We start from the raw sequence: 95,838 nt of genomic DNA, 5'->3' as shown, positions 1-95,838 counted from the left end.
CCACTCGCGGCATCGCCCTCATGCGGAACCTGACCATGACCGTATGAGGGCGCGCGGCGGGCCGCCCAATTCCCGATCGCCATTCACCCCGTGCCATCAGGATCGTTACGGGACGACCTTTAGCGGTGATGAGGCGGTTCAACCTGACTGGCGCGCAATGGCGATCCTGGGGCCGCTGCTGCCCGTTGCCCGGCGGCCGGGTCGACCGTCGAAATGGACCAAACGCCAGCTCATCGACGGGATCCACTGGCGGGTACGGACCGGGGCCCCGTGGCGGGACGTCCCCGAATGCTACGGGTCCTGGCCGGCGGTCTACGGGTTGTTTCGCCGATGGCAGCGCGAGGGCATCTGGGCGCGCATCCCTCCCGCCCCGTCTGCAGGCGCGGGCAGACGCGGCCGGACCGATCGGCTGGAAGGTAAACGTCGACTCCACCATCATGCGGCCCATTAACACGCCGCCGGGGCTCCGCGCCGAGGCGATCTGCAGCGCGAGCCGTCCGATGAATGGCCACTGAGTCGGACGACCACGCACTGGGCCGCTCCCGGGGCGGGCTGTGGACCAAGGTGCACCTGGCTTGTGAGCAGAGCCAAAAACCGTTGTCGCTAGTGGTGACGGCCGGGCAGCGCGGTGACGCTTCGCAGTTCGAGGCGGTGATGGCCAGGATCAGTGTCGCCCGGCTGGGCCGGGGTCGTCCTCGGACACGGCCAGACCAGGTCCGGGCCGATAAGGCCTACGCGTCCGGACGATCCGTGCCCACCTGCGTGGCCGCGGTATCGCTTGCACGATCCCGGTAACCGATGACCAGGCCGGACACCGGCGGCGGGCAGCCATGGCGGCCGTCCACCAGCCTTCGACCTGATCGGTCACCGCGGCCGCCATGCCGTCGAGTGCGGCATCAACCGCCTCAAACGCCACCGGACCGTAGCCATCCGATACCACAAGCTCTCCGTCCGCTACAGGCCACTCTGGAGGGGATAGTAGTCGAGGTGTAGAACGCGGAAGAACGGCTCTATCTAGGGTTCAGGTATCTGCTGGTTAGGTTTCGGAAGATTCGTGCCATGTCCACTTAGGTGTAGTTATGTGAAGAACTCACATGTAGCAGTAATTCGGATTGGTGTGCCAGTGTCGAGGCTCCCATTTAGTTGCACAGAGATTTACCGTCTTTGGTGCCCTGGCATGGAGACGAAGAGCCTTGCCTTGGTCTAGGATCGCTCGACGTCGCTATCGCGGTACGCGCTTAACCTTCTGCGGGCGGCAGGGATAACTGGTCTGTTGGGTGAGGGCGGGAACTTGTCGGACATTGGTCGACCCGTGGCCACTAGGCTCCGGTGGGCAAGCTGGGTCGCTATCGCCCTGATGATGCCAGGTTGTGGCGATGGTTCGAAGGCCGTTGCACTGCCGTCGTTGGCTGAATCCCATCCACCGGTGGCCTCGTCGTCGACCGCCAGGGAAGAGAAGGCTGCAGTCGCGGCTTACATAAATTTCGTGGCGATGCTAGATCGCGCAGATTCTCTACCCGCGGGATCTCGTAAGCGAGAATTTGCTACCGTTATGGATGACCCACAACTTTCGCGGGTTTTGAAACATATCGACGATCTGAAGAGTCGACACTTTGTGACTTATGGTCACATTGTCGTGCATGTGCAGAGTGTTCAGTTGTATGCGAACGGTGCCACCGTGTACGACTGCCAAGACTCGCGTGGCTCGGGCCTTATGAACGGAGTTACGCGCAAGAAGATTAACCGCGGCGTCCAGCAGGGGAATACCAAGGCTTTGCTGGTGAAGGGTCGTGATGGGCAGTGGCGTGTCAGCAGATCTATCACGATCGGTGAAGGGTGCTGACGGGTGGAAGTCGTCACACCAATGCTTGGAGTTGCTTTTCTGTTTTCCTCTTCCGTTGCCGCGCCGCCGCCGTTGGATCCGCTGCCGCCAAACGCTAATTCCTACGGCTACAACTACGGTGCTCAAGACACCGGAGAGGCAGGGAGTAGTGGGCGCGCTCCTGTTGCTCCGTCGAAAGAGAACCATGCGAATATGCCGCAGGAGCCGGGGCCACCGGACTGTCAGAAGCTAAAGAAGGCCGTGCAGGTGGTCTGCTCGTCACCGAGCAAGAGCGGCGAGGTGGCCAAGTTGTCTCCGGCGGAGTTGGCGTTGAGTAGATGGGCTCGTATGCCGATCCCGAAGCCCGTGGTGCGGACGGCGCCGCCGCGTCGGAGGGGCGGGTTGGTGGGTCTGCCGGAATGGTTCTGGGTGACCAACTGGCGTCCACTGGGCGGGCGCGTTGCAGCTCGTGGTGTGTGGGTTGAGCTGACCGCTCGGCCGCAGAGTATGGCTATCGACCCGGGGTCTGGCGAAGCGGGCGTGAGATGTTCGGGGCCTGGCACGGCCTACGACAAATCGAGGTCGGCGACTTCGCAGCACACCGACTGTTCCCACACCTTCGCGCGGTCTTCGCTGAATGAGCCCGGTCGAGCGTATCGGGTGAGAGTGACCGTCGTGTGGGGCGGTAGCTGGCACGGTTCTGACGGCTCAGGTGGTGGGCTTCCGCCGCTGAGCCGGTCGACGACTGTCCGGTTGCGGGTGGCCGAGGGCCAAGCGCTTTATGGATGAGGACCAGTATGAGATCGAGTGGCCGGGTGTCGCCGGGATCTGTTGATCCCAAGGTTGTAGGTAGGGCCAGTTCCGTTTCGTCCAGGCGATTGGCGCGACAGCGTCGGCCGGGGACGATCGCAGCGGCGGTGATGTTGTTGCTGCTGGCTGTGGCAACCAACGTGTATTTGTTCCGCTCTGCGGGTGGCCGTGTGTCGGTCGTGAGGGTGGCGCGTGACGTCGCGGTGGGGCATGAGGTCAAGTCGGCGGATCTCGACATGGTCGAGGTCGCGGTGAAGTCCGGGGTGATGGTGATCCCAAGCCGTCAATTGGGCCAGGTCGTCGGGCGGCGGGCTGCTGTGGGTCTGCGGAAGGGCACGCTTCTGGCGGCATCGCAACTCACAGGGCAGCAGGGACCTCCGGCGGGGCAGGCGCTGGTGGCCGTACCGATGAAGTCTGGTGCGATGCCGCCTGGGCTGGCTACGGGTTGGAGTGTCCGTGTGGTGTTCACCGCGGGGGATCAGGGTCAGGAGCCCGTGACCGGTGCTCCGCAGAGTCGTATCGGGGTCGCTGCCCGACGGGATGTCGCCGCAGTGGTCGATGAGGTGATCGGGCCGGATGCGGAGGGCGCGACAACGGTTTCCCTGATGGTGCCCAATGCCGACAGCAGCACGGTGGCGCGGCAAGCGGCTGCGGGATTGATTGTTCTCGTGGTGACGGGAAGGCAGGGCTGATTATGTCGTTGACCTGCCTGATTTCCTCCGGCGGATCGCCGGGTGTCACTACGACTGCGTTGGGTCTGGCACTGACCTGGCCGGGCGAGGTGCTGCTGGCCGAGTGCGATCCCATGGGGCGACGTGTGCTGCCGGGGTTCATGGCGGACCGCCTGCGCGGCTCGGCTGGTTCGGGACTGCTCGGGTTGGCGATGGCGGCCGAGGCCCAGCCGCAGGCTCGGCTTCCGCTCGAGGACTATGTGGTCCCTGTTCCCGGCGAGGAGTCGGTGGGGGTGCTGCACGGTGTTCGCGACCCTCGGCATGGTGTGCGGCTGGGGCCGCTGTGGGGGCGGCTGTCCGAGGTGTTGGTGTCGCGGCGGGGTGATGTGATTGGCGATCTTGGCCGCATCGGTGGTCGGGACACGCCGGATGACCTTCTACGGGCGGCTCAGGCCGTGGTGATGGTGTTGAAGCCGACGTTGGTGCAGGTCGATGTCGCCGGGCCGCGTCTTGATGCTCTTAGGGACCTGCTGGGCGATCGCACGGTTGTTGGATTGTGCCTGATCTCGGACGGGCCCTATAGCGCGGCGGAGGTTGAGCGCGTTCTTGGAATGCCGGTGATGGCTGAGCTGCCGTGCTCGCCCGCCGAAGCCCGGGTCTTTTCGGATGGTGCACGGCCTCGAAGGACCTTTAAGACTTCGCTGTTGCTGCGGTCGTACAACGTTCTTGGTCGGCGTATCCGTGCTGCCATCGGCTCGTCGTCGATGGGGGACGACGGTGAGGTCGGGCCGGTTCTGTCGGGTTCAGGTGCCGCCGTTCGGGGTGACCAGTGAGCACGTCAGGGTGGACGTTCATCCGGACGGAGGGGCCCCACGTTGCCGCAGCCTCCGTTGGGACGGCGCCGTCGGACGATGTGGACGTGTGGGCGGCGGTTCGTGAGGTGTCCGCGCAGCTTGTGGACGTTCTCGGTGACGATGTGGATCGGGTGCGGGCGCGGCAGTTGGTCGATGCGCAGGTGCAGGCGTGGTCGCATGCGCTGCTGGCGTCCGGTCGGGTGGTGTCGGCTGAGGCGCTGCGCAAGGTCGCCCGCCTGGTGTTCGATCGGCGGTTCGGGCTGGGGCCGTTGCAGCCCTACCTGGAGCGCTCCGATGTGGAGAACATCGTCGTCAACGGCTGCGAGCAGACCTGGGTCAGCTACACCGACGGCACCAAGCAACCCGGGCCTCCGGTCGCCGAAACCGATGAGGACCTCATCGAGTGGGTGCAGTTGCTGGCGCGCCGGGGGAACACCGGCCGGGAGTTCTCCCACGCCTCACCCCTGCTGGACGTCGCACTCTCCGACGGCGTCCGGCTGGCGGTGGTGGGTTGGGTGTCGCGGCGTCCGCATCTGGCGATCCGGGTGCACCGGTTGGTCGATGTCACGCTGCGGCAGCTCACCGACCTGGGCACCCTGACCCGACCGCTGGAGGCGTTCTTGGCGGCGGCGATTAGGGCTCGCCGCAACGTCATCGTGTGCGGGGAGGTCAACACCGGCAAGACCACGCTGGTGCGCGCGTTGGCCAACGAGATCCCGGCGCAGGAGCGGGTCATCACCTTGGAGAGCGACTTTGAGTTGTTCCTGGACGACCCGCGGCTGGTGCACCGGCACCACGACGTGGTCGCCCTGGAGGCCCGCCACGCCAACGCCGAAGGCGCGGGCGAGGTCCGCCTGCAGGACCTGGTACCGGCCTGCCTGCGGCTGAATCCCGATCGGGTGATCGTGGGCGAGGCGCGGCACGGGGAGCTGGCGCCGATGTTGGAGGTCATGTACTCCGGCGCCCGCGGCTCGATGTGCACCCTGCACGTCCACCGACCCGAGCACGTGTTCAGCCGCGTCGTCCAACTCGGCCGACGCGCCGACCTCGGCCTGGACGCCGACGACGTCCACCTGATGTTCGGCCTCGCCGAACCCCTGATCGTCTACCTGGAACGCGACCAGACCAGCAACCAACGGTACGTGTCACAGGTGATGGAAATCGGACCACCAGCAGACTCGGCCGAACCGACCCGCAACCTGATCTTCAGCCCCGGACCTGACGGACGAGCCACCCCGGCGGGCGGGCACATCAGCGCCGCCCTTCTCGCCAACCTCGTGGCGCAGGGGCTCGATCCCGAACTGTTGCAGCCCAGTTCGGACGCTGGGGGCTGGTTGCAGTGACCGTGCTCGCCGCCTTGGGCGGCCTCTGCACCGCCGGGGCCGTTTTCGTGATCGTGGTTGGCTTGCGAGGCACCGACCAGGCCGAACGGCAGGTACGTCCCCCGTCGCGTTTGCAGACGCTCCTACGCTCGCGAGCCTGGCCCGGACGCCGCAACCGGTTGCTCGCCACCGCCGTGGTGGCCCTTGTGGTGTTCCTGCTGTCTGGATGGCCGGTCGCCGCCCTCGCGATGGCGGCCGGGGCGTACATGGTTCCGCCGATGCTGTCGGGACGAGCACCGCAACGCCGCATCACGCGGCTGGAAGCGCTGGCGCAATGGTCCCGGCGGCTGGCTGAGATGATGGGCGCCAGCCGCGGCCTAGAACAAGCTCTCGCCGACAGCGCCCGCATCGCGCCCGAGGTGATCCGCGTACCGGTGACCGTCCTGGCGGAGCGGCTGAACAATCACGCCAACACCGAGCAGGCTCTGCGGGCATTCGCCGATGAGCTGGACGACCCCATCGCTGATCTGATCGCCTGCGCGCTGGTTCTAGCCTCCCGCCGGCGCGGTCCTGGGACGCGGGAGGCGTTGAGGCTGCTTGCCGACGCCGTGGAACACGAGGTCCTCGTCCGTCGGGATGTCGAGGCCGAGCGTGCCGGACTACGGACGACGCTGATCGTCATCGTGGCGTCCGTTGCCGTCCTGAGCGTGCTGTTCGCCTCGTCTCAGACGTTCGCCGCTCCCTACGGCACCGCGCTCGGTCAGACGGTGCTGGCCGTGGTAGCGGCGATTTACGGGGGCGGGCTGGGGTGGATGCGGGGGCTGGCCGTGCTGTCGACCGGGGCGCGTTTCCTGCACTCCAGCCGTCGCTCGTCTGCGGAGCAGGGGGTCGAGCCGTGACCGTAGTCGCCGCTCTTGCTGGGAGCCTGGGGGCCGTCGGACTCATCCTGCTTGTCAGCGAGCTGCGGCCTGCGCCTCCTCGCCTGGACGCCGCGCTGACTCGCATCCAGCTCGTGCCGAACCCTGTATCGCCCGTCGACGAGCTCAGCGCTCGCGAAGCTGTGGGACGGTGGCTGGCGGAGCGCGTCGCGCGTCCGGCCGGGCTGCTTGCCATACCGCGGACTGACCTGGCGCTGCTTGGACGTCCGGTCGAACGGTTCATGCTCGACAAGCTGGCCCTGTTCATCACCGGGCTCGTCGTACCGTCCGTCTTCAGCGGCCTGGTGGCATTGGCTGGCGGCTCGCCGACCTGGTCGTTTCCGATCGTCGCCGGGTTCGCTTTGGCCGCAGTTCTGTGGCTGGTGCCGGACTGGAACGTGCGATCGCAGGCTCGTCAACGCCGCCGCGACTTCCGGTACGCCTTCACGTCCTATCTCCAGCTCGTCGTCCTGGAACGCGAAGCCGGTGCCGCACTGAACTCCGCGCTGGAGAACCCCGCGAAGATCACCGAGGGATGGCCGTTCCGCCGCGTTCACGAGGCGCTGACGCGAGCCCGGCATGCCCAGCAGCAGCCTTGGCGTGCCCTAGCCCGACTCGGTGAGGAGATCGGCGTTCGAGATCTGATCGATCTCGCGCATACGGCAGAGATCGCCGGGAGCGAGGGCGCGAAGATGCATGACGTCCTGGTCGCCAAGATCACCTCTATGCGGCACGAGGCGTCCGCCGCCGCACGGGCCGAGGCCAACTCCCGGACGACCGCCATGTGGGTGCCGACCAGCCTGCTCATGCTCGGTTTCGTGATCCTGGTCGGCTTCCCGTTCTTCTCCAAACTTCTGGCGTCCGGCTGAACGCCCGGACGTCCACACCAATACATCGGGGGACCATGAACTCGCTCAACACCGCGGCGCTCCGCGTCGCACTCGCCGTACACAACCGAGGCCGACGGCTCGCCGCCGAGTTGCGGGGCTGCCGCGACCGGGGCTCGGGGGTGGTCGAGACGATCATCATCGTGGCCGGTTTCGCCGGGCTGGCGTTCGTCGTCTACCTGGCCGTGTCCAGCAAGGTGCACGGCTGGATCAACAAGATCCCCGGCGCCACCGGCCCATGAACACGCTCCGACGGGTACGGGGGCGGCGCGATGATGGGTCCGCGACCGTCGCCATGGCCATCACCTTCCCCGTGGTGGGCCTGCTGTTCCTGGCGCTGGTGCAGGCGGTGATGGTGTCGGTGGCCCGGGACGTGGCACAGTCGGCCGCCGAAGAAGGACTCCGCATCGCACGCGCCCGCCAGGGCACCTTTGCAAGAGGGCAAGCCGCCGCGGCGTCCTTCGCCCGCGATGAGCCTGTCCTGCAAGCGCCCTCGGTCACCGTGTCCGGTACCAACACCATCGCCGTCCGGGTCACCGGAAAGGCGCCGTCATTGTTGCCAGGCGTCGAAATCACCGTTTCCAAGACCGTGCGCGGTGCCCGTGAACGCTTCACCACCCCGGACTCGGCGTGAACTGGAGGAAGGGGGTCTCGGTTCGCGCGGGCGTGGAGCGGGATGCGGGCAACGCGGTCGTGGAGACCGCGATCCTGGCGCCGGTGTTCATCGCCTTCCTCGCTGGCCTGCTAGTGGCGATGCGGGTCTCACACGGCAGCGCCGTAGTCGCCCAAGCCGCCGCCGACGCCGCACGCCAAGCCTCCATCGCCCGCACCGCACACCAAGCCAACGACGCAGCCAGCACCAGCGCCATGCACACCCTGCGCGACCGGGGCCTGCACTGCACACCCTCCGTCCGACTCGATCTGTCCGGCTTCAACCGCCCCGTCGGGCAACCGGCCACGGTCTCCGCGCGAGTGACCTGCGCCATCCAACTCAGCGACGTCGGGCTACCGGGGATGCCCGGTGCTCGAACGGTCACCAAGACCCACCGATCACCCATCGACCCCTACCGGGCAACACGATGACCACCGCTCCACAGTCACCACGCAAACGGGTGACGCGGCAGCAACGCGAACGCGGAAGTGTCAGCGTCTTCGCCGTCATCATCACCATGGTCGTCGTGGTCTTCTTCGGCGCCGTCATCGACTTCGAGCAGGCCCTCGAAGCCCGACAGGACGCCAACACCGTCGCCCAAGAAGCCGCCCGCGCCGGCGCCGGACAAGTCGATCGGAACCGTGCCTACACTCGCGGGCAGTTCGTCGTGGATCGCGAGTCCGCGATTCGGGCAGCGCGGGCCTACCTGTGGGCCAGTGGCCACGCTGGCACCGTGACGGTGCTCGGAAGGCGCACCATCCGCGTCCACGTCTCCATCAGTCGGCCCGCGCGCTTTCTGTCAGTCATCGGGGTTTCGTCCCTGCACGCCCAAGGCACCGCGACCGCGAACCTGACCACCGGAGTGGAAGGACCCCAGTAGCCGTGACCTATGCCGGACGCAGCCGCCTCGCCGACTTCACACGAGGACTGGGCGCTCTCGTAGTTCTTGTGTTGCTCCTGGTGGGATGCCCGGTCGCGATGTACGCCATGGGCGGCTCTCCCATCCCGGACCGTCTTCCGTCATGGGAGGAGATCAACGCGACGCTGATGCGGCAGGACACCGACCAGAGCGTGTTCCTAGCAACGATCTGGCTCGTCGCTTGGGGCGCCTGGTGTCTGTTCACCATCACCGTCTTCGCCGAGATGATGAACTACCTGATCGGACGATCGCGGCCCGCCCTGCCGCGTCCGATCCGACCACTGCAAGAGCTGGTCCGGGATCTGGTCGCTACGGCCACCCTCACGTTCAGCGCCGCCGCCTCGCTCAGCACCTCGGCCTCCGCCGCGACACATCCGCCCGCCGTGACCGGCGTCCATGTCGCCGCTGGTCCCCGATCGGCCGCGCAAGAACAGCTTGCGCCTGAGCAGGCCGCACCGCCGGAGGACCCGGGTGCATCTGACTGGACTCCGCTGCTGGCCGACGAGCCTCCACCTCACCCGAAGCCCGATCACCGCCTTTGGCGCACCCATATCGTCAAGCGGGGCGAGACCCTGTGGAGCCTCGCTCGTCGCACCTACGGATCTGGCGCCCAATATCCCAAGCTCTTCAAGAGCAGCCGGGGTATCGACCAGCCCGACGGAATCCCTGCCCTGACCGATCCCGCCACGCTCCACCCGGGCCAGCGCATACGACTTCCGCGGCCCAGCTCGCCAGATGACGCGCCATCACCGCGAGGGGGCTCGTCGCGCCCAGCCGCGACATTGTCCGGACGAGAGAAGCCCAGAGAGGCCCCGCCCCCAGTTCGCCCTGGTCCAGGGGCCAATGAGTCGACGGCATCTTCGGTGCCGACCCCAGTCGTGGCCCCACCTGCCGACCATTCCGCCAACCCCAAATCATCGGCACCGTACGACCAAGACGGCCCAGACTCACCGCTTGCGATCTCCTTGCCGTCCGGGTCGCGGATTGGCTTCGGTCTCGCCGCCGCGCTCAGCGTGGCTGTAGCCGCGACCCGCCTGCACCGACGTCGCCGACGCTTGCCGGAAAACGATCCGGGCGCCTCCAAGCCCACTCCCGAACGCCCGATTGCGGCCCCGGCGCTCAAAGCCCGCAAGGCCCACTTGGACACCTACGCCGACCACGAAGCTCCCGTCCCGTCCGACGAGGAACTCGTCCACCAAGATCTGTCGGCTAACGAACCAGACCACCTCGTCATGGGCACCCGTGACAGCGGTGCCGTCACCGTTCCCCTGGCCGGGCTCAGCCTCGGCCTGTCTGGGGACGGAGCGCACGCCGCGGCCCGGGCCGTCACCACCGAACTTCTTGCCAAGTCCCACCGCTACCGCGCCGAGATCCTCATCCCGCAGGCCGACGCACAGGCGCTCTTTCCGGGCGACGACATCACCAACCTCTCTGCGGCACTCGAGGGCTTGGTCATCACGCCTTCGCTCGGCGAGGCCACCGATCACCTGGAGGCCGAGCTCCTTCGCCGCAGCCGAATCCTGGACTCGGCCAATCAACCCGACGTGCCCGCCCTACGCGCCGACGACCCCGCCGAGCCGCTCCCGACCGTGCTGCTGGTCGCATCAATCCCTGCACACAACGGCACCCCGTATGCCCTCGTAACGCTTGGCCGCCGGTACGCCATCGGCGTCCTGGCCCTCGGTGACTGGCCGTCCGGCACCCGCGTGGAGCTCTCCAGCGACGGGACCGTGACGGACGCTCACGGCCCCGACGCCGAACGGTTCGCTGGAGCCCGCCTGTTCCACCTGACCACCAACGACGCCACGGGCATGCTGCAAACCATCCAGACTGCCACCGGCACCGAAGCAGACGCCGCCTCCCCGGCGCCGGGCGATGACACCGAACCCGAACACGACCCACCCACCACCTCGACCATCGTCCCGCCACCTCGGTCCGAAGGAGCACCGCGCCCGCCCGTCCGCCTTAGCGTGCTCGGGCATGTCCGCCTGCACACCGCAGCAGGCCCGATCAATACTGGGCTACGCCAGCGCGCCCGTGACCTGCTCGCCTACCTAGCGCTGCATCCGGACGGCGTCACACGGGACCGTGCCAGTGCCGACCTCTGGCCAGATGAAAGTCCCGAGAGTGTCGTCCCGAAGTTCAACACAGCCGTCAGCAACATCCGTAGCGTCCTTCGGGCCGCTACCGGCCTCAGCGGGCCCATGTACGTCGTCCACAGCGCTGGCCGCTACCGCATCGACCCCAGTGTCGTTGACGTCGACCTATGGCACCTGACGGCCGCCCTCGCCGATGCTCAGCGAGCCACCGACGACACCGCTCGAATCAAGGCGCTCACCCTAGTAGCGGACTGTCGGGTCGGTGAGTTCGGCAGCGGCCTCGCCCAGGAGTGGGCCGAGATCCAGCGCGAACACCTCCGCCGAACCATCAGCGATGCACTGGCAAGCCTCGCCCAGCGCATCCAGGAGGACGAGCCGGAACGAGCGCTGACGGTGCTGGAACAGGCCATCAACCACGACCCCTACTCCGAGCCGCTCTACCGGCACATCATGCGGCTGCAAGCCCGTCTCGGACGTCCGGACGCCGTCCGCCGTACCTACGGGCTCCTCACGGCCCGCCTGGATGAACTCGATGCCGAACCTGAGGAAGAGACGCGGAAGCTCGTGAATTCCTCAACGTCAGCGTCGTTCCGAAATTGAGGACGAAAGCCAGCCGTCGTCAAGCGCGCAACACCGGTCACCGCTCAAGCTTTCGGCAGCGGCCCCCGCATGGGGGGCGCGTTGTCAGGATCAGCGGGGATGTGATCGGGTATCGGGCGTGGACGTCGACCAGTTCTTCAGCTATGGCCCGCGTGCTCCGTTCGAAGTGCAACATATCTTCACAAACCGGGAAGCCCAGGTCAGGGCCATCCAGGACCAGTTCGCTCAACAGGCCGAACGGTCTTGGTCCGTCGAGGAACTGCTCGACTTCCAGCGACCGGCGTCCAACCTCATCGCCGTATGCGGTGAAGGCGGGATCGGTAAGTCCACGCTGGCTCGGCACGTCGCGCAACTGGCCGTGACCGGCGAGATGGACGGCCTGCCGCGACGCGGAGCGCACGCGGTACTGGACTTCGCAGACCCGGCCAGCTCCAGTTTTGAGTCCGTCTTGCTGCGGGTGCGCGCCGCGCTCGCGCCGCTGGCGAAGTCCTGGCCGGCGTTCGATGTGGCGCTGGCCGTCTACTGGGAGCGCAAGCACCCCGGCGAGTCGCTGACATCGTTCCTGCGGAAGGGGAACGCGGCGGAGTCGCTCGGGGTCTCCGAGCAGGTCGGCAACACCGTCGATCAGCTTCTCGGCGGTTTCGGCGCGCTATCGGTTGCATACCGGGCGCTGCACCTGCTCGGCCGTACCGCGACGGAGAAAACACGGTTGAAACGGCTGCGGTCCGACTTGCCAGCGCTCGATCCGATCCTGTCCGAGCAGGACCCGGAGCGGATGCTCGGATACATGCCGGTGCTGCTGGCCGCCGACTTGGAACGAGCACGCAGCAAGCATCCCGCGCTGGCGCTGTGCGTGCTGGACACCCTGGAGAACGTCCAACGCCTCCCCGCTGAGCGCGGCGGCTTGGAAGACCTGGTGTCGCGGCTCGTCTACCTGATGCCGAACGTGGTGTTCGTCGCGGCCGGGCGGCTCGCGTTGCGCTGGCATGACCCTGCCAGGGCTGTCACACTCACCTACGGCGGCGAGCGTCGCTGGCCCGGCCTGGCCGACGGCCAACAGCTCGGCCTTGGCGGGTTCGACCCTGCATCGGCCGAGATTTACCTGAAGAAACGGCTCACTGTGGACGGGAGCCCCGCGATCGGGCCCGAGATCCGGACACGGATCATCGCAGGCTCGGCCGGGTCGCCGCTCTACCTCGATCTGTCGGCCGGATTGTTCGGGCAGTACCTGGCGCGAGGCGAAGCTCCACCGGCCGATGCGTTCGGGCTCGGGTTCCCCGAGCTGGTGCTGCGGACGATGCGGGACCTGTCCGCTCCCGACCGTGACCTGCTCCGGGCTGCGGCACTGCTGGAGGCGTTCGACGAGGACGTCCTGCATGCGGTGCTGCCGCATCTACGACTCCGGCAGATCGAGCGGTTCCTGCAACGCCCGTTCGTCCGGCGGGACGAGACGGTGTGGCCGCCGTACCGGCTGCACGAAAACCTGCGCCGCAGCGTCATCGAGTGCGACGGCGGCACCGACGACGGCTGGACGCAGACCGAACGGACCCGCAACGTCGAGCGGGCGATCGAGTATCTGACACGCACCGCGCTGGCGGTCTGGGACGACGACGCCGACCATCCGCTTCCCTTGGGCGTGCGCAGCAGGCGGTGCGTGGCGGCGTTCCTGCTCGTCCTGAGCGCGGCAGACGAACATCGGCTGGCGCCGGAGTCGGTTGGCGACATCGCCTACAGCCTCACTGTGCTCGGACACTGGCAAGTGCTGGTCTCCCTGCCCGAGCTGCAAGGCTCGCCGGAACTGGCTCGGCTGACCGAGGTCGCACGCCTGACGGCACGCGGAGACGGCAATGCCGAGGACCGTTACCGCGCGCTGCGCGAGCTGATAGGTGATCCCGACGGTCCGTACGCCGACTACTACAGGCACGAGCTGGCGAGCCGCGCGCACATCATCGGACGGGTCGAAGAGGCCGCCGACCACCTGTCCGGCATCGAGCCCGCATCGCTGATCGGTGCGAGCGCGCGGTTCGGCCTGGCCGACAACGCGCTGCGCCGCAGCGCCTACCGGTCGGTCGCCCGGCTGATGGAAGGCGCATCGCAGGCAGGGCCGGACCAGGTGCGGGCCGCCGACGTGCTCGGCCACACCTACTTGCAGAACGCGCGGTTCGCCGAGGCGGCCGGGTACTTCGAGTCGACTCTGGAGGCGGCGCGCGAAGCCAATGCACCGCTGTGGGAGGCGCGCGCTCTGCGGCACCTGCTCCTGGCGTTGATGTGGTACGACCCGGACCGCACGCTGGCGCTGCTCGGCCGAGCACGCGACCTGAACGGCTCCGCCGGCGAGGCGATCGGGCTCGCCCAGTGCGACATGGCCGAGGCGATGGCGCGGGCACTCCGCGGCGAACGTCACGCTGCGAGCGAGCTGCTGGACGCGGCGGCACGCCGGTTCGGCGAACTCGGAGCTTCCCGTGAACTGCTGCCCGTCGAGGCGTTGCAAGTCCTGATGGACGCCTCCGGCGGCCGGATGGCGCAGGCCGCACGCACGGCAGAGAGCCTGAGCGAAGACTGCTTGCCCGTGTGGGCGCCGGTGACCCGGACGTGGGCCGGGCTGGACGCCGACTTCGGCGCCATCGAGTGGCTGGACGATCCCGACTCCGCGCGGCGCCGCTGGTCTGATGCCCTGACCCGTCTGCGGACGCGAGTCTGCGGGCCGCTGGACGCCGGTGACCAGCGGGCACTGATCCCGACTGGCCGGCTGCCCGATCCCCTTGTGGAGGCGGCCGTCGAGGCCGCACTGACCAGCCCCGCGTTCGACGGTCCGCGCGATCTGCCCGCCGCGCTGGCGACGCTCGGTGCCGATGGTGTCGTGCCGGGCGCGCAGACTGTAGTGAAGGTGCGTCGGCGCCTTCACGAACGGCTGGAGACCGTCCGCAATTTCGAGGAGCTGCGCGCCGCAACAGGCATTCGAGCCCCTCGGCTGTTGGACGCGGGAACGGCTGGACAGACGTGGTGGGCCGTCCTGGAACGCCTACCTGGAGCGCAGGCGGATCACCCGACACCCGCGCGCCAGCGCGAGCTCGGCCATCAGCTTCGGCTCTGGCACTCCCGTCCACCCGGCGAGGGCCTCAGGTTGGACGCTCCCGGCGCCCTCGGCGTCTTCCTGGGATGGGCGCGATCCACCGCCCCGGACGCCTACCCGACAATCGCCGAGCACATCGGAGCCGCCTGCGAAGGGCTCCCCATGACCGCGATTCACGGCGACGTTGCGGTCTGCCACAACGCCCTGTTCGACGGCGAGGTCCTTACCGGGGTACTCGACCCGGGGGCGATCGAGTCAGGCCCGCCCATGCTCGACCTCACCTGGGCTCTGGCCGTCGACATGCCCCGCGGCGCGGACCCCGCCCCGCTCATCGACGGTTACGGCCAGGACGCCGTCGACCAGGACGCCTTGACGGCGTTGCTGCCGCTGATGATGCTGCGCCGCCTCATCGACACCCCGGTCCTCGGCCTCGCAGACAGCGATGGCGTCTGGATCACCCAATGGCTGCGCGACCACCGTCCCGACCTACTCACTCTGGTGCAATGAGCCCGGCTCGGCAGGCGCAGGCGTACGGGATGTAGTTGTCCAGCACATTGGCGGGCACGGCAAGCCGCTCACGGAGGTCGGGTTCGTCATCACGCGCGTAGAAGCGGTTAAGGCCGTCGAAGAGCGCCAAGCTGTACCCGGCCTTGAGGACTTGCGGCTCCCATTCCTGGTGACTCGGCCTGGTCGTCAACGGGACGGTCGCCTCGACCACGATCACCCGCGGCCGCCACCTCCACAAGTCGGCCGACTCCAGGACGGCGGCCTCGGCCCCTTCCACGTCGACCTTCAGCAAATCGAACCCGGGCTTTGCATGCAGGCCGAGGATCGTCTTCAGAGTGACGACCTCAACGCTTAGCTCCTCATAGCGCCAACCCTCCGCGAGATGCCTCTCTAGGACGTCCCTGCGCAGGGTGCTGAGACCGCCACCACCGGACTTCCCCTGTCCTGGGACGATCCGGAAGAAGGTCGCGGCACCCGGCTCATCTCCTACGGCCACACGCAGGTTGACGTCACCTGGCCGGGCCTGCCGAAGGCGTTCGTGGCGTTCTGGCAGCGGCTCGATGTTGACCCCCCGCCAACCCAGGCCGTCCACCAGATTCTTGGTCAGCGAGCCGCTGACAGGCTCGCCGGCGCCGACATCCACGAAGAACCCGTTCCTCTGACCGGCGAAGGCGCGCATCAGCACGACGTCCTCCGCGTTGCCCGCGTACGCAATCAAGTCATAGTCGCTCACACGCGCAAACCTACGCGCCACTCTCGGCTCCCCAAAGTGTTCGTGAATGACGCGCATGGAAGCAGAGATTCAGCGCCCACGAGGTGGCATAGAGTCATCACACCTCGGGAGCTGTGCCCGCCGCGTATCGGGCGTCCTGTTGATGCGCACGATTATTCGTGGACTTGACACGTCGTTACGAGTCGTTCCTTGATGATGGTCGATTCGCCGCGCCAATTCGTCGCTAATAGGAACGCGACGGCGGGGCGGTCGGTCGGGAGGATCCAAGAAATGTCAAGAACCAGCCTTGAACCCAAAGCTTCGGTTATGGGTGCGTCGATGTCCTGGCGACGCACCTTTCCCGGACGACCGGATCAGATTCCGCTGGCACGCCAGTTCGCGATGTTCCTGTTCGCCGACACTTCGATCGCCTCGGACGTGGGTTTCGTCGTGACCGAGCTGGCCTCGAACGCCGTACGCCACACCCGATCGGGCCAGCAGGGAGGTCAGTTCACCGTCGAGGTGGTGCTCGGCGGTCTGGCCTACGTGGGCGTCAGCGACCTCGGTGGCGGTGGTTACCCGACGGTGAGGTACGACCCGCTCAACGGGCCGGTCGAGAGCGAGGGCAAGAGGGGGCTGCGGGCGGTCTCGCAGTTGGCCGCAATGCTGGGCGTCCACGGAGACCCGATGGAGGGCCACACTGTCTGGGCGGACCTGGTCTGCGTCGGCAAGTCGTACGAAGGCCCGACGCAGTCCACGCCGGTCAAGCCTGCCACGTAGGACGGGACCAGCCTGTCCGTAGCAGGCTGGCCCCGCGCCCAGGCTAGGCCCAAGCACAAGCCCCGTCCGTACCTTCACCAGGTGCGGACGGGGCTTCGCTCGTTTACAAGGAGGCCGGTGGGGCGACCGGTGCCGTGATCGGGGATGTAACCGGGGGGTTGTCTATGGTCACCCCCTCCCCTCACAGGCATCGACGCAGGTCAGGGGCCTCACCGGTGGGGCGTCGATGCGGCCGGATATCCCCCCAGGGGGACATGCAAAGGGGCGCGATCGCTTGTAAGAAAAATCGTCTTGCCCTCTTCTCGTTAGCGAACCTCTCTCTCCTCGCTAACTGCTGGTTCCTTTCTGATTCCCGACCCCTTGTCGTCGCACAAAAGCGGCGGCGAGACCACTGGGCCGAACGGCCGAGCAGGTACTCCCGGTCACGCCGAGGCCGAAACACGCAGGTCCGCCGCGATAGCACTTGCCGAGAGGTGCTGAATATCGCCTGAGCGGCGCCAACACGGGCCGGTCATTAAATTCTTGTTTACTGAGGTAAGCCTCTCCAGCCGTCACGGCTACAAAATTCGTCGGCGCTCCGTGTTGCATTCGTCATGCCGTCGAGAAATGGTCGTCATGGCGGACGACGCCCGACGGGAAAGCCCCGCCGAATCGGCCGCCATTCAGGGAGGCAGAAACAATGGCGAATGCCAACACCATCGCGACCGCTGACACGGCCATCACCGCCCCGGCGGACCGCCCGGCGGACGACCGCCCGACCGGCGCGGCCGGGGCTGTGTGGGACGCGCTGAGCGCCGCGCCGGACGGTGTGACAGTCACGGCGCTGACCGAGGCGTCCGGGACCAGCCGCGCGACGGTGACCAAGGCGCTGACGGCGTTCGAGAACGCCGGGCGTGCCGCACGGACGGCCGGTCAGGGCACCGGCCGGGGCCGTACACCGGACGTGTGGACCCCGGTCATCCCGTCGGCCTCCACCGGAACCGGTGACGCCGCCACAGCCGCCCCGGTGAACGACGCAGCCACCGCCCCCACGAGCACGCCGAACGCCGCACCGGGAATAGGCGTGATCTCACCGGACACCTTGGCAACGGCCATGCAGGTGCTGGCGGACGAATCCGACCGTCGGGCGGCGACGGCCGAGTTGCTGCGCAAGGCACAGGAAGAGGAGGCCGAACGGCGCGCGCGGGTCGACGCCGAGCTGCGCAAGGCCGAACAGCGCGAAACCGCCCGCGTGATCCTGACCGATCTGTTGAGCGCGGTCACCACCACCCTCGCCGCGATCGCGTCCGACAATGACGAGCAGATCACGCGCGGCATGGAGGACATCGCACGCTACGCCGGGAGCGTGCGCCGCACCACGCGCGCCACCACGGGTACGCGGACGTCGCGCACGACCGGCGACCGGGGTGCGCCATTGCCGCTGCGGCCCCTCGTCGCCGAGCACCTCAACGCGTATCCCGACCTGGAATTCACGCCCGGTGAGATCGCCAAGGTCCTGGACCGGTCATCCGGTGCCGTCGCCAACGCTCTCGACACCCTCGTCGGACGTGGCGAAGCGGTTCTGACCTGTGAGCGGCCCCGCCGATTCCGCGCGGCCAACAAGACCACCGACGGCACGTCCGTCGCCTGAGCCGGAGGCGGGGCGGACGGGTAACGGCCCGTCCGCCCCGTCATGACCCGGGTCTCACGACCCACCCCAAAGCGACGAGGTTGCCATGACGAAGGAGACGCTACATGTCCGGTGACGCGACCAACACGCTCATGCACGACACCGAACATGCCCGCTACGACCAGGTGTTCGTCCTGCTCGGCTGGGCATGGGACGTCGCACTCGCCGCACGGGCGGCCACCCGCCACCCGGTCACGCATGCGAAGGTGTCAGAGATCGGCGCCCTGTGCGCACTCATCCGTATCGACCGCGAATACGCGGAAACGGTGAATCTATCCCGCCCGCTGCTGGCCGTTCCGCTACCCGACGTGGGGACGCCGATCGTGATCGACGGCTGGCACCGAATCCACAAGGCCCGACAGACCGGCGTCGCTGAATTGCCGGTCATCTTCCTGAGCGGCGACGACGAGCGCGCGTGCCGTCTCATGGGCGGCAGCGTGAGGCGCCGCTGGTAGCCCGACGCGGACACCACGAACAGCACCACGCGCACTCAGGGGCCCGGGTAGGCGGAACGCCACCCGGGCCCCCGTGCGCGCCGTCGTGCGTGCGGCCCCCGTGCGCGCCGTCGTGCGTGCGGCCCCCGTGCGCGCCGTCGTGCGTGCGGCCCCCGTGCGCGCCGTCGTGCGTGCGGCCCCCGTGCGCGCCGTCGTGCGTGCGGCCCCCGTGCGCGCCGTCGTGCGTGCGCGCACTCGCGTCATCCTGTGCAGGTCAGCGCCCGTTAACACGCAAAGAGCCCCCGATCCGCTGCGCGCGGGTTCAGGGGCTCGTCGGGTGCGGGGGCGTCAGGCTAGGTCGTGGTCGCCGGTCTTCACACGGCGAGTGAACGCGTGCCAGTCGGCCGCGTTGAAGATCAGCTTGGGGCCGTCCGGGTCCTTGGAGTCCCGCACACCGATCCTGGGTGCGACGCTGGCCACCTCGACGCAAGACCCTCCATGCTCATCACTGCGACTGCTCTTACGCCAGCGAACGTCAGACAGATCCAGCCTCATGCCTCAAGCCTCTCTATGACTCGGCGAATCAGCTCCCGCGATTGGCTCACGGGTAGCGCGTGGCCTCGCAACGAGTCATACCGTAGGACATGACGGGCAACGCGAACGGGATCCTGGATCAACAGACCTTCGCCGGATGACTCTGTGTAGGCGATGCTGCTGCCGTCCTCGAGTCCGAGCGCATAGAATTCTCCGCCAATGCCGGGATAGTAGCCGACGCTTTGCGGGATGATGTCGATCGACACGTTCGGGCGCTCCGATATCTCCAATAGAAACTCAAGCTGCCGTCGCATGATCTGACTATTGCCTACCGTGCGATGTAGGACGGTCTCGTCCATCGTGAAGTATACCTGTGCATGCTCCAGCACCTCTTTGCGTTTCATTCGCTCGGCGACGCGCTGGTCGAGAAGGTCTGGCGGATTGTAGGTACTGAGGATCTCGCGGGCGTAGTCCTCGTGCTGGAGCACGCCGTTGGTCAGGGTGGGGCTGAAGTTCTTAAAGGATGTCGCGCGCGCTTCGTGCTCCAGGTACTCCGCGAAGCCCGGGGGCAAGGTCGAAGTGTGGCGAGTGTCGAGGATGCGCTTGCGGAGCCGCCCAAATACTCCGTTGGTCTTGAAGAATGTGTCCAACGCTTCGGCGTAGGGCTCGGATGGCAGGTTCTTGAAGTTCTCGATCTGTCCCACGTAAGACTCATCGAATCCAAGCTCTTCGGCGAGCTGGCGCTTGGTTAGCCCGGCGGCTTCTCGCCAGGCGGTTTGTTCGCTCCCGAAAGTGATGATGGTGGGGGCATTGTATGGCTCAGACCGGGCGGGCATCGCGCCTCCAAAGCGTTGTACCTGATCGTCGGTATAGCCGATCTTGTGGGGGGTCGTCAGGGGGTCAGGCTTGCCTACTTCCCGATCGTATCCCTTTCCTGTGATGCTGGTCCCCGCATTCCAAAGACCGGCTCGCGAAGGATTTTGATATGTCCACTCGCATGCATCCCGACGATGCCGCCATGGCCCTCCTGCGCACAGATTTCCCCGGATACCGAATCTGGCGGGCGATTCGGGCAAATGGGTCGCTAGGCGAGTGGGTGGCGAGTCTGCATGACCCGCGTGCAGGCGTGGACGCGACGGTGATGTGCCCCACCGCCGAGGAATTGCGTGCGGCGCTGGTCAAGGAGGGCAAGCGCGCCAAGGCGCGCGACCGAGGCTCCGGTGACGTGCGGAGGACCCACGACTCCTCGCGCTAGTCGCCGGTTAGGGACCGCTGCATCGGATGGCGTGGTCCCGGATTGGGAGGTGGGAGGCGGTGCGGGCGGTTCACAACTGCCCCCGAGTGCACTGCCCGCGCCCCTTCCACCGACAAGACGACCCGAACAAAGTGAGGTGATCCCGATGAGTTTCGACAAGGGAAAGTACGCGACGGTCCTGGACGTGCCGCCGCGCAACGACCGGCGAGCACACATCGCCAGGCTCCACGTGGGCGTGATGGCGCACAAGGAGTTGGCGGACGCACTGATCGAGCGGCGCGGCGTGAGCTGGGTGAGCGTCGCGCGGTACGGCAGTCCGCGCCGGACGGCCGAGTTCAAGTGCGGCTTCCGCAACAGCGAGCGGCGGTTCTATCGGACGGCCGACGGCAGCACCGGCACCACGTCCGCCATCACCGGCACCCTCGACACGGCCGCGAGCGAACTCGCGGCGGTGGCTCCGTGATCGTCGTCCCCTCCGACCTGGACGTGATGTTCGCGGGCATCGTCGTCTACAGCGCCGGGTGCCTGCTCGCTGGCGGGCTGCTCGGCTACCTCCTCGGAGGCCGGTGACCTCTCGCCACGCAGGCCGGTGACTTCCGGCCTGCGTGGCCTTCTGGACTCTGGTCGGACAGACCCTCCGAGAGTTGCTGACAGGCTGGCCTTCTTCAGTGGTCAGTTGCGATTCCCCGTTGGTGGCCACTCGGTGGGGTGTTTTCTGGCCGTGGGCGGTCACGTCTATTGATCGCGTTGCAGGCTGGATCGGCGCCTGGGTGACGTGCCAGAGGTGGGGTAGCAGGTTCTCTTCGCCGGATGGCGACCACGAGAAGGCGTGGGATCGGTCCGGCTGCGGCTGGCGGGGGTGGCGGACTGGGGGCTTTCCGGCGGCGGGTCATCGTCGTCGGCCCGGCGCGGGTTGAGCTGCGGCCCGAGGCTTTGGTCTGGGGTAGACGCGCGAGTGCAGGAGATCGTGTGCCCGGTGGGGCTCCCTGTTTTCGTGTGCCGGAGGCGCTGCGCTTTTGGACGATTGCGGTCAGGTGTGCGGAAGGGCGTGTGCTGGCGCGGCGGTGTGGGACATCGTGGTGCGGTAGGGCTGCGGGTGCGGGGCCCTGTGCGGGAAGGGGGCGCTATGAGTACTGGGCGTTGGCGGCAGGCGGTTGCGGCGGGCGCGGGTGTGGTGGTGGGTGCGGTGGTGAATGTGGCCACGGGGATGTTGACGCAGCGGTGGGATGCGGCGTGGTGGGCGGCGACGGCGGCGTCCGTCGTGGTGGGGGGTGGCCTGCTGGCGTGGCTGACCTTCACCCCCGACCCTGACCCGGAGCCGGGCGGGCCGGGCGGGGTGTCGGCGTCGGGGGACGGCGCGATCGCGGCGCAAGGCTCGGTGTCGGGGTCCTGGACGAGGGTGTCCCGGTCGGCGTCGGCCGCTCCAGCACCTCCACCATCGGCGCCGGCATCGGGTGGAAGGGTGAGCGCGTCGGGGCTGGGGGCGATGGCGGCGGGAGGCAATGTCAGCGATTCGGGGACCGAGGTGACCTGGGACGACTCGGGAGCCTCATGAGGCGCCGTGTGCGTCGCCCCGCGGCGGGCGAACCCGCATCTGGTGGCCCGGAGCCGGTCGAGGGGGCTGGTCCGGCGGCGATCGCCGCCGGAGGAGATGTGATCAACTCGTCCACGCATGTGGGTGATGTGTATCAGGCGGTGCCGTTGCCCAGGGCCGAGGAGGTCGATCCGCCGCGGGGGGCGCCGTCAAATCTGCGGTTCGGTACGGAGTTGTTCGTCGGCCGCGTCGGGGAGCTGGCGGAGTTGGATGCTGCGTTGGCGGGGCCGGGTGGGGCGGTGGTGCAGGCAGTGCATGGGCTGGGTGGGGTCGGTAAGAGCACGCTGGCCGCGCGGTGGGCGCGGCAGCGCGCCGACGCGCATGTGCTGACCTGGTGGATCACCGCAGACTCGCCCGCCAACATCACGGCGGGGCTGGCCGGGTTGGCGGGGATGCTGGTGCCGGAGATGACTCGGGGCACACTGGCCGCGCCGGGGGCGGTGCCGGTGGAGGAGCGGGCGGTGTGGGCGCGGCGGTGGCTGACGTCCCATGCGGGGTGGCTGGTGGTGCTGGACAACGTTACCGATCCCGGTGATGTGACCGAATTGGTGGCGGGCGCCCCGGCGGGCCGGTTCCTGATCACCAGTCGGTTGCGGGAGGGCTGGCACGATATCGTCCCGGCGCTGATCGAGCTGGACGTGCTGAGCGACTCGGAGGCCCTGGAGTTGCTGCGCGGTGTCCTCACCGCCGGCCGCCCGACCTCCGGCGCGGGCGGTGGGTTGTCCGCCGGGTTGGAGGGGGGTGCGGAGTTGTGCGCTGAGCTGGGTTGGTTGCCGCTGGCGGTCAAGCAGGCCGGCGCCTTCATCCGCCAGGCGCATCTCACCCCGGCGTCCTACCTGGAACTCCTGCGCGCCAACCCAATGGCGATGTTCGATCGGGCGGCGCGGGGGAGCGATGCCGAACGCACGATCGCCCGGATCTGGCGCATCACGCTGGACACCCTTGCCGAGAGCATCCCGCTGGCCGGTGCGCTGCTGCGGGTCATGGCCTGGTGGGCGCCCGACGCCATCCCCCGCACCCTGCTCGCCTCCATCACCAACCAGGTCGGCCCGTTCGCCGATCCGGTCGGGCTGGTCACGGCGCTGGGGGATCTCGCCGCCTACAACATGATCACCCTGGGCCCCGAGACCATCAGCGTGCACCGCCTGGTCCAGGCCGTCGCCCGCACCCCCGACCCCCGCGACCCCCACCGCCAACCCACCGACATCGATACCGCCCGCCACCACGCCACCTCCCTGCTTAAGAAGGCCGCCCCCGCCGATTTCGACGACCCCGTGGGATGGCCGACCTGGCGGATCCTGCTGCCGCACATCGACGCCATGGCCGAACACACCGATCCCGCCACCGACACCACCACAACCAGTCATCTGCTGGACGGTGCTGCCTCGTTCCTGCGAGAGCAAGGCGCCATCGCGCGCGCCATAACCTACTACCAGCGCGCTCTCGCCATCGACCAACGCCTCCATGGCCCCCATCACCACAACACCCTGATCTCCCGCCACAACTTGGCTAGCGCCTATGAGTCGGTGGGCGATTTGGGGCGGGCGATCCCGCTGTATCAGGAGACGTTGGCCGACATGGAGCGAGTGCTGGGCGGCGACCACCCCGGAACTTTGACCACCCGCAACAATTTGGCTGGCGCCTATGAGTCGGTGGGCGATTTGGGGCGGGCGATTCCGCTGTATCAGGAGACGTTGGCCGACCGGGAGCGAGTGCTGGGCGGCGACCACCACCACACTCTGATCTCCCGCAACAATTTGGCTGGCGCCTATGAGTCGGTGGGTGATCTGGGGCGGGCGATTCCGCTGTATCAGGAGACGTTGGCCGACAGGGAGCGAGTGCTAGGCGGTGACCATCCCGACACTCTGACTTCCCGCAACAATTTGGCCTACGCGTACCAGACGGCAGGTGATCTACTTCAGGCGATTCCGCTGTATCAGGAGACGTTGGCCGACCAGGAGCGAGTGCTAGGCGGTGACCATCCCGACACTCTGACTTCCCGCAACAATTTGGCCTACGCGTACCAGACGGCAGGTGATCTACTTCAGGCGATTCCGCTGCTGGAGGTGACGTTGGCCGACCGGGAGCGAGTGCTGGGCCGTCTCCACCCCGACGCCCTGAACTCCCGTAACAACCTGGCTGGCGCCTACGCGACGGCGGGTGATCTGGGGCGGGCGATTCCGCTGTACCAGGAGACGCTGGCCGACATGGAGCAGGTACTAGGCGGCGACCACCCCTACGTCCTTAACTCCCGCAACAACCTGGCGGGCGCGTACCAGGCGGCGGGGGATCTACTTCAGGCGATTCCGCTACTGGAGGTCACCTTGGCAAAATGCCGTCGGGTGTTAGGTGAGGAACACCCCCTCACAAAGAGGGTACGGAAGAGCCGAGAGAGGGCTCGGTAGAAGGCCCGATTCGACATCGGCCGGGACCGGCACGGCGGCGTGAAATCAGCCGGACGGCGCACGGGCCGACGCCATGTGACAGATGCGGGCGGCGCCCACTAGTACCGTCGATACTTCGATCACCGATCTGCACGCAGGTATCCCAGGCGAATTTGGGCGAAGCGGCTGGAAGCCTGGACGAGTATCCTGTACGACTACCCCGGACGGCGGGCCGACCCATTACCGGGATGCGTGTCGTCGGCTATCGCCTCGTCCTCTCGGTACTGTCGGCGTGCCGCACCCGGAGGGCCGTCGGCCGCGGCTATCCGCGCTAACTCTGCATCACCGATGCACCCAACGTCACATTGGAACTAGTGATACGCGGAGAATTTGAGCTAGCGATGGCACTAGGGACGCAGGAACTGGATTGTTTCGGCACCGTGGCGGGGAACGCTACCTTGGCGATAGTGCTCTACCTATTCGGCCGGAGGCTTTGGGAGACTCCACCTCATCGACTCGATGCACTCGTTATCTTGAGCAGGGGGCGGGTGGTGCCGATCCAGTCTGGGCGACGGTAGGTTTCTACGCCGATGGCAGGGTGGCAGTTTGAGCAGCGGGCGGCGATCATCATGCCTGGGGCGATGACGAGGCCCACGTGGCCTGGGTGGTTGCTGGAAGTGCCGGGGCCGGAGTTGAAGAAGACCAGGTCGCCGGGTTGTGTTTGGCTGTTGGGGATTCGGACGCCGAAGGGCCATTGAGTGAAGGTCGTGCGGGGGATGGCGAGGCCAGCGGCCTTGTAGGCGGCTTGGACGAGGCTGGAGCAGTCCCAGGCATCGGGGCCGGCGGCTCCGAGGACGTATGGCTTGCCGCGTTGGGCCATGGCGAAGGCGATGATCTTCGCGATGGTGGCGTTGGGTACGGTGATTGCGGCTGCTTCAGTGCACTCGGTTGGAGGTGTTGCCTCCGTCGGAGTGCTGCTGGTGGCGGGCGTCATCTTGTAGTTGCGTGCACGGCTGAGGACGTCGTCGACGTAGGCGTTGCTGTGGTTGTAGGCGAAGAGCGCGGTGCGCATTTTGGGCGGTGCCCCGTTGTGCCGGAGGTAGTTGGCCGTGGCGGGGATGGCGTCGGCTGGGTCGTAGCGGTTCTTCTTGCCATCGTGGTTGCCGTCGACGCCGAAGCTGGCCCAGGTACTGGCTAGGAACTGCATGGGACCACCGGCTCCGACATGGTTCTCACCGGATTGGACGCCCGGAGCTTTGGAGCGTCCGTGGTCGGACTCGATGGATCCGATGGCGGCGAGGATCTCCCAGGGAATGCCGTAGTTGGATGCGGCTTGGCGGTAGAGGGCGAGGTAGTCGGCGGGGATTCCGGCGACTGGTGGGCCGTTGGCCTGCGGTTCGCATCCGTTGGAGGTGGGAGCTGAGCCGGTGGCGGCGCCGATGAGGACGGCCACCAGGACCACGAGGGCGGCCAGGAGTGCGACTATCGGCAAGCGTCGCCGTCCATCCTGCCGGAGTAGGCATCGGATGAGTGCGGCGATGTGCTGGCTAGGTCGATCAATCGGTGGCGGGGGCCGTCCTGCCTTGCTGGTAGCCATATGGGCCCGGCGGGGCCGCCGGTGGTGGTGTCGGCGGGGGTGTGGACGGCCGTGGCGACTGGGACCGGTGGTGTTCCCAGTAGCGCGCGGAGGTGGGCTTCGCGGCGGGTGCTGGGCAGCCAGAACAGGACCGGGGTCGTTATGCCGGTGGCCTCGCTGAGGGCCTCGTAGCCGTTGAGTTTGGCGGCGACTTTGGCGAGTGTGACGCTGCCGGTGTCGTGCTCGAGGAAGAAGTCGACCGTTGTCGGTTGCTGCTGCTCGCGGGTGGTTTCGGTCCATCGGCCGTATGCGTCTGGGCGGGCGAGGTCTCCCCATAGTTGGGTGCAGCGGCGCTCGGGCCACCATTTATCGAGGTGGACCTCGGTCGTGTGGCGGGCGTGGGCGTGGAGTTGGGTGAAGAACTCGTTGACGCCGACCTGGTGGGCCAGGTGCCGGGAATGGCTGATCTGTAGTGCAGTGGTCCGCCGGTAGCCGAGTCCGGCGAGGGTGGTGTCGCGGTGGGCGGCCAAGCGCTGGGCGCCCAACGGACCAAGGACCCAGTGGTAGGGCGCTGCTCCGACCGGGACCCATGGTTGAAAGCGTTCGAGCGCCTTGAGCCGGAACAACTGCAAGAGGCGGTCGCGGGCCTTGCCGGGTGTGGAGAAGAAGATGGCGGCGAGTTGGTGCGTGGTGAGGACGCGGTGTTCCCAGACCAGTTCGAGGATCGCGTGATCGCGGTCGGTGAGACGTGCGCAGAGCTCAAGGAAGAGTTCGGGCGTTGCTCGTCTGGGCGTGGTGGGCGCTTGGCGGTGACGGATCGTCTTCTTCAACGTGACCTGTTCTCCTCGGCGACAGGCTGCTCGGCGCGCGGGTCGTGGGGCAGCGGATTCGTCCTTCTGGTGGTGGGCTTCGTCGTTGTCACGCGTGGTGTGAAGCGTTGGCGTGAAGCTGCTCGGATGTGGTCGGCGCGGCCTGGGATCGGGGCGCGGAGTGGGCGGGTGCGGAAGGTGAATGCCTGGGCTGGTTGGCCGGCGGTGACCAGACGTCCGGCGGCTTGGTAGGCGCCGAGGTGGGCGAGGTCATGTGCGGACAGGATGGGGCCGGCGTGCCGGGCCAGGTCTCCGGCGTCCTCGGGTGAGGCGGCGAAGTAGATCTTGTTGCGGGCGTCGGCGGACACCGCGTCGCGGAGGTCTTTCGGGAACTGCGAGAGGTGTTGGTGGGCGAGGACGAGGGAGAGCCGGTAGCCGCGGGCTTCGGCCAAGATGTCGCTTACCGAGCCCGGCAGGTTGAGGAAGTTGTGGCACTCGTCGATGTAGGCGGCCGCGTCCGGGCGTTCGTCTTCGGGGAGCGCGGCGCGGCGGGTGACGCCCTGCCAGGTGTGGGCTAGCAGCAAGGAGCCCATGAGGCGGGCGGCGTCCTCGCCGAGGACGCCTTTGGGAAGGCGGGCCAGGATGAGGCCGCCGCGGTCGAGGTGGTGGGCGAGATCGACGGTTGATCCGGTCGCGGACAGGGCTTGGTGGACGAACGGACGCAGCAGCACCGCACGGAGCTTGTTCATCACGGGACCGATCGCGGCTGCCCGTCCGGCTGGGGACAACTCGTCATAGCCCGCCCAGAAGCCGCGTAGAAGGTCGTCGGTGAGCCGTCCGACCGCGCGTGCTCTGAAGGCGGAGTCTGTGAGCAGTTGGGGAACTTGGGCGAGTGTGGCGCGCGGGCCGTAGGCGTGGATCAGGCTCAGGCAGGCCGAGCGCAGCAGGTCGTCCAGGCGTGGTCCCCAGGACGATCGAAAGCAGCGATGAAAGATCGACACTACGGAGTCGACCGCGAAAGCGGGGTCGGGGCCGGACAGGATGCCGACCGATGGCGGTGGTGCCGTGTCGGACGGGTCGAACACCACTGTTCGCCCGGCCATGTGACGGGGGAGCCGATCCAGGACGTCGGTGACGAGGTCGCCTTTCGGGTCGATGACCAAGGCGCCTCTGCCCTCGTGGGCGTCGGCCAGGATGAGTGAGGCGAGCAGTGTTGATTTGCCGACGCCGGTCTGTCCGAGGACGTGGACGTGTTGCCGCGTCCCGATGACCGGCATCGCGACGGGTCGGGGGTGGCCTGCGTCGGCATCGCCAAGGACTCGTACGGGCCCTGCTGCTGGGGTGGGGGCGGCTGGGACGTCCGGTGATGGTCCGACCGGACGGGCTCCTGCACGGGTGATGCCGGGTACGTCCGGGTCATGGGGGAGATGCGCGAGCGCTGCCAGCTCGGCTGCACCGAGCAAGTACCCCGATCCGAGCCTTCGCGTGGCCAGGGCGGTGGCGGGATCATGCAGTCTGCGGCGGCGTAGGTGCTGGTGGCCGGAGGCGTACAGGGCGGATAGCGAGGCGATGGCGTGCGCTCGTCCGCGGAGCCACTTCTCAGCGTCTGGATGATCGGACGTGGCGACGGCGTAGCGGATGTCGACCTCGAAGCGCGGTTGAGCGGCCTTCGCCAAGATCGCGCGGATTTGCTCAGCGCGTTCGGGATGTGCGCTGAGCTGTGTGGCTGGAGTGGGGTAGCCGCGTGTTGCACGGGAGCGGAATCCGGTTGTGATGAGGTCGAAGAACAGGCCTCGTAGGGAGGCGGCCGCTCCCCGGCGAAGCGCCGCGGCGACTCGGTAGCCGCGTGCCAGCCGGAGCCCCGTGACGGGACGGGCGAGAATCTGGACAGACGCGTGCTGACCCTGTTCGAGCCCGCTGACCGCACCGAGAAGGGATCGGAGCGGGTCAGTATCGTGGCCGGTCTTCAGCGGATGGGAGTCGTCGCGGCCCAGGACGAGTCGGCCTCCGGTGGTGGCGACGTCGAAGGGCAGCGGGGGCTTGGCTGGAGTGGTCGTGGTGGTGGCGCCTGGCCAGGCCGCGCGTATGGTCTCTTCGATCATCCCTGGTGGTACCAGGCCGGGAACCCAGATCTGGATGTGTACCCCGGCGGCGTCGGCGACGTACTCGAACGCCAGATGTGGTGATCCGAAGATCCAGCGTTTCCAGGCCGGAGCGAGCAGCCCGGCCTGGTGGGCCCACCAGGCGGGCGCACTCGACGGATCGACCTGGGACGGTACAGAGACGGTGATCAGCCGCGCGTCGAGCGCGAAGAGTTGGGCACGCCATCGCCACACCAGGGAACGCAGGGCTGTGAACGTCACGGTGACGGCTCCGCCCACGGCAACGGCTACAGGCGGGGTTCGGGCGGCCAGGGCGGGGAGCCGTTCGGCCTGGTCGAAGATGTGCGTCCACGATGCATCGGTAAGAGGCGAGGTCACAGCGGGTCGGCCTCCTCGCTGCCGTGGTCGAGCAGTTCGGCGGGGTCGGTGGTGATGACCTTGTGTTCTGCGGGTGACGAGATGGCGGCGAAGGCTGCCCGATCGTCGGCGTTGCCACCGCACAGGAGGCCCTCGCCTCTCTCGGCTGACAGCAAGAACGCCCGCTCGCCTTCCGACAGCCCGAATGCATCACCGACGGCCGAGACGGCTTGGGGTGATTGGCGGAGCAGGATTTGGGTCGCCGAGTTGGCGACCACGGCGCGGCCGAGATCGGAGGCGAGCAGGTCCTCGGCGTCCTGGGTGACGACGGTCAGGCCCGCCCAGTGCTTTCGGGCGGACTTGGCGAGCCGGTAGAGGAACCGGGCGCCCTCGGCCTCCTTCATCAGCAGCCACGCCTCGTCCACGATGACCAGTCGGGGACGGCGGTCGGCGGGGTTGGCGACCTTGCGCCAGATCGCGTCCAGCGCGAGCAGCACCCCGACGGACTTGATCTCCTCGGGCAGGTCTCTCAGGGAGAACACCACCAGGTGTCCGTCTGGGCGGGTGGTTGTGGCTGCGGCGAACAGGTCCTTGTAGGAACCGGTGACGTACGGCGCGAGGCGGTCGGCGATAGCGATGCCCTCTGGATGGGAACTGATCGCGAGTTGTTCGACCAGATCGGCCAGCAGCGGAGCGGGCACTGCCCAGGTGTCGGGGTCGGAGTTGATGCCCTTCGCCGCGTAGGCGGCCAGGACTGCGCGGTCGAGGACGGGTCGCGCAGCGGGTGTCAGAGGCTCGCCGAGCATCGCGGCGACGAGCGTGTGAGTGAACAGGGCTCGCCTGATCAGGACGTCTCCGGCCTGGTCGTTGGGCAGGTCCAGAGGGTTGAAGGTCACGCCTTGAGCGCCGAGCGCGATGTGGGTTCCGCCGGCGGTTTCGGCCAGGCGCCGGTACTCGTCTTCGGGGTCGATCACCGACACCTCGACGCCGTGGTAGAGCAGACGCAGCGCTTCAAGCTTGGTGAAGTAGCTCTTGCCAGCGCCGGACCTGGCCAGGACGACGGAATTGTGATTGTCCTGGGCGAACCGGTCCCACATGACGACGCCGGAGCTGGCGACGTTGACCCCGTACAGCACCTCGTTGGAGCCGGTGGGAGCGTTCAGGTCCGGTGAGGCGAACGGGAACGACGCGGCGAGCGCGCTGGTGTCGAATGTGCGGCGCTGCCGGATCGCGTCCGTTCCGAGTGGCAGCGTGGACACCCAGCCTTGGACGGCGCGGAAGGTTGTCGGTTGTGCGTCCAGCAGCAGAGACGCGGCCAGGGCCTTCACCTGCTGTACCTCGGCGTCCAGCTCCGCGGTGTTCCATGCGTGGACGGTGAGGTACAGGCCGACTCGGAATAGGCGACCGTCGCCGCGCGCCAGCGCCGAGGCCAGATCGACGGCATCGTCACTGGCGGCCTCGGCGCTGAAGTCGGCCAGGCGGCCTGCCTCGGCGTTGGCGCGAGCGCTGGACTCCAGGCGTGCGAGCTGTCGCCGGAGCCGTTGGGCGGCGACCATCGGCGGGATCGGCTCTACGTGCAGGGAGACGTCGAGGCGACCGGGGTAGGTGAGGAGGGGTTCCAGCCAGCCCGCCCCGACGTCACGCGGGTATCCGGCTACGGCGAACGACGCGCAGCAGCCGTCCGGCATCTCTAGGGAAGACGCGTTTACACGGAGCGCGGAGGGCGCGAGCAGATCACCCACGCTGGTCCGGCGGTCTCCTGCGTCGGCGGATGCGGGTGCGGTGAGAGCGGCGCGGGCGAGGGCGGACAGCTTCACCGGATCACCACCTAGATTTCTGGGTTCGATGAGGGTGGGTCATAGCGAGGCTCCTTCGCTGGTGCTGGCGGTGATGGGCTGGTCGAGGTCAGCGGGTGGCGCGGGCCGCTCGTAGCCCGGGGCGAACGTGTCCGACAGCACCTGGACGCAGGCGTCGGCGTCCAGAAACTCGGCCATGACACCGAAGCCGCTCAGCGCGCGGACGGTCTCGGTGGCTCGCCGGGCGACGATGACAGCACTCGCGTCGCGCGCCCGTGTCCTGCGTCCCGACCCTGGGGCGGGCTGGTCGCGTAGGACGATGAGCACCTCCCTGACCAGCAGGGTTCGGGAGTCGCCAAGTTCGTCGAGATAGGCCGCGTGATCCTCGGCCGCCTGTCGCAGTGCCGGATGCGGGAGATCGGGCGCGGCCTCGGCCACCCGTGAGGCAAGGTCGGACAGATCCACGGGACGGGCCCGGATGAGGATCTGCACCGGGGCCTCAAGCGAGTTGAGCCACCGGCCGAAGAAGCCGACCAGCGCGGCCTGCTCGGCTGCCGTCCGCAGGCCGAACGAGATGGTGCCCGCCCGGACGAGAGCCGCTGTCCCTTCGCCGCCGAGGTCCACGATGCCGTCTTGGCGGACGGCGCGGACAGGGAACCGCAATGCACCTGGCAACCGGCCTCGGACCTTGCACCACGCGGGTGCCTCCGGAATCCCTTCGGGCGCGGCGACCAGGGTGCGCCGTCGGCGAAGGTGGTCGATGGCGGCGAGGACGAACCGGTCCAGGCCCATGCCGTCCCGGCGACCGAGGGCCATCGCGCACCCGGCCGCGATCACCGGGAAGCACAGCCCCGCCGTGATCGCGATCGGTAGAAGCGGCGAGATGGTGACGAACATGGACGCCGTGATCAGGGCGGTCGTGCCGAGGATGATGAGCTGGCGGGTGGTGAGCCCGTACATGATCTTGTCTGGCTGCTCCACGTCGGACGGAATGCGCGCCAACAGCGGCTCGTGATCGTCGTTCAATGGTTTCTCCTGCCATGGCGGCGGGGCGGATCAAGCCGCATGAACCCGCGCGGTACTGGACGGCGTGGACGTTCGGCACGCGCGTACGGGCGCGATGGTGGCTGCGTCGGTATGCGTGGGTGAGGTCGGGCAGGGCCGCCTGCGCCCGTCCGACCAGGAACGGGCGGAACGTGGGGTCGGTGCGGCATCGTCCAGGGGGCCGCGCCCTGCCCGGATCGGGGATGTCCGGCCATGCGTGGGCCGTTGCGGGAGCCGGGGCGGGGCGGCTGGCGCCGCCGGTCAGGACCGCGCCGACCGTCGCACCGGGGGCCGTTTGTGGGGCCGCGACCGGGACGCGGTGCTGGCCCACCGGCGGGCCCGCCAGCCGGACCGCCCGACGGGCCTCTGTGCCAGCGTGGTCCGCCACCACCAGGTCGGGGAGGGCCGCGCCGAGCAGCGGAGGTGGCGGCGCGAGCCCCCTGACCGCCACGTATCGCCTTGCTGGCGACACCGAACGCGGCTCCGACGCCTTTGTAGATGATGAACGACCGGACGAGCTGGCCGAGCATGCGCGGCTGAGCTGGTTGCCAGACGGTGCGCGCGACCCAACGCGGAATGCAGGTCAGGGTGTACAGCAGGGCGATCACCAGCAGTAGGTTGACCAGCTCCGTCTGGTTGGTGAGGACGATGAAAGACGGCATGTGCTCGCCGTTCTGGGACAGCAGCCGTAGAGCGGTGATGAACACGAAGGATTGACAGACCTGAATCGCCAGTGCGCCGGTGATTCCACGCAACCACAGCCGGGCCAGCCCCTCGGTGAGGGGAAGAGCGTGGAACATGATTGCGATCGGTGCGATGCCGATGAGAACCATGATGATCGCCAGTCGCATCACGTAGATGAAGGCCAGGATGCAGGCCAATATGACGACTACCAGCATGAGCATGACGTAGAAGGGGCCCTGGGTGACCATGGACGCTTCCACGCCATCCGCGAGTAGCTTTCCCACGTCATCCGGGTTGATCTGGTCAGCGCCGGTCAGGAACATTGCCCGAGCCAGCCCATTGGCAAACTGGATACCGTAACTGATTAGAATGAGGCTGGTGTTCATTGCAACGAATGCGACGACCAGGCGTACGATCGCCGGTCCGGGCGCGGACGCTCCGGTAATCGTCTGACCGCACATGAGTAGGACTCCGGCGATCATCACCATCAAAATGAAGCACGTGTTGGCGATGGTCCGTGAGGTCGCCCACACCTGTTCGGCCTGTTTCATCGAGGGCGAGCCGATCTCGGGGGTGGCCAGTTGGGTGTCGGCTAGAAAGCCCAGTGTCGGCTTGAGGGCGCTGCGGGCCAGCGACTGGAACCAGCCGGTGATCGCCTGCGCGGTTCGACAGGCGAGGTCAATCCAGGAACAGCCCTTCTCCTTGTCTCCACTGGCTGGGTCGTCTTTGGAGACGCCATCGTCCTCAGGATCAGGCGGGTCGGAGGGCGCAGCGGCAGGTCGGGCTGCTGAGATGGCGCTTGCGGACACCGTGTTCGGATGCGCCTCGGCCGTGGTGTGCGAGGCGAGAGCTATCGCGCAGAATCCGGCCAAGAGCACCGCGGCGATGGCTGGCCTTCGCCAGAGCCGTGGAATCCGAACGCGCACGATCAGGACCCGACGATGTACTGGAGGATCTGAACCAGGGCGGGGGCGAGTGCCGCGATTCCGTAGCCGATCGCGGCATTGCGAAGGGTGCGCTTGCCCGCTTCGGCCTCGCCGGGGTCGCCACCGGCGAGCAGGTAACGAACCCCGCCGATCGTGGCGAATAGCGTGGCCAGCGCCACCAGCAGACCGACGATGACGTTGCGCAGTTTGGTGATGACCTGCTCAAGCCGGTTGTCGGCTGCCAGGACGCCGGAGAGGGTGTGCGCGTCGGCGACCGAGACCAGCGTCGCGCCGATCACCAGGCCACTCACCAAGACCCCTGCACACAACAGCGCAACCGCGGCGACGAGGCGTCTCCGGCTCACCTTGTGCCGGAGGAACGGAAGAAGGTTGGACGACGGACTAGCACTCAATTGCCCTCCAAGCATGGAGTGAGCGGCATAACAGCGATGACTGACCGGTGAAGAGGAGAAACCACGGGGTGAAGACGGGGCCGGGCCTTGCGGGTGTCCTCCTTCGGAAAGGGCACTCGGCGGATGGTCGGACGGGTGGGGACCGGGTGATCATCCGGCCCGGTCCCGTCTTCAGCCCCGGGTTGCTCTCACTGAGTAACTGGACGACTCACACCCCGGGCCTGGACATCAGCGAGGCGAAGTCGTCGCGCAGCCCCCCGTCGCGCATCGCGGCGACCAGACGCTTCTCAGCACGGCTGCGGCGCTTCATCAACGCCTCATAGGTCATGTCGAGCAGCTCGGCGAGCCTGCCCGTGTCCATGCCCTCCAGCCGGGTCATGATGATGATCTCGGCGTCGGTCGCACTGACGACGCCTTGCCGGACGGCCGAGTCAAGAAGGAGATCCACGTGGTCGTCTGGCGGGGTGGCTGCGTGCTCGATCTCTGCCAGCGCGCAGGGGTCCACCGGGATCACTCGTGCATGCCACCGGTAGGCGCGCTGGACGGACTTGGCAGACCGCCACAGCAACCGCTGCGCGATGCGGGGTCGGTCCAGGTCGATCCGGTGCAGTGCCTCGTGGAATGCCGAAAGCAGGTCGCCGGCCACCTGCGAGGTATCGACTCTCGGCTCGCCGTGCAGGTGGCGTAGCCGATCCCGCACGATTGCCTTGAGGCCGGGCAGCGCGATCCCGACGCATCCCATGACCCAAGGCGCGCCTTCGCGGCGGGCGCGTTGCGCCAGCTCCCTCCACACGGCGTCGCGGGCGTCGTGTCCGGTGGACGGGTGAAGCATGATCGCCCGGAGCTCGTCCAGTGCGATCGTGCGGGTGGGCAGGCCGTGCCCGAGTGCCGCGCCGTCCAGCGACAGTGGGGCCGGGCCGCGCGTCAGCAGGTCGAACGTCGTCTCCGCGACGTCCAGCACGTGGCCGGGTTCGGCGTCAACGCCGCTGGTGGGCCGGTCGCGGTGGTCGGCCGGGCGAATGGTGGTGATGGCGTTCAAGGCAACCCCCGAGAGGTCGGTCGGTGAATCGGTCACCGACATCTCGGCAGAGCCCGTACACAGATCATGAACAGATGCTCGGTGGGCACTGCCGTCCCCGCGCTGTTCATGATCTGCACATAATCGCCGTGACCAGCGCTAACGCGCCCTACTGCTCGTGTGCACACGTCGTCGGCCGCCGGAGGTCAAGCGCAAACAGGTGTCAAGAACGCCGCTGACCAGCACCAACACACGCTCGCGAGAACGCCCGCCAAGAAAGATCAAACCCTGGGAAGTACTGGTGCGGTTCGGGTGCGACGAGCCCTTCGCAGCACTCCATCCGTCGGGGTCAACGGCCCCGCGGTCACCGACAGCAGACCGGGAATTCGCGCCGTACCTGTCCAAGACCAGCGAGCTCGCCGTCCAGTTACTTGGTGACAGGGGACCGGGCGACCATCACGGGTCACCCGACATGACCAGCACCAACAAGCAGAACCCGACCCCGGCCAGCGGCGCGCGGCACCTCTTGCCGCTGAGCGTCTGGCTCTGCCCCGACGACTCCGCCGACGAGCCCGCCCAGCCCTCGCCGCCCCGCCACGGCTCCACTCAGCGGGTACCGCGCGCCCGAACCTGCGAACGGCACCTGAGCATGATCAGCTCCGGTCTCGCGCGGCATCTGATCACTACCACGACCGGTGAACACGACGTGGTCGCGGACGCGTTTACGACCAACTCCGCCACCCTGCGCGTTGCGGCCGAGCTCGACCGCCGCGCTATCGGCTGCGTCCCGCATTTCCCGCTGGCCCGGCACATCGGCGCGCGGCTGCGGGCGCACCTGCCGCATGAACACCTCGGTCGGATCGCGATGCGGCCCTGCCGCGCCGACCAGATGCACCGCGGTATCGCCGACCACTGCGGGCAGGTCGCCCTGGTGATCGCGGCCCCGCCCACCACCGGAAACCGCACCGCCGAGTTCAAGCCGGGGCGCGCTTGGGACGCGTGCTCAGCGTGCCTGTCGGACGTCCTGAGCAACGGTGTCTTTCGCGCCCAGCCGTTCCTGTCGGCCGCCTACCGGGTCCTGCGCCCGGGAGGTCACCTGGCCATCGTGACCACCGCCAGACACCACAACGGCCACTTCATCGACCCCGCTCCAGCGATCATCCGCGAGGCCCGCAAGGCCGGGTTCCGCTACAGCCAGCACATCATCGCCGTCCGCGTCCCCGTCGAGGGCGACACCCTGCTCATCCAGGCCGGCCCCGCCAGCCTCGGCCAACTCCGCGACATCCGCTCCCGGGCCCTGCCTCCAGCCGCGCGCGTGCACGCCGACGTCTGCCTCCTCACTCGACCGGGCAGCAGCGGCCAGGCAGGTGACCGATGAAAACGAACTCCTACACCGGAACCGGTGCTCTGGCGTCCGTCCTGCTCACCGGCCAGCAGCCCTCACGCGTTCAGCGCAAGGGCCGCTACACACCCGAGTCGATGACCCACCCGGCCAAGATGCTGCCCGCCATCGCCGCCCAGGTCATCGCCACCTACACCGAGCCCGACGACCTGGTGGTCGATCCGATGTGCGGCATCGGGACCACCCTGGTCGAAGCCGTCCACCAGGGACGCCCCGCTCTCGGGATGGAGTACGAGGCCCACTTCGCACGCATGGCCGCCGACAACCTCCGGCACGCCCGCACCCAAGGAGCCACCAGCGCCGGCCAAGTCCTCCACGGCGACGCCCGCAACATCGCCGCCACGCTCGGCGACCTCGCCGGCACCGCCGCGCTCGTCCTGACCTCTCCTCCCTACGGGACGGCCACTCACGGGCAGGTACGCACCGGCAGGGACAACGGCGGCGCGGGGATCGACAAGTCCCACAACCGCTACTCCACCGACCGCCGCAACCTCGCCCACCGTCCGACCCCAGAACTCGTCGCAGGCTTCGGGCAAATCCTTGCCGGATGCGCCACCATGCTCTGCCCCAGCGGAGTCATCGCCGTCACCGTCCGCCCCTTCCGCGTCGCCGGTGAACTCATCGACCTGCCAGGTCAGGTCGTCACCACCGCCGAAGCCAACGGTCTGGTCCTGGTCGACCGGTTCGCCGCCCTGCTCTGCGGGCTCCGCGACGGACAGATCGTCACCCGCGCCTCGTTCTTCCAAATGATCGAGTCCCGCCGCCTCCGCGAACACGGCATCCCCGCCATGGCCACCGCCCACGAAGACCTGCTGGTGTTCCAGACCCGAAGCCGAACGGCGGCTCCACCGCATGAGGCCGCCGGGCTTGATCTTCACGGTAGAGGTGTGCCGTCGTATCCGGACCGGCCGCCTGCCTACGCCACCGTCCCCACTATCCGGCGACGAACGCACCGGTGAGCGGTCCGGACAAGCGCACCCGAGAAGCGGGTGAGGTGCCCGAGTTCGCCTGGCGGATCGTCAATGCTCCTCCGCCGGTCCAGAAGCAACTCTCTCGGGCCCAAGCATTGGCGATCAAGGAGGTAGTGCAATGGTGGATCAGACACGCAGCCCGATCCCGCTCGACGTCTTCACGCGAGGAACCCACAGCAGCCGATCCGCAGGTCTGACGGGACCCGGTGGAGGATTCCGGTTGGACGGCCCGCTCAAGGTGGCGTTCGCGGGCCGGACCTCGACCGAGGACAAACAGGATCCGACGCTGTCGCTTCCGCGTCAGCTCGCCAACTGCCAGAACGCCCTGCACACGGCCCTTCCGGGACGCGCCGTGATCGTCGCGCACTTCTACGACATCGAGTCCGGGCGCAAGGACCTCGCCGCTCGCGGGTTCGGACGCGGACACGAACGGTTCAACATCCCCGTTCCGCGCGACGGCGGTATTCAGGACCTGCTGCTGGAAGCTGCCCAGCCCGAGCGGCGGTTCGACGCGGTGATCTGCGAGTCAGTCGACCGGATCGCGCGCCGGACCTATGTCGGGACGCAGATCGAGAACACCCTGGAGAAGCTCGGTATCCCTTTGTGGGCGTCCGACGAACCGATCGCCCTCAATGGGAAGCGCTCTTCCCAGGTGCTCACGCGACGCGTGAAGCAGGGTGTGGCCGAGTGGTACGTCCTGGAGATGCTGGAGAAAGCCTGGGGCGGGTTCGAAGTCCACACCGAACAGGGCTTCAATGTCGGACGGCCTCCGTACGGGTATCTGCCGCAGAAGGTTCCGCACCCGGTCATCGCTCGCCGCGAGCAAGGCGCCACCAAGCATGTTTTGGCTCCTGACCCGGTGCGCGGCCCTGTCGTGCAGGTCATTTTCGAGATCCGCGTCAGTGAGCGTCTCGGTTACCAGGCCATCGCTGATCGTCTCAACGTTGATCTGAAGCAGTACCTGCCGCCTGTCGCTACCGCGAAGCATCGCAGTGTGGGCAAGTGGACGTACTCTTCGGTCCGGGAGGTGCTGACCAATCCCAAGTACACCGGCTACATGGTGTGGAACCGCAAGGCCACCACCTCGGCTGGGGGCCGGAACAACCCGCCTGAGGCGTGGATCTGGTCCGGTGCACCCACGCATCCTGCACTGGTGAGCGTCGAGGTCTTCACCGACGCCCAGAGGGTTGCTCGTGACCGGCAGGGTTCACGCAGTAATTCGGGGCCTAACACCGCGCACAGCGATACGCGTCGCTCCTACGCACTCCGCTCATACATGACCTGCGGGTTGTGCGGGCGGCGGATGTTCGGCAAGGAGAGCCGGGGCCGGATCTACTACATCTGCCGTCCTGCTCGCGCCTACCGGCCTGAGGGGCACCCGGCGAGTATTTGGGTTCGTGAGGAACCGCTGTTGGCGGGCTTGACCGAGTTCTTCAACCGTGAGGTGTTCGGGCCTCATCGTCGTGAACGGCTGCGCGCGATGATCGCCCGGCTTGATGACAGCCATCTCATCGAGCACCGGGAGCGGCTGGTGGCGGTCGAGCGGCAGATCGCGGAGTTGAAGCGGCGCAAGGAACGCGTCCTGGACTCGTTGGAGGCCGCCGAGGAGCCTACGCCTGCGTTCGTGAATTCCATCAACGAGCGCACCACGCGTATCAGCGCGGACCTGGAGGCCAAGCAGGCCGCACTGCGCGAACTTCGGGAGGCGACTCCGGTGGCGCCCTGTCCCGAGCTGCTGGAGCAGTGCCCGACGGGGACGGTCGACCTTGAGCTGCTGCCCGAAGCGGTGCTGCGGCGTCTGTTGGACGCCTTCGCGGTTCAGATGCGTCACGACCAGGAGGGCAACCGGGTGGACGTTCAGGTCACGATTACGCCTGAGATGGCGGACATGCGGTTGCGGGCCGCGCATGTGGCGATCGCGGGGGATGGTGGTGGGGCGGATGGCGATCTTGCAGCCATGCGCGTGGTACCCCCTACCGGATTCGAACCGGCGCTACCGCCTTGAAAGGGCGGCGTCCTAGGCCGCTAGACGAAGGGGGCCCGGGGTGGCGGGGTGGCCGCCACTCGACCTGGTCAAGTGTAGGGGACGATCGGGGGGTGCGGGTAAGCGGTTATCGGCGTCCGGTGGACGGGCTGGTGGGCGGGGTGGTCGAGGGCTCGCCGGACGGGAACGGGGACGTGGGGGTCGGGGGCGGGGAGGGGGCCGGGGGCTTGATGGGGCGGTCGGGGTCGGGTTCGAGGTGGCGTTCGATCTGGGCGGAGGTGAGGCCGAGGCCGCCGAGGCGGAGGTCGTCCCAGCCCTGGAGGCGGTGGCTGGCGCGGCTGAAGTACAGGACGGAGAGTTCGATGGGGGTGGGTTGTTCCTTCTCCAGGCCGCGGAGGCCGGCGCCGCCGGTGGAGCCCTGGACGAAGAGGCGGGTGCCGGTGGGGAGGAGTTTGGTGGAGCGGGTGTGGGCGTGGCCGGAGAGGATGAGGGGGGTGAGGCCGGAGAACGCCTCGCTTTCGGCCGGGTCGTGGGCGACGGCGATGTCGGGGAGTCTGCCGGTGGAGCGGAGGCGGTCGGCGAGGGTGAGGCCCTCGGCGCGGAGCTGGTCGGCGCCGACGTAGTCGTCGCGGGTGCTCTTGTCGGGGGTGTAGCGGGGGTCGCCGACGCCGTAGATGTTCAGGCCCTCGACCGTGCGGGTGGTGTCGTCCAGGACGATGGCGTTCTTCTGGCGGGCGACGGCCTTCTGGGTGTTCTTGGAGTCGTGGTTGCCGCGGACGTAGACGTAGGGGATCTTGAGGTCGGTGATGTCGTCGGCGAACTTGTCCTCGGCCTTGGTGCCGTGGTCCATGAGGTCGCCGCTGTCGATGATGACGTCCACCTGGAACTGGGTGCTGACGGAGCGGATCACGTCCCAGGCGGCGGGGTTGATGTGGATGTCGGAGACGTGCAGGACGCGGAGCGTGGACGGGTCGGGCTCGTAGGTCGGGAGGGTGGAGGTCGCCGCGTAGAGCTTGGAGACGTTGCCGACGAGGTGGGCGAGCTGGGCGCGGTAGACGGAGAAGCGGGCGGCGACGCTCTGGGTGTCGCCGACGACCTGGGGGGCGTTGGCCATCAGGCCCGTGTAGCGGGGTTCGGCGACCGACTGCGGGTTGAAGGTGAGCGCGGCGGTGAGGGCGAGCGCGACCAGGCCCGTCGCGGACGCGGCGAGACTGATCAGGGCGCGGCGCCAGGAGCGGAACAGGGCCAGGGAGACGACGAAGCCGGAGGCCAGGGCCAGGGCGATCGCACGGGCGACCATGACGATCACGCCGTGCCGGATCTGCTCGGCGATCTGGTCGGTGACGCGGTCGAGTTCGGCGTCGTTCTCGATGAGCTTGCGCGCCTCCTCGGGGCGCAGGTCGGTGACGCGGGCCTGGAGGGAGACCGGGCCCCAGTGGGTGTCGAGGTGGAGGGCGCCGAGGGGCGGGAGCTTCAGGGTCGTGCCGCCGCCCCAGGACGGGGTGAAGGAGAGTTGGACGTCGGTGGGGCCGACGGGGGTGGTGGCGTGCCCGCCGAGGAGGAGGCCCGCGTAGCCGCCGAGCAGGCCGACGGCCAGGACGAGGGCGAGTCTGGACCAGCGGCTTGTCGCGGCGGTGCGGAGGCGTCTCAGGGGGGTGTGGAGCCAGGGCGGGGCGGTGCGGAGCCGGCCGGCGGCGGTCAGGACGGTACGGACCGGGGTCCGCGACACAGGGCCTCCCTTGCACAATGGACGGTGTGATCGATATTTCGCGGGAGGCGTTCGAGGACCTGGTCGGCGAGGCCCTGGACACCATCCCGGCCGAGCTGACCGCCCGCATGCGCAACGTCGTCATCATTGTCGAGGACGACGCGCCCGAGCGGGGGCTGCTCGGTCTCTATCAGGGCGTACCCCTCACCGAGCGCGGTGACTGGTACGGCGGGGTCCTGCCCGATCACATCTCGATCTACCGTAACGAGATCCTGCGGATCTGCGACTCGCCGGACGAGGTGGTGCGCGAGGTGCGGATCACGGTCGTCCACGAGATCGCGCACCATTTCGGGATCACGGACGAGCGGTTGCACGAACTCGGCTACTAGATTCGAGTAATTGGGCACTGTAGGTCACATAACTGCCACGCAGCGTGAGTTAATGGGGAGGGATGCCCAACCCAGGGAGCGTGCGTGACGGGAAGGCACAGTGGCCGGCATCGTCGTCCGCCGGAGGAGCGCGCGACGTACCGCGAGGTGTTCGCGGTGAGGGAGTTCCGCGCGCTGTGGCTGGCGCAGGTGCTCTCGTTCGTGGGCGACCAGCTCGCGCAGGTCGCGCTGGCCGTACTGGTGTACGAGCATACGAACTCGGCGCTGCTGACGGCGTTGACCTACGCGCTGACGTACGTGCCGCCGATCGTGGGCGGGCCGGTGCTGTCGGGGCTCGCGGACCTGTTCCCGCGCCGGACGGTCATGGTCGTGTGCGACGTGCTGCGGGCGGGGCTCGTCACGGTGATGGCGCTGATGGCGATGCCGTTCTGGGGCCTGTGCGCGCTGGTGTTCCTGATGGTGCTGCTGGGGGCGCCGTTCACGGCGGCGCGCGCGGCCGTCCTGCCGGACGTGCTGGAGGGCGACCGGTACGTCGCGGGCTCGGCGATCAACAACATCACCCACCAGGCCACGCAGATGCTGGGCTTCCTGGCGGGCGGCGCGATCGTCGCGGCGGTCGGCACCTACGGGACGCTCGCGATGGACGCGGTGACGTTCCTGGTCTCGGCGGTGATCCTGGTGGGCGGGCTGGCGCCGCGTCCGGCGTCCAAGCGCAGGGAGAGCGAGTCGCTCGGGCTGTGGCGCGGGACGCGGGACGGCGCGCGCCTGGTGTTCGGCGACCCGACGCTGCGCGCGCTGGTGTCGTTCGCGTGGCTGTGCGCGTTCTACGTGGTGCCGGAGGGGCTGGCCGCGCCGTACGCGGCGACGTTCGGCGGCGGCGCGGTGACGGTCGGGCTGCTGATGTCGGCGATGCCGACGGGCATGGTGGCGGGGGCGTTCCTGTTCAGCCGGTTCGTCCGGCCCGCGAACCGGCTGCGGGCGATGGGGTGGATGTCGATGCTGGCGTGCCTGCCGCTGATCGGCTCGGGGGTGCGGCCGCCGCTGTGGGGGGTGGTGGCGCTGTGGGCGCTGGCGGGCGCGGGCAGCGCGTACCAGATCGCGGCGAACGCGGCGTATGTGGTGGCGGTTCCGGCGGAGGGACGCGGGCAGGCGTTCGGGCTCGCCCAGTCGGGCCTGCTCGCGGGCCAGGGGTTCGGAATCCTGGCGGGCGGCGCCGCCGCGCAGGCCCTCGGGCCGGAGACCGTGGTCTCGTTCGCGGGCGTCCTCGGCCTGTCGGCCGCCACGACGCTGACCTTCACGTGGAACCAGATCCGCGGCGGTGTCATCTCGGCCATGCGCAAGGAGCCGCCGCCGGACGCCGCCCCCGCGGACGTCCCGGGCCGCGCGGCCCCTCCGCTCCCCGCGGGGCCGGGGCAGGCCGTTCCGCGTTCCGCCCCACTGCCCTGATCAGGTGCGGGAGCGGTTCTTGTGGACGGCGTCCTTGGTCCTGTTGACGGCGTCCTGCACGGTCGGCGACTCGCCGGCCTTCTTGAACAGGTCCTCTCCGATCGAGGTGGACGCGCCCTCCTCGGGGATCAGGATCCAGCCGATGGCGTAGAGCGCGATGCCCGCGCCGCCGAACACGGTGAAGACGGCCATGCCCAGCCGGACGATGTTGGCGTCCACGCCGAGGAACCGCGCGGCGCCGGAGCAGACTCCGGCGATCATGCGTCCGTCGCGGGTGCGGCGCAACTGTTTGCTCGCGGTCGTGGTGCTCTTCTCGAAGTCCATGCCCCGATCATGCCCATTCGGGACGTCGCGTGACATCGGGATTCGCCCTGATCCGTCCCTGACCCGCCCCCTGGCCCGGCGGAGGAGGCCGGAGGCCCGTAGCCTGGCGGCGACATCCGCCGTAAGGAGGAGCCCGCATGGACGTGCTGCGCGTCGACGATCTGCTCACCGGCGAGGAGCGGATGGTCCGCGACACGGTCCGGGCTTTCGCGGCGGAGCGGGTCGTGCCGCATGTGGCGGGCTGGTTCGAGGACGGGACGTTCCCCGCCCGCGAGCTGGCGCCGGAGCTGGGCGCGCTCGGGCTGCTCGGGATGCACCTGAGCGGTTACGGCTGCGCCGGGACGGGCGCGGTCGCCTACGGGGTCGCGTGCCGGGAGCTGGAGGCGGCCGACTCGGGGCTGCGGAGCTTCGTGTCCGTCCAGGGGTCGCTGGCGATGACGGCGATCCACAAGTACGGGACGGAGGAGCAGAAGCGGGAGTGGCTGCCGCGGATGGCGGCGGGCGAGGCACTCGGCTGCTTCGGGCTGACCGAGCCCGACCGCGGCTCCGACCCCGGCGACATGCGCACCCGGGCCCGCCGCGACGGCGCCGACTGGGTGCTGGACGGCACCAAAATGTGGATCACGAACGGGTCGGTCGCCGACGTCGCCGTGGTCTGGGCGCGGACGGACGAGGGCATCCGCGGCTTCCTCGTCCCCCGGGGCACGGCGGGGTTCACGGCGCGCGACGTCCACCGGAAGCTGTCGCTGCGGGCGTCGGTCACGTCCGAGCTGGTGCTGGACGGCGTGCGCCTGCCCGACGCGGCGCTGCTGCCCGGCGTGCGGGGGCTGAAGGGGCCGCTGGGCTGCCTGTCGGAGGCGCGCTACGGGATTCTGTGGGGCGCGGTCGGCGCGGGACGGTCCTGCTACGAGGCGGCCGTCGGATACGCCAGGACGCGCGAGCAGTTCGGCAAGCCGATCGGGGCGTTCCAGCTCACGCAGGAGAAGCTCGCCTGGATGGAGGTCGCGCTCGGCCAGGCGGGCCTCGTCGCGCTGCGCGTCGGGCGGCTGAAGGACGCGGGGGAGGCGACCCCGCAGCAGGTGTCGTTCGGCAAGCTCGCCAACGTCCGCGCGGCGCTGGACGTGGCGCGCGAGGCCCGGACGGTGCTCGGCGCCAACGGGATCACGCTGGAGTATCCGGTGATCCGGCACATGAACAACCTGGAGAGCGTCCTCACCTACGAGGGCACCCAGGAGGTCCACCTGCTGACGCTCGGCAAGGCCATCACGGGCCTCGACGCGTTCCGCTGAGGCGCGTTCCGCTGACCGGTCAGGAGAACGAGCTGGGCGGAGGCGCCTGCCACGGTCCCTGGCGGTTGCTCGGAATCCCGTTCGGCGGAGCCGGTGCGGGCGCCGGTGCAGGAGCAGGCGCCGATCCAGGCGGGCCCGGATGCGGAACCGGCCCCCGTCCGGGCCCTGGACGCGGCGGCACCGACGGCACCGGGGCGGGTCCCGGCTGGCCGGGCAGCGGCCCGCCGCGCTGGATGCCGTTGCCGCCCTGCGGGTGCCCGCCCTGCGGGTGCCCCGGATGCGGGACGACGCGCGGGAAGTGGTCGGAGCGCAGGTAGTCGTCGACGTTGGAAGGGATGTTGCGCAGCTCGCGGTTGCGCCACTCGTGCAGGATGGCCTGCGCGATCTCCTCCTCCGCGCGGACGGTCTGCTCGACCATCCGGGGGATCACGGCGTCGCGCGCCTCGCGGAGCAGCCGGGCCTGGGTGATGATGTCCTCGGCGTCCAGGATCTGCGCGTTCTGCTCGCGCCGGGCGCGCTCCTCGGCGACGCGCAGCTGCCGGTGCTCCTCGACCTCCAGGATCTCCTCGTAGAGGTTCTTCTTCGGCATCATCGTGAGCAGCAGCTTCACGAAGATCGGCAGGCACTCGATCGAGGTGAACAGCAGGAGCAGGAGGATGTGCGCCCACATCAGCGTGCTCTGCTGCTCGGTGAGCTCGTTCAGCGCCTTGAGCCGCAGCAGCAGCCCGTCGGAGGTGGCGTTGCTGTCGGCGAAGCCCTCGTTGAGGCGGTCGCGCTCCTTCTGCGCGGCGGCGAGCTCCTTGCGGGCCTGCGGGAGGCGCTCCTTCGCGATGGCGAGGTTCTGCGCGCGGGACGTGGAGCCCTCGCGCTGGAGCTGGGTCTGCCGTGCGGCGATCTGGTTCTGGACGTCCTTGAGCGCGCCCTCGGCCTCGCCCATCTCCTTCCGGGCCAGGCTCGCGAGCGGGCCGTCGCCGGCCTTGCAGTTGCCGCCCTGGCCGCTGATCTCGCAGCCGAACTTCTTGCGGGCGGCGGCGACGCGCTGCTGCGCCGCGGCCTCCTGCTTGCGCAGCCCGACGAGCGTGGGGTCGGCGGTCTGGTCGGTGCCGGTGTCGCCGTTGCTGCTGATGATCTTCTCAAGTCGCTTGGCCTCCGCGTCGAGCTTGGCGACCCGCTGCCCGAGCTGACCGGCCTGCGCGTTCTGCGCGTTGGAGTTGGCGGCCTCGGCCTTCATCTGCTCCAGCTGCACGTCGATCTCGGGCTTGAAGATCTGGAGGACGAGCGGGGTGGAGATGACGATGCCGATCAGCAGCGCGAACAGCAGCCGGGGCGCGGCGAGGTAGAACGCGTGCCGCTTCTGGTCCTGGCGCTGGATGGTGGTGACGAGCCAGCGGTCCAGCATCATGATCGCCAGGCCCCAGAGCAGGGCGAACACCAGCGCGACCACGAGCGGCGCCTTGATCGCCATCGACAGCGCGAACGCCATCGAGACCGCCGCCATCCCGGCGGTGATGAGCACGGCGGCGCCGATGCCCTGGTATTTCCCGCGTTCGGTCGGGCATTGCGCGAGGATTTCCGGCCGGGCGCCGGACAGCCAGATCAGCGGACTAAATCCGACATTTCGCCTGGGAACACTCGTCATGGACGCTGCTTTCGGCGGAGTGTGAAAAGTCGGTCGAGGAGGGGGGACCACCAGGTGGCGGCGGCGTCGAGGGGGGACGGTGCCTGCGGTACCGGAGCGTACGGCGGCAGCTCCGGGAGGGGTGCCCGCGGCACGGGCCCCGGTATGGACGACCCGGGCCGTCCCAGCCTGTGCGACCCGAGCATGGGCGAGCGCATCACGGGCGAGCGCGTGAACGGGACGGCCGGCATGTGCCAGTGCGCCCGGGGGGCGCCGGGCGGCACGGGCAGGCGCGGCAGGCTCGGGCGGCGCCGCAGCAGGGGGCCCGTCGCGAACCGGCCGAACCGGGCGCGGGCCCCGATGAGCACCGGCCTGTACCGGACGAGGGCGTCCTCGTCGAAGATGACTCCGGGCGGGGTGATGCTGGTGACCCGCGGCAGCGGCGGTGGGCGCGGGGGATCCCCATGGCTCGGAGGGTCCTCGTAAGCGCGGACCATGTCGTGTGCCATTCCTGTTCATTCGGGCGAACGGGGGGTGGTGAGGAATCATGACCGGCTGCGGGGGCCGATTTGGCAGGATAGCGCGCTAACAGGGACGACTCCGAGTCACGGTGTGCGCACTCCCCGAACCTGACCGGATCCGGTCACCGCCCCCGAAAATACCCGAGCCGCGTCCAACAGTTTGTGTCACCTGCCATTAGTACGAGGCAGGCAACCCCGTACAATCCGGCGAACTGGCAGGCGTCACCCGGTCACTCACCCATCCCCCGATCCCCCCGAACGGTCGAATGCTCAACGTGGCTGAAACATGCGTGGGTACCCGCGCGCTCGGACCGGGCACGCGGTCGGTCGTGTGGGTCCAGGGGTGCCCGTTCCACTGCCCGGGGTGCCTCGCGCCCGAGTGGATTCCCGACCGTCCGGCCCGGCGGGTCGCCCCGGCCGAGCTCGCCGCCGAGCTGCTCGCCGATCCCGCCGTCACCGGCCTGACGTTCTCCGGCGGCGAGCCGATGGCGCAGGCCGCCGGGCTCGCCGAGGTGGCGCGGGCCGCCCGCCGGGACCGTTCCGCCCTGACGCTGATCTGCTTCACCGGGTACCGGCTCGAACGGCTGCGCACCCGTCCGCCCAACGACGGCGTGGCCGCGCTGCTCACCGAGGTGGACGTCTTGATCGACGGCCTGTACGTCGCCGAGCGCAACGACGACCGCGGCCTGCGCGGCAGCGCCAACCAGCGCGTCCACCACCTGACCGGGCGGCTGCGCGACGCCGCCGGGGCGCTGGAGGGCGGGCCGCGCTCGGTCGAGGTCCGGGTCCGGACGGGCGAGACGCTCTACGTCGGCGTCCCGTCCCGCGCGCTGGCCGAGCTTTACCCGCCGGTAACTCTGGGTGACGAGGCGAACGCGACGGCCCCCTCGGGCGTCCAACCGCGGGGGACCGGTCTCTCCCGGGAAGGCAGAGGCTACGCGGACGGCACCGGAGCGGACCGCCGGGCACCAGGGAGGAGCACGGGGTGAGCGGAGCGAAGCGGATCACGGTGGACGAGGGGGCCTGGCGGGAGGCGCAGACCGCCGCCCGCAAGCTGCGCCAGGTCCGCGGTGACATGCCGAAGCTGGTCGAGGCCGTCCGCAAGCAGCAGCGCGAGGAGCTGGAGCGCACGTTCAAGCAGGTGGAGGGGCGGCAGCGGCGCGTCGAGCAGGTGCTGACCGGGCTCAGCGACGAGGCGAAGCGGGCGGAGCTGCGCACCGCGCAGCGGCTGCGCGAGCAGTCCGACCGGCTGCGCGGGCAGATCGGCGCGGCGGTGGAGTCGGCGGTGGAGCAGACCCGCGCGGAGCAGGACGAGCGGATCCGCTCGGCGATCGAGCGGGAGCGGGCCGAGCGGCGCGCGGAGATCCAGGAGCTGGGCCGCGAGCTGGATGGGATCCGCGCCGACCGGGACCGCGCGGCGGCCGCCGCCGAGCACGCGCTCGCCGACGCGCGGCTGATGCGCGACGCGATCCGCGCCGAGCTGCCGCACGAGCGGTTCGCGCCCGGACGGCTCGACCGGCTGGAGCGCCGCATCGCCACCGCCGAGGCCAACCTCGCGGCTGGGCTGGCGGCGGAGTCGCTGAGCCTGCTCCAGGAGACCTACCTCGACCTCGCGGAGCTGCGCGCCGACCTCGTCCTGCTCGACCAGGAATGGCAGGCGGCGCGGCTCGCGGCGCTGGACGCGCTGACCGTCGTCGCCGAGCGGGTGCGGTTCAGCGCGGACCTGCCCGCGCCGGACGAGCGCGGCGAGCCGATCGAGGGGGTGTCGTTCGACGTGGACCACTGGTCGGGCGGCGGCCTCTCCGAGCTGCGCGCCGAGCTCGACGAGCGACTGGGCGGGCTCGGCGCGGACGCGGAGCCGACCACCGAGGAGTTGCGCGAGATCGTCCGGCGGGACGCGCCCGACCTGGAGCGCCGCCTGGAGGAGACCGTCGCCCGCGCGACCGCGGCGGTGCTGGCCTCGCAGGCGCGCGTCAACGTCGCCGAGCAGGTCGTGGACGCGGTCGAGCACGCGACCGGGTTCTCCTGGGCGGAGAACGCCTACGCGGGCGACGACCAGCGCGCCGCGTTCTACAGCAAGCTCCGCCATCTCAACGACAACGAGATCGTCATCGAGGTCGCGCACGAGGAGGAGGACGGCGGGCCGGGGACGCTCGCGGTCCGCATCCTGTCCTACGACCGCGACACCGCGTCCGAGGAGGAGCTGACCGAGCGCGCGCGGGAGATCGCGACGAGCCTGCGCGACCGGGGGCTGCCGGTGGGCGAGCCGACGGCCGACGCCCCGCGCGCCGATCCGGCGCTCACCGACTTCGACACGCTGCGCGCCGAAAGGAGCGGACTCTCCGTGCGTTCTGAGGGCGACGGGTCCAGGCCGGGCGAGCGGCTTTGAGGGCGGGGGGCGTGGAGCGGTCTTCGAGCCCGGCGGCGGGGCGCCTGCTGAGCCTGCGCCGCGCGGCGGTCGAGGGCGACCCGGTGATGATCGTGCACGGGTCCGGCGCCGACGACGCGTTCGTCGACAGCGCGTACCGCACGTTCGGGATCGAGACCGCGCTGTGGGAGGCGCTGCACGCCGCCGGTTACGAGGCGATCGTCTTCTACTCGCTGCACCGCAAGGTCTATTTCCGGGACGTGGAGTCGCGGCGGCTCGTCCGTCCGGAGACGGCGGCGGCGCGGCAGGCGGCGAGCGGGCCCCGGCGCATGCGGCCCGGTTTCAGCGGCCCGCTGGGCGACCGGGTGGTGACGCGGGCGCCCGAGCCCGCCCCGGAGGAGCCCGCCGCCGCGAACTCCGGCATGTCCGACGCGCACGCGGTGATGACGCTCGACCACCTCATGCGGCAGGACGCGATGCGCGCGGCGGTCGTCGTGCTGCACGCCGAAGAGGTGCTGAGCCACACCGTCGCCGGACGCGCGCTCGCGACCGTGTTCGCCGAGTGGGTCGCCTACCGGGGCAGCGCCCGCAACAAGTGCGTGCTGGTGTCGCGGAAGGCGTCGCTCGCCGACGTCCGCGACTTCGTCCGGGACGTGCGCGGCTTCCCGACGCTGGAGGAGTGGGCGCGGCGGCTCGCCGAGCGCGGCGGCGGTCCGGGCCGGGTCGGCGAGCCCGACGAGGCCGAGCTGGCGCGGCTCGTGCACGTCCAGCGGCTGACTGGGCGGCCGCGGCTGAGGATCGGCGACTGGACGGGGCTGGCGCAGGCCGTCCGCGCGATGGCGGCGACGGCCGAGCCCGCGCGGACGTGGGAGCAGCGGCTGCGCGGCCTCGCCGCCGAGGACGTCCCGCTGGACGGCGCGGTGCTGCGCGAGCGGGGCTGGGTGACCACCGCCGCGTCCGGCCACGAGGACGTGTGGCAGCGGCTCGACCGGCTGGCCGGGCTGGACGCGGTCAAGGACCACCTCCAGGGCATGCGGCTGCTCATCGAGGCCGAGAACCGGATGCGCGCGGAGGGCCGCGGCACCGCCGAGCCCGCCGCGCACCACCTGGTGTTCACCGGCAACCCGGGCACGGGCAAGACGACGGTGGCGCGGCTCGTCGGCGAGATGTACCGGGAGCTGGGCGTGCTGCGGCGCGGGCACCTGGTGGAGGCGACGGCGTCCACGCTGATCGGGCAGTACGTGGGGGAGACCGCGCAGAAGACGCAGGCGGTGATCGACAGCGCGCTCGACGGCGTGCTGTTCATCGACGAGGCGTACATGCTCGCCGACCAGGCCGACGGGTTCGGGAGCGACGCGATCGGCGTGCTGCTGACCCGGATGGAGAACGACCGGGGCCGGCTCGTCGTGATCGCGGCGGGCTACCCCGACCGGATGAAGGACTTCCTGGACGCCAACCCCGGGCTGCGCCGCCGCTTCCCCGAGGCGAACGTCATCGCGTTCCCCGACTACGACGCCGACACGCTCGCGGGCATCGCACTCGCGCGGCTCGGCGAGCAGGGCCTCACCTGGTCCCGGGAGACCGAGGACGACCTGCGCCGCGTCGTCGCGGGCATGCACCGCACGCGCGGCCCCGGGTTCGGCAACGCGGGCGCGATGCGCGACCTCGCCGACGACGTGAAGCGCCGGTGGGTGCTGCGGACGCGCGCGGACGTCGACCGTCCGCTGGAGCCCGGCGACCTGCCCGAGCGGCTGCGGGTGCACCTGCGCACGGCGGTGCCGGAGCTGCCCGTCCTGCTCGGCGAGCTGGACCAGATGATCGGCCTCGACCCGGTGAAGAAGGCGATCCGCGACCTGGTCGCGCAGGTCAGGCTGAAGCAGCGGCGCGGCAGGGGCGAGGTCGTCGCGCCGCACCTGCTGTTCCTCGGCCCGCCCGGCACCGGCAAGACGACCGTCGCCCGCATCATCGGCCGGATCTTCCGCGACCTCGGGCTGCTCACCAGCGGGCACGTCGTCGACACCGGCCGCGCCGACCTCGTCGGCGAGTACATCGGGCACACCGCGCCGCGCACCCGCGAGAAGGTCCGCGAGGCGATGGACGGGGTGCTGTTCATCGACGAGGCGTACGCGCTGGCCAGGGGCGACGACGGCCGCGACTTCGGACGGGAGGCGCTCGACACGATCACCCAGGAGATGGAGAACCTGCGCGGCCGGCTCACCGTGATCGCCGCCGGGTACCCGGACGAGATGCGGACGTTCCTCGCCGCCAACACGGGCCTGCGGTCACGGTTCACGGTGCGGGTGGAGTTCCCCGACTACACGCCCGAGGAACTGGTGCGGATTCTGGTGAAGATGGCCGGGGCCGAGGGCTACGGCGTCCCGGAGGCGACGCGCGTCCGCGCGCTCGCGTGGCTGGCCGCCGAGCGCCGGGCGAATCCGAACGACTTCGGCAACGCGCGCACCGTCCGGGAGCAGCTGCTGCGCGCGATGGAGGTGCGGCTCGCCGCCCGCACGGCCGACGCGCCCGACGCCGACGTCGACACCTTCCTGCCCGAGGACGTGCCCGAGCCGCCGTCCGCCGGGCCGCTCTCCGCGGAGGTGGCCGATGTCGACCGGTGAGCAGCCCGCCGGCGCGGGCGCGGGCACCGGCGCCATGGTGCGCGCACGCCCGGGATGCCCGGTGTGCGGATGCCCGATCAAGGTCGAGGAGGCGCGCTGCTCGGAGTGCCGGTGGCCGCTGCACGGCGAGTGGCGGTTCGGCGTCCCCGACCCGCAGTTCGCGCGCGAGTTCGAGGAGCGGCTCGCGACCGCGCGGCGCGAGCGCGACCTGCTGGCCGTCGTCCGCGCGGGTCTCACCGACGACCTGTTCGTGCGGGGCGGCAGGCCGACCCCGCAGGAGTGGGTGCGGGCCAGGCAGGCGGTGGACGTGCCGCCGATGCCCGACGCCGCGCTGCACTCCGTGCTCGCGAACGCGCTGCACCGGATGGGGCAGGGCCGCGGCCTGGTCGTCGCCGAGATCGGTGCCGAGCACGGGCTGACCGTGACCCGCGTCGTGCTGGACGAGCTGATGATCCCGCGCGGGTACGACACCCCCGAGGTCACGCCGTGGGAGACGCTGCTGCCGTTCCTGTCCCGCGACCCGGGCGAGCGGCGCTTCCAGCTCGCGGGCGGGCTCGCCGACCTCGACCGCGACACGCTGTGGCGGGCGCTGCGCGACGGCCTGCCGCAGCGGCTCGACGAACCCGGCGACGACATCGTGCTCGCCTACCGGGAGATCGGCTGGCCGGTCCCCGACCGGGCCGTGCGGTTCCTGCGCAAGCGGCACCCGAACGCCGAGGTCGTGCCCGCCGGGGAGTCGAGCGCCCGCGACCTGCTCGGCCCGCTGATCGCCACGCTGCCCACCCGGCACGACGTGGGGCTGCTCGCGGCCGGGGTCGAGCCGGGCACGCGCCGCGTCGGCCCCCGGCTGATCCCGCTGTTCCCCGCCGGGACGCCCGCCGGGGCGACCCGCGCGTTCCGGCTGGAGAGCCCGCCCGGCGCCGCCGAGACGACCGTCCTCGCCGCCGTCGCCGCGAGCGCCGAGCACTGGACGCTGCTGGCGGCGGGCGCGGCGCCGCTGCCCGCCGACGTCAAGGTCGTGCTGGACGGGCCCGGCCGGGTGCGGATCACCGAGCCCGCCGAGCTGGCGCCGGTGGCCGAGTCGCTGCCCGAGCTGCTGGACGGCCTGCCCGACCGGCTGGAGATCCTCACCGAGCGCGTCGACCTGGTCTGCGCGGTCGAGCTCGGCGGCGTGGACGAGCTGGTCCAGCGCAGGCTGGGCCTGCTGCGCGAGCTGGTGTCCGCCGTGGACGCGACCTACCCCGGCACCGGCCTCGTCCGCGTGGCGGTGCTCGGCTACCAGGACCACGCCTACGGGCGCGGCAAGGAGAAGCGCAGGCCCGTCCTCGGCGGCTGGCTCGACACGCCCGCGACCGCCGTCGCGGCGCTGGCCCGGCTGCGTCCGAGCCCGGTCGAGTACCCCGAGGCGGCCCCGGTCGAGGACGCCCTGCACGAGGTCGCCGAGCGCCTCGTCGGGTACGGCGCGGCCGGGCGTCCGGCGGCGCGGACGATCCTGCTGACGGTCGGCGGGCGGCCCCCGCACCCGCCCATCCAGGGCGAGTTCGACGACGTCCTGCCCTGCCAGTTCGAGCGGAGCTGGCCGTCGGCGCACGCCGCCCTCACCCGCGCGGGCGTCGCCTGCGCGGCCGTCCTGCACGGGGACGGCGCCCGCGACCATCCCGTCTGGGACGCCCTCGGCGCCGCGGGCGTCCACGATCTCGACGACATCGACGCGCGGCGGCTCGGGGTGGGGCTCGGCCTGCTCCCGTCCGCGCCGCAGACACTCAACCTTCCCCTGGCCGATCTGGAACGAGGTGCCCGGTGACCACCCCTTCGCAGTTCTCCCCGCCGCCGCAGAACGCGGCGCAAGGACAACCGGTGCCTCCGCACCCGGACATCGTCCAGCCCCAGCGGGAGCTGCGGCGAATCGGGCTGTGGGGCGCGCCGGAGAGCGGCAAGACGACGTTCCTCGCCGCGCTCCAGGTCGCGGTGCTGCGCACGTCCGGCGACTGGATGCTGTTCGGCGTGAACGAGGAGTCCAACGACTTCCTCGACACCCAGACCGGCATGCTCACCCAGCACCGCCGGTTCCCCGCCGCGACGAAGTTCTCCAACGCGCTGAGCTGGACGCTGCGCGGCACGACCCAGCAGCCGACCGGCAGGCGGTTCGGGAAGAAGTTCCAGGACGTGCCGATCGAGGTCAACATCGACCTGCTCGACTCGCCCGGCGCCGTCCACGCGAGCAAGTCCGTCCCGGGCGAGTCGATGGCGCCGTCCGGCGGCGACGACAACCTCGGCTTCGACGACGAGCAGGAGGAGGAGCAGGGCGAGGCCGACGAGGACCGCATCATCGAGCACCTCGCGGGCTGCGACGGGATCGTCTACCTGTTCGACCCGACCCGCGAGCGGCGGCAGGGCGACTCCTACAGCTACTTCCAGCGGACGCTGCTGAAGCTGTCGCGGCAGGTGTTCCGCGACCGCGGCTCCAAGGACGCGAAGCTGCCGCAGCACCTCGCGGTCTGCGTGACCAAGTTCGACGCGCCGGAGGTGTTCCGGCGGGCGCGGGTCGGCGGGTACCTCACCTACGACGACAGCCCGCAGATGCTCCCGCGCGTCCGCGAGGACTCGGCCGGGCACTTCTTCTCCGAGCTGTGCAAGGACTCCAAGGTCGGCAACGCCGACCTCGTCCTCAGCAGCATCCAGAAGTACTTCCACCACGAGCGGGTGCGCTACTACGCGACGTCCGCCGTCGGCTTCTACATGGGCGAGTCCGACCGGTTCACCGAGAACGACTACTGGAACATCAGCAAGAGCGCCGACGGCAGCGTCGAGATCCGCGGGAAGGTGTGGCCGATCAACGTGGTGGAGCCGGTGCTGTGGCTCGGCAACAGGCTCGACGGGAAGACGCCGCAATGGTCCAGGTGACCGCCGGCTGGGCGCTGTCGGGGAAGCGGCCCGGCAGCAGCGACGACTACGGGGTGCTGAACTGTAGCCGCGAGCCGTTCAGCAAGGTGAGCTTCGGGCGCATCCTGCGCCAGTACGGGCTCGGGACGCCGCCCGCGCACCGCACCGGCGAGGGCGCGCTGCCCTGGGTGACGGTGAGCTGGGTGGGGGAGGCGCCCGACCGCTACCTCGGCATGTCGATCGAGGACTGGACCGAGCACCGGGACGGGTCGGGCCGCCCGGTCGCGTTCACCAAGTACATCTGCGTCCCCTACCGGGAGGTGCAGGGGACGCCGGTCTCCTACGCCGCGCTCTACCGCGAGTTGAACCGCCTCGAACTGCCGATGGACGGCCCGCCGGGCGACCTCGTCACGCTCTCCCCGGTCGAGTACTCCGCCGCCGACCTCGTCCGCGACATCGAGCGCTTCGACCGGAACAAGGTCATGCGGACGGCCGCGCTGCTGCTGGACGGCCGGGTCGACATCGTCGGCGCGGGCGACGCGTCCTTCCAGGACCGGCTCGCGTTCATGGACGCGGTGGCGGCGCTGCTCCCGTACGGCTACCGGGCCGACTTCACGGCCGCGACCTGGGCGACCGGGCCCGCGAACAAGATCCGGCTCGCGTTCCTGCGCCGCGCCCGCGACAACGCGAACGAGGTGGGCTGGCGCGGGCAGGACGAGGGCGCCCCCCCGTCCGCGACGGCGCGGCGCTACCTGAAGTGGCTGGACCGGCTGCTCAGCGACCGGGACCTGGTGTGGCTCGTCGGGTATCTCGCGGACGGCGGCAGCCCGGCCGACTTCAGCGAGCCGAACCGCGCCCTCGAACACCTCGCGGACGTCGAGTGGCCGCAGACGGTGCTGCGCTACGCCGACCAGAACACCGACGGGAAGCAGGACGAGGCGCGGCGGCTGCTGCTGAGCCCCCGGCGCGACGAGATCTCGCCCGGCGCCCAGGGCCGCGTGCTCGCCTACCTCATCCGCGTCGCGGAGCCGAACGACCTGAAGCTGATCGGGGAGCGCTGGGACCAGGTCGCCGCGACCGGCGGCTCGGAGGTGATCGACGCGCTGGTCGACGCGGCGGGCACGCTGCTGTGGCGTGAGGTGCCCGACAAGCGCGTCTCCGAATACCTTGAGCTCGCCGAGTCCCGGCGGCTCGCCGACCCGTTCCTCGCGGGGGTCGTGCGGGCCATCCGGGCCCCCGGGTTCACTGGCCGGCCGGCCCGGTACCGCGCCGCGCTGAAGGAGACCGCGGAGCTGATCCGCGACCATGTCGACCCGGCCGCCCCGGCCTGGGCGAACTCCGAGCTGCTGGCGGAGCTCGGCCACGAGAGCCGGCTGGCCGCCCGGCTGCTCGTGGCCGAGCCCGGCGGGCTGGACCGGGTCAGGGCGTGGGTCCGCTGGCTCGGCGCGGGCAAGCGGGGCGCCCTGGCCGGGTTCGACGACCTGCTCGCCGGGCACGAGGTCCCGCTCAAGGTCTTCCGCAACCTGATGAAGGACGCCCCCGAATGGGCGGCGGCCCTCGTCCAGGTCGCCGCGCGGCTCGGCCGCCTGGAACCGGTCATGCCCGCGCTGATCGGCTGGATGAAGGAGCAGTCGGAGCTCAGCCCGGCGGCGCGCGAGATCGTCAGGGCGACGCTGGGCCAGATGGAGACCGAGGACCTCGGGGGATGGGGCGCGGCGGACGCCGTGCTGCTCACGGTCGGGTCGTCGCCCGCGCACCTCAAGAAGGCGGTGCTCCACGACGACTCCGGCATGTACCACAACGGCTTCGTCTGGGCCTGGCAGCGGGTCCGCGACCATCGCGGCATGGCGACGACGTTCGTCCGGGAACTGGTCTCCGCGCTGCGCGCCCAGCGCCCCTGGGCCGGCGACCCCGAGCGCGCGGACATAGTGATCAACCTGGTCAGGGCCGTCATCGTCGAGGACGAGACGCTGGACTGGACCAAGCTCAGGTCGGTCCTGGACCCCGATCCGGCCGATGCCGCCCTGGCGGGCCGGCCCGCGTTCGTCGAGCTGCGCAGGCTGCTCCTGGAGAACCAGCGCAAGTTCGAGCACGTGCCCGCCGCCGCGTCCGCCCCCGCGTCCGGCGCCGCTTCCGACGGCTACAGCGCGGGAGGCTACGCGGCGGACGGCACGCCCACGCAGGGCCCGCCGCCATCGCTGGGCGCGCCCACCCCGGCGGACCTTGGACCTCTCGCCCCCAACGCCGACCTGGACGAGCTCGCCGACTACTACGTCCGCTGCATGCGCGACCTCGCGAGCAGCGTGGAGAACGCCGCGCAGGGGATCAGGGCCGTGCGCGACGCGGGAGGCAAGCTCGACGGCATCGTGGCGAACGGGGTGGTGCAGCGGGTCTGGACGAGGTACGTCAACCGCTACAACCACCAGCAGGCCGACGAGCGCGCGCTCATGCTGGTCGAGGCGATCGCCCAGGGCGCGCTCGGGCCCTACGTCGCCGGCGAGTTCACCACCGCCGTCGCCGACCATGTCACCCAGGAGGTCGCCCACCAGCTGCGGATGCTGGAGACGGCCGCCAACCACGCCGCGGCCTGGGAGATGTCCAACGAGTGCCGTACCCGGTTGGAGGCCAACAAGACCACCGTCGATCGGATCGCCAAGCACGGCCGCAACGGGCGCCGCATCCCCTGGATCGGCAAGTCGGGTGACGGATGACCGGCCCGGTGGCGGTGGCGCTGGACGTCGGGACGGCGACGACGCGGATCGCCCTGTCCCAGCCGAGCGGCGTGCCCGTCGTCGAGTCGCGCCCGACGCCGCGCGGCGACCTCGCGGTGTTCCTGTCCAAGCTGCTGGAGTCGGGCCGCAAGCGGGCCCCGGGCACGATCTCCAGGACGACGGTCACGGTCCCCGAGTCGTGGCTGGACGGGACGCCGCACGGCATCCGCGCCTACGAGCGGCTGCGCTGGACTCTGCTGGAGGAGCTGGGCTGGCCCGATGTCGGCTGGGTCAGCCAGGCCGCCTGCGTCGCCGCCGACGCGCTGGCCCGGGCGGGCCGTCCCGCCGAGGGGTCGGTGCTGGTCTGCGACCTGGGCGCGCGGACGACCGGCGCCGCGCTCTGCTCCGCCGCCGACGGCACGGTACGGGTCACGTCGGTCGCGGTCGCCGAGGGCGGCGGGCGGGCATTCGATACCGCCGTCGCCGCGTCGGCGGCCGACCTGCCCTCGACCCCCGGCCCCGCTCCCTCGTCGGCGACCACCGTCGGCCCCACGGCCGGGTTCGCGGAGATGTTCGAGGGGGCGCGGGCGCGGCACGGGCGCCGCGCCGCCGTCGTGCTGCCGCGCGCGTGGAGCCACCCCCGCTACCGGGACGCACCCGTCTACCGCGTCGGTGACATCGACGTCACCGCAGGGAAGCTCATCTCGGCCTTCGCCGCCACCGCGACGGCGCTGAAGAGCGTCGTGTCCCGCGTCCTGGCCGACTCGGCGCCGCCCGCCACCATCGCGGTCGCGGGCAAGTTCGGCGTGTTCCCCCTGGTCAGTCGGGTCATCATGGACGAGTTCGCGCCGCCGGAGCCGCCCCTGGTGCTCGGCCCGGCCGCCGCCGTCCGGGGCGCGCTGCGGATCGCGGCCGGGGGGATGGAGGTGGCGGGGCCGGAGCACCCGTCCGTCGTCCTGCCGCTGCACCGGCTCCGGCACGGGCTGCTGGAGGTCCGGGAGGTGCCGCTCGACCCGGCGGCGGAGTTCGCCGTCCAGGACGGCTACGCGGTGCTGGTCGAGGTCCCCGCCGAGGGCCCGAAGCTGTTCGCCGTGAAGGTGGACGGCGCGGACGTCCCGGTCAGGCTGCCCGGCCTCGCGCCCGGGCGGTACCGCGTCGGCCTGCGCCCGTCCCACGCCTGCCCCGGCGTGCTCGTCCTCGCCCCGGCGGCCGGTGGCGAGCCCCGCCACTACCCGATCGACCCGGACGGGACCGGGCAGAAATGACGCACAGGGAGTCGCCCCGGATGACCATCGACGACGTGAAGGCCGATATCGCCGCCGCGCTCGCGGAGGAGGGCCCGGTCGCCGCGCTGACCGTGCTGCGCCTCGCGGCGGACTGGTCCGGCCGGGCGCTCGCCGCCGGCTTCGACGACGACGTGGCCGCCTTCCAGGCCGTCGTGGCGCTGGACGACGCGCTCGAACCCCTCGGCGCCGTGCAGGAGGCCGTCCCCGCGCTGGTGGAGGCGGCGTCGCCGGGCGCGCCCGTCCACAACCACCTGCGGGAACGGCAGGACGAGCTCGCCGTCGCGCGGCGCCGCCTCGCCGCCGACCGCGCCGCGCTCGACGAGTTGGGCGAGGCCCGCGAGGAGCTGGCCGACCTCAACGCCGAGCACGACCGGCTCCGCGAGCGGCTCGCCGAGCTGCGCCGGCTGCGCGACCTCGCCGAGGAGGTCGAGGCGCTGCGCGAGCAGGCCGCCGCGTTCGACGCCGAGGCCGCGCGTCCGGCGGGGGAGGCCGAGCGGGCGCTCGGCGAGTCCGCCGGGACCCTACTCCGCGTGACCCGCGAGCAGCTCGCGCTGCTCGACCCGAAGGTCGCCGCCGCCGTGCGGGACGCCGCCGCCGCGAAGGCCGAGCTGACCGAGCTGCGCGAGCGGCTGGGCAGCGCCGAGGAGGCCGCCGAGAGCGCCCGCGCCGAGCTGGCGGCCGCGGTCGAGGGCTACGAGCGGCTCGGCAGCCGCCGCGACGAGGTCCTCCTCCCCCTCCGCGCCTACCGTGAGGCCGACCGCGAACTGCTGACCGCGCTCAACGACGGCGTCCCGCCGCTCACCAAGGAGACCGGCCTCGAACGCGCCGAACGCGAGCTGGCCACCATCGAGAAACGGCTCGGCGCGATCGACGACATCCTCGCCCGCGTGCTGACCGAGCACGTCCAGGCGCACGACCGGGCGCGCGCCGCCCTCGGCTGGACGGGTTAGCGGCGGGTTAGCGCCACGTCCGACCAGCGCTTAAAGTCGACGGGAAGGGATATTGAATGGACGTCCCGTAGGAGCTTGGGCAGACTCGTTCGCCCAGGTCGATCGACTTACCAGAGGGAGCGGCATGAGGATCGGGATCGTCGGGGCCACCGGGCAGGTCGGGAGCGTGATGCGGCGCATCCTGGCCGAACGCGGGTTCCCGCTGGACGAGCTGCGCCTGTTCGCCTCCGCCCGCTCCGCCGGCCGCAGGCTCCCGTTCGAGGGCGCCGAGATCACCGTCGAGGACGCCGCGACCGCCGACTACACCGGCCTCGACATCGTCCTGTTCTCCGCCGGGAAGGCCTCCTCGAAGGAGCTCGCGCCCCGCGTCGCCGCCGCGGGCGCCGTCGTGATCGACAACTCCTCGGCCTGGCGGATGGACCCCGACGTCCCGCTCGTGGTGTCGGAGGTCAACCCGCACGCGGTCGCGGACCGCCCCAAGGGGATCATCGCCAACCCCAACTGCACGACGATGGCCGCCATGCCCGTGCTCCGGCCGCTGCACGCCGAGGCCGGGCTGACCGCGCTGGTCGTCGCCACCTACCAGGCCGTGTCCGGCAGCGGGCTCGCGGGCGTCGCCGAGCTGCACGAGCAGGCGTCCAAGGTCGTCGAGGGCGCCGACCGGCTCACCCACGACGGCGCCGCCGTCCAGTTCCCCGACTCCAGCGTCTACGTCGCGCCGATCGCGTTCAACGTCCTGCCGATGGCCGGTTCGATCGTCGACGACGGCCTCGCCGAGACCGACGAGGAGCAGAAGCTCCGCAACGAGAGCCGCAAGATCCTGGAGATCCCGGGCCTGCGCGTGTCGGGCACCTGCGTCCGCGTCCCGGTCTTCACCGGCCACTCCCTCCAGATCAACGCCCGCTTCGAGCGCCCGATCGGCCCCGAGCGGGCGAGCGAACTGCTGACGGGCGCCCCCGGGGTCGCGCTGTCGGACGTCCCGACCCCGCTCCAGGCCGCCGGCCAGGACCCCACCTACGTCGGACGCATCCGCCGCGACGAGACCGCCGACAACGGCCTCGCCCTCTTCTGCTCCAGCGACAACCTCCGCAAGGGCGCCGCGCTCAACGCCGTCCAGATCGCCGAGCTGGTCGCCGCGTCCTGACCCGGGACGGCGAAGCACCGCCCGCGATCCCCCTCGGTTCGCGGGCGGTGCCGAAGCGGTGGCGGGCTAGCTGATCAGGATGACGAAGTTCGCCGCCTCCCGGAACGTCCGGACGGTGATGTCGGGGTTGTGGAGGCGGAGCGGCGCGGTGTGCTCGGGGTCGTCGGTGATGTTCCGCGCGAACCTCGACAGCGCCTCCCAGTCGTCGAACAGCCCGTACATCGTGTTGTTCAGCGGGTGGATGCGCCACGGCTCGGGATCGCCGAGCGCCTGGGTCGAGACCATCGAGACCGCGCCGTAGTGGGCGGCCTGGGTGATGACCGTGGAGATCACCAGCCCGGCGGTGGCGGCGACGTGGTCGTTGCTCACGTTGGACAGCGCGTTCAGCGCCCCCTCGATACGGTCGGGGCTGAGCCACCGCTGGGTGGCCTCCGCGAAGAACGGGCTGCCGCCCGTGCGGACGTACGCCCTGCGCAGCGCCGCCTCGTCCCCGGCGAACGGCAGCGTCGTGACCTCGCGGCCGAGCCGGCGGCCGAGGTGCCAGTCGTTGAACTGGAAGAGCCGGTCGTCGACCTCCCAGCCGCGCAGCCGCGTGTCGTGCGCGGTCAGGAACAGGGTCAGCAGGTTCGAACGCCCCCGCCGCGGCGGCAGTTCGACGGTCAGGCGCAGCAGCGACTCGGGGTCTTCGGTCGTCTGCGTGACCTGCCCGCGGAACGAGTGCGACGACGCCGTCCGCAGCACGTTGATCATCTTTTCGTAGGCGCGCCCTTCCCGCGGGCCGTCCGGCCCGGCGATGGTCCAGGTCACGTCGCTGACGCCCGTCAGGGTCGGCGCCATCCTGAACAGCTGGTCGTCGTCGTCACCGCCCGTGCACTCCCGTCCGGCCAGGTCGTCGCCGTTCAGCGCGAGGCAGCGGCCCGTGCCCCGGTTCAGCAGCGAGAAGTAGCCGGAGTGGAGCGTGGAGAAGTTCAGCCGCCACTGGTCCTCGTAGCTCGACTGGCCGCACGGATCCCAGAAGACCTGGGTGTGCAGGTTCGGCGGGCGGCTGATCGGCGTGTTCACCTCTCTGAGGCACTGGTGGTACTCGTTGACGATCCGCGTCCAGCCGCCGCTCATCGGACGCATCTTGTACCGCTGGGTCGCCGTCGCGCTGCGCGGCTTGACGACGGCGCGGTAGCGGTTGAGCCGGGTCACATACCGCTGGTCGACGGCGTCCCCGTCCTTCCTGTTGGTCAGCCCCTTCGTCCGTCCCGCCTTGTCCAAGGCGAGGGGGCCGAACGTGACCGGGACGTGGTCGGACGACAGGTCGCCGATCCGTTCACCGCCCCACGTGCCCGGAAGGTCGGCGTTGGTCACCATGTAGTCGAGTTCGCGCTCGACCCCGCTGGAGATGACATGGGTGGGCTGGCCGGAGTTGTAGATCCGGCCGGCCCCGGGCAGCGTGGGAAGGCCGGGGACGAATCCCGGGTCGCCCGGGCGGCTGCCCGCCCGGTTCCACCGGTCGGGCTCGCGGTTGAAGTCGCCGAGCGCGACCCAGCGGCTCGCCCCGACCCGGTTGTCCATCTCCGTCAGCAGCCTGCGGTCGTCGTTCCCTCCGCCCGACAGGCCGTGCATGGTGAAGAAGACCGTCGTCCCGAGTCGGATCCCGAACGCCGGGCGGCTGTTCTCGAACCCCGGCGGGATGATGATGATCTGGTCCGCGTTGTACGGGGTGACGATGGCGAGGTTCACCCGGTGGCCGCCCGGGTCGGTCTCCATGAAGTAGACGTTGCGCGTGCCGCCCATGTGCAGCGGGTCCCTGGGGGCGGACTCGACCTGCCACCGGTAGCGGTCGACCCGCATCCCGTGATCGCTGGCGGCCCGCTCGGGGGTGCCCATGTTCGGCCGGGAACCCGCCTCCTGGAGCGCGATCACGTCATGCGTCTTGGCCTCCTTCTTGACGGTGTTGGTCCACTTCGCGCCCTGCCCCCCGTCGCCGGCGCCCTGCATGTTGTACGTCATCGGAATGTGCTGGTCGAGGGGACGCGCCAGCGCCTGCCCCGGCCTCACGACCCCGGCCACGACCGAAAGGACCGAGGCCAGGACGACGAGCGCCGACCCCGAGGCCAGCACCCGCACCCACCTGCCGCGCCGCGCGGGCCCCCGCCCGCCGGCGCCTTTTCTCAAGATCATTAAATGATCCCCCGTTCGGAAAATGCGACGACCGGGAATGGTGATTCCCCGCCGTCGCGATCGACGTGGTTGTCGACGACAGGATGACCGCCGATGTTCCTCGTCGAGGTTTCGCACTGATCCGAAACGTCCGAACGGAGGGCGCTTCTAATTCGATTTCAAGATCGCGACCTGGCTTTATTCAAGGCGATGCCGGGCAAGTGAATTTTCAACAGGCGCGGAAGAGGCCGCGCGCAACTCCCCGCGACGGCGCGGCGCCGCTAGGAGGCGGCGCGGCGGCCCCTGACCTCGATCGAGTCGAGGAGGGCGGCGGTGGCCCGGGCGACCTCCTCCACGGCGCGGTCGAACGCCTCGGCGTTGTGGGCGGCGGGCGCGCGGAAGCCGGAGACCTTCCGGACGTACTGGAGCGCGGCGGCCCGGACGTCCTGGTCGGTGACTTCCTCGGCGAACGGCGGGCGGAGCGTCTTGATGCTGCGGCACATGCCCCCATTGTTACCTCCGGCACCGACAAAACCGCAGGCCGGGGCGCCCCCGGCGCCGCGCCGGGACCGGCGGACGTCAGAGCAGGGCCCGCACTCCGTCGACCAGCATCGTCAAAACGGACTCGAACAGCGCGTCGGGGGATTGCTGTGCCGCCGCGTCCGCCAGCCGCCGCAGGTTCGGGAGCGCCGTGGCCTGGACGCCGGGCGGCACGCCGGTCCAGGCGGCCGGGTCCAGGCCGGGCGGCGGACGGTCGTGCCAGGCGTCCCAGATCTCGGCGAACCCGGCCACCTGGAGCATGGTGATCGACCAGGCCCGGTAGGCGTCCCGCGGCGAGAGCCCGAGATCGAGGAGGAAGGCCACCACCGCGTCGTCGGTCCGCATCAGGTCGGACGAGACGAACGGGGTGAGGTCCTCGGCGCGCGCGAGAGCGAGCATGCTGGGGTGAGCGCGGTACCAGGTGCGCAGCTCGCGGCAGTAGGCCCGCAGGCTCTCAGGCCACCGGTCGGCGTCCAGTTCCGGCTGCGGACGGTCGCGCTGGCACACGGCCACCATCTCCGCGAGCAGGTCGCGGCGGTCGGCGACGTAGTTGTAGAGCGCGCGCGGCGACACCCCAGCCGGGCGCCGACGGCGCGCATCGTCACCTCGGCTGGGCCCGCCTCACCCAGGATCTCCAGGGCCGCCCGGGCGATCCGCTCCCTGGTCAATGTGGGCCGGCCCTTGCGGAACTCCGGCCGTCTGCGGGTCCTGGCGTCGTCGGGGGTGGCCGATACGGGGTGGGCTACGGGTTGGTGCTCAGCGTGGTCTTCACCGTCGCGCTGTTCGCCGCGTCCGCCCTCAGCAGGGACTTCCTGCTCAACGACTACCCGCCCGCGATCCAGGAGCGGTACGGGAAACCCAAGAGCGCGCGCGGCCGCCGGGTCGCGGCCCTGTTCGGCCTGGTCGTGTGGGGTCTGGCCGGGCTGCCGCTGCTGACGATGGCGATGGTCGGGCTGGACGGCGCGCTGGACGGCCTGACCTTCCTGCCCGCCGCCCTCTGCGCCGCCCTGGTCTTCGCCACGCTGACGGTCTGGGACCTGGTCGTCCTCGACTGGATCATCTTCGCCGGGCTGCGTCCCCACCTGCTGGTCCTGCCCGGCACCGAGGGCATGGCCGAGTACCGGGACCTGCGCTTCCACCTCGACGCCGCGATCAAGGGCAGCCCCCTGATCGTCGTCGTCGGCCTCGTGACCGGCGCCCTCGCCGCCCTGATCGCCTGACGGGTCAGGAGCCGGGATACGGGCTGATCATCGCGCCGAAGTAGGCCTCGACGTCCCCGTCGAGATGCTCGGGCAGTTCGTCCATGAAGTCGCGCAGCAGCGAGGTCGCGTTGTGCCGGTCGAGGTCCTCCTGCGAGCGCCAGACCTCGTACAGGAAGAAGCGACCGTCCTCCTGCTCGTGGATGTGGTACTGAAGGCTGCCCTCGTGCCCCCGGGACGGCCCGACGAGGTCCAGCAGAAGCTTCCTGAGGACGTCGGCGTGCCCGGGCTTGGGCGTGAGGAATCCGTAGAGCGAAACGGGTGCTGCTGATGTCGATGTCATGCGCCCAACGGTAAAACGTGCAATCAGTGTCAGATTCAAGGTGAGGTGAGCCACATGAAGATCGGCGAGCTGTCGCGCGCCACCGGAGTGGACGTGCGTCTCCTCCGCTACTACGAGGCCCAGGGGCTGCTGCTCACTTCCCACCGCAGCGAGGGCGGGCACCGCCACTACGGCCCCGAGGCGCCCGCCGTCGTCGCCCGCATCCGCACCCTCCTGGCCGCCGGTCTCACCACCAAAATCATCCGCGAACTCATGCCGTGCTTCGTGGGCGACGGCACCGAACTCCAGGCATGCGTCCTCGACCACATCAAGGCCCAACTCAGCGAAATGGACACCCGCATAGCCGACCTCACCCAGGCCCGCACCGCCCTGGCCGGCATCCTCGAAGCCTCCACCCGAACCCTGACCCCGGCCTGAGCGGCTCCTTTGCAGTCAATGCACTTTTTGCATAGCCTGCAACCCATGGACGCGGGAGAAGCGCGACGCGAGCGGCGCCGCATCGCACGCCGGGTGGCGATCCGCGGCGCGGCCGTGCGGCTGGCGCTGGAGCGCGGCGGCCCCGACGCGGTGACCGTGGAGGAGATCAGCGAGGCGGCCGACATCTCGCCGCGGACGTTCTTCAACTACTTCACCACCAAGGACCAGGCGTTCTCGATCGAGCCGCACCAGTGGACGACCGAGGAGATCGTCGCCGAGCTGCGGTCCAGACCGTCCGCCGAGCCCCCCGCCCTGGCGATGCGCGAAGTGGTCAAGGCAATGGCGCACGCGGCCGACTTCGCCCACCTGGGCGAGGAATGGGAACTGCTACAGGAGCTGTACCGGCGCCACCCGGAACTGTTCTCCCGGATGAACCTCAACCAGGTCGACGACACAATGGCCGCCCTTGCCACGGAAATCGCCGCACGAACCGGCCCGCCCGAATCCGAGGGCCTCTACCCGGCCATGCTCGTCGGCGCCGCCTTCGCCGCACTCCAGGTGGCCGAGAACCGGGGCCGCGTCGACCCGCGTCCACTGGACGACCTCATCGATGAGGCATTCGAGCTCCTCGTCCGAGGCCTGTGACCCCCAGGGAGAAACCGTGCCCGACAGCTACGACTCCGAGATGTCCCAAGGCCGAGCGGCACTGGCGACCCGCGACTTCGCCGCCGCCTACCGCCACTTCGGCAAGGCCCACAACCTGGGCCACGACACCCTGGCCCTCCACCTGGCCGCCCACCGCGCCCTCCTGACCACCGCCCGAAAACAACGCAGACCCGACCGCATGCTCACCCAGATCTCCCTCCTCTGCGCCGCCGCCCTCTTCGACCGCAACCAACAACCCCAAACCTCCGCCAGCGGCCATTAGTCGCGCGATGGACCCGCTGGCGCTCGGACTCGGCTACCCGGCCCGTCGCTGGAAGAGGCCCGCGCCTTACGCGGCGGGGGGTGTTACGGAGCCGTTGTGTCGGGTTTGAGTGCATTGGCCGCCAGGAGGTCGCGAATCTCATCCACACCCGAGTAATCGAGCGGGGCGAGAATGGTGAGCGCCTCTTGCAGGCACTGTCGACCCCGGTCGACCTGGCCCACGGCGAGGTAGAAATCCCCCAGCTCGGCGAGGGTGATTCCGGTCTCTCGTCGGGATCCAACTTCACGCAGCAGGATTAGTGCCTTCTGGTACTGGCGCATTGCTTCGTCATACCGCCCTTGTCTGCGGTAGGCCTTGCCGAGATTACGCAAGGCAATCGCCCGGCCGTCGGAGTTCTGCGTCTCCTCGAGAATCGCCGCAGCTCGTCGGCTACAGGCGATGGCGCTGTCGAGTTGTCCGAGCCCAAGATGGGCGGCGCCGAGGTTGGTCAAGGTTATGCCCTCCCCACGGCGCTCGGATATGGCCTGGAAGATCGGCAGTGCTTGCTCTAGGCAGCCCATCGCCTGGTCGAATTCGCTGAGTGCGATGTGAGCGCGCCCGATCACGACGTTACCGAACGCCTCCAGGTCGGGCTCATCAATCTCGCGGCCTAGCCGAAGCGCCTCAGCTGCGGGCTCTATGCTTTCCCGGTGGCGACCCTGCTCGTGAAGTCGCTCGCTGCGCAGGATCAGCATCAGCATGTGCGCAGTCTTGTCGCCTAGGTGTTGACTTGCCGAAAGACCGATGTCCGAGACGACCCGCAAATCGTCGGCGTACGCCCTGCGGAAGAGAAAAGTACTGAGTGCCTTCGCGAGTTTCCACGCGGTGACGTTATCGCCCAGGCTGAAAGCCTGCCGGGTCGCGGCCACCAGGTTCGCCCTCTCCTCCTCCAACCATGCCAACGCCTCGCTGCCGCCGGCGAAGCTCGCCGGTGGTGGCCCGTTGCCGCTTATCTCGTCGAGTGGAATTCGCCTACCGTGCGGGAGGAGGAGACAGCGGGTGGAATGGGCGGTGTGGAGATACCAGGTGAGCAACCGTCCGATCGCCTGGTCGCAGGAGCGGGGGGTCTCGTCCTGGGCGGCGCGTTCGGTCGCGTAGACGGCGAGCAGATCGTGGAAGCGGTAGCGGTTGCGTCCACTGTGTTGCAGCAAATGTTGGCCGGTCAGGATGCTCAGGACCGTGCGGGCCCGGGTGGTGGGCAGGTCGAGAAGGGCAGCGGCGGCTTGCAGCGAGATGTCCGGACCGGCGTGGAGACCCAGCAGCCGGAATGCCCGCGCGGCGGACTTCGGCAGGAGGCGGTAGGACCAGGAGAAAACGGCCCGTACCGAGGTGGTGGGGTCGTCGCTGGTGGCCAGGGCGTCCAACCGATGACGTTCATCGGTGAGTTCGGCGACCAGGTCGGCAAGTCTCAGGTGTGGGTCGCCGGCCGCGCGGTCGGCAACGATGCGCAAGGCCAGCGGGAGGTGACCACACTGCCTCGCCAGTTGGTGGGCCTGCTCGGGTTCTGCGTCGACTCGATCGGCGCCGATGGTGCGCCGTAGGAGGTGGACCGCTTGGTCGGGGGGAAGGACGTCCAAGGGCACGCGGTGGGCTCCTTCGCGGGTGGTGAGCCCGGCCAGATGGCTGCGACTGGTGATCAGTGCCAGGCAGCCGGGGGTGGCGGGCAGCAGCGGGCGGACCTGGTCGGCGTCGGCGGCGTTGTCCAGGACCACCAGGACCCGGCGGCCGGCCAGGATGGTACGGAACAGCGCAGACCGGGCGTGCAGGTCGTCCGGAATCTTGCTGGCGGGCACGTCCAGCGCGCGCAGGAAGCCGTCCAAGGCCTGAAGCGGGTGGAGAGGCTCGGCCGGGTCGTAGCCGCGCAGGTTGACGAACAGAGCCCCGTCGGCGAAACGGTCGGCGACCTGGTGCGCCCAGTGCACCGCAAGGGTGGTCTTGCCGATCCCGGCGCCTCCGGCGATCGCCGAGATCACCACCGCCTCGCATACGCCGTCGACGGGCAACAGCCCGGCCAGCACGTTGAGCGCGTCCTGGCGACCGACGAACACTGAGCTGGGAGCGGGTAACTGCTGCGGCACCGGCCATGGCCGACGTGGTTTCGGTGACATCACGGGTGGCCGCATGCTGTTGGCTGGTGCGCCATTGCGGGACTGGTTTCGGAGCGGCAGACCGTGAACGTGCCGCCGGTCTGCCGGAGCATCCGGCACGATGACCTGGAGGCGCTCGGCCACCTCATCCGCGGACCTGGGTCTCCGCTCGGGAGCCGTGGCGACCATGGCGCTGAGGAGGTCATCGAGTTCTTCGCTGATCCCGGTCCGGTGAACGGCGGGCGGGCCATCGGCCCCATTCGCGCCGGTCAGCAGGTGGTGAAGGGTCACGCCGAGCGCGTACAAGTCGGCCCGCTGGTCGACCGGCCTGCCCAGCTCCTGCTCGGGAGGCATGTAGCCGCGCGTGCCCATGGGCACGCCGTAGCTGGTCAGGCCCATCGTGACGTCGGGAAGGCGGGCGATGCCGAAGTCGCAGATCTTGACCGTCCCGTCCGGCACCAGCATCAGGTTGGCGGGCTTGATATCACGGTGCACGACACCGGCACGGTGCGCCGCTGCCAGTCCGGCGCACGTTTGGATGCCGTAGTCCAGAACCTCGCCGACCGGCAGCCCCGCAGGGGCCTCTTCCAGCATCGAGCCCAGATCCCTGCCCGCTAACAGTTCCAGCACCAGGAACGGCAGGAGCCGGGCCCTGCCGTCGCGATCGGTGTAGGGATGCTCGCCGAAGTCGTGAACCATGGTGATGTTGCGATGGTTCAGCCCCGCCGCCGCCGTGGCCTCCCGCCGGAACCGGCCCAGTGCCTGCCTGGCCAACCCCGCGTCGTCACGTAGCTCAGCATGGATCACCTTGACCGCGACCCGGCGTCCCAGAACCTGGTCGAATGCCCGCCACACCTCGCCCATCCCGCCGCCGCCCAGACGACCGTCCAGCCGGTAGCGGCCCGCCAGCACGGCCCGCTCCATGCTGTTCACCGTAACCCGCCCGCTCGGAGTGCGACAGGAAAACAGAGTCGGCACGGCGTCCGGCTTCAGCCTCCGTGACTGCATGACCACCAAGCTGCGCTTGACGTGCCGGTACACCGGATGCCCCGGTCGATCTGCGCCAATTGGTCGCACCACCGGCGAAGAGGTGGCTCCCCGTGATTTCGTGACGGGACGAGGTCGGCCGCCTTACGCTGAGGTCGCGATGTCTCACGGAAGGTGCGGGCCCGTGCGCGATGGTGGTTCTTCTTCCGCAGATCAAGGTCCGACGGTCGGTCAGCGAATCCAGTCCTGTCGGCGGAAGCGCGGCATGTCGCGGGAGGTCCTCGCCGGGCTGGTCGGAAAGAGCACCCGCTGGGTGAAGGCGGTCGAGCGGGGCGAGATCCAGCAGCCGAAGCTGCCCATGCTGCTCACTTTGGCGGAGGCCCTGAAGGTCCGGGACATCGCCGAGCTCACGGGCGGACGCGAGATTTCGGTCACGATGTTCCGGGGCCCGGGGCATCCCGCCCTGCCCGCCGTCCGGGACGCGATCAACGCCATTGCCGTGCCGATGGGGGACGGGCCGCCGCCCCTCGGGCACCTTCAGGTGCGGCTCGACGCGGCGTGGCGGGCCCGGCACGCAGCCCCCGATCACCGGACGGTTCTCGGTGCGCTCCTGCCGGATCTGATCCGGGACGCGAGGCGAGCCGTCCGGGCGTATGAGGGGGCGGACCGGCGCCGGGCGCTGGCGCTCCTCGCCGGGGTGTACAACCTCGCGCAGTTCTTCCTCGCCTACCAGCCCGCGTCCGACCTGCTCTGGCGCGTCGCTGAGCGCGGCATCATGGCGGCCGAGGAATCCGAGGACCCGAGCGCTTTCGCCGGGGCGGTGTGGCTCGCGGTCCAGGCGCACCGGGACGTGAACGACTACGACGCCGCCGAAGCGATCAACCATCAGGCTCTCGAAACACTCGAACCGCATGTCGAGACCGCCACCACGGAGTTGCGTGCTTTGTGGGGGGCGCTGCACTATGAGGCCGCCTACACGGCGGCGTGCGCGGGCCAGCGTGGGACGGCGTGGAGTTGGTGGGAACGCGCCGACGAGATCGCGCGCCGGCTGCCCGGCGGCCACTACGAGCCCATGACGTCGTTCTCGCAGGTCATCATGGGAGCGCACGCGGTCACGGTCGCGGTCGAGGCACGGCAGGGCGGCGAGGCCCACCGGCAGGCGACCCGCTTCGCGGGCGCGGCGATCCCGTCGCAGCCGCGTAAGGGGCGCCACCTGATCGAGGTGGCGCGTGCCTGGCAGCTCTCCGGGGACGCGCCCGCGGCGCTCGGCGCGCTGAACGACGCCTACGCCGCCGCACCGGAAACGATCCGCTACAACGGCTTCGCCAAGCGCATGACACTGGAACTGGCGGGCGGCCCGTCCAATTTGCGCCGCGCCGCCCGAGACCTGGCAGACCGTATCGGCGTCCTCGTCTGAAGTAGGGGACAGGAACCCTGTCCCTCGGCCGTCGGCACCCCGTTTAGCGTTCCGTCATGGTTGAGTCACACAGGGTCGCCACACCTCGGATGGACGCCTTCATCGCCACCCCCGGACACAGGGCTCCCATCATCTTCGCTTGGGACGTCCGAGCTCCGGACCTTGGGCCGGGCGGTGTCACCGACGTTCGCGAGCGCGCCTTTCAGGAGGTTGACGCCGCTCTTCGCGGGGGTGCGCCTGGCGCGGTCGGGGTGGTTCGGGAGGTCGAGTTGGGGCCCGTGGCCGCCGAATACCGGGACGTTCGCGTGTTGGGGGAGGCGCGGCTGGATGGGGGTAGCGGCTCGGTGGTGTGGACCGACGCTGGTGAGTGACACAGGCGTGGGTGCGGCGGTCGGGGTTGTCGCGCTCACCACGGCGGCGTCGGGGTCCTTCCCCCCGGTGGCCCCGCGCCGCCGTGCTTTTACTCCGTGCGGCTGGACGGCATCGCAGGTCGCGGCGTCCCTCTGGCAGGAAAGGCGGGTTCGTGCCCAATCCCTGGACGTCGCTCTGGTTCACCCCCCGAAGCCCGGAGCCGGTGGACGATAGGTACTGGATCGACGGTAAGTGCGAGTTCATCGGTGATGAAGAGGCTTTCATCGTCGCCGATGTCAGGACGCGCACGATCGTCGGCGCCGCCTATTGTGATGACGTTTCTTCGGGCTGGTGGAACTGCATCATTCGCTGGCGCGTGTGCAAACTGTTCGTGCCGCGCGACACGGTTGAGCCGCATCTGCATGTCGCTCGGCGGCTCACGCGTTGACGGTCACGTCCTGGTTCTTCGCCGTCGGAAGAGGTAGACGGCTGCCAAGGTGACTGCTGCTCCGCCGCATGTGCCTGCGACCGTGCCCTCAAGGAAGCCGTGTTCGGTCTTGGACGCGGAGGCCATCACTTCGACCCTGGTCTCCAGGGTGGCCTTTCGCTGGTTGGTCACGCTTGTCACCGTGGCGGTGTAGCGGCCGGGTTCGAGGTCGCGGCGCAGGTGTGCCGAGCCGATGTACTTGCGGCCGGTGAACCCGAGGACGACGTCGTCCGACTCGAAGGCGGGGCTGCGGACGTTCACGTACTGCTGTCTGGGGTGCGCGCCGGAGTCGGAGAAGACCACCTCGACCCGTTCACCGGGGCGACCGGCGTCCACCTCTAAGGACGCGTCCGGGGGGAAGGGCGACGGGCCCGCTAAGGCCGCGGCGGGCGCGGCGCACAGAGGGAGCGCCGCCGCCAAAATGATCAACGCTCGTGTCATGCGGCCCAATGCTAAGGGGCCCTCGGCGCCGAGGACAGGGTGGCGCCGAGGGCCCGGCGGGGGGCGGGTCCCCGTGGGAACGACGGCCGCACGGGACGGGCCGAGATCGTCCCGTACGGCCGTCCGCGGTCAGCCCGTGCAGGTGGTGGGCTCGCCGCTGGCTCGGGGAACGCTCACGGCGTTCCACGCGTCGCGGGTCCGGGTGAAGTCGGCGCACGTCAGCGTGCCCGCCTTCGCCAGGTTGAGGGCGGCCTGGAGGGAGGCCCGGCGGACGGCGGTGTGCGTCCAGTTGGAGGTCTTCATGTTGAGGGTCGCCATGAAGATCTGTCCGGCCTTCTTGAGGCCGACGCCGGTCACCGTCATCTTGTTGCAGGTCGGGCTGTTCGGCCGACCGTTCTTCGGGTCGTTGGCATTGGAGCCCTCGGCGAGCAGGTAGAACCAGTGGTTCTGGATGGCCGCCGCCGCGTGCGGCTCCATGGGGGGCACGTTGGGGCCGTAGCAGAGCGGGTGCTCGCTGGAGGCGGTGGTCGGGTCGGACATGCTCCGGATCGGTCCGGAGCCGACCAGGTCGACCTCCTCGCCGACCTCGTAGTCCGGCGGATCGTAGTTCAGGAGGGCGACGGTGCCCTCGAACTTCTCGTCCACCCTCGGCTCGTTCAGGTACCACTCGGTGAGCGCGCCGAAGATGTCGCCGGTCGACTCGTTCAGGCCGTTCGACTCGTTGCTGCTGCCCGAGCCGCCGGGCGTGGTCTGGAAGATGCCGTGGCCGAGCTCGTGCGCGACGACGTCGGTCGGGGTGGCCTGGCGCGTGCCACTCTGGCTGCGGCCGAAGGAGGCGGCGGTGCCGTCCCACCACGCGTTGACCTGGTTGAGGCCGACCTTCATGGGCCAGCCGCGCCCGTTGCCGTCCAGGCCGTTGCGTCCGAGCCAGGTCTTGAGCATGTCGAACTCGGCCTGCGCCGCCTTCATCGCGTCGACGCAGGCGGTCTCCAGGTCCTTGCCGTCGGCGTTGCCCCACGCGTCGTCGGTGCCGCTGAGCGGCGTGCCGCCCTGGGTGCCGCAGCTGATCCCGGGACGGCGCGAGTCGCTCAGCGTGTACCGGCCGTTGGAGCCGGACGTGTCGATGTGGGTCGGCTTGGTGCGGCCGCCGTGGTAGTAGGACTGGTCGTCGTTCACGTTGACGACCTCGTCCCAGGTGCGGACGACCTTGCCGGTCTTCGCGTCCACCATCACGTGCAGCTTGGACGGACGCTCGGGGAGCCGGGTCGGACGCTTGGCGGCCACCCCGTAGGAACCGTTCGGGCCGTAGCCGTACGAGCCACTGGGACCGGCGAGCCCGTAGGAACCGGGAGGCCCTGCGAGGCCATAGGAACCGGGCGGGCCTGCGAAGCCGTACGAGCCGGGGGGACCCGCGAAGCCGTACGAGCCAGGGGGACCCGCGAAGCCGTATGAGCCGGGGGGACCTGCGAATCCGTATGACCCGGGCGGGCCCGCGAAGCCGTAGGAACCGGCCGGGCTGAAGCCGTACGAGCCGGGAGGGCCTGCGAAACCGTATGAGCCGGGCGGGCCTGCGAAACCGTAGGAACCAGGGGGACCTGCGAAACCGTAGGAACCGGGCGGACCCGCGAAACCGTACGAGCCGGGGGGACCCGCGAAACCGTATGAGCCGCCCGGGGCGAAGCCGTAGGAGCCGGTCGGGCTGAAGCCGTACGAGCCGTGCGGGCCGAAGCCGTAGGAACCGTGCGGGCCGAAGCCGTACGAGCCCGGCGGGCGGTTGAAGCCGCGGACGACCGTCTCGTACACCAGCCGGCCGTTGCCCTCGGCCAGGACGGTCAGCGCCGGCGTCGTCGTGCTCCTGGGCTTGGTGATCTGCTTGCGGGCGATCGCGGCGGCCTTGGCCGGGGTGAGCGAGGGCGTCGTGGAGACGGTCAGCTCGCCGGTCTGGGTGGTCGAGGTGCTGAGGACCCTGCCGGCAGCGTCGGTGGCGATGACGAAGTCGCCGCCCACGACGGGCAGCCCGGCGTGGGTGCGCTCGTAGGAGACGTACTGGAGTCCTCCGGTCCCGGACGTGACGCCACGTCGGACGATCTTGTCCTGGGGGGACGCGTGGACGGGTGCCTGACCGGCCGAGACCAGCCGGTCGGCGGAGGCTGCGGCCGCCTTGGGGGACGGGGTGGGCGGCGCGGGCGGGGCGCTCGCGCTCGAAGCGGGGGCGGACATCGCCACGGCGAGGCCGGCGCTGATCGCCGCAGCCCCGAGCGCGGTCTGGTGTCTCACAGCGGTGCTCCTTACATGGGCCGGGGGCGCTTGGCCCGCGGAGGTCCTTGTGGGAGTCGCCGCGGGCGCCGCTGTCGCCCGGCGTTGACTAGGAGTGGACCCGCGAGGTCGGCTGGTCGCGGATGCGGCCGGGCGGGGGCGGCCGCATCCGCGAGCGTCCGTTGCGGGGGCACGGGACGCTTGGCGCGGGTCTGGGGCCCCGCGCCGTTGGGGTGCTGGTGGACGTTGAACTCAACCGGGTGAGCTGGTTCCAGAAGCTCACCGTGCGAGCTGGTTGATGTCAACAAATCCATTTGGTACTGGAATTTCAATACTTGTCGGTCAAGCTCTGAAATCTCCTGAATCTGCGGGTTGACGTGGTGAGACGCCGTCTCATTTGGTGATCTTGATGTCGTCCAGGCCCGCCTCGACGAGGCTTCCGGTGCCGTTGTCGGCGGCCTCCACGACGATGCGGACCGACTGTCCCGCGTAGGCGGAGACGTCGGCCGTCTGCGTCTGCCAGGAGCCCGCGCGGTTGACCGCGGTGCCGGTCTGGTCGAGGACGGTCGTCGAGCCGTTCGGCCCCACGACGCGCACCTTCAGGTAGTCGTCGGTTCCGCTGTTGTTGAGGTGGGCGAGGTTCCAGGCGAACGACAGCGTCTTCGCGTCCGCGGGCAGCGCGATCGGCCCCGACTGGGCGCTCGTGGTGCCGCCGTCGAGGTCGTAGGACCCGGCGTCGGTGCCGGCCTGGGCGCCGGTCACCAGCGCGTTGCTGCCGCCGGACGCGGCCAGTTGCAGGTTCGTGCCGCTGTAGGCGGTCGCCTGCGGGGCGGCGCGCTCGAACCGGCCCGCGGTCGCGGTGTCGGTTCCGCCGGGGTTGACCGTCCAGCCGGTGTCGGATTCGAGGCCGTCGGAGTAGACGGTCTCGCCGCCCGGCTCCTGCGAGCCGCCGCCCCCGGCCAGCGTCCACACCGCGTAGGCGATGGCGTCGGAGTTGCGGTCGAGCGCGGGGTCGTTGATGTTGGACGAGGTGTCGCAGGACGAGTGGTAGCAGCGGTCGAAGGGCGCGTTCGCCTGCCCGCCCCACTTCTGCGCCTCCGCGGCGGTCTTGTAGTCCTCGGCGCCGGTGAACAGGCCGCCGGCCGGGATGCCGTACTCGATGAACGGGCCGTAGTCGGAGCGTCCGTCGAACGCGGTGTCCTCGACCGGCACGTTGATCGTGGCGAAGTAGGCGCGCAGCACCCGCTCGATCTCCGCCGAGCCCGCCGGGCCGCCGCCCCCGCTCGACCCGTCGCCGTCGTAGGCGAAGTAGCCGGGGTTCGGGGAGCCGACCATGTCGAAGTTCAGATATCCCTTGATCTTCGACCGCTCGGCGGCGGGCAGCGTGTCCACGTAGCGGGTCGAGCCGATCAGGCCGAGCTCCTCCGCGCCCCACCAGCCGAACCGCAGATGCTTCTTCGGCTGGTACTTCTCGCGGGCGACCGCGAGCGCGACCTCCAGGTTCGCGGCCGAGCCCGAGCCGTTGTCGTTGATGCCGGGGCCCGCGGTGACGCTGTCGAGGTGCGCGCCGGTCATCAGCGTGTCGTTGGCGTCGCCACCGGGCCAGTCGGCGATCAGGTTGTACCCGGTCGCGCCGTTGTAGCTGAACGACTGGACCTGCGTCTGGTATCCGGCCGCGTCCAGCTTGCCCTTGACGTAGTCGATCGACGCCTTGAACCCGGCGCGGCCGTGGGCGCGGTTGCCGCCGTTCCTGGTCGCGATCGACTGGAGTTGCGCCAGATGCGCCTTGACGTTGGCCAGCGGAATGTCGGGTGACTTCAGCGCCGCCCCGGCGTGGGCGGCTGGTGCAACTGGTGCGGCGGGCGCGGCGGCAGGCGCGGCCGACGCCGTACCGCCGGGCATGACGGCGGACAGCGCGAGGGCGCAGGCCCCCACGACCGCCGTGATGCGGGGTCTCATGGTTCCTCCATGGTCACGTCGGGCGAATTCGGTGATCACATCGGGTGCGTATGTCGCGGCCCGCGACGGGGGAGCGGGCCCCCGTCACGGGCCGCGGGCGGGGGGCGGTCAGGACTTGGTGATCTTGAGGTCGTCCAGCCCGGCCTCGACGAGGCTGCCGGTGCCGTTGTCGGCGGCCTCGGCCACGATGCGGATCTTCTGGCCGGCGAACGCCGACAGGTCGATCGTCTCGGTCTTCCAGGCACCGGCGCGGTTGGCCGCGGCGCCGGTCTGCTGGACGACCGTCGTGGTCTGGGTGCCGACGACCTTGATCCGGAAGTAGTCGTCGGTGCCGCTGTTGTTGAGGTGGGCGAAGTACCAGGACAGGTTCAGCGACAGCGTCCCGGCCGGCAGCGTGATCTCCGGCGACTGGATCGTGGTCACGCCGCCGTCGACGTCATAGGTCCCGGCGTCGCTGCCCGCCTGCGGGCCGGTCACCAGCGTGTTGCTGCCGCCCGCGGCGGCGAGCTGGAGGTTCGTGCCGCTGTAGCTGGTGGGCTGCGGGGCGCCGCGCTCCCAGCGTCCGGCGGTGGCGGTGTCGGACCCGCCGGGGTTGACCGTCCAGCTCCCGGTGGCCTCGAAGTCGTCGGCGAACACGGTGCCGGGCTGGTTCGTGCCGACCGTGAGCGTGTAGGTCGCGGTGCGGTCCACCGACGCGCCGTCCGCGAGCACGGTGATCTTGTAGGTGCCGTCGGCGGTACCGGCCGGGACGTTCACCGTCATCGTGGACGGCTGGCCGGAGCTGACGGTCGCGGGCGAGAACGTCGCGGTCGGACCGGCCGGGGTGCTGGTCGCCGACAGCGTGATCTGCTGGGCGCTGCCACCGGTGGTCTGCGTCGTGACGGTCACGTTCGCCGAGCCGCCCGCGTCGATCCTGCCGGACGCGGGGTTCAGCGCGACCGAGAAGTCCGGGCCCTGCGGCGCGCACGCCGCCTCCGCGCCCTGCTGCGGGACGTCCACGGCGGTCCACGCGGCCTTGACCGCCGCGCACTCGGCGCCGGAGTTCGGGAACAGCTCGATCGCCGCGTTGATCGTCTCGACGCGGGCCCGCGCGTGGCTCCAGTTCGTCACCTTGCGGTTGAGGCCGCCCATGAAGATCTGGCCGGCCTTCTGGATGCCGATCCCGGTGACGGTGGAGTTGTTGCAGGTCGGGCTCTTCGGGTTGCCGTTGGTCGGGTTCGAGCCCTCGGCCAGCAGATAGAACCAGTGGTTCTGCGGCCCGGCCGCCGAGTGCACCTCGGTCCGCGGGATCGACGACGAGTAGCAGTTCGGGTCGCCGAGCTGCCCGGGGTCGTACATGTTGCGGATCGGGCCCTGGCCGACCAGGTCGACCTCCTCGCCCACGAGGTAGTCGGGCGGGTCGTACTGGGCGGGCTCGTTGATGTAGTGCTCGGTCAGCGCGCCGAAGATGTCGCCGGCCGACTCGTTCATCCCGCCCTTCTCGTTGCCGTTGCCGCCGCTGTCGCCACCCGGCGTGTTGGTGAAGACGGCGTGGCCGTTCTCGTGGCCGACCACGTCCACCGACGTGGCCTGCTTGTTGTTGGCCTGGTTGTGGCCGAAGTTGGTGTAGCTGCCGTTCCAGTAGGCGTTGACGTCGCTCAGGCCGACGCGGGAGGGGAAGCCGCGCCCGTTGCCGTCGGTGCCGTTGCGGCCGAGCCATGCCTTGAGCATGTCCCATTCCTTCTGCACCGCGTACAGCACGTCCACGCACGCGGTCTCCAGGTTGGTGCCGCTGCCGTTGCCCCAGGCACTGTCGGTGCCGGTGTACGCGGAACCGCCCTGACCGCCGCACTGGTGACCGGGACGCGACGGGTCGGTCATCGACGTCGCCGCCGTGCTGAGGTCGACGGTGCCGTGGTAGTTGCTCTGGTCGTCGGCGGCGTCGCGGACCTCGTCCCAGGTCTTGACGACCTTCCCGGACCTGGCGTCGACCATCACGTGCAGCTTGGTCTCGGCGCGCTTCTGGTGGCCGCTGACGACCGTCTCGTAGACCAGACGTCCCGAGCCCTCGGCCAGCACCATCAGCCGCGGCGACGACACGGTGCCGATCTCGCTGACCTTCGCGCGCGCGGCCTGCGCGGCCTGCGCGGCGGTGATCGTCGCCTTGGTGCGCAGGTTCAGCTGCTCGCCCTGGTCGACGGACGTGCTCAGCACGCCGCCGGACGCGTTGGTCGTCACGACGAAGTCGCCGCCGTACACCGGCAGGCCGTCGTAGGTGCGCTGGTACTGGACGTGCTGGAGCCCGCGCAGGCCCGAGGTGACGCCCGTACGGATGATCCGGTCCTTGGGGGCGGTGCGGAAGGCGGCCGGCTTGGCGACGACGAAGGTGTCGGCCGCGGCGGCGGCCACGGCGCGGGGGTCCGGCTTGGCCGGGGCCGCGGGGGCGGTGCGGGTGGTCGCACCGGTGGCGGGGGCGGACATCGCCACGGCGAGGCTCGCGGCCAGTGCCGCCGCCCCGAACGCGGTCTGGTGTCTCACAGGGGTGCTCCTTCCACGTGCCCGGACGGGGCGGAGCGCGGGGGCGTCCTGGCTGGAACGCTCCGCGACACCCCTGTCCGTCGGGCGAGGACTGGGAACTCATCCGGATGGGCTGTCCCGAAGTGCACCCCGGCGTGTGAAAAGAGTCAATGAATCCATTTGGTACTGGATTTTCAAAATTTCAGGGTCAGATGATGGATGGCCCGGAAAACGTCCCTGGACAGCGGCGACCGGCGGACCGGTCTTCCTGTCCGGCCCGCCGTGCGCTGGAACCATCGGGTGGGGTCGGAGCGTTGGAACCGCGCCGCCGCCCTTGGGCTTCACCGCCTGTCGATTGGCTTCCCGCCCGTCGAATCGTGCGACACCGGTTTCGATTTCATATCGGTTCGGCGTCTGTCGGGTGATAAAGGGGGATTTCTGGTTTCGGGGATCAGGGAGCGATGCGCCGGCACAGCCAGGCGAGCGCGATCGGGTAGCGGTAGTCGATGCCGCCGTGGGCCGCGTCGAACAGCTCGAAATGGATCACGTCCTCGGAGACGCCCGCGTCCAGCAGCGTCCGGTGGAACGCCTGGGCGCCCACGTCCAGGTACCACTCGTCGCGCGTCCCGCCGTCGATCCAGATCCCGCGCTGCGACCGCATCGCCTCGGCGTGGTCCGGCACCATTCGCACCGGGTCCCACGCGAGCCAGCGCTCCCACACCTCGGTCCGGAGGACGCCGGTGACCGGGTCGAACGGGAGCTCGGGCGTGCCGTCCTCGCGCGCCGAGTAGCAGAGCGCCATGCCGAGGATCTCCAGCAGCTCCATGTCCTCGGGCCTGGTGAAGGACGCCCGGCCGTTGAAGTCCTCCCACCACCGCCAGATGTCGCCGCCGTACCCGCGCAGGTGCCGGACGCACTTGGGGAAGTCGGGCAGGTAGCAGTACTCGAACAGCGCGTCGCCCGCGTGCGTCGCGAGCGCGCCGAACAGGTCGGGACGCAGCATCGGCGTGATCATCGCGCCGTAGCCGCCGCTGGACTTGCCGCTGATCGCCCGGTGCTCGGGCGCGTCGAGCGTCCGGTAGCGCGCGTCCACCCACGGGACGATCTCGTCGCAGAGGTAGGAGTGGTAGCGGCCCGTGCCCGGCGAGTCGACGAACTGGCTGCCGCCGTGCGCCGTCCACGCGTCGACGAACACGACGATCGCGGGCGGCGCCTCACCGGAGGCGAACACCGCGTCGGCGGTCTCGGGGAACGGCTGCCGGAACGGCATCCGGTTCCGCCAGATCCCGACGTGCCCGGTGAACCCGGTGATCACATAGACGGTGGGGTAGCGGCGCGCCGGGTCGTCGTCGTAGCCCGGCGGGACGTACACCAGCAGCGGGCGCTCGTGCGGGTCCTTCAGCGGGTTGCCGCGCAGCAGTTCGCTGCCGACGACGTGCTCTTCCAGGCGGCCGGCGAAGTCGGCGGACCACGGCAGCATGCGCACTCCCTCATGGCGGGCCAGATGATCACTTCGACGCTAGCCCAGGCCGGGGCGGGGCGCCATCGGGTGCCCGCGCGGATCGCGGCCCGCTGAGCAGGGGTCTTGCCGGTTCCGGCGCGGCCGCGCTTCGTCGTCATTTGCCACTACCGGGCGGTGCGGACGATCACTACGGTGGGACGGCATGAGACCGCGCTGGACAGTCCCCGCCACCCTGGCCGCAGCCCTCGCCGCCGCGCTCGCCCCGGCGGGCGCCGCGCAGGCGTCCCCGACGCAGGCGTCCCCCGCGCAGGCGGCCCCCGCCTCGCTGGGGCACGGTCAGGTGCGGTGCGTCTTCACGCCCACGCCCGACAACCCGGCCGCCAAGCCCGTGCACGCGCCCCGCTCGAAGGCGCGCGCCCGGGGGAAGGTCGACGTCGTCCTCCTCACGAACTTCGGCGTCGTCACGATCCGGATGGACCGGGGGAACGCGCCGTGCGCGGTGCACAACTTCGCGAGCCTCACCCGGCAGCGGTTCTACGACCACACGCGGTGCTGGCGGCTGACGAACTCGGCGCGGCTCGGCGTCCTCCAGTGCGGCGACATCTACGCCGCCGAGAAGGGCGGCCCCGGGTACAAGTTCGACGACGAGCTGACCGGCAAGGAGACCTACGGGCGCGGGACGGTCGCGATGGGCAACTGGGGGCCCGACACCAACGGCAGCCAGTTCTTCCTCGTCCACTCGCACGCGAACATCCCGCCCGCCTACACCGTGCTCGGCAAGGTCACGCACGGCCTGCACGTCCTCGACCGGATCGTGAAGGGCGGCATCAAGCCCGGCGAGAACGGCCCGCAGGACGGCGAGCCCGCCAAGCCCGTCCGGATCTACAAGGTCTTCGCCCGGGGCTGAGCGGGGCTGAGCGGTGTTCGTGGCGCTCGGCGGGAGTTTCGGGCCGTCTCTTTTGGTTCTTCGGTAAGGACGGGCGGGCAGGGTTGTCACACACGGCCCTCCTGCCCTGTCCCCCTGAAAACGGACTGAGGGAGAACCATGACCGACCACGCCCGGCGCCTGCGCGACCTGCACCGCCCCGGTGACCCGCTGCTCCTGCCGAACGTCTGGGACGCGGGCAGCGCGAGGGCCGTCCAGGAGGCCGGCTTCCCCGCGCTGGCCACCGCCAGCGCCGCGATCTCCGCCATGCTCGGCTACCCCGACCACCAGGTGGCGCCCGCCGAGGAGATGTTCGCCGCCGCCGGCCGCGTGATCCGCGTCGCGGACGTGCCGGTCACCGTGGACGCGGAGGCGGGCTACGGGCTGGAGCCCGCCGAACTGGTCGACCGCCTCCTGGCGATCGGCGCCGCGGGCTGCAACCTTGAGGACACCTACGCGGACGGGCTGGCCCGGCCCGAGACCCAGGCCGCCTACCTCGCCGCCGTCCGCGCGGCGGCGGGCGACGCGCTGGTGATCAACGCCCGGGCTGACTCGTTCATCGCCAAGGCGGCCGACCCGGTCGCGGACGCGACCGCCCGCGGCCGCCTCTACCTGGAGGCCGGCGCCGACTGCGTGTACACGATCGGGGCGCCGTTGGACGCGGTACCGGCGCTGGTCGAGGGCATCCCGGGACCGGTGAACGCCAACCAGTTCCCCGGCACGTCGCTGGCCGACCTCGCCGCGGCCGGGGTGGCGCGCGTGTCGTACGGCCCGCGTCCCTACCACCAGGCGCTGGCGGCGCTGAAGGAGTTCGCCGGGCGCGTGCTCGCCAAGGAGGACCCCTACCGGTGATCGTGCGCGCGGCGTCCGGGCTCGCACCGGACGCCGCGTCCCCGCCGCCGGGCGCTGCGTCCCGCGCGGCGGCGCCGATGTCGCCGATGCCCCTCCCGTCACGCCTTGCGCCAAGCCGCCGCCTCGGTATCATGCACGTATGGTAGTCAATCATCAACAGATCGTAAACTAGCGCCGCTCGCGGTCATGGTCCGAGCTGCGGATGGGATGCGTTCGATGACTCAGGTGACGGCGGGCGCCGACCGCTTCCGAGGCACGCGGTGAGGGCGGTCGTGATCGGCGCGGGGATCATGGGCGCGGCCGTCGCGCACCATCTGGCCCGGGCGGGCGCGAGCGTCCAGATCGTGGAGGCGGGCCGCCCGTCCCGGGGCGCGACCGGGGTCACGTTCTCCCGGCTGAGCGCGTTCGACAAGGAGCCGCACGACTACTTCCGGCTCAACGGCGCGGGCATGGACGAGCACGCCAGGCTCGCGTCCGAGACGCCGCTGGCGAACTGGTACCACCCCTGTGGATCGGTCCTCCTCTCCGACGACGAGTGCGAGCTGACCCGCCGCGCCGAGCGCTACCAGTCCTGGGGATACCCGCTCGCGTGGCGTTCGGGGACCAGGCTCGGCCCGGTGGCGCGGCTGCCGGGCCGCGTGCTGCACGCCCCCGCCGAGGGCTGGGTCAACGCGGTCACGCTCACCCGGCACCTGCTGGAGCTGGCGTCCCGCCACGGCGCCGTCGTCCGTCCCGAGACACCGGTCATCGGTCTCGCCCGCGGTGGGACGAGCTGGACGGTCACCACCGCCGGCGGCCGCGTCCTCAGCGCCGACGTCGTCGTCAACGCGGCGGGCCAGGGCGCCCCCGCGATCGCCGCCCGCGCCGGGACGTCGCTGACCCTGGCCCGCAGCCCCGGGCTGCTGCTGACCGTCGCGATCCCCGGCGAGACGCTGCGCCACATCGTCCACTCGCCCGAGGTGTCCCTCCGCCCGGACGGCCCGGGCCGCGTCCTGATCAGGTCGAGCACGGTCGACCGGCGCCTGGACGACGGCACCGACCTGCGCGATCTCACCCACGACCTGCTGATGCGCGCCGCCCGGGTGCTACCGCGCCTCGGGCACGCGGCGGTCGTCCGGCCGAGGATCGGCCAGCGCGTCGTGCCCGCGGGCGGCCTCCCGAGCATCGGCGCGGTCCGCGGCCTGCCCGGCTACCACGAGGCGGTCAGCCACAACGGCATCGTCCTGGCCCCGCTCGTCGGCCGCCTCCTCGCCGAAGAGATCATCACCGGCCGCCCCCACCCCGGCCTGGAACCCTTCCGCCCCCGAGGTCAGGGCCCCGCCGCGGCCTAAGACCTAGTAGACACCCTGACCCGGGCCCGTCTGGTGGCGGTGCTGCTCCTCGTCGACGGCCTGGTAGATCTTGGACTTCAGGCCCTCGGGATCGGGGACGCGCTTCAGCCGCAGCATGCCGTGCTCGGACGCGGACTGGATGTCGAGCGTCCCGTACCGCCAGATCCGCTCCCACAGCGTCACCCGGAACGCCACGTCGTTGACGCGGATCAGCGGGATGCTGTGTCCGGTCTTGGTCAGGAAGCCGCTGCGCTTGTAGATCCGCTTGGTGGTGAGGATGTAGACCGTGCCGCGCCAGCGCAGCAGCGGGATCAGCCAGAACCACAGCGACAGCAGCACGGCCACGCCGAGCACGACGTAGTCGGCGACGCGGCCCCAGCTCTCACCGGACGGGATCACCCACAGCAGCACGCCCGCGACGATCCAGACCAGGCACAGGATCACGAACTCGCCGACCATCTCGGTCCAGTGCTGGCGCGTGGCGTGCACCAGCGACTCGTCCTCGGCCAGGTAGCGGTCAGCAAAACCCATGGCGCGCATCCTGGCATATCGCACCGCTCCCGTACATGGACCGGAAAGGCACCTCTGCGGTGTGGCTCTGGACACAGTCGGGGTCGAAGGCGGCGTCCCGTTCGTCGGAATCGGTAAGGCGATCAAGGAGGTCCCCATGACCGTGACCATGTCCGATCAGACCGCCGGGACCGACGCCGTCCCGGTCGCGAAGGCGAAGGCGACGCCGCTGCGGCTGCTGCGCAAGGTCGCGGTCGCCGTGGGAGGCCTCGGGCTGATCGTGCTGGGTGTCGTGATGCTGGTGCTGCCGGGGCCGGGCGTGGTGGCGATCCTTGCCGGGCTGGGGCTGCTGGGCACCGAGTTCCCCGCCGCGCGCCGCGTCAACGACCGTGTCCGCGGGTACCTGCGCACCGCCTGGCGCAAGGTGAAGCGCTCCTGATCCCTGGCGTTAGGGTGCTGGCGTGGAGTGGGTCGAACGTGTCCTGAATGTCCGCCGGCATTCGCGGGACGGTGTGCGGGCTCCGCACAAGCCGCTGCTGCTCCTGTACGCCCTCGGACGCTTCCACGACCGGGGTCCGCGCGCGATCGAGTTCGCCGCGCTGGAGGACGACCTCGGACGGCTGCTGCGCGAGTTCGGCCCGCCGCGTCCGACGAGCCCGGGGTATCCGTTCCACCATCTCGCCAACGACGACGGGCTGTGGCAGGTCACGACCGCGGACGGCGGCGGCAGCCCGGGGCCGGGGCTCGGGGCGCTGCGCTCGACGCGGGCCAGCGGGCGGCTGCATCCGGACCTCGCCGCCGCCCTTGAGCGTGATCCGGAGTTGTTGCCGAGGCTCGTCCGGGCGCTGCTCGACGCCAATTTCGCGCCGTCCCTGCACGCCGACATCTGCCAGATGATCGGATTGGATCTCGACGCTCCGGTGCTGCCCGCGGGGCGCGATCCGGCGTTTCGTCCGGAGGTGTTGGAGGCGTACGAATTCTCCTGTGCTTTCTGCGGTTATGACGGTTGGCTGGAGGGAATCGCCGTCGGATTGGACGCCGCGCACGTGCGGTGGAGGACCTACGGCGGCCCCGACCGGCTCGACAACGGAATCTGCCTGTGCGCGCTGCATCACCGCCTTTTCGACAGGGGCGTCATGGGGCTCACGGGGGACCGCGTGATCACCGTGTCGCGCAAGTACATCGCCCGCGCGCCCGCGTCCCACCGGCAGGTTCTCGATCTCGCGGGACGTCCCGTCCGGGCACCGCAGGCGGGGTTGCCGCCGGTCGAGGCGCGGCACATCGAATGGCATACCGAGCAGGTGTTCCGCCGTCCGGCGCGGCAGCCGCGCGCGGCTTGATCGATAAGCCCGGCTCGAACGGAACGCGGCGGACGGCGGGCGGTTGGCTTAGGATATCGGCGTGATGCCCGGGGGGCGTCGCCAGGGGGGCACCGCGCGCGCCGCGTAAACGGGGGAACACGGATTCCGCGCCTGGACGGTTCCCGGCTGTGTAGTGGACGGGCAGGCGTCGTGTGTTTTGCGGAGGGGTGGTCATGACGCAGACGGGCAAGGTTCTCAGGTTCGACGATTTCCGCGGATACGGATTCATCGTGCCGGACGGTGGCGGAGAGGACGTTTTCGTCCACGCCAACGAGCTGCTCGACGACAAGGCGGTGTTCTCCCCGGGGACGCCCGTCGAGTTCGAGGTGACGCAGGGGGAGCGGGGGCTGAAGGCGTTCGCCGTGCGCGCGCTGGAGGCCGACCCGGTGTCCCGGCCGCCGGTGCGGTCGCTCGACCGGGGTCCCGTGCTGGACCGCGACGATGACGACGGGCTCTGCGACGTCCTGTCACAGGAGGAGTTCACGCAGGAGCTGACCGAGCTGCTGCTGCGCGACGAACCCGAGCTGACCGGCGCGCAGATCGTCAAGCTGCGGCGCGGCCTGCTCGCCCTCGCCAAGAAGTACGGCTGGGTCGAGGGCTGACCCTCCGCCGGGGGTGCCCCCGGCGGAGGCCGCAGCGGGTCGGGCGACCGGTCAGGCGGGGTCCGCGGCCAGCGCCACGAGCAGGTCGTTGAGGCGGCCGACGAACGCGGCCGGGTCCTCGACGATCGCGCCGCTGGTGAGCACGGCCTGGTTGAACAGGACGTGCGCCCAGTCGGCCAGGCGCGGGTCGTCCTGGCGGCGGTTCAGCCGTTCGATCAGCGGGTGCCGGGGGTTGATCTCCAGCACCGGGCGGTTCGGCAGGCCCGAGCCGCGCAGCCGCTGCGCGAGCGTCAGGTCGGTGACCGCCTCGTCGCCCACGATGCACGCGGGGGACGTGGTGAGGCGGGTCGTGACCCGCACGTCGTGCGCCTGGCCGTCCAGCTCGGTCTTCAGCTTGGCGAGCAGGTCGGCGAACTCCTCGCCGGCGCGCTTCGCCGCCTCCTTCTCCGCGTCCTCGGCCAGGTCGCCGAGGTCGGGGACGCCCTGCGCGACCGACTGGAGCCGCCTGCCGTCGAACTCCTGCACGAGGCCGGTCACGACCCAGTTGTCGACGGCCTCGCCGAGCAGCAGTACCTCGATGCCCTTCTCCCGGAACACCTCGAGGTGGGGGCTGGCGGCCGCGGCGGCGGGGGTCGGCGCGAGCAGGTAGTAGATCTTGTCCTGGCCGTCCTTCATGCGGTTCACGTAGTCGCGCAGCGAGACGTCCGCGTCCTGCGTGGCCGACCGGGTGGTGGTGAAGCGCAGCAGCTCGGCGATGTCGTCGCGGTTGGCGTAGTCGTCGGCGATGCCCTCCTTGAGGACGGCGCCGAAGTTCCGCCAGAACGTCGCGTACTTCTCCGGCTCGTTCTCGGCCATGTCCTTGAGCAGCTTCAGCACCCGCTTGACCGCGCTGGAGCGGATGTGGTCGACCGCGCGGCTGCCCTGGAGGATCTCCCGGGACACGTTCAGCGGCAGGTCGCTGGAGTCGATGATCCCGCGCACGAACCGCAGGTAGGCGGGCATGAGCTGGCCGGTGTCCTCCAGGATGAAGATCCGCTGGACGTGCAGCCGCAGCCCGCGCCGCGCCTGCGGGACCCACAGGTCGTAGGGCGCCTGCGAGGGGATGTACAGCAGCAGCGTGTACTCGTACCGGCCCTCCACCTTGGCGTGGACGTAGGCGAGCGGGTCCGCGAAGTCGTTGCCGAGGTGCCGGTAGAAGTCGTGGTACTCGCGCTCGGACAGCTCGCTCTTCGGCCGCGCCCACAGCGCCGACGCCTGGTTGACGGTCGTCTCCTCGGCGGAGTCCGCGTCCTCGGACGCCATGACGATCGGCACGCTGACGTGGTCGGAGTAGCGCTGCACGATCGTCCGCAGCCGGTGGCCGTTCAGCAGGTCGTCCTCGCCGTCGCGCAGGTGCAGGACGATCGTCGTGCCGCGCTCGGGGCGCTCGACGGCCTCCAGCGTGTACTCGCCCCGGCCGTCCGACGACCAGCGGACGCCCTCCGCCGCCGCCGCGCCCGCCCGCCGCGTCGTCAGCACGACGCGCTCCGCCACGACGAACGCCGAGTAGAACCCGACGCCGAACTGGCCGATCAGCGCGGAGTCGCCGCGCTGGTCGCCGCTCAGGTTGCGCAGGAACTCGGCGGTGCCGGAGCGGGCGATCGTGCCGATGTTCCCGATCACCTCGTCCCGGCTCATGCCGATGCCGTTGTCGGAGATCGTGATCGTGCCCGCGTCGCGGTCGTAGCCGACGCGGATCTCCGGGTCGTCGGCGCCGTCCTCGGCGAGCTCGGGACGGGAGAACCGCTCGAAGCGCAGCCGGTCGATCGCGTCGGACGCGTTCGAGATCAGCTCGCGCAGGAAGATCTCCTTGTTGCTGTAGAGCGAGTGGGCCATCAGGTCGAGAAGCTGTGCCACCTCGGCCTGGAACGTGAAGGTCTCTTCGGTCGTCTGCGCCGTCATTGGAGTGAGATTAGAATTCGGTCAGGGCGCGGTCAAATGACCGGCTTCCCATCCAGGCCTCCCATCCCGGACGGGGCCCGCGGCCGCCTTTCTCGCCACGCCGCCCCACGCGTCACATTGATCGGCGGGCCGGAACGGGCTCGGGTCGGGCCGCCAGCGCGGGATCTGGACGAACCCGGGTGAAAGCAGCTGGAACCCGTCCAGGAAACGGCGCAGTTGATCGGGGCCGCGCAGATGATAGGGCGCCGATCCGCCCCGGTTGTAAAGGCGGGTCGCCTTGGCGTAGGCGGGGTCGGTGGCGGTGCCGTCGTAGAGCGCGAGCCAACTGCCGGGGGGCAGCGCGTCCTTGAGCGTCCGGACGATCGACAGCGCCCGCCCGTCGCCCTCGGTGATGGGAATATGGCCGAGGACCTTCATCAGCATGAGCGCGACCGGACGGGTGAAGTCGAGCTTCGTGCGGGCCGTCGCGAGGATCGACTCCGGGTCGTTGAGATCGGCGCTGAAGTAGTCGGTGCCGCCCGCGTCCGCGCCCGTCAGAAGCGCGTGGGCGTGCGCGAGGACGAGGGGATCGTTGTCCACGTACACGACGCGCGCGTCCGGCGCGACCCGCTGGGCGACCTCGTGGGTGTTGTCGTGACTCGGCAGGCCCATCCCGATATCGAGGAACTGCCGCGCGCCCTCCGCCGCGGTGAGGTGGCGGACGACCCGCATGATGAAGTACCGGGACGTCCGGGCCATGTCAATGATCCCGGGATAGATCGCGGCGAAACGGTCGCCGGCCTCCTGATCGACGGGATAGTGGTCCTTACCGCCCATCCAGTAGTTCCAGATACGCGCCGAATGCGGGATCGACATGTCGATCCCGGTCATCAGATCATTTCCCGTGGCGTGCCAGAGGAACGAGTCGTCGCCCACGGCAACCTCCCACCCGTCACATGAAAGGCCGAGCGATGTCGGACGACAAACATGGCACGGCCGGGACGCCGGGGAGCCGGGAACGGGGCAACAGGTCGCGCCGATTCACAGTTCCGTGAGAGCGGTGCGGGATTCGATCGCGTGCACGACGGCCGCCATGTCCGAACGGCCGTGCCCGAGGGCGAGGGTCTCGCGGTAGAGGGCGTGGCAGACGTCCAGCAAAGGCGAGGCGACGCCGGACGCCCGCGCGGCCTCGGCGATGAGGCGGTTGTTGTCGAGGACGTTGACGATGGACGCCTGCACGCCGAAGTCGCGGTCGAGGAGTTTGCCGCCCTTCGCCCGGGACACCGCGCTCGCCATCGGGCCCGCGTCGAGGACGTCCCGCAGCAGCCGCTCGTCCAGCCCGTGCCGGGCGGCGAAGTGGAACGACTCGGCGAGCCCGGTGACCGTCGTGATCAGGAAGATGTTGACCGAGAGCTTCATGAGCAGCGCGTTCGGGACGCCCCCGCAGGGATAGGTCTGGTGGCACATCGGCGGCAGCAGCGGGCGGACCGCGGCGACGGCGGACGGCTCGCCCGCCAGCATCGCGACCAGGCGCCCCTCCTCGGCGGGGCCGCGCGAGCCGGAGACCGGCGCCTCCGCGTACTCCCCGCCCGCCGCGCGGATGTCGGCCTCCAGGCCCCGCGAGTACTCCGGCGACGTCGTCCCCATGTGGACGGTCACGCGCCCGGAGACGTTCGCGGCGAACTCCGGTGTGCCGCGTCCGAGGACGGCGTCGATCGCGGGCCCGTTCGCCAGCATCAGGAACACCACGCGCGCCCGCCGGAACACCTCGGCGGGGTCCGCCGCGACCTCCGCGCCCGCCGCGCGCAGCGGCTCGCACCGCGCGGGGGTGCGGTTCCAGACGACGAGCGGGGTTCCGGCGCGGGCGAGGTTGAGGGCCATGGGCTGCCCCATGACGCCCAGTCCGATGAACCCGACACACGGAGCAACGCCCATGCCGACCGCCTCCTTGCGAGTTATGACAACGGTCATGATAATGGCCCAGGTGAAGGCGGCAATAGCCTTCGAGACCTTCTTTCGAGCGGAGGATCATGGCGGAGCGGGAGCGGGGGCCGCGCGAGCGGATGGTGTTCAGCGCCGCGCAGCTGATCCGCCGCGACGGGGTCACCGCGACGGGCCTGCGCGATGTCGCCGTACACGCGGGGGCGCCGCGCGGATCGCTCCAGCACTACTTCCCGGGCGGCAAGGAACAGCTCGTGAACGAGGCCGTGGAGTGGGCCGGACGGTACGCGAGCGAGCGCGTCGCCCGGTTCATGGCGGCGATGGCGCGGCCGGCGCCGTCCCGGCTGTTCGCGGCGATGGTCGGGCAGTGGATCGAGGAGTACACCTCGGCGGGCTTCGAGCGGGGGTGCCCGGTCGCGGCGGCGACGGTCGACTGCGCGGAGTCCGTCGCGTCCACGCGCGCCGCGTCCGCCGAGGCGTTCGCGGCGTGGCGGCGTCCGATCGCGCGGGAGCTGACCGCGATGGGCGTCCCGGCCCGGCGCGCGGGCGGGCTCGCGACGCTGATGGTCGGCGCGCTGGAGGGGGCGATCCTGATGGCGCGGGCCGAGCGGGACGTCCGCCCGCTACGGACCGTCGCGCGCGAGCTCGGCCCCTACCTGGACTCGTGCGTCGTCCGACCCGGCTGACATCGCCCTCGCGGCCGGATCCGCGGTGGTTTTTTCACCGCGACCACCCGTACCGATCGCGGGCACTTATTCGTTGATCAGACGTCGAGTCGGACATCGGCGCGGCATACTGCGTATGCCCCCGGTGGGCCCACTGCGTAGGTGTCGGGACGATCGTTCGGACGTGGCTGATGGTTGCATGGCGTGTCGGACTGGGTGCGGGTGACCGGCCGAGGGCGCGGCCGGGGCCCACGGACTACGCGCTGCGGCGCACGGTGCTGCGGTTCACGATCGCGCTGCGCTGCGGCGGAGTGCTCGCGTCGATCGTCGCGGCGCTGATCGGCGAGGACGCGGGGGTCTCGCGCGCCTGGCAGGCGTGGGTGCTCGGCGGGCTGGCGGTGTGGGCGGTGGTCTTCGCCGCGCGGGCCGCCGGACGCGGGCTGACGTTCGGGCTGATGGCCGCCGACACGGTGGTGGTCTCGCTGGTGCTGCTCGTCCAGGACAGGCTCGTCCCGGTGAGCGCGGTGCTCGACGAGACCACCTGGGCGATCATGCTGGCCAGCACCTCGATCTACGTGACGCAGCTGGCGCTGTCGCAGCTGGGCGGGCTGGCGATGGCGGCGGTCGTCACCGCCGCGTACATGATCGGCGTCCCGGCGGAGACGAGCCAGGTCCGCATCCTGTTCGTGCAGACCGTCGTCGTCAACGCGCTGATGTGGCTGCTGCGCCGGGGCGGCCGACGGGCCGACGCGGTCGTCGCCGAGCGCGACCGGGCGCGGCGGCAGGCGATGGTCGAGGCGGCCCGCCGGGCCGACGAGCGCCACCACCGCTCGGAGATGCACGACTCGGTGCTCGCGACGCTGGTCATGGTCGCCTCGGGCGCCGTCCAGCGCGACTCGCCCGTGCTGGCGCGCAACGCGCAGGCCGCGCTGGACGTGCTGGAGGAGTTCTCGGTGTCCCCGCTGACCGGCGACCCGCCGTCGGTCGACCTCGGCGAGCGGCTCGCGGGGCTGGCGGCGGAGCTGGCCTCGCTCGTCGCGGCGGACGTCAGCACCGGCGGCGTGCCGCTCATGGTCCCCGAGCCGGTCGCGGTGGCGTTCACCGGCGCGGCGCGGGAGGCGCTGCGCAACGTCTCGTGCCATGCCGGGGTCGCGCGGGCGCACGTCCGCGCCGAGGCGGGGACGGACGGGGTCATGACGGTCACGGTCGCCGACGAGGGACGCGGGTTCGACCCGTCGCTCGTCCCGGGGGAGCGGCACGGCATCCGGGGCTCGATCCGGGAGCGCATGCTGATGGTCGGAGGGACGGCGCTGGTGGAGTCGCGTCCGGGCGAGGGCACCGTGGTCATGTTGCGGTGGCCGCATGGCTGAGCTGGCGATCTTCGCCCGGCGGGTGGTGGGCGGCCGGGCGAACGGCACGGCGAACGGCGCGGTGGGCGACGAGACCGCGGCCGAGCGGAGCGCGGCGGTCGGCGACCATGTCGCGGCGGCGCCGTTCGCGGCCGGCTTCCACCGCGCGTTCGACGTGGCGACCGTCATCACGGTCGCGCTGTGGCATCTGGGCGCGGCGGGCGCGGCGCTGCTCGTCTACCTGCACGAGTACCGCTTCCCGGCGGCGGCCGTGGCGGTGTGGGGGCTCCAGTTACTGGTCATCGTCGTCGGCGCGGTCGCGCTGCTGCGCGGGAGGAACGGCCCCGCCGTCGTCGGCCCGCTGGCCGCGGTCGCCCTCGCCAGCGGCCTCGCGATGGCGGTCAACTGCCCCGGCGACCTGCTGCTGAAGGTGAACTGGACGTGGGCCACGACCGGGCTGATCGGCGTGCTGCTCCTGCTGCACCGGCCGCTGAGCAGGCTCATGGCGTTCCAGGGGACCAACGGCGCGATCGTCCTCACGGTGCTGCTGGCCACCGGCACCTACGACCGGCACAGCGTCGCCGGGTTCGTGACGCTGCTGTACGCGTCGGCGAGCATCCAGCTCGCGATGATCGCCGGGGCGCGGGTGTTCCGGTACAGCGGCGGCATGGCCGCGACCGCGGCGGCGGCGCGCTGGCGGATGGCGAGCCGCGAGGCCGTGATCAACGAGGTCGCGCGGGCGCGCCAGGACCGGTACCAGGAGGTCCGCCGGCTGATCGCGCCGATCCTGCGCGACCTCGCCGCCGGTGTCGTCGATCCCGCCGAGCCCGCCGTGCGCGGCCGGTGCGCGACCGCCGAGGCGATGCTGCGGCAGCTGCTCGCCGAGCACGAGGACATCCCCGACCCGCTGCTCCAGGCGCTGCGTCCGGGCATCGACGAGGTCATGCGGCGCGGGGTCGTCGTCGACGTCGTGCGGGTGGGCGAGCTGACCGGGATCGACGAGCGGACCGCCTCCGCCATCGCCGAGGTCCCGCTGGCCGTGCTGGCGAAGGCGCGCGGCCACGCCCGTGTCACGATCGTCCCCGAGGGTACCGACCGGGTCAGCGTGTCGGTGCTGGCTGGCACCGACGCGGTCGTCCCCCGGTACGAGGTGCGCGGCGACGTCACCGTCACCAGCGATCTCGACGGAGATCTGCTGTGGGTGGAGGTGTCGTGGCACCGGACGTGACCATCGCCGTCATCGACGACCAGGACGTCGTGCTCTCCGGAATCCAGACGTGGATCGCCGAGGACCCGCTGCGCCGGGTCGAGATCGTCCATACCGCGACCCATCTGGACGATCTCGACCGCGGCCCGGCCGCGACGGCCGACGTGCTGGTCATCGACCTGCGGATCGACGGGAAGCTGGTGCTCGACCAGATCGCGGAGCTGGCCGCGCGCGGCCGCCGGATCGTGGTGTTCTCCCAGCACGCCGAGCCCGAGATCATCTACCGGGCGGAGCTGGCGGGCGCCCGCGCCTACATCACCAAGGAGACCAGCGAGGGGCGGCGGCACCTCATCGAGGCGATCCTCGCCGTCGCGGCGGGCGAGTCCTACACCTCGCCGACGCAGGCCGCCGCGATGCTCGGCGCGTCCGAGCACGGGTCGGGCCTCGCGTCGGGTCTCGCGCCGCCGAGGTTCTCCGACCAGGAGCTGCGGACGATGCGGCTGTGGCTCGGCGGCCTCACCCGCGCCGGGGTCGCGCGCCAGATGGGGATCAGCGAGCACACCGTCAAGCAGTACCTGGAGCGGGCCAGGGAGAAGTACGCCAGGGCCGGACGCGAGGCCCCGACGCGGGTCGACCTCTACCGGGAGGCGCGCCGCGACGGCATCCTGGGCGAGTAGCGTCAGGTCGCCTCCTCGTCTTCCCGCAGGCCGGTCCCCGTCGCCCGGGAGACGGGCAGGTCCGGACGGTAGGCGTGACCCGGCGCCGGGTTGCGGCCGGCGACCCGTGTCACGCCCACCGTCCGGAGGAGCGGAGTCGCCCCGTCCAGGGTCCGGGCGGCGACGACCTCGCGGTCGGGCCCGATCTCGGGCCCGCGCTCCCGCAGTCTCATCGGCTCGCCCGCCGTGCCGTCCGGCGAGACTTCCGACAGCGCTCGCGCATGGTCACCGCCCTTACTCAGGGGACGGTCCGATGCCCGTCGCCACGCTCTCCATCGTCGAGCAGCGGAGAACCCTGGGATACGGCCCCGACCCCCCGTACCGGCCGGGCCCGCGCTCCGCGCGGCGGGCCCTTCCCATTCTTCGATCATGTCGGCGCGATTGTCATGACAGCCGTTCGGGGGTCATGCGCTCGGTGGGCTGGTCAGCGGGGTCAGCGGCCGGTAAAACGCGGGGGACGCTTCGCCATGAACGCCCGCCGTCCCTCGCGCGCGTCGTCGGACTCCGCGCACTCCTCGACGAGCCGCTCGGCCGCCGCCGCCAGTGCCGGGTCGGCCGCCGACCTGATCGCCGTCTTGGCCGCCCGGACCGACAGCGGCGCGTTGGCCGCGATCCGCTCCGCCGTCGCGCGGGTGACCTCCTCCAGCTCGCCGGACGCGACGACGCGGTTGACCAGCCCCGCGCGGAGCGCCTCGGCCGCGTCGAGCGGCGCCGCCGTGAACAGGATCTCGGCCGCGTGGCCGGGCCCCACCGCCCGGACCAGCGCGTGGACGAGCGGCACCGGATACGCGAGGCCGAGCCGTCCCGCCGGGATCGCGAACCGGCCCCGGTCGTCGGCGATCCGGATGTCGGCGCCCAGCGCGAGCGCCAGCCCCGCGCCGAGGCAGTGCCCATGGATCATGGCGATGAGCGGGGTCGCGAGCCGGTCGAGCGTGCCGAACAGGTCGGTGATCGCGCCGTCCGCGCGGCGGCGCGCCTCCGCCGTGGACCGCTCCGCCTCGAACTCGGAGATGTCGGCCCCGGCGGCGAACGCGGCGGTGCCCCCGCCCCGCACGACGATCACCTTGACGCCGGGGTCGGCGTCGAGGCGGTCGAGCGTCCGGCCGAGCGCGTCCATCATCCGGATCGACAGCGCGTTGTGCCGCGCCGGATTGCTCACGGTGATCCACCCGATGTCGCCGTCGGCGGCCGCGTTGACGCCGGGGCTGAAGATCCTTTGCTCGGCCACGGGTGCCAGCGTACGGACCGTCCGAGCCGACCCGGATCAGGGGGCGGGCGCGGTGAACGTCAGGGCGCGCGCGGGGTTCTCCACCATGATCGCGTGGAGGGCGTCCTCGCCGACGCCGAGCCGCCGCAGCGCGGGCAGGAAGTGGTCGGGGATGTAGCTGTAGCCCTGCCCGCCGTACCGCTTGAGCTGGATCTTCTGGCAGACGTCGTGGCCGAGCACGATCTGCCCGGCATAGCCCTCCGCGACCAGGTTCGCGATACCGCGCGCGACCTTGTGGTCGCTCATCAGCACGAGATGGCCCCACGGGCTGCCCGGCGAGGTCAGGAAGTCGAACTCGATGAACACGCCGCGCGCGAGGATGCGCCGGGCGAAGTCCAGGTCGACGGCCATGTCCCCGGCGTGGCCGAACACGACGTTCGCGGGGTCGACGCCCTCGTCCTCCAGGATGTCGAGGACGGCGAACTTCTCCTCGCCGACCCCGCCGACGTGGAACGAGATCGGCGCGCCGGTGATCCGGCTCGCCCGCCCCGACGCCCGGACGCTCTTCAGCTCGTTCGGCGTCAGCGGCGCGGTCTCGGCGCCGATCTCGCCGATGATCCCGGCGCGGACGCCGGTGCCGTCCGCGCCCTCGACGACGTCGCGGACGATGCCCTCGGCCAGCTCGTCCACGGACCGGTCGTCCATGTCGAGCGGGTGGAACGTCGGCGTGTACCAGCCCGCGCCCATCACGACGTTGAGGCCGCTGGCCCGCGCGATCTTCAGCAGCGACGCCGGGTCGCGGCCGATCCCGAGGTTCGTGACCTCCACGATCGTGCCGCCGCCCGCGCGCCGGAACTCGC

Annotated in this window: 84 protein-coding genes and 1 tRNA gene (1 of these 85 only partly in view); 51 read left to right on the top strand and 34 right to left on the bottom strand. The window is 70.3% G+C overall.

Features of this window, described 5'->3' with window-relative positions; translation table 11 throughout:
• The first annotated feature begins 43 nt into the window (after positions 1-43).
• From K2F47_RS41845 to K2F47_RS31930, 13 genes are all read left to right on the top strand, one after another.
• A complete protein-coding gene (locus tag K2F47_RS41845; protein ID WP_372490953.1) occupies positions 44-451 on the top strand; it encodes a transposase in 408 nt (135 codons plus the stop codon).
• A 53-nt stretch (positions 452-504) separates the two neighbouring features.
• Positions 505-795: a transposase gene (locus K2F47_RS41840; RefSeq protein WP_372490947.1), complete on the top strand. Its 291-nt coding sequence runs from the start codon at positions 505-507 to the stop codon at positions 793-795.
• A gap of 1,947 nt (positions 796-2,742) precedes the next feature.
• Positions 2,743-3,324 carry an SAF domain-containing protein gene (locus K2F47_RS31980; RefSeq protein WP_242909690.1) on the top strand — a complete coding sequence of 194 codons (582 nt, stop codon included), beginning with the start codon at positions 2,743-2,745 and terminating at the stop codon, positions 3,322-3,324.
• Positions 3,325-3,383: 59 nt separating this feature from the next.
• Positions 3,384-4,136: a hypothetical protein gene (locus K2F47_RS31975; protein ID WP_242909688.1), complete on the top strand. Its 753-nt coding sequence runs from the start codon at positions 3,384-3,386 to the stop codon at positions 4,134-4,136.
• A gap of 107 nt (positions 4,137-4,243) precedes the next feature.
• Entirely contained in the window at positions 4,244-5,500 is a 1,257-nt protein-coding gene (locus tag K2F47_RS31970) for a TadA family conjugal transfer-associated ATPase (protein ID WP_242909686.1), read from the top strand.
• Entirely contained in the window at positions 5,497-6,378 is an 882-nt protein-coding gene (locus K2F47_RS31965) for a type II secretion system F family protein (RefSeq protein ID WP_242909683.1), read from the top strand. Before K2F47_RS31970 ends, K2F47_RS31965 begins: the two co-directional genes overlap by 4 nt.
• Positions 6,375-7,265: a type II secretion system F family protein gene (locus tag K2F47_RS31960; RefSeq protein ID WP_242909681.1), complete on the top strand. Its 891-nt coding sequence runs from the start codon at positions 6,375-6,377 to the stop codon at positions 7,263-7,265. The genes K2F47_RS31965 and K2F47_RS31960 overlap by 4 nt, the downstream gene beginning before the upstream one ends.
• Positions 7,266-7,300: 35 nt before the next feature.
• The gene (locus K2F47_RS31955; RefSeq protein WP_242909679.1) at positions 7,301-7,525 is read left to right on the top strand and encodes a hypothetical protein; all 225 of its coding nucleotides are present in this window, start codon (positions 7,301-7,303) and stop codon (positions 7,523-7,525) included.
• Positions 7,522-7,917: a TadE family protein gene (locus tag K2F47_RS31950; RefSeq protein WP_272497700.1), complete on the top strand. Its 396-nt coding sequence runs from the start codon at positions 7,522-7,524 to the stop codon at positions 7,915-7,917. Before K2F47_RS31955 ends, K2F47_RS31950 begins: the two co-directional genes overlap by 4 nt.
• Positions 7,914-8,366 carry a TadE/TadG family type IV pilus assembly protein gene (locus K2F47_RS31945; RefSeq protein WP_242909675.1) on the top strand — a complete coding sequence of 151 codons (453 nt, stop codon included), beginning with the start codon at positions 7,914-7,916 and terminating at the stop codon, positions 8,364-8,366. The genes K2F47_RS31950 and K2F47_RS31945 overlap by 4 nt, the downstream gene beginning before the upstream one ends.
• A gap of 29 nt (positions 8,367-8,395) precedes the next feature.
• Positions 8,396-8,815 (top strand): TadE/TadG family type IV pilus assembly protein, encoded by a 420-nt coding sequence (locus tag K2F47_RS31940; RefSeq protein ID WP_242909673.1) that lies wholly within the window; start codon positions 8,396-8,398, stop codon positions 8,813-8,815.
• Between the two features lie 2 nt (positions 8,816-8,817).
• On the top strand, positions 8,818-11,553 hold the full coding sequence (locus K2F47_RS31935) for an AfsR/SARP family transcriptional regulator (protein WP_242909671.1): 2,736 nt from the start codon (positions 8,818-8,820) through the stop codon (positions 11,551-11,553).
• 118 nt (positions 11,554-11,671) lie between these two features.
• Positions 11,672-15,133, top strand: coding sequence for a hypothetical protein (locus K2F47_RS31930; protein WP_242909669.1), 3,462 nt, complete (start codon positions 11,672-11,674; stop codon positions 15,131-15,133).
• On the opposite strand, the gene K2F47_RS31925 is transcribed toward K2F47_RS31930, so the two are convergent.
• Positions 15,117-15,866, bottom strand: coding sequence for an FkbM family methyltransferase (locus K2F47_RS31925; RefSeq protein WP_242909668.1), 750 nt, complete (start codon positions 15,864-15,866; stop codon positions 15,117-15,119). The two genes, K2F47_RS31930 and K2F47_RS31925, sit on opposite strands and share 17 nt — an antisense overlap.
• A 318-nt stretch (positions 15,867-16,184) precedes the next feature.
• On the opposite strand from K2F47_RS31925, the gene K2F47_RS31920 reads away from it, so the two are divergent.
• The 3 genes from K2F47_RS31920 to K2F47_RS31910 all read left to right on the top strand — a co-directional run bounded on the left by K2F47_RS31920 (position 16,185) and on the right by K2F47_RS31910 (position 18,749).
• A complete protein-coding gene (locus K2F47_RS31920; protein WP_242909666.1) occupies positions 16,185-16,625 on the top strand; it encodes an ATP-binding protein in 441 nt (146 codons plus the stop codon).
• Between the two features lie 679 nt (positions 16,626-17,304).
• Complete coding sequence (locus K2F47_RS31915; RefSeq protein WP_242909665.1) at positions 17,305-18,255, top strand: MarR family transcriptional regulator; 951 nt, start codon at positions 17,305-17,307, stop codon at positions 18,253-18,255.
• Positions 18,256-18,359: 104 nt separating this feature from the next.
• Positions 18,360-18,749 carry a ParB N-terminal domain-containing protein gene (locus K2F47_RS31910; RefSeq protein WP_242909664.1) on the top strand — a complete coding sequence of 130 codons (390 nt, stop codon included), beginning with the start codon at positions 18,360-18,362 and terminating at the stop codon, positions 18,747-18,749.
• A gap of 327 nt (positions 18,750-19,076) precedes the next feature.
• Here the strand turns inward: K2F47_RS31910 and K2F47_RS31905 are convergent, their stop codons facing one another.
• Both K2F47_RS31905 and K2F47_RS31900 read right to left on the bottom strand, forming a co-directional pair.
• Positions 19,077-19,283 carry a DUF397 domain-containing protein gene (locus tag K2F47_RS31905; RefSeq protein WP_242909663.1) on the bottom strand — a complete coding sequence of 69 codons (207 nt, stop codon included), beginning with the start codon at positions 19,281-19,283 and terminating at the stop codon, positions 19,077-19,079.
• Entirely contained in the window at positions 19,280-20,098 is an 819-nt protein-coding gene (locus K2F47_RS31900; protein WP_242909662.1) for a helix-turn-helix domain-containing protein, read from the bottom strand. The genes K2F47_RS31905 and K2F47_RS31900 overlap by 4 nt, the downstream gene beginning before the upstream one ends.
• Positions 20,099-20,358: 260 nt before the next feature.
• Here K2F47_RS31900 and K2F47_RS31895 point away from each other — a divergent pair, with 260 nt between their 5' ends.
• The 3 genes from K2F47_RS31895 (at position 20,359) to fxsT (ending at position 24,516) form a co-directional block, all read left to right on the top strand.
• On the top strand, positions 20,359-20,517 hold the full coding sequence (locus K2F47_RS31895; protein ID WP_242909661.1) for a hypothetical protein: 159 nt from the start codon (positions 20,359-20,361) through the stop codon (positions 20,515-20,517).
• 145 nt (positions 20,518-20,662) lie between these two features.
• Positions 20,663-20,980 carry a hypothetical protein gene (locus tag K2F47_RS31890; RefSeq protein WP_242909660.1) on the top strand — a complete coding sequence of 106 codons (318 nt, stop codon included), beginning with the start codon at positions 20,663-20,665 and terminating at the stop codon, positions 20,978-20,980.
• 1,190 nt (positions 20,981-22,170) lie between these two features.
• Complete coding sequence (fxsT, locus tag K2F47_RS31885) at positions 22,171-24,516, top strand: FxSxx-COOH system tetratricopeptide repeat protein (protein ID WP_242909659.1); 2,346 nt, start codon at positions 22,171-22,173, stop codon at positions 24,514-24,516.
• Between the two features lie 487 nt (positions 24,517-25,003).
• Here fxsT and K2F47_RS31880 read toward each other — a convergent pair whose 3' ends face one another.
• The 8 genes from K2F47_RS31880 to K2F47_RS31845 all read right to left on the bottom strand — a co-directional run bounded on the left by K2F47_RS31880 (position 25,004) and on the right by K2F47_RS31845 (position 35,283).
• Positions 25,004-25,948, bottom strand: a complete 945-nt coding sequence (locus tag K2F47_RS31880) for a C40 family peptidase (protein ID WP_242909657.1) — start codon at positions 25,946-25,948, stop codon at positions 25,004-25,006.
• A 29-nt stretch (positions 25,949-25,977) separates the two neighbouring features.
• A complete protein-coding gene (locus tag K2F47_RS31875; protein ID WP_242909656.1) occupies positions 25,978-26,901 on the bottom strand; it encodes a replication-relaxation family protein in 924 nt (307 codons plus the stop codon).
• On the bottom strand, positions 26,898-29,216 hold the full coding sequence (locus K2F47_RS41835; protein ID WP_372490952.1) for a type IV secretory system conjugative DNA transfer family protein: 2,319 nt from the start codon (positions 29,214-29,216) through the stop codon (positions 26,898-26,900). Before K2F47_RS41835 ends, K2F47_RS31875 begins: the two co-directional genes overlap by 4 nt.
• Before the next feature lie 140 nt (positions 29,217-29,356).
• A complete protein-coding gene (locus K2F47_RS31865; protein WP_242909654.1) occupies positions 29,357-31,156 on the bottom strand; it encodes a VirB4 family type IV secretion system protein in 1,800 nt (599 codons plus the stop codon).
• 39 nt (positions 31,157-31,195) lie between these two features.
• A complete protein-coding gene (locus K2F47_RS31860) occupies positions 31,196-32,161 on the bottom strand; it encodes a PrgI family protein (RefSeq protein WP_242909652.1) in 966 nt (321 codons plus the stop codon).
• Positions 32,158-33,789, bottom strand: a complete 1,632-nt coding sequence (locus K2F47_RS31855; protein ID WP_242909650.1) for a TrbL/VirB6 family protein — start codon at positions 33,787-33,789, stop codon at positions 32,158-32,160. Before K2F47_RS31855 ends, K2F47_RS31860 begins: the two co-directional genes overlap by 4 nt.
• A 2-nt stretch (positions 33,790-33,791) precedes the next feature.
• Complete coding sequence (locus tag K2F47_RS31850; protein ID WP_242909648.1) at positions 33,792-34,100, bottom strand: pilin; 309 nt, start codon at positions 34,098-34,100, stop codon at positions 33,792-33,794.
• Positions 34,101-34,410: 310 nt separating this feature from the next.
• A complete protein-coding gene (locus K2F47_RS31845) occupies positions 34,411-35,283 on the bottom strand; it encodes a sigma-70 RNA polymerase sigma factor region 4 domain-containing protein (RefSeq protein ID WP_242909647.1) in 873 nt (290 codons plus the stop codon).
• Positions 35,284-35,692: 409 nt separating this feature from the next.
• Here K2F47_RS31845 and K2F47_RS31840 point away from each other — a divergent pair, with 409 nt between their 5' ends.
• Both K2F47_RS31840 and K2F47_RS31835 read left to right on the top strand, forming a co-directional pair.
• Complete coding sequence (locus K2F47_RS31840; protein WP_242909645.1) at positions 35,693-36,598, top strand: DNA methyltransferase; 906 nt, start codon at positions 35,693-35,695, stop codon at positions 36,596-36,598.
• The gene (locus tag K2F47_RS31835; protein WP_242909644.1) at positions 36,595-37,581 is read left to right on the top strand and encodes a TRM11 family SAM-dependent methyltransferase; all 987 of its coding nucleotides are present in this window, start codon (positions 36,595-36,597) and stop codon (positions 37,579-37,581) included. Before K2F47_RS31840 ends, K2F47_RS31835 begins: the two co-directional genes overlap by 4 nt.
• A 538-nt stretch (positions 37,582-38,119) precedes the next feature.
• Here K2F47_RS31835 and K2F47_RS31830 read toward each other — a convergent pair.
• Positions 38,120-38,581: a hypothetical protein gene (locus K2F47_RS31830; protein WP_242909642.1), complete on the bottom strand. Its 462-nt coding sequence runs from the start codon at positions 38,579-38,581 to the stop codon at positions 38,120-38,122.
• Between K2F47_RS31830 and K2F47_RS41830 the strand changes: the two genes are divergently transcribed.
• The gene (locus K2F47_RS41830; protein WP_372490951.1) at positions 38,468-39,598 is read left to right on the top strand and encodes a recombinase family protein; all 1,131 of its coding nucleotides are present in this window, start codon (positions 38,468-38,470) and stop codon (positions 39,596-39,598) included. The two genes, K2F47_RS31830 and K2F47_RS41830, sit on opposite strands and share 114 nt — an antisense overlap.
• Here the strand turns inward: K2F47_RS41830 and K2F47_RS31825 are convergent.
• Together K2F47_RS31825 and K2F47_RS31820 are read right to left on the bottom strand one after the other, a co-directional pair.
• A tRNA-Glu gene (locus K2F47_RS31825) sits at positions 39,558-39,633 on the bottom strand. The genes K2F47_RS41830 and K2F47_RS31825 overlap by 41 nt on opposite strands.
• Before the next feature lie 71 nt (positions 39,634-39,704).
• Positions 39,705-41,306 (bottom strand): metallophosphoesterase family protein, encoded by a 1,602-nt coding sequence (locus tag K2F47_RS31820; RefSeq protein WP_242909640.1) that lies wholly within the window; start codon positions 41,304-41,306, stop codon positions 39,705-39,707.
• Between the two features lie 17 nt (positions 41,307-41,323).
• Between K2F47_RS31820 and K2F47_RS31815 the strand changes: the two genes are divergently transcribed.
• Both K2F47_RS31815 and K2F47_RS31810 read left to right on the top strand, forming a co-directional pair.
• Positions 41,324-41,674, top strand: coding sequence for a metallopeptidase family protein (locus tag K2F47_RS31815; protein WP_272497697.1), 351 nt, complete (start codon positions 41,324-41,326; stop codon positions 41,672-41,674).
• Positions 41,675-41,758: 84 nt separating this feature from the next.
• Positions 41,759-43,120: an MFS transporter gene (locus K2F47_RS31810; RefSeq protein WP_242909636.1), complete on the top strand. Its 1,362-nt coding sequence runs from the start codon at positions 41,759-41,761 to the stop codon at positions 43,118-43,120.
• Here the strand turns inward: K2F47_RS31810 and K2F47_RS31805 are convergent, their stop codons facing one another.
• Positions 43,121-43,444 carry a PspC domain-containing protein gene (locus K2F47_RS31805; protein ID WP_242909634.1) on the bottom strand — a complete coding sequence of 108 codons (324 nt, stop codon included), beginning with the start codon at positions 43,442-43,444 and terminating at the stop codon, positions 43,121-43,123. It abuts the gene before it with no gap.
• A 137-nt stretch (positions 43,445-43,581) separates the two neighbouring features.
• Between K2F47_RS31805 and K2F47_RS31800 the strand changes: the two genes are divergently transcribed.
• Positions 43,582-44,733 (top strand): acyl-CoA dehydrogenase family protein, encoded by a 1,152-nt coding sequence (locus K2F47_RS31800; protein ID WP_242909632.1) that lies wholly within the window; start codon positions 43,582-43,584, stop codon positions 44,731-44,733.
• Between the two features lie 19 nt (positions 44,734-44,752).
• Here the strand turns inward: K2F47_RS31800 and K2F47_RS31795 are convergent, their stop codons facing one another.
• Positions 44,753-46,372, bottom strand: a complete 1,620-nt coding sequence (locus K2F47_RS31795) for a DUF4407 domain-containing protein (RefSeq protein ID WP_242909631.1) — start codon at positions 46,370-46,372, stop codon at positions 44,753-44,755.
• On the bottom strand, positions 46,369-46,860 hold the full coding sequence (locus tag K2F47_RS31790) for a hypothetical protein (protein ID WP_242909629.1): 492 nt from the start codon (positions 46,858-46,860) through the stop codon (positions 46,369-46,371). Before K2F47_RS31790 ends, K2F47_RS31795 begins: the two co-directional genes overlap by 4 nt.
• Positions 46,861-47,147: 287 nt before the next feature.
• Between K2F47_RS31790 and K2F47_RS31785 the strand changes: the two genes are divergently transcribed.
• The 9 genes from K2F47_RS31785 to K2F47_RS31740 all read left to right on the top strand — a co-directional run bounded on the left by K2F47_RS31785 (position 47,148) and on the right by K2F47_RS31740 (position 60,832).
• Positions 47,148-47,861 carry a 4Fe-4S single cluster domain-containing protein gene (locus K2F47_RS31785; protein WP_242909628.1) on the top strand — a complete coding sequence of 238 codons (714 nt, stop codon included), beginning with the start codon at positions 47,148-47,150 and terminating at the stop codon, positions 47,859-47,861.
• Positions 47,858-49,261 (top strand): coiled-coil domain-containing protein, encoded by a 1,404-nt coding sequence (locus K2F47_RS31780; protein WP_242909627.1) that lies wholly within the window; start codon positions 47,858-47,860, stop codon positions 49,259-49,261. Before K2F47_RS31785 ends, K2F47_RS31780 begins: the two co-directional genes overlap by 4 nt.
• A gap of 11 nt (positions 49,262-49,272) precedes the next feature.
• A complete protein-coding gene (locus K2F47_RS41575; protein ID WP_308198497.1) occupies positions 49,273-51,858 on the top strand; it encodes an AAA family ATPase in 2,586 nt (861 codons plus the stop codon).
• Positions 51,845-53,662 carry a hypothetical protein gene (locus K2F47_RS31765; protein ID WP_242909626.1) on the top strand — a complete coding sequence of 606 codons (1,818 nt, stop codon included), beginning with the start codon at positions 51,845-51,847 and terminating at the stop codon, positions 53,660-53,662. Before K2F47_RS41575 ends, K2F47_RS31765 begins: the two co-directional genes overlap by 14 nt.
• Positions 53,663-53,715: 53 nt before the next feature.
• Positions 53,716-54,762: a hypothetical protein gene (locus K2F47_RS31760; protein WP_242909624.1), complete on the top strand. Its 1,047-nt coding sequence runs from the start codon at positions 53,716-53,718 to the stop codon at positions 54,760-54,762.
• Positions 54,759-57,452 (top strand): hypothetical protein, encoded by a 2,694-nt coding sequence (locus K2F47_RS31755; protein WP_242909623.1) that lies wholly within the window; start codon positions 54,759-54,761, stop codon positions 57,450-57,452. Before K2F47_RS31760 ends, K2F47_RS31755 begins: the two co-directional genes overlap by 4 nt.
• Positions 57,449-58,717 (top strand): acetate and sugar kinases/Hsc70/actin family protein, encoded by a 1,269-nt coding sequence (locus tag K2F47_RS31750; protein WP_242909622.1) that lies wholly within the window; start codon positions 57,449-57,451, stop codon positions 58,715-58,717. The genes K2F47_RS31755 and K2F47_RS31750 overlap by 4 nt, the downstream gene beginning before the upstream one ends.
• Positions 58,718-58,737: 20 nt before the next feature.
• Positions 58,738-59,688: a hypothetical protein gene (locus K2F47_RS31745; RefSeq protein ID WP_242909621.1), complete on the top strand. Its 951-nt coding sequence runs from the start codon at positions 58,738-58,740 to the stop codon at positions 59,686-59,688.
• A gap of 124 nt (positions 59,689-59,812) precedes the next feature.
• Complete coding sequence (locus K2F47_RS31740) at positions 59,813-60,832, top strand: aspartate-semialdehyde dehydrogenase (protein ID WP_242909620.1); 1,020 nt, start codon at positions 59,813-59,815, stop codon at positions 60,830-60,832.
• Between the two features lie 66 nt (positions 60,833-60,898).
• Here the strand turns inward: K2F47_RS31740 and K2F47_RS31735 are convergent, their stop codons facing one another.
• The 3 genes from K2F47_RS31735 to K2F47_RS31725 all read right to left on the bottom strand — a co-directional run bounded on the left by K2F47_RS31735 (position 60,899) and on the right by K2F47_RS31725 (position 64,096).
• Positions 60,899-63,004: an endonuclease/exonuclease/phosphatase family protein gene (locus K2F47_RS31735; protein ID WP_242909619.1), complete on the bottom strand. Its 2,106-nt coding sequence runs from the start codon at positions 63,002-63,004 to the stop codon at positions 60,899-60,901.
• A gap of 260 nt (positions 63,005-63,264) precedes the next feature.
• Positions 63,265-63,486, bottom strand: coding sequence for a DUF2277 domain-containing protein (locus K2F47_RS31730; RefSeq protein WP_242909618.1), 222 nt, complete (start codon positions 63,484-63,486; stop codon positions 63,265-63,267).
• Between the two features lie 76 nt (positions 63,487-63,562).
• Complete coding sequence (locus K2F47_RS31725) at positions 63,563-64,096, bottom strand: TetR/AcrR family transcriptional regulator C-terminal domain-containing protein (protein ID WP_242909617.1); 534 nt, start codon at positions 64,094-64,096, stop codon at positions 63,563-63,565.
• Between the two features lie 164 nt (positions 64,097-64,260).
• Between K2F47_RS31725 and K2F47_RS31720 the strand changes: the two genes are divergently transcribed.
• A complete protein-coding gene (locus tag K2F47_RS31720; protein WP_242909616.1) occupies positions 64,261-64,743 on the top strand; it encodes a hypothetical protein in 483 nt (160 codons plus the stop codon).
• 4 nt (positions 64,744-64,747) lie between these two features.
• Here K2F47_RS31720 and K2F47_RS31715 read toward each other — a convergent pair whose 3' ends face one another.
• Positions 64,748-65,065, bottom strand: a complete 318-nt coding sequence (locus K2F47_RS31715) for a putative quinol monooxygenase (protein WP_242909615.1) — start codon at positions 65,063-65,065, stop codon at positions 64,748-64,750.
• A gap of 54 nt (positions 65,066-65,119) precedes the next feature.
• On the opposite strand from K2F47_RS31715, the gene K2F47_RS31710 reads away from it, so the two are divergent.
• Genes K2F47_RS31710 through K2F47_RS31700 form a run of 3 tightly spaced genes read left to right on the top strand, consistent with a single transcriptional unit; the run spans position 65,120 to position 66,410 of the window.
• Entirely contained in the window at positions 65,120-65,482 is a 363-nt protein-coding gene (locus tag K2F47_RS31710) for a MerR family transcriptional regulator (RefSeq protein WP_242909614.1), read from the top strand.
• A 45-nt stretch (positions 65,483-65,527) separates the two neighbouring features.
• Positions 65,528-66,127, top strand: coding sequence for a TetR/AcrR family transcriptional regulator (locus K2F47_RS31705; protein WP_242909613.1), 600 nt, complete (start codon positions 65,528-65,530; stop codon positions 66,125-66,127).
• A gap of 16 nt (positions 66,128-66,143) precedes the next feature.
• Complete coding sequence (locus K2F47_RS31700; protein ID WP_242909612.1) at positions 66,144-66,410, top strand: DUF3703 domain-containing protein; 267 nt, start codon at positions 66,144-66,146, stop codon at positions 66,408-66,410.
• An 83-nt stretch (positions 66,411-66,493) separates the two neighbouring features.
• Here K2F47_RS31700 and K2F47_RS31695 read toward each other — a convergent pair whose 3' ends face one another.
• The gene (locus tag K2F47_RS31695) at positions 66,494-69,460 is read right to left on the bottom strand and encodes a protein kinase domain-containing protein (protein WP_242909611.1); all 2,967 of its coding nucleotides are present in this window, start codon (positions 69,458-69,460) and stop codon (positions 66,494-66,496) included.
• Positions 69,461-69,683: 223 nt separating this feature from the next.
• On the opposite strand from K2F47_RS31695, the gene K2F47_RS31690 reads away from it, so the two are divergent.
• The 3 genes from K2F47_RS31690 (at position 69,684) to K2F47_RS31680 (ending at position 71,739) form a co-directional block, all read left to right on the top strand.
• Entirely contained in the window at positions 69,684-70,940 is a 1,257-nt protein-coding gene (locus K2F47_RS31690; RefSeq protein ID WP_272497694.1) for a helix-turn-helix domain-containing protein, read from the top strand.
• An 89-nt stretch (positions 70,941-71,029) separates the two neighbouring features.
• Positions 71,030-71,311, top strand: coding sequence for a hypothetical protein (locus K2F47_RS31685; RefSeq protein WP_242909609.1), 282 nt, complete (start codon positions 71,030-71,032; stop codon positions 71,309-71,311).
• Positions 71,312-71,463: 152 nt separating this feature from the next.
• Positions 71,464-71,739 (top strand): hypothetical protein, encoded by a 276-nt coding sequence (locus K2F47_RS31680; RefSeq protein ID WP_242909608.1) that lies wholly within the window; start codon positions 71,464-71,466, stop codon positions 71,737-71,739.
• 3 nt (positions 71,740-71,742) lie between these two features.
• On the opposite strand, the gene K2F47_RS31675 is transcribed toward K2F47_RS31680, so the two are convergent.
• The 5 genes from K2F47_RS31675 to K2F47_RS31655 all read right to left on the bottom strand — a co-directional run bounded on the left by K2F47_RS31675 (position 71,743) and on the right by K2F47_RS31655 (position 80,410).
• Positions 71,743-72,219 carry a hypothetical protein gene (locus K2F47_RS31675; protein WP_242909607.1) on the bottom strand — a complete coding sequence of 159 codons (477 nt, stop codon included), beginning with the start codon at positions 72,217-72,219 and terminating at the stop codon, positions 71,743-71,745.
• Positions 72,220-72,348: 129 nt separating this feature from the next.
• Positions 72,349-74,496, bottom strand: coding sequence for a M4 family metallopeptidase (locus K2F47_RS31670; protein WP_242909606.1), 2,148 nt, complete (start codon positions 74,494-74,496; stop codon positions 72,349-72,351).
• 372 nt (positions 74,497-74,868) lie between these two features.
• The gene (locus K2F47_RS31665; RefSeq protein WP_242909605.1) at positions 74,869-76,434 is read right to left on the bottom strand and encodes a M28 family peptidase; all 1,566 of its coding nucleotides are present in this window, start codon (positions 76,432-76,434) and stop codon (positions 74,869-74,871) included.
• 108 nt (positions 76,435-76,542) lie between these two features.
• Positions 76,543-78,951 carry a M4 family metallopeptidase gene (locus K2F47_RS31660; RefSeq protein WP_242909604.1) on the bottom strand — a complete coding sequence of 803 codons (2,409 nt, stop codon included), beginning with the start codon at positions 78,949-78,951 and terminating at the stop codon, positions 76,543-76,545.
• A gap of 430 nt (positions 78,952-79,381) precedes the next feature.
• Positions 79,382-80,410 carry an alpha/beta hydrolase gene (locus tag K2F47_RS31655; RefSeq protein ID WP_242909603.1) on the bottom strand — a complete coding sequence of 343 codons (1,029 nt, stop codon included), beginning with the start codon at positions 80,408-80,410 and terminating at the stop codon, positions 79,382-79,384.
• A gap of 184 nt (positions 80,411-80,594) precedes the next feature.
• Here K2F47_RS31655 and K2F47_RS31650 point away from each other — a divergent pair, with 184 nt between their 5' ends.
• The 3 genes from K2F47_RS31650 (at position 80,595) to K2F47_RS31640 (ending at position 83,500) form a co-directional block, all read left to right on the top strand.
• Positions 80,595-81,299 carry a peptidylprolyl isomerase gene (locus K2F47_RS31650; protein ID WP_242909602.1) on the top strand — a complete coding sequence of 235 codons (705 nt, stop codon included), beginning with the start codon at positions 80,595-80,597 and terminating at the stop codon, positions 81,297-81,299.
• 138 nt (positions 81,300-81,437) lie between these two features.
• Positions 81,438-82,169: an isocitrate lyase/PEP mutase family protein gene (locus tag K2F47_RS31645; protein WP_242909601.1), complete on the top strand. Its 732-nt coding sequence runs from the start codon at positions 81,438-81,440 to the stop codon at positions 82,167-82,169.
• Between the two features lie 260 nt (positions 82,170-82,429).
• Positions 82,430-83,500: an NAD(P)/FAD-dependent oxidoreductase gene (locus tag K2F47_RS31640; RefSeq protein WP_242909600.1), complete on the top strand. Its 1,071-nt coding sequence runs from the start codon at positions 82,430-82,432 to the stop codon at positions 83,498-83,500.
• Positions 83,501-83,503: 3 nt separating this feature from the next.
• Here the strand turns inward: K2F47_RS31640 and K2F47_RS31635 are convergent, their stop codons facing one another.
• Positions 83,504-84,031, bottom strand: a complete 528-nt coding sequence (locus K2F47_RS31635) for a PH domain-containing protein (RefSeq protein ID WP_242909599.1) — start codon at positions 84,029-84,031, stop codon at positions 83,504-83,506.
• Positions 84,032-84,167: 136 nt separating this feature from the next.
• On the opposite strand from K2F47_RS31635, the gene K2F47_RS31630 reads away from it, so the two are divergent.
• The 3 genes from K2F47_RS31630 to K2F47_RS31620 all read left to right on the top strand — a co-directional run bounded on the left by K2F47_RS31630 (position 84,168) and on the right by K2F47_RS31620 (position 85,973).
• Positions 84,168-84,449: a PGPGW domain-containing protein gene (locus tag K2F47_RS31630; RefSeq protein WP_242909598.1), complete on the top strand. Its 282-nt coding sequence runs from the start codon at positions 84,168-84,170 to the stop codon at positions 84,447-84,449.
• 22 nt (positions 84,450-84,471) lie between these two features.
• Entirely contained in the window at positions 84,472-85,350 is an 879-nt protein-coding gene (locus K2F47_RS31625) for a phosphorothioated DNA-binding restriction endonuclease (protein ID WP_242909597.1), read from the top strand.
• Between the two features lie 194 nt (positions 85,351-85,544).
• Positions 85,545-85,973, top strand: a complete 429-nt coding sequence (locus tag K2F47_RS31620; protein ID WP_242909595.1) for a cold-shock protein — start codon at positions 85,545-85,547, stop codon at positions 85,971-85,973.
• Positions 85,974-86,024: 51 nt separating this feature from the next.
• On the opposite strand, the gene htpG is transcribed toward K2F47_RS31620, so the two are convergent.
• From htpG to K2F47_RS31605, 3 genes are all read right to left on the bottom strand, one after another.
• A complete protein-coding gene (gene htpG / locus K2F47_RS31615) occupies positions 86,025-87,914 on the bottom strand; it encodes a molecular chaperone HtpG (RefSeq protein WP_242909593.1) in 1,890 nt (629 codons plus the stop codon).
• A gap of 21 nt (positions 87,915-87,935) precedes the next feature.
• Positions 87,936-88,829, bottom strand: a complete 894-nt coding sequence (locus tag K2F47_RS31610) for an SAM-dependent methyltransferase (protein ID WP_308198494.1) — start codon at positions 88,827-88,829, stop codon at positions 87,936-87,938.
• Between the two features lie 105 nt (positions 88,830-88,934).
• Positions 88,935-89,828 carry an NAD(P)-dependent oxidoreductase gene (locus K2F47_RS31605; RefSeq protein WP_242909592.1) on the bottom strand — a complete coding sequence of 298 codons (894 nt, stop codon included), beginning with the start codon at positions 89,826-89,828 and terminating at the stop codon, positions 88,935-88,937.
• 95 nt (positions 89,829-89,923) lie between these two features.
• On the opposite strand from K2F47_RS31605, the gene K2F47_RS31600 reads away from it, so the two are divergent.
• The 4 genes from K2F47_RS31600 to K2F47_RS41570 all read left to right on the top strand — a co-directional run bounded on the left by K2F47_RS31600 (position 89,924) and on the right by K2F47_RS41570 (position 93,732).
• Positions 89,924-90,520 carry an LmrA/YxaF family transcription factor gene (locus tag K2F47_RS31600; protein WP_242909590.1) on the top strand — a complete coding sequence of 199 codons (597 nt, stop codon included), beginning with the start codon at positions 89,924-89,926 and terminating at the stop codon, positions 90,518-90,520.
• A 170-nt stretch (positions 90,521-90,690) separates the two neighbouring features.
• Positions 90,691-91,869: a sensor histidine kinase gene (locus K2F47_RS31595; protein ID WP_242909588.1), complete on the top strand. Its 1,179-nt coding sequence runs from the start codon at positions 90,691-90,693 to the stop codon at positions 91,867-91,869.
• On the top strand, positions 91,862-93,076 hold the full coding sequence (locus tag K2F47_RS31590) for a hypothetical protein (RefSeq protein ID WP_242909586.1): 1,215 nt from the start codon (positions 91,862-91,864) through the stop codon (positions 93,074-93,076). The genes K2F47_RS31595 and K2F47_RS31590 overlap by 8 nt, the downstream gene beginning before the upstream one ends.
• The gene (locus K2F47_RS41570; RefSeq protein WP_242909584.1) at positions 93,061-93,732 is read left to right on the top strand and encodes a response regulator transcription factor; all 672 of its coding nucleotides are present in this window, start codon (positions 93,061-93,063) and stop codon (positions 93,730-93,732) included. The genes K2F47_RS31590 and K2F47_RS41570 overlap by 16 nt, the downstream gene beginning before the upstream one ends.
• Positions 93,733-93,734: 2 nt before the next feature.
• Here the strand turns inward: K2F47_RS41570 and K2F47_RS31580 are convergent, their stop codons facing one another.
• The 3 genes from K2F47_RS31580 to K2F47_RS31570 form a co-directional block, all read right to left on the bottom strand.
• Positions 93,735-93,944: a hypothetical protein gene (locus K2F47_RS31580; RefSeq protein ID WP_242909582.1), complete on the bottom strand. Its 210-nt coding sequence runs from the start codon at positions 93,942-93,944 to the stop codon at positions 93,735-93,737.
• Between the two features lie 260 nt (positions 93,945-94,204).
• A complete protein-coding gene (locus K2F47_RS31575; RefSeq protein ID WP_242909580.1) occupies positions 94,205-94,999 on the bottom strand; it encodes an enoyl-CoA hydratase-related protein in 795 nt (264 codons plus the stop codon).
• Between the two features lie 36 nt (positions 95,000-95,035).
• A protein-coding gene (locus K2F47_RS31570) for a phosphotriesterase family protein (RefSeq protein WP_242909579.1) crosses the window boundary here: on the bottom strand, positions 95,036-95,838 show its 3' portion. The gene runs 256 nt beyond the window's last position; the window shows 803 of its 1,059 coding nt (coding positions 257-1,059); the start codon falls outside the window, past its right edge — the gene reads right to left on this strand; its stop codon occupies positions 95,036-95,038.

This window comes from Actinomadura terrae, assembly GCF_022751215.1.
GTDB classification, from domain to species: Bacteria; Actinomycetota; Actinomycetes; order Streptosporangiales; family Streptosporangiaceae; genus Spirillospora; species Spirillospora terrae.
The sequence above is the reverse complement of the archived record's forward strand: the minus strand, read 5'-3'. Positions and strand labels throughout refer to the sequence as shown.

Bases quoted from the DNA above. Each gene is read 5' to 3' on its own strand.
- K2F47_RS41845 (WP_372490953.1), top strand. From the start codon at position 44: ATGAGGGCGCGCGGCGGGCCGCCCAATTCCCGATCGCCATTCACCCCG.
- K2F47_RS41840 (WP_372490947.1), top strand. From the start codon at position 505: ATGGCCACTGAGTCGGACGACCACGCACTGGGCCGCTCCCGGGGCGGG.
- K2F47_RS31980 (WP_242909690.1), top strand. From the start codon at position 2,743: ATGTTGTTGCTGCTGGCTGTGGCAACCAACGTGTATTTGTTCCGCTCT.
- K2F47_RS31955 (WP_242909679.1), top strand. From the start codon at position 7,301: ATGAACTCGCTCAACACCGCGGCGCTCCGCGTCGCACTCGCCGTACAC.
- K2F47_RS31950 (WP_272497700.1), top strand. From the start codon at position 7,522: ATGAACACGCTCCGACGGGTACGGGGGCGGCGCGATGATGGGTCCGCG.
- K2F47_RS31920 (WP_242909666.1), top strand. From the start codon at position 16,185: ATGTCCTGGCGACGCACCTTTCCCGGACGACCGGATCAGATTCCGCTG.
- K2F47_RS31915 (WP_242909665.1), top strand. From the start codon at position 17,305: ATGGCGAATGCCAACACCATCGCGACCGCTGACACGGCCATCACCGCC.
- K2F47_RS31910 (WP_242909664.1), top strand. From the start codon at position 18,360: ATGTCCGGTGACGCGACCAACACGCTCATGCACGACACCGAACATGCC.
- K2F47_RS31905 (WP_242909663.1), bottom strand. From the start codon at position 19,283: ATGAGGCTGGATCTGTCTGACGTTCGCTGGCGTAAGAGCAGTCGCAGT.
- K2F47_RS31900 (WP_242909662.1), bottom strand. From the start codon at position 20,098: ATGCCCGCCCGGTCTGAGCCATACAATGCCCCCACCATCATCACTTTC.
- K2F47_RS31890 (WP_242909660.1), top strand. From the start codon at position 20,663: ATGAGTTTCGACAAGGGAAAGTACGCGACGGTCCTGGACGTGCCGCCG.
- K2F47_RS31845 (WP_242909647.1), bottom strand. From the start codon at position 35,283: ATGTCGGTGACCGATTCACCGACCGACCTCTCGGGGGTTGCCTTGAAC.
- K2F47_RS31840 (WP_242909645.1), top strand. From the start codon at position 35,693: ATGACCAGCACCAACAAGCAGAACCCGACCCCGGCCAGCGGCGCGCGG.
- K2F47_RS31835 (WP_242909644.1), top strand. From the start codon at position 36,595: ATGAAAACGAACTCCTACACCGGAACCGGTGCTCTGGCGTCCGTCCTG.
- K2F47_RS31830 (WP_242909642.1), bottom strand. From the start codon at position 38,581: ATGCTTCGCGGTAGCGACAGGCGGCAGGTACTGCTTCAGATCAACGTT.
- K2F47_RS31815 (WP_272497697.1), top strand. From the start codon at position 41,324: ATGGACGGTGTGATCGATATTTCGCGGGAGGCGTTCGAGGACCTGGTC.
- K2F47_RS31805 (WP_242909634.1), bottom strand. From the start codon at position 43,444: ATGGACTTCGAGAAGAGCACCACGACCGCGAGCAAACAGTTGCGCCGC.
- K2F47_RS31800 (WP_242909632.1), top strand. From the start codon at position 43,582: ATGGACGTGCTGCGCGTCGACGATCTGCTCACCGGCGAGGAGCGGATG.
- K2F47_RS31795 (WP_242909631.1), bottom strand. From the start codon at position 46,372: ATGACGAGTGTTCCCAGGCGAAATGTCGGATTTAGTCCGCTGATCTGG.
- K2F47_RS31790 (WP_242909629.1), bottom strand. From the start codon at position 46,860: ATGGCACACGACATGGTCCGCGCTTACGAGGACCCTCCGAGCCATGGG.
- K2F47_RS31765 (WP_242909626.1), top strand. From the start codon at position 51,845: ATGTCGACCGGTGAGCAGCCCGCCGGCGCGGGCGCGGGCACCGGCGCC.
- K2F47_RS31750 (WP_242909622.1), top strand. From the start codon at position 57,449: ATGACCGGCCCGGTGGCGGTGGCGCTGGACGTCGGGACGGCGACGACG.
- K2F47_RS31745 (WP_242909621.1), top strand. From the start codon at position 58,738: ATGACCATCGACGACGTGAAGGCCGATATCGCCGCCGCGCTCGCGGAG.
- K2F47_RS31740 (WP_242909620.1), top strand. From the start codon at position 59,813: ATGAGGATCGGGATCGTCGGGGCCACCGGGCAGGTCGGGAGCGTGATG.
- K2F47_RS31735 (WP_242909619.1), bottom strand. From the start codon at position 63,004: ATGATCTTGAGAAAAGGCGCCGGCGGGCGGGGGCCCGCGCGGCGCGGC.
- K2F47_RS31730 (WP_242909618.1), bottom strand. From the start codon at position 63,486: ATGTGCCGCAGCATCAAGACGCTCCGCCCGCCGTTCGCCGAGGAAGTC.
- K2F47_RS31715 (WP_242909615.1), bottom strand. From the start codon at position 65,065: ATGACATCGACATCAGCAGCACCCGTTTCGCTCTACGGATTCCTCACG.
- K2F47_RS31710 (WP_242909614.1), top strand. From the start codon at position 65,120: ATGAAGATCGGCGAGCTGTCGCGCGCCACCGGAGTGGACGTGCGTCTC.
- K2F47_RS31705 (WP_242909613.1), top strand. From the start codon at position 65,528: ATGGACGCGGGAGAAGCGCGACGCGAGCGGCGCCGCATCGCACGCCGG.
- K2F47_RS31695 (WP_242909611.1), bottom strand. From the start codon at position 69,460: ATGGAGCGGGCCGTGCTGGCGGGCCGCTACCGGCTGGACGGTCGTCTG.
- K2F47_RS31690 (WP_272497694.1), top strand. From the start codon at position 69,684: ATGTCTCACGGAAGGTGCGGGCCCGTGCGCGATGGTGGTTCTTCTTCC.
- K2F47_RS31685 (WP_242909609.1), top strand. From the start codon at position 71,030: ATGGACGCCTTCATCGCCACCCCCGGACACAGGGCTCCCATCATCTTC.
- K2F47_RS31675 (WP_242909607.1), bottom strand. From the start codon at position 72,219: ATGACACGAGCGTTGATCATTTTGGCGGCGGCGCTCCCTCTGTGCGCC.
- K2F47_RS31665 (WP_242909605.1), bottom strand. From the start codon at position 76,434: ATGAGACCCCGCATCACGGCGGTCGTGGGGGCCTGCGCCCTCGCGCTG.
- K2F47_RS31655 (WP_242909603.1), bottom strand. From the start codon at position 80,410: ATGCTGCCGTGGTCCGCCGACTTCGCCGGCCGCCTGGAAGAGCACGTC.
- K2F47_RS31650 (WP_242909602.1), top strand. From the start codon at position 80,595: ATGAGACCGCGCTGGACAGTCCCCGCCACCCTGGCCGCAGCCCTCGCC.
- K2F47_RS31645 (WP_242909601.1), top strand. From the start codon at position 81,438: ATGACCGACCACGCCCGGCGCCTGCGCGACCTGCACCGCCCCGGTGAC.
- K2F47_RS31635 (WP_242909599.1), bottom strand. From the start codon at position 84,031: ATGGGTTTTGCTGACCGCTACCTGGCCGAGGACGAGTCGCTGGTGCAC.
- K2F47_RS31630 (WP_242909598.1), top strand. From the start codon at position 84,168: ATGACCGTGACCATGTCCGATCAGACCGCCGGGACCGACGCCGTCCCG.
- K2F47_RS31620 (WP_242909595.1), top strand. From the start codon at position 85,545: ATGACGCAGACGGGCAAGGTTCTCAGGTTCGACGATTTCCGCGGATAC.
- htpG (WP_242909593.1), bottom strand. From the start codon at position 87,914: ATGACGGCGCAGACGACCGAAGAGACCTTCACGTTCCAGGCCGAGGTG.
- K2F47_RS31605 (WP_242909592.1), bottom strand. From the start codon at position 89,828: ATGGGCGTTGCTCCGTGTGTCGGGTTCATCGGACTGGGCGTCATGGGG.
- K2F47_RS31600 (WP_242909590.1), top strand. From the start codon at position 89,924: ATGGCGGAGCGGGAGCGGGGGCCGCGCGAGCGGATGGTGTTCAGCGCC.
- K2F47_RS31595 (WP_242909588.1), top strand. From the start codon at position 90,691: ATGGTTGCATGGCGTGTCGGACTGGGTGCGGGTGACCGGCCGAGGGCG.
- K2F47_RS31590 (WP_242909586.1), top strand. From the start codon at position 91,862: ATGGCTGAGCTGGCGATCTTCGCCCGGCGGGTGGTGGGCGGCCGGGCG.
- K2F47_RS31580 (WP_242909582.1), bottom strand. From the start codon at position 93,944: ATGAGACTGCGGGAGCGCGGGCCCGAGATCGGGCCCGACCGCGAGGTC.